Annotated in this window: 91 protein-coding genes and 2 pseudogenes (2 of these 93 running past the window's edge); 50 read left to right on the top strand and 43 right to left on the bottom strand. The window is 63.2% G+C overall.

Translation table 11 applies throughout. The features are described from left to right. Together ACVWZT_RS11060 and ACVWZT_RS11055 are read left to right on the top strand one after the other, a co-directional pair. Positions 1–257, top strand: the final stretch of a protein-coding gene (locus ACVWZT_RS11060) for an adenosylmethionine--8-amino-7-oxononanoate transaminase (RefSeq protein WP_457469321.1). Its footprint begins 1,150 nt before the window's first position; the window shows 257 of its 1,407 coding nt (coding positions 1,151–1,407); the start codon falls outside the window, past its left edge; the stop codon is at positions 255–257. Positions 258–387: 130 nt separating this feature from the next. Continuing rightward, positions 388–1,107 carry a 16S rRNA (uracil(1498)-N(3))-methyltransferase gene (locus ACVWZT_RS11055; protein ID WP_296235165.1) on the top strand — a complete coding sequence of 240 codons (720 nt, stop codon included), beginning with the start codon at positions 388–390 and terminating at the stop codon, positions 1,105–1,107. On the opposite strand, the gene trhA is transcribed toward ACVWZT_RS11055, so the two are convergent. The 7 genes from trhA to ACVWZT_RS11020 all read right to left on the bottom strand — a co-directional run bounded on the left by trhA (position 1,108) and on the right by ACVWZT_RS11020 (position 10,745). Then, a complete protein-coding gene (gene trhA / locus ACVWZT_RS11050) occupies positions 1,108–1,725 on the bottom strand; it encodes a PAQR family membrane homeostasis protein TrhA (RefSeq protein WP_457469319.1) in 618 nt (205 codons plus the stop codon). A 130-nt stretch (positions 1,726–1,855) separates the two neighbouring features. Beyond that, a complete protein-coding gene (locus ACVWZT_RS11045; RefSeq protein ID WP_296235164.1) occupies positions 1,856–2,329 on the bottom strand; it encodes a chemotaxis protein CheW in 474 nt (157 codons plus the stop codon). Beyond that, positions 2,322–7,274, bottom strand: coding sequence for an Hpt domain-containing protein (locus tag ACVWZT_RS11040; protein WP_457469316.1), 4,953 nt, complete (start codon positions 7,272–7,274; stop codon positions 2,322–2,324). The genes ACVWZT_RS11045 and ACVWZT_RS11040 overlap by 8 nt, the downstream gene beginning before the upstream one ends. Before the next feature lie 9 nt (positions 7,275–7,283). Beyond that, positions 7,284–9,332 carry a methyl-accepting chemotaxis protein gene (locus ACVWZT_RS11035; protein ID WP_296235184.1) on the bottom strand — a complete coding sequence of 683 codons (2,049 nt, stop codon included), beginning with the start codon at positions 9,330–9,332 and terminating at the stop codon, positions 7,284–7,286. Between the two features lie 47 nt (positions 9,333–9,379). Beyond that, positions 9,380–9,934 carry a chemotaxis protein CheW gene (locus tag ACVWZT_RS11030; protein ID WP_296235162.1) on the bottom strand — a complete coding sequence of 185 codons (555 nt, stop codon included), beginning with the start codon at positions 9,932–9,934 and terminating at the stop codon, positions 9,380–9,382. Then, a complete protein-coding gene (pilH, locus tag ACVWZT_RS11025) occupies positions 9,931–10,296 on the bottom strand; it encodes a twitching motility response regulator PilH (RefSeq protein ID WP_296235161.1) in 366 nt (121 codons plus the stop codon). The genes ACVWZT_RS11030 and pilH overlap by 4 nt, the downstream gene beginning before the upstream one ends. 47 nt (positions 10,297–10,343) lie before the next feature. After that, a complete protein-coding gene (locus ACVWZT_RS11020) occupies positions 10,344–10,745 on the bottom strand; it encodes a response regulator (RefSeq protein WP_457469314.1) in 402 nt (133 codons plus the stop codon). Positions 10,746–10,976: 231 nt separating this feature from the next. Between ACVWZT_RS11020 and gshB the strand changes: the two genes are divergently transcribed. The 14 genes from gshB (at position 10,977) to ACVWZT_RS10950 (ending at position 24,987) form a co-directional block, all read left to right on the top strand. Then, entirely contained in the window at positions 10,977–11,930 is a 954-nt protein-coding gene (gshB, locus tag ACVWZT_RS11015) for a glutathione synthase (RefSeq protein WP_457469312.1), read from the top strand. A 91-nt stretch (positions 11,931–12,021) separates the two neighbouring features. Next, positions 12,022–12,927, top strand: a complete 906-nt coding sequence (locus ACVWZT_RS11010; protein ID WP_296235158.1) for an energy transducer TonB — start codon at positions 12,022–12,024, stop codon at positions 12,925–12,927. Between the two features lie 138 nt (positions 12,928–13,065). After that, complete coding sequence (locus tag ACVWZT_RS11005) at positions 13,066–13,635, top strand: YqgE/AlgH family protein (protein ID WP_296235157.1); 570 nt, start codon at positions 13,066–13,068, stop codon at positions 13,633–13,635. Further along, positions 13,635–14,072, top strand: coding sequence for a Holliday junction resolvase RuvX (gene ruvX / locus ACVWZT_RS11000; RefSeq protein ID WP_296235156.1), 438 nt, complete (start codon positions 13,635–13,637; stop codon positions 14,070–14,072). The genes ACVWZT_RS11005 and ruvX overlap by 1 nt, the downstream gene beginning before the upstream one ends. Positions 14,073–14,121: 49 nt before the next feature. Further along, positions 14,122–14,640 (top strand): bifunctional pyr operon transcriptional regulator/uracil phosphoribosyltransferase PyrR, encoded by a 519-nt coding sequence (pyrR, locus tag ACVWZT_RS10995; protein ID WP_296235155.1) that lies wholly within the window; start codon positions 14,122–14,124, stop codon positions 14,638–14,640. Positions 14,641–14,653: 13 nt separating this feature from the next. Next, complete coding sequence (locus ACVWZT_RS10990) at positions 14,654–15,658, top strand: aspartate carbamoyltransferase catalytic subunit (protein ID WP_457469311.1); 1,005 nt, start codon at positions 14,654–14,656, stop codon at positions 15,656–15,658. Continuing rightward, entirely contained in the window at positions 15,655–16,926 is a 1,272-nt protein-coding gene (locus tag ACVWZT_RS10985) for a dihydroorotase (protein ID WP_457469310.1), read from the top strand. Before ACVWZT_RS10990 ends, ACVWZT_RS10985 begins: the two co-directional genes overlap by 4 nt. A 246-nt stretch (positions 16,927–17,172) precedes the next feature. Further along, positions 17,173–17,703, top strand: a complete 531-nt coding sequence (gene hslV / locus ACVWZT_RS10980) for an ATP-dependent protease subunit HslV (RefSeq protein WP_025340909.1) — start codon at positions 17,173–17,175, stop codon at positions 17,701–17,703. A 73-nt stretch (positions 17,704–17,776) separates the two neighbouring features. Further along, entirely contained in the window at positions 17,777–19,120 is a 1,344-nt protein-coding gene (gene hslU / locus ACVWZT_RS10975; RefSeq protein ID WP_457469308.1) for an ATP-dependent protease ATPase subunit HslU, read from the top strand. 196 nt (positions 19,121–19,316) lie between these two features. Next, the gene (locus ACVWZT_RS10970; protein WP_085621741.1) at positions 19,317–19,694 is read left to right on the top strand and encodes a gamma-butyrobetaine hydroxylase-like domain-containing protein; all 378 of its coding nucleotides are present in this window, start codon (positions 19,317–19,319) and stop codon (positions 19,692–19,694) included. A gap of 270 nt (positions 19,695–19,964) precedes the next feature. Further along, positions 19,965–21,644: a class II poly(R)-hydroxyalkanoic acid synthase gene (gene phaC / locus ACVWZT_RS10965; protein ID WP_296235152.1), complete on the top strand. Its 1,680-nt coding sequence runs from the start codon at positions 19,965–19,967 to the stop codon at positions 21,642–21,644. A 62-nt stretch (positions 21,645–21,706) separates the two neighbouring features. Further along, positions 21,707–22,558, top strand: coding sequence for a poly(3-hydroxyalkanoate) depolymerase (phaZ, locus tag ACVWZT_RS10960; RefSeq protein WP_296235183.1), 852 nt, complete (start codon positions 21,707–21,709; stop codon positions 22,556–22,558). A gap of 118 nt (positions 22,559–22,676) precedes the next feature. Next, positions 22,677–24,359, top strand: a complete 1,683-nt coding sequence (phaC, locus tag ACVWZT_RS10955; protein ID WP_296235151.1) for a class II poly(R)-hydroxyalkanoic acid synthase — start codon at positions 22,677–22,679, stop codon at positions 24,357–24,359. A 13-nt stretch (positions 24,360–24,372) separates the two neighbouring features. Then, positions 24,373–24,987 carry a TetR/AcrR family transcriptional regulator gene (locus tag ACVWZT_RS10950; protein WP_296235150.1) on the top strand — a complete coding sequence of 205 codons (615 nt, stop codon included), beginning with the start codon at positions 24,373–24,375 and terminating at the stop codon, positions 24,985–24,987. A 121-nt stretch (positions 24,988–25,108) separates the two neighbouring features. Here the strand turns inward: ACVWZT_RS10950 and ACVWZT_RS10945 are convergent, their stop codons facing one another. Both ACVWZT_RS10945 and ACVWZT_RS10940 read right to left on the bottom strand, forming a co-directional pair. Beyond that, positions 25,109–25,909: a phasin family protein gene (locus ACVWZT_RS10945; RefSeq protein WP_457469306.1), complete on the bottom strand. Its 801-nt coding sequence runs from the start codon at positions 25,907–25,909 to the stop codon at positions 25,109–25,111. A 10-nt stretch (positions 25,910–25,919) separates the two neighbouring features. Beyond that, positions 25,920–26,339: a phasin family protein gene (locus tag ACVWZT_RS10940; RefSeq protein WP_457469305.1), complete on the bottom strand. Its 420-nt coding sequence runs from the start codon at positions 26,337–26,339 to the stop codon at positions 25,920–25,922. A gap of 181 nt (positions 26,340–26,520) precedes the next feature. Here ACVWZT_RS10940 and ACVWZT_RS10935 point away from each other — a divergent pair, with 181 nt between their 5' ends. Both ACVWZT_RS10935 and ACVWZT_RS10930 read left to right on the top strand, forming a co-directional pair. Continuing rightward, positions 26,521–28,554, top strand: a complete 2,034-nt coding sequence (locus ACVWZT_RS10935; RefSeq protein WP_457469303.1) for a dermonecrotic toxin domain-containing protein — start codon at positions 26,521–26,523, stop codon at positions 28,552–28,554. A 37-nt stretch (positions 28,555–28,591) separates the two neighbouring features. Next, positions 28,592–31,279, top strand: coding sequence for a hypothetical protein (locus ACVWZT_RS10930; protein ID WP_457469301.1), 2,688 nt, complete (start codon positions 28,592–28,594; stop codon positions 31,277–31,279). 18 nt (positions 31,280–31,297) lie between these two features. Here ACVWZT_RS10930 and ACVWZT_RS10925 read toward each other — a convergent pair whose 3' ends face one another. Further along, a complete protein-coding gene (locus ACVWZT_RS10925) occupies positions 31,298–31,573 on the bottom strand; it encodes a polyhydroxyalkanoic acid system family protein (RefSeq protein WP_296235146.1) in 276 nt (91 codons plus the stop codon). A 124-nt stretch (positions 31,574–31,697) separates the two neighbouring features. On the opposite strand from ACVWZT_RS10925, the gene ubiE reads away from it, so the two are divergent. The 13 genes and pseudogenes from ubiE (at position 31,698) to ACVWZT_RS10860 (ending at position 41,896) form a co-directional block, all read left to right on the top strand. Next, a complete protein-coding gene (gene ubiE, locus ACVWZT_RS10920; RefSeq protein WP_225779533.1) occupies positions 31,698–32,468 on the top strand; it encodes a bifunctional demethylmenaquinone methyltransferase/2-methoxy-6-polyprenyl-1,4-benzoquinol methylase UbiE in 771 nt (256 codons plus the stop codon). Then, complete coding sequence (locus ACVWZT_RS10915) at positions 32,468–33,091, top strand: ubiquinone biosynthesis accessory factor UbiJ (RefSeq protein WP_296235145.1); 624 nt, start codon at positions 32,468–32,470, stop codon at positions 33,089–33,091. The genes ubiE and ACVWZT_RS10915 overlap by 1 nt, the downstream gene beginning before the upstream one ends. After that, on the top strand, positions 33,088–34,707 hold the full coding sequence (gene ubiB, locus ACVWZT_RS10910) for a ubiquinone biosynthesis regulatory protein kinase UbiB (RefSeq protein WP_457469299.1): 1,620 nt from the start codon (positions 33,088–33,090) through the stop codon (positions 34,705–34,707). Before ACVWZT_RS10915 ends, ubiB begins: the two co-directional genes overlap by 4 nt. Positions 34,708–34,779: 72 nt before the next feature. Beyond that, entirely contained in the window at positions 34,780–35,172 is a 393-nt protein-coding gene (hisI, locus tag ACVWZT_RS10905; RefSeq protein ID WP_296232807.1) for a phosphoribosyl-AMP cyclohydrolase, read from the top strand. Between the two features lies 1 nt (position 35,173). Continuing rightward, a complete protein-coding gene (locus tag ACVWZT_RS10900) occupies positions 35,174–35,509 on the top strand; it encodes a phosphoribosyl-ATP diphosphatase (protein WP_296232806.1) in 336 nt (111 codons plus the stop codon). 92 nt (positions 35,510–35,601) lie between these two features. After that, complete coding sequence (locus ACVWZT_RS10895; RefSeq protein ID WP_457469295.1) at positions 35,602–35,874, top strand: twin-arginine translocase TatA/TatE family subunit; 273 nt, start codon at positions 35,602–35,604, stop codon at positions 35,872–35,874. Positions 35,875–35,877: 3 nt separating this feature from the next. Next, entirely contained in the window at positions 35,878–36,255 is a 378-nt protein-coding gene (gene tatB / locus ACVWZT_RS10890) for a Sec-independent protein translocase protein TatB (protein ID WP_296232804.1), read from the top strand. Next, positions 36,252–37,043 (top strand): twin-arginine translocase subunit TatC, encoded by a 792-nt coding sequence (gene tatC, locus ACVWZT_RS10885; RefSeq protein WP_296232803.1) that lies wholly within the window; start codon positions 36,252–36,254, stop codon positions 37,041–37,043. Before tatB ends, tatC begins: the two co-directional genes overlap by 4 nt. After that, on the top strand, positions 37,040–37,747 hold the full coding sequence (locus tag ACVWZT_RS10880; RefSeq protein WP_457469293.1) for a 16S rRNA (uracil(1498)-N(3))-methyltransferase: 708 nt from the start codon (positions 37,040–37,042) through the stop codon (positions 37,745–37,747). The genes tatC and ACVWZT_RS10880 overlap by 4 nt, the downstream gene beginning before the upstream one ends. Positions 37,748–37,792: 45 nt before the next feature. Next, positions 37,793–38,911 (top strand): annotated as a pseudogene (locus ACVWZT_RS10875) (methyl-accepting chemotaxis protein); the annotation flags it as partial. Next, positions 38,894–39,766: a methyl-accepting chemotaxis protein gene (locus ACVWZT_RS10870; RefSeq protein ID WP_457472056.1), complete on the top strand. Its 873-nt coding sequence runs from the start codon at positions 38,894–38,896 to the stop codon at positions 39,764–39,766. The pseudogene ACVWZT_RS10875 and the gene ACVWZT_RS10870, both read left to right, overlap by 18 nt. A gap of 186 nt (positions 39,767–39,952) precedes the next feature. Continuing rightward, positions 39,953–40,993 (top strand): annotated as a pseudogene (locus tag ACVWZT_RS10865) (methyl-accepting chemotaxis protein); the annotation flags it as partial. A gap of 9 nt (positions 40,994–41,002) precedes the next feature. Further along, positions 41,003–41,896, top strand: a complete 894-nt coding sequence (locus tag ACVWZT_RS10860) for a methyl-accepting chemotaxis protein (RefSeq protein ID WP_457472054.1) — start codon at positions 41,003–41,005, stop codon at positions 41,894–41,896. A gap of 116 nt (positions 41,897–42,012) precedes the next feature. Here ACVWZT_RS10860 and ACVWZT_RS10855 read toward each other — a convergent pair whose 3' ends face one another. The 7 genes from ACVWZT_RS10855 to pip all read right to left on the bottom strand — a co-directional run bounded on the left by ACVWZT_RS10855 (position 42,013) and on the right by pip (position 50,747). Beyond that, entirely contained in the window at positions 42,013–42,747 is a 735-nt protein-coding gene (locus ACVWZT_RS10855) for an amino acid ABC transporter ATP-binding protein (RefSeq protein WP_296232823.1), read from the bottom strand. Then, positions 42,740–43,702 carry an amino acid ABC transporter permease gene (locus ACVWZT_RS10850; protein ID WP_457469291.1) on the bottom strand — a complete coding sequence of 321 codons (963 nt, stop codon included), beginning with the start codon at positions 43,700–43,702 and terminating at the stop codon, positions 42,740–42,742. The genes ACVWZT_RS10855 and ACVWZT_RS10850 overlap by 8 nt, the downstream gene beginning before the upstream one ends. Positions 43,703–43,781: 79 nt before the next feature. Continuing rightward, positions 43,782–44,579: a transporter substrate-binding domain-containing protein gene (locus ACVWZT_RS10845; RefSeq protein ID WP_457472051.1), complete on the bottom strand. Its 798-nt coding sequence runs from the start codon at positions 44,577–44,579 to the stop codon at positions 43,782–43,784. Between the two features lie 211 nt (positions 44,580–44,790). Then, complete coding sequence (gene mdoH, locus ACVWZT_RS10840) at positions 44,791–47,364, bottom strand: glucans biosynthesis glucosyltransferase MdoH (protein WP_296232796.1); 2,574 nt, start codon at positions 47,362–47,364, stop codon at positions 44,791–44,793. Then, entirely contained in the window at positions 47,357–49,078 is a 1,722-nt protein-coding gene (locus ACVWZT_RS10835) for a glucan biosynthesis protein G (protein WP_296232795.1), read from the bottom strand. The genes mdoH and ACVWZT_RS10835 overlap by 8 nt, the downstream gene beginning before the upstream one ends. 263 nt (positions 49,079–49,341) lie before the next feature. Next, on the bottom strand, positions 49,342–49,779 hold the full coding sequence (dtd, locus tag ACVWZT_RS10830) for a D-aminoacyl-tRNA deacylase (RefSeq protein WP_296232794.1): 438 nt from the start codon (positions 49,777–49,779) through the stop codon (positions 49,342–49,344). After that, a complete protein-coding gene (pip, locus tag ACVWZT_RS10825) occupies positions 49,776–50,747 on the bottom strand; it encodes a prolyl aminopeptidase (RefSeq protein WP_296232793.1) in 972 nt (323 codons plus the stop codon). The genes dtd and pip overlap by 4 nt, the downstream gene beginning before the upstream one ends. Positions 50,748–50,915: 168 nt before the next feature. Between pip and ACVWZT_RS10820 the strand changes: the two genes are divergently transcribed. After that, positions 50,916–56,441, top strand: a complete 5,526-nt coding sequence (locus ACVWZT_RS10820) for a dermonecrotic toxin domain-containing protein (RefSeq protein WP_457469288.1) — start codon at positions 50,916–50,918, stop codon at positions 56,439–56,441. 58 nt (positions 56,442–56,499) lie between these two features. Here ACVWZT_RS10820 and hutG read toward each other — a convergent pair whose 3' ends face one another. The 11 genes from hutG to hutC all read right to left on the bottom strand — a co-directional run bounded on the left by hutG (position 56,500) and on the right by hutC (position 69,214). Beyond that, positions 56,500–57,303, bottom strand: coding sequence for an N-formylglutamate deformylase (hutG, locus tag ACVWZT_RS10815; RefSeq protein ID WP_457469287.1), 804 nt, complete (start codon positions 57,301–57,303; stop codon positions 56,500–56,502). A gap of 10 nt (positions 57,304–57,313) precedes the next feature. Beyond that, on the bottom strand, positions 57,314–58,519 hold the full coding sequence (gene hutI / locus ACVWZT_RS10810; RefSeq protein WP_457469286.1) for an imidazolonepropionase: 1,206 nt from the start codon (positions 58,517–58,519) through the stop codon (positions 57,314–57,316). Positions 58,520–58,534: 15 nt separating this feature from the next. Then, positions 58,535–59,938, bottom strand: a complete 1,404-nt coding sequence (locus ACVWZT_RS10805; protein ID WP_457469284.1) for an amino acid permease — start codon at positions 59,936–59,938, stop codon at positions 58,535–58,537. 64 nt (positions 59,939–60,002) lie between these two features. Further along, a complete protein-coding gene (hutH, locus tag ACVWZT_RS10800; RefSeq protein WP_296232786.1) occupies positions 60,003–61,535 on the bottom strand; it encodes a histidine ammonia-lyase in 1,533 nt (510 codons plus the stop codon). Positions 61,536–61,556: 21 nt separating this feature from the next. Beyond that, the gene (locus ACVWZT_RS10795) at positions 61,557–63,080 is read right to left on the bottom strand and encodes an HAL/PAL/TAL family ammonia-lyase (protein ID WP_457469282.1); all 1,524 of its coding nucleotides are present in this window, start codon (positions 63,078–63,080) and stop codon (positions 61,557–61,559) included. Between the two features lie 8 nt (positions 63,081–63,088). Further along, on the bottom strand, positions 63,089–63,919 hold the full coding sequence (locus ACVWZT_RS10790; protein WP_296232783.1) for a quaternary amine ABC transporter ATP-binding protein: 831 nt from the start codon (positions 63,917–63,919) through the stop codon (positions 63,089–63,091). Beyond that, complete coding sequence (locus tag ACVWZT_RS10785; RefSeq protein ID WP_296232782.1) at positions 63,916–64,767, bottom strand: ABC transporter permease; 852 nt, start codon at positions 64,765–64,767, stop codon at positions 63,916–63,918. Before ACVWZT_RS10785 ends, ACVWZT_RS10790 begins: the two co-directional genes overlap by 4 nt. A gap of 26 nt (positions 64,768–64,793) precedes the next feature. Then, positions 64,794–65,762 carry an ABC transporter substrate-binding protein gene (locus ACVWZT_RS10780; protein WP_296232781.1) on the bottom strand — a complete coding sequence of 323 codons (969 nt, stop codon included), beginning with the start codon at positions 65,760–65,762 and terminating at the stop codon, positions 64,794–64,796. Between the two features lie 106 nt (positions 65,763–65,868). Further along, a complete protein-coding gene (gene hutU / locus ACVWZT_RS10775; RefSeq protein WP_457469280.1) occupies positions 65,869–67,548 on the bottom strand; it encodes a urocanate hydratase in 1,680 nt (559 codons plus the stop codon). A 383-nt stretch (positions 67,549–67,931) separates the two neighbouring features. Next, entirely contained in the window at positions 67,932–68,507 is a 576-nt protein-coding gene (locus tag ACVWZT_RS10770; RefSeq protein ID WP_457469278.1) for a HutD/Ves family protein, read from the bottom strand. Continuing rightward, the gene (gene hutC / locus ACVWZT_RS10765; RefSeq protein ID WP_296232820.1) at positions 68,504–69,214 is read right to left on the bottom strand and encodes a histidine utilization repressor; all 711 of its coding nucleotides are present in this window, start codon (positions 69,212–69,214) and stop codon (positions 68,504–68,506) included. The genes ACVWZT_RS10770 and hutC overlap by 4 nt, the downstream gene beginning before the upstream one ends. Before the next feature lie 143 nt (positions 69,215–69,357). Between hutC and ACVWZT_RS10760 the strand changes: the two genes are divergently transcribed. Next, a complete protein-coding gene (locus ACVWZT_RS10760; protein WP_457469277.1) occupies positions 69,358–70,722 on the top strand; it encodes a formimidoylglutamate deiminase in 1,365 nt (454 codons plus the stop codon). 33 nt (positions 70,723–70,755) lie between these two features. Here the strand turns inward: ACVWZT_RS10760 and ACVWZT_RS10755 are convergent, their stop codons facing one another. From ACVWZT_RS10755 to ACVWZT_RS10735, 5 genes are all read right to left on the bottom strand, one after another. After that, complete coding sequence (locus ACVWZT_RS10755) at positions 70,756–71,328, bottom strand: lipocalin family protein (protein ID WP_457469276.1); 573 nt, start codon at positions 71,326–71,328, stop codon at positions 70,756–70,758. Next, positions 71,325–71,579 (bottom strand): outer membrane protein assembly factor BamE domain-containing protein, encoded by a 255-nt coding sequence (gene bamE / locus ACVWZT_RS10750; protein ID WP_296232772.1) that lies wholly within the window; start codon positions 71,577–71,579, stop codon positions 71,325–71,327. The genes ACVWZT_RS10755 and bamE overlap by 4 nt, the downstream gene beginning before the upstream one ends. Before the next feature lie 227 nt (positions 71,580–71,806). After that, positions 71,807–72,403, bottom strand: a complete 597-nt coding sequence (locus ACVWZT_RS10745) for a DUF924 family protein (RefSeq protein WP_296232771.1) — start codon at positions 72,401–72,403, stop codon at positions 71,807–71,809. A gap of 3 nt (positions 72,404–72,406) precedes the next feature. Then, a complete protein-coding gene (locus tag ACVWZT_RS10740; protein ID WP_296232770.1) occupies positions 72,407–73,417 on the bottom strand; it encodes a class 1 fructose-bisphosphatase in 1,011 nt (336 codons plus the stop codon). A gap of 193 nt (positions 73,418–73,610) precedes the next feature. Continuing rightward, on the bottom strand, positions 73,611–76,061 hold the full coding sequence (locus ACVWZT_RS10735; protein WP_457469274.1) for a glycogen/starch/alpha-glucan phosphorylase: 2,451 nt from the start codon (positions 76,059–76,061) through the stop codon (positions 73,611–73,613). 185 nt (positions 76,062–76,246) lie between these two features. Here ACVWZT_RS10735 and ACVWZT_RS10730 point away from each other — a divergent pair, with 185 nt between their 5' ends. Beyond that, positions 76,247–76,651, top strand: coding sequence for a YkgJ family cysteine cluster protein (locus ACVWZT_RS10730; protein WP_296232767.1), 405 nt, complete (start codon positions 76,247–76,249; stop codon positions 76,649–76,651). A 115-nt stretch (positions 76,652–76,766) separates the two neighbouring features. Here ACVWZT_RS10730 and typA read toward each other — a convergent pair whose 3' ends face one another. After that, a complete protein-coding gene (gene typA, locus ACVWZT_RS10725; RefSeq protein WP_225779565.1) occupies positions 76,767–78,587 on the bottom strand; it encodes a translational GTPase TypA in 1,821 nt (606 codons plus the stop codon). A gap of 127 nt (positions 78,588–78,714) precedes the next feature. After that, positions 78,715–80,169, bottom strand: a complete 1,455-nt coding sequence (thiI, locus tag ACVWZT_RS10720; RefSeq protein ID WP_296232766.1) for a tRNA uracil 4-sulfurtransferase ThiI — start codon at positions 80,167–80,169, stop codon at positions 78,715–78,717. Between the two features lie 490 nt (positions 80,170–80,659). Between thiI and glnA the strand changes: the two genes are divergently transcribed. From glnA to ntrC, 4 genes are all read left to right on the top strand, one after another. Beyond that, positions 80,660–82,066, top strand: a complete 1,407-nt coding sequence (gene glnA / locus ACVWZT_RS10715) for a type I glutamate--ammonia ligase (RefSeq protein ID WP_170033280.1) — start codon at positions 80,660–80,662, stop codon at positions 82,064–82,066. A gap of 423 nt (positions 82,067–82,489) precedes the next feature. After that, complete coding sequence (locus ACVWZT_RS10710) at positions 82,490–83,143, top strand: chorismate mutase (protein ID WP_457469271.1); 654 nt, start codon at positions 82,490–82,492, stop codon at positions 83,141–83,143. A 270-nt stretch (positions 83,144–83,413) separates the two neighbouring features. Further along, positions 83,414–84,499 (top strand): nitrogen regulation protein NR(II), encoded by a 1,086-nt coding sequence (glnL, locus tag ACVWZT_RS10705; protein ID WP_296232763.1) that lies wholly within the window; start codon positions 83,414–83,416, stop codon positions 84,497–84,499. Then, positions 84,496–85,932: a nitrogen regulation protein NR(I) gene (ntrC, locus tag ACVWZT_RS10700; RefSeq protein ID WP_296232762.1), complete on the top strand. Its 1,437-nt coding sequence runs from the start codon at positions 84,496–84,498 to the stop codon at positions 85,930–85,932. Before glnL ends, ntrC begins: the two co-directional genes overlap by 4 nt. 300 nt (positions 85,933–86,232) lie before the next feature. Here ntrC and ACVWZT_RS10695 read toward each other — a convergent pair whose 3' ends face one another. Continuing rightward, complete coding sequence (locus tag ACVWZT_RS10695) at positions 86,233–86,670, bottom strand: hypothetical protein (protein ID WP_296232760.1); 438 nt, start codon at positions 86,668–86,670, stop codon at positions 86,233–86,235. Between ACVWZT_RS10695 and trmL the strand changes: the two genes are divergently transcribed. Then, on the top strand, positions 86,669–87,130 hold the full coding sequence (gene trmL, locus ACVWZT_RS10690) for a tRNA (uridine(34)/cytosine(34)/5-carboxymethylaminomethyluridine(34)-2'-O)-methyltransferase TrmL (RefSeq protein ID WP_296232759.1): 462 nt from the start codon (positions 86,669–86,671) through the stop codon (positions 87,128–87,130). The genes ACVWZT_RS10695 and trmL overlap by 2 nt on opposite strands. 73 nt (positions 87,131–87,203) lie before the next feature. Here the strand turns inward: trmL and secB are convergent, their stop codons facing one another. From secB to ACVWZT_RS10675, 3 genes are read right to left on the bottom strand one after another with little or no spacing between them, the layout of a single operon-like run. Next, entirely contained in the window at positions 87,204–87,689 is a 486-nt protein-coding gene (secB, locus tag ACVWZT_RS10685) for a protein-export chaperone SecB (RefSeq protein WP_296232758.1), read from the bottom strand. A gap of 39 nt (positions 87,690–87,728) precedes the next feature. After that, positions 87,729–87,983 (bottom strand): glutaredoxin 3, encoded by a 255-nt coding sequence (gene grxC / locus ACVWZT_RS10680; protein ID WP_003249204.1) that lies wholly within the window; start codon positions 87,981–87,983, stop codon positions 87,729–87,731. Position 87,984: 1 nt separating this feature from the next. Continuing rightward, a complete protein-coding gene (locus ACVWZT_RS10675; RefSeq protein WP_186672247.1) occupies positions 87,985–88,398 on the bottom strand; it encodes a rhodanese-like domain-containing protein in 414 nt (137 codons plus the stop codon). 204 nt (positions 88,399–88,602) lie between these two features. Between ACVWZT_RS10675 and gpmI the strand changes: the two genes are divergently transcribed. The 4 genes from gpmI to ACVWZT_RS10655 all read left to right on the top strand — a co-directional run bounded on the left by gpmI (position 88,603) and on the right by ACVWZT_RS10655 (position 93,754). After that, positions 88,603–90,138, top strand: a complete 1,536-nt coding sequence (gene gpmI / locus ACVWZT_RS10670; protein WP_457469268.1) for a 2,3-bisphosphoglycerate-independent phosphoglycerate mutase — start codon at positions 88,603–88,605, stop codon at positions 90,136–90,138. A 140-nt stretch (positions 90,139–90,278) separates the two neighbouring features. Then, positions 90,279–91,583 (top strand): murein hydrolase activator EnvC family protein, encoded by a 1,305-nt coding sequence (locus tag ACVWZT_RS10665; protein ID WP_457469266.1) that lies wholly within the window; start codon positions 90,279–90,281, stop codon positions 91,581–91,583. 78 nt (positions 91,584–91,661) lie between these two features. Then, entirely contained in the window at positions 91,662–92,978 is a 1,317-nt protein-coding gene (locus ACVWZT_RS10660) for a S41 family peptidase (protein WP_457469264.1), read from the top strand. Between the two features lie 8 nt (positions 92,979–92,986). Further along, positions 92,987–93,754, top strand: coding sequence for a divergent polysaccharide deacetylase family protein (locus ACVWZT_RS10655; RefSeq protein WP_296232749.1), 768 nt, complete (start codon positions 92,987–92,989; stop codon positions 93,752–93,754). A gap of 15 nt (positions 93,755–93,769) precedes the next feature. On the opposite strand, the gene ACVWZT_RS10650 is transcribed toward ACVWZT_RS10655, so the two are convergent. Both ACVWZT_RS10650 and ACVWZT_RS10645 read right to left on the bottom strand, forming a co-directional pair. Next, positions 93,770–98,416: a dermonecrotic toxin domain-containing protein gene (locus ACVWZT_RS10650; protein WP_457469262.1), complete on the bottom strand. Its 4,647-nt coding sequence runs from the start codon at positions 98,414–98,416 to the stop codon at positions 93,770–93,772. Between the two features lie 349 nt (positions 98,417–98,765). After that, positions 98,766–100,712, bottom strand: a complete 1,947-nt coding sequence (locus ACVWZT_RS10645) for a BCCT family transporter (RefSeq protein ID WP_457472049.1) — start codon at positions 100,710–100,712, stop codon at positions 98,766–98,768. Positions 100,713–101,244: 532 nt separating this feature from the next. Here ACVWZT_RS10645 and betI point away from each other — a divergent pair. From betI to betA, 3 genes are all read left to right on the top strand, one after another. Next, a complete protein-coding gene (betI, locus tag ACVWZT_RS10640; RefSeq protein WP_296232743.1) occupies positions 101,245–101,901 on the top strand; it encodes a transcriptional regulator BetI in 657 nt (218 codons plus the stop codon). Between the two features lie 37 nt (positions 101,902–101,938). After that, a complete protein-coding gene (gene betB, locus ACVWZT_RS10635) occupies positions 101,939–103,411 on the top strand; it encodes a betaine-aldehyde dehydrogenase (protein WP_296232742.1) in 1,473 nt (490 codons plus the stop codon). A gap of 77 nt (positions 103,412–103,488) precedes the next feature. Continuing rightward, complete coding sequence (gene betA / locus ACVWZT_RS10630) at positions 103,489–105,186, top strand: choline dehydrogenase (RefSeq protein WP_296232741.1); 1,698 nt, start codon at positions 103,489–103,491, stop codon at positions 105,184–105,186. 43 nt (positions 105,187–105,229) lie between these two features. Here the strand turns inward: betA and ACVWZT_RS10625 are convergent, their stop codons facing one another. Then, positions 105,230–107,380 (bottom strand): dermonecrotic toxin domain-containing protein, encoded by a 2,151-nt coding sequence (locus ACVWZT_RS10625; protein WP_457469260.1) that lies wholly within the window; start codon positions 107,378–107,380, stop codon positions 105,230–105,232. A gap of 179 nt (positions 107,381–107,559) precedes the next feature. On the opposite strand from ACVWZT_RS10625, the gene ACVWZT_RS10620 reads away from it, so the two are divergent. The 4 genes from ACVWZT_RS10620 to trxC all read left to right on the top strand — a co-directional run bounded on the left by ACVWZT_RS10620 (position 107,560) and on the right by trxC (position 114,697). Beyond that, positions 107,560–109,302, top strand: a complete 1,743-nt coding sequence (locus ACVWZT_RS10620; protein ID WP_170034328.1) for a potassium/proton antiporter — start codon at positions 107,560–107,562, stop codon at positions 109,300–109,302. Positions 109,303–109,335: 33 nt separating this feature from the next. Next, positions 109,336–112,644, top strand: coding sequence for a mechanosensitive channel MscK (mscK, locus tag ACVWZT_RS10615; protein ID WP_457469258.1), 3,309 nt, complete (start codon positions 109,336–109,338; stop codon positions 112,642–112,644). Positions 112,645–112,758: 114 nt separating this feature from the next. Continuing rightward, entirely contained in the window at positions 112,759–114,219 is a 1,461-nt protein-coding gene (gene selO, locus ACVWZT_RS10610) for a protein adenylyltransferase SelO (protein ID WP_296232738.1), read from the top strand. Between the two features lie 43 nt (positions 114,220–114,262). After that, entirely contained in the window at positions 114,263–114,697 is a 435-nt protein-coding gene (trxC, locus tag ACVWZT_RS10605) for a thioredoxin TrxC (protein WP_457469256.1), read from the top strand. On the opposite strand, the gene ACVWZT_RS10600 is transcribed toward trxC, so the two are convergent. Then, on the bottom strand, positions 114,694–115,343 hold the 3' portion of the coding sequence (locus ACVWZT_RS10600; RefSeq protein WP_186672219.1) for a ParA family protein. It continues 124 nt past the right edge of the window; only the last 650 of its 774 coding nucleotides appear in the window; its start codon lies off the right edge, out of view; its stop codon occupies positions 114,694–114,696. The two genes, trxC and ACVWZT_RS10600, sit on opposite strands and share 4 nt — an antisense overlap.

The following is a 115,343-nucleotide window of genomic DNA, read 5'->3' as shown; positions in this document are numbered from 1 at the left end:
AGGAAAAGGCTGGCAAGGTCGCCTACCCGTGGCAGGAGCGACGCGGCCTGAAGGTGTTCGAGCATGCCCTGACCCGTGGCGCCCTGCTGCGCCCGCTGGGCAGCGTGGTGTATTTCCTGCCGCCTTATGTTGTCACCCCGGAGCAGATCGACTTCCTCGCAGAAGTGGCCAGCGAAGGTATCGACATCGCCACCCGCGACAGCGTCAGCGTGGCGGTACCGGCCAACTTCCACCCCGACTTCCGCGACCCGGGCTAGCCCTACAGCCTGCCATCTAACCCTGTGGGAGCGGGCTCACCCCGCGAATGCGATAGCGGGCTCACCGCCGCATTCGCGGGTAAACCCGCTCCCACAGGGTCACATGATCCCTTTCCGTCCGAGCTAAACCATGAGACTGTCCCGCTTCTTCATCGACGCCCCCCTGAGCCTCGGCGAGCACGACCTGCCCGAAGCCCAGGCCCACTACATCGGCCGCGTGCTGCGCATGGCCCCCGGCGACGCCGTGCAGCTGTTTGACGGCAGCGGTCAGGAGTACCGTGGCCAGTTGCTCGAAGTGGGCAAGAAGACCGTACGCGTCAGCCTCGACCAGGCCCTCGCAGGCCAGGCCGATTCACCGTTGCATGTCCACCTCGGCCAGGGGCTGTCCCGCGGCGAGCGCATGGACTGGGCGATCCAGAAGGCCACCGAGCTGGGGGTAAAAGAAATCACCCCGATCGTCAGCGAACGTTGCGAAGTGCGGCTGAAGGACGAGCGCGCCGACAAGCGCCTGGCCCACTGGCGCCAGGTAGCGATCAGCGCCTGCGAGCAATGCGGCCGCTCGACCTTGCCGCTCATTCACCCACCAGTGACCCTGGACGAATGGCTGAACAGCGCCAGGGCCGACCTGAAACTGGTGCTGCACCCGGTTGCCGAGCCGCTCACCAGCCATGCCAGGCCGGCCACCCTGGCCTTCCTGATCGGCCCCGAAGGCGGCTTGAGCGAAGCAGAGGTCGACCGGGCCAACGCCGCCGGTTTCCATGCCGCGCGCCTCGGCCCACGGGTGCTGCGCACCGAAACCGCGCCCGTGGTGGCCCTGTCGGTGGCGCAGCAGTTGTGGGGCGACTTCTGACTAGCGCACATAGAACGACACCGCCACGAAGTGCATCAGGCTGCCGGCAATCACGAACAGGTGCCAGATGCCGTGCCAGTGGCGGAAGCGGCTGTCGAAAGCAAAGAAGATGATGCCGACGGTGTAGAACACACCGCCGGCGGCCAGCCAGGCGAAACCGGCGGTGCCCAGCGCATGCAGCAGCGGCTGCACCGCCACCAGCACGACCCAGCCCATCAGCGCATAGATGATGATCGACAGGATGCGCGCTTCGGAGCGCGGCTTGATCTCCTGCAGCATGCCGATTACCGCCAGTCCCCAGACGATACCGAACAGGCTCCAGCCCCACGGGCCACGCAAACTGACCAGGCAGAACGGCGTGTAGCTGCCAGCGATCAGCAAGTAGATCGACAGGTGATCGAGCTTGCGCATGATCACCTTCGCCCGTCCGCGGGTGCTGTGGTACAGCGTGGAAATGCTGTACAGCAATAGCAGGGTGCTGCCGTAGATGGAAAAGCTGACGATCTTCCACGGGTCGCCTTGCAGGCCCGCGGCCACGATCAGCCAGATGGCACCGATACAGGCCAGGACAGCACCGACCAGGTGGGTCCAGGCGTTGAAGCGTTCACCGTAGTACATGCAAACACAGACCTCCTGCGGCGGGCTGGGTTCCTGCGCCAGTGTGTTCCGTTCCTATCGTGGCCCGTCAGGCTCAGACGCGCCTACAACGACCGCATCAGCCAAACGACCCAACGCTTGGTTGCACATCCTAACCAAGGCCAGGTTGCAGATCAGCGTCACGCACCAGCCGCTCCAGCCCGACCAGGTCCGGCACCCGCGCCACCTGCTCACCCACCTGTACCGCTGCCAGCTCCAGCCGGCCCAGCGCTACGTCCACGTAGTTGAGCTGGCTGTCGAGCTTGCACGAGCGCGGGATATCCTGCAGCAACAGCGCCAGGTAGCGCAGGCCGGTATCGCCCAGGGCATTGAGCACCACCACACGCGCCCGCTCGCCGCAAGGCGTTTCGCCACCGCATGCGGCCTCGAAGCCGATCAGCGGCAGGCGTTGCTGGCGCCAGTCGATCCAGCCCAGGTGCCACGCCGGCTCGCCGCGCTGGCACAGCACGTTGCGCTGGCCGCTCAACTCGGCCACCGCGACATTGGGCAACACCAGGGTGCGGTCGCCCAGCGGCAGCAACAACCCGGTCAGGCTGCTGCGCTGGCCGGCGATCAATTCAAGCATGGGTCTGGCTCCACTGGGCGATGCTCTGCAACAGGACCGACTCCTGGTACGGCTTGCCAAGGTATTCGTTGACGCCAATGGCCATGGCGCGGTCGCGGTGCTTCTGCCCGGTGCGCGAGGTGATCATGATGATCGGCAGGTCTTTCAGCCGCTCGTCACGGCGAATGCGCGTGGCAACCTCGAAACCGTCCATGCGCGGCATCTCGATATCCAGCAGCAGCACATCCGGGCGGTGCTCTTCCAGCAGGGCCATGGCATCGACCCCGTCCTTGGCCGTCAGCACACTCATGCCGTGGCGCTCGAGCAGGCGGCTGGTGACCTTGCGCACGGTTACCGAGTCGTCCACCACCATCACCAGCACAGCCCGCCGTGGTGCCGGCCCGAACACCTGGCGCTGGGCTGCACCGCCACCGGGCAGACGCGCCAGGCGCCGCTGCTGGCCGCGCAACTGGCCCAGCAGGTCAAGAATCAGCACCACACGGCCATCGCCCAGCAATGTCGCCCCCGACAACCCGGCAACCGCAGCAAACTGCGGCCCCAGGCTCTTCACCACGATTTCGCGGCTGGGCGACAGGGCGTCCGCCTGGATCGCGAACGATTGTTCCTGGGAATGCACCAGCAGCACCGGCAGCGGCACACTTTGCCCCAGCAAGGCCGGGCGCGGCATGCCCTGCAACAGTTCGCCCAGGTAACGCAGCTCGTATTCATGACCGGCGTATTCATACCGCGGCGTGTCCAGTTGGTAGCACGCCGCCAATTCAGCGGGCGGCACGCGGACAATGCCCTCGATGGTGTTCAGCGGAATGGCGTACTGCTCTTCGCCCAGATGCACCATCAACGCACGGTTGACCGACACGGTGAACGGCAGGCGGATCAGGAAGCGCGCGCCTTTGCCCTGGGCCGACTCGATGCTCATCGAGCCGCCCAGTTGCTTGACCTCTTCGTGCACCACGTCCATGCCCAGGCCACGCCCGGAAATCTGAGTAATCTTTTCCGCAGTGGAAAAGCCTGGGCGCAGGATGAATTGCAGGATCTCGTGATCGCTCAAATGCGCCTGCGGGTCCAGCAGGCCGCGCTTGATGGCCTTGCGTCGCACCGCTTCCAGCGGCACACCGGCGCCGTCGTCGGTCATTTCGATGACGATGTCAGCGCCTTCATGCAACAGATTCAGGTGGATGGTGCCTTGCTCCGGCTTACCGGCTGCCAAGCGCATTTCCCGGCTCTCCAGGCCGTGGTCGACGGCATTGCGCAGCATGTGCTCCAGCGGCGCCACCATACGTTCGAGCACGCTGCGGTCCAGCTCGCCTTCGGCGTTGCCGACAACCAGTTCCACCTGCTTGCCCAGCTCGCTGGCCACCTGCCGCACCACACGCTGCAAGCGCGGCACCAGGCGTTCGAAGGGCACCATCAGGGTGGCGGTGAGGCCTTCCTGCAACTGGCTGTTCACCCGCGCCTGCTGTTGCAGCAAGCTGTGGGCCTCCTGGGCACGCTGGGCCAGGGTTTCCTTGAGGTCGAGCAAGTCCGAGGCGGATTCGAACAGGGCCCGCGACAGCTGCTGCAGCTGCGAATGGCGGTCCATCTCCAGCGGATCGAAGTCGTCATAGGCATCGCCTTCGATCTGCTGCCGGCTGGAAATCCGCCCCTGGGTCTCGATGTCCAGGCGCAGCAACTGGTCGCGCATACGCTCGAGGGTGGTTTCCATCTCGTTGAGGGTGAACTGGGCATCGTTGACCTGCTGCTCGATGCGTCCGCGGATGACTGAGTGTTCACCGGCCAGGTTGCCCAACTCGTCGAGCAGCTCGGCATCGACCTTGACCATGTCGCCAGGCGCACGCTCCGGTAGCGCCGCCGGCGCCTCGCTGGCGGCAGTGCCGACCGGGCCCTGGCCCGCGGCGCTATCGGTCAGTGCCGCGCTGCTGAAGTTGCGGATGTAGTCGATCAGCGCCGTGGCTGCATGCAGCGGCTGGCCCAGGCGCACGGCATCGAGCATGTGCGCCAGGCGGTCATGGCAGTTCTGCAGCAGGGCGAACAGAGGCGCGCTCGGCGGCAGGCGGCCGGCAGCCAGCAGCTCGTAGAGGAACTCCAGCTCGTGGGCCAGGTCGCCGATTGGCGCGATCTCGACCATGCGCGCCACACCTTTGAGGGTATGCAGGTCGCGCATGAGGTTGTCCACCTCGACGCTGCTGCGCGGGTCGGCCTGCCAACGCGCCAGCGCTGCAGCGGCGCTCTCGACGATATCCGAGCTTTCTTCGAGGAAGACTTCCAGCAGTTCTTCGCCAGGGCTTTCCGGTTTTTCGACCAGCGGCTCCGCTGCAGTGGGCTGCAAAGTGTTGTGCGCCAGCCCCAGGCCCAGGCTATCGGCCAGGTCCATGTCCGGGTGCAGCGGCGTGACCGTGTCGATGCCGACCAGGCCGGTGGCCCCCGGCGCGAGGGCCTGGCCCAATAGCTTGCGCAGGCTGTCGACCAGCGCCGGGCGCGGCGTGATGTCCTGCCCCGCCGCCACTTCGTCGAGCATGTCCAGCAGGGCTTCATGGGCCCGCTGGGCCTGGGCGAAGAAGCGCGCATCGGCGGGCAGGCTGCCCTCCTCCACGGCACCGTACAGGTCGAGCAGGGCCTCGCACAGATCGTCCATCTGCCATAGGTCGGCCAGGTGTGCAGCATGGCCCAGGGTAGTGAGCTGGTCGAGCAGGGTGTCTAGCGCGTCGCGCTGGCCGGGTTGCTCCTGCCAGCGAGAAAGCGACGACTCGGCATCCAGCAGAATGTCCATGGCCTGGGCCAGGAAGCTGGCGACCAGCTGTGGGTCGCGCTTGCTGCGCCGCGTATGCTGCGGGCCGTCATGCAAGCTGGCCAGCCGCCCGTCCACCGCTTGGCCAACCTGCTCGATCAGCTCGGCGGCACCGGGGATGGCCGCCAGCGGCGTGCTGTCGAGTTGGGCCAGGCCTTGTTGGAAGAGCGCACGTGCGGCTTGCAGCCATTCGATCTCGGCCATTTGCAGCGGCAACTGGTGACCCTTGTATTCACGCGCCAGGCGGTCGAAGGCCGTGGCCAGCTCGGCGACTGGCATCACCCCGGCCATGGCGGCGCTGCCCTTGAGCGTGTGCAGGGCGCGCTGGAGGTCATCGCTGACCGGCGTGTCGTGGTCGCCAGCATCGCGCAGGAAAGCATCCAGGCCGGCCAGGTGGCCCTGCGCCTCACTGCGAAAGATGCCCAGCAATTGCGGGTCGAAGCCGCTCAGGTCCGCTGCCAACGGCGCAGCGTTTTCCGCCAGCGCATGCAGGTGCCCGGCCAGTTGCTCGATTTCGCTCAGTTGCGGCAGATGGCCAGCAGCGAAGTCGGCCAGCAGGTCGGGCAGGTGGACGAACACCCGCTGCAACGCCACCACGCCCTCCGGGCTTAGCACGCTGCGGCCCTCGAGTACCCGGTTGAGCAAGTGTTCCGCGCCCCAGGCCAGCTCGGCTACCGCCTCGGCATGCACCATACGGCCGCTGCCTTTGAGTGTATGCAGCGCGCGACGCATTTCCTTCAGCGCCTCATGTTGCTGATTGTCGGCACGCCAGCGTAGCCAGTGGCGCTCGATTTCCGGCAGCAGTTCACCGGCTTCTTCGAGAAATACCTCGCGCAACTCGTCATCGATGCCATCAGCGCTGCCATCGCGGCTTGCGCTGGTGTCATCCTGCGTGCACTGCACGCCCAGCGTCGCCAGGCTGGCGCGGGCCATGTCGATGAACGGCTGGGCATCCGCCAATGGGTCGGCCACCCGCCACTGCAGGTAGCATTCGGCTGCGCTCAGGGCCTCGGCCAAGTGTGCCAGCTCATCGGCTGGCGGCTCCACCTCCAGGTGCTGCAGCCAGCGTTGTACATAACTGGCGCAGCCTTCGAACAGCTCAGCCACGGCTGGCAGCATCAACATCGCCAGCGCCCCGCGAACCTGCTGCAACAGCCCCGGCAAAGGTTGCAGGCGTTGCCGCGGCCAACCGGACTCCAGGCAATCGCCGATCAGGTCCTTGGCCTGTTGCAGCACGTTCAGTGCCTCGTTCAACACCAGCTGGCGGATCTCAGCGAGGTCCGAACCCGGCAGGCCGCCCTGGCCGTTTTCCTCCAGCGGCCCGACCATGCCGTTAAGCGTGGCCTCGACGTACAGCAGCGCGCCCGCCACATCCATCAACACTGCGTCATCCACTGCTCGTTCGCCCTGGGCCAGCGCCTGCAGCGCCAGCACCTGGTCGATGATCACCCGGCGCGGCTGCTGGAACCCCAGTACCGCCAAAGTGTCGGCCACGTGGCGCAGGGGGGCGAGCAATGCATCCAGCTGTTCGCTGTGCTGGCGGTCGCCACGCACGAACTGGTCCAGGCGTTCCTTGATGCGCATCAGGTCGTCACACAGCGCGGTCACTACCGAGCGCAGGGCATCACGTCCCGCCCCGGCCTGCATCTGTTCACGCCAGTTGCCCAGCGACAGGTCGAGGTTGGCCAGGTCGTCGGCGCCGGCGAAACGTTGGGCCGCGCCACTGATCAGGTTGGCCTGGACCAGCGCTTCCTCGCCACGGCAGGCACGTAGCTGATTGAGCAATGGCAGCATGACCAGTGGCAGGTCGTGGCGGGCACCGCGCAGGCGTTCCAGATACGAAGGCAGCTGCTCCAGGCCCCGGAACAAGGCGCCCAGGCAATCCCCCCGGGGGCTGACCTGGCCTTCGGCCAAGGCTTTGGCGAACAGTTCCAGCTCCTCGGCCAGGCGGGTGGCGCCGCGCAGTTCGAGCATGCGCAGGCAACCGTGCACCTGGTGCAGGTTGTCGACCACGAAGGCCAGCATCGACAGGTCGCCCGGTTCGCCGGCAAAGCGCTCCAGCGCCTGGCGCGCCTGGGCCAGGCAGTCGAGGATGGCGGCCTTGGTCCAGGCCAGTGCCACGGTGTCGTGGCGTTCGGGGCTTATCGCGGCTACGGCCATTGGCATTCCTCAGCGCGGCGCGTCACCAGAGCCCTTCATCGGCTCTGCAGGTGGCGGCAGGGTGAACCCGGACACCGAGCGGCGCATCTCGCTGGCCATGCGGGCCAAGTGGCGAATGCTGTCGGCAGTGGCGCTGGAGCCGGCGGAGGTTTGTGCGGTGATCTGCTGGATCACCGCCATGGTGTGGGAAATCTGCCCGGCCGACGAGGTCTGCAGCTGGGCGGCGTCGGAAATGCTGTGGATAAGGTCGGCGAGGTTTTGCGATACCCCTTCGATCTCCGCCAGGGCAACGCCCGCGTCCTGGGCCAGGCGCGCACCGCGTACCACTTCGGCGGTAGTCTGCTCCATGGAGATCACCGCCTCGTTGGTGTCGGCCTGGATGGTGCGCACCAAGGCCTCGATCTGCCGGGTGGCCGACGATGAGCGCTCGGCCAGGCGCTGTACTTCATCGGCGACCACGGCAAAACCCCGGCCGGCTTCACCGGCCAGCGAGGCCTGGATCGCTGCGTTCAAGGCAAGAATGTTGGTCTGGTCGGCAATGTCGTCGATCAGGCTGACGATATCGCCGATTTCCTGGGAGGACTCGCCCAGGCGCTTGATCCGCTTGGCGGTGTCCTGAATCTGCTCGCGAATGTTGTCCATGCCGTTGATGGTGTTATGGACCACCTCGTTGCCCTTGTTGGCAATCGCCACCGAACGCTCAGCCACCTTGGCCGACTCGTAGGCGTGGGCCGAGACCCGGTCGATCGACTCGACCATGTCACCGACCGCCTCGGAGGCTTCACTGATCTGTTCGGCCTGGTGTTCGGAGGCCTTGGCCAGCTGGCGAGCGGTGTTCTGCGTGTCCTGCACGGCCGCAGCGACCTGCATGGCACTGTGGTTGATGGTGGCGACCAGATCGCGCAACTGGTCCACTGAATAGTTGATCGAATCGGCAATGGCGCCGGTAAAGTCTTCGGTCACCGACACGGTCACCGTCAGGTCGCCGTCGGCCAGTTCTTCGATTTCATCGAGCAGACGCATGATCGCCTGCTGGTTGCGTTCGTTCTTTTCAGCCGTCTCGCGCAGCTGGCGGTTGGTGGTGCGCACCATGACCAGGCCGATGAGGATGATCGAGGCCAGCGCCAGCAGGCCGAGGATGTAGCCGCCAACGGTGTCGAGGGTACGCCCGCCGGCCAGGTTCTCGAAGCCGTTGGCCAGGTGCGAGGCCTCGTCGAGCAGGGTTTGCGACAGGCTGAAGAGGTTGCCCGCGGCTTCGCGTACGCGGAACAGCTCGGGCGAGGTCTCGAGGATCTCGTCGACGGAGCCGGCGACGAACTGGAACAGTTCGGCGATTTCGGCCAGGCGCGCCCGGGCGTCGGCATCCTCGACGCGGGTCACCTGGATCGCCGCATTGCCGTTGAGCATGCCCTCCAGCACCTGGCCGAAGCGCCCGGCATCGCGGCCAAAGGCGTCGGCCGCCTGGGCGGCCGTGTCGTCGCCGGCCAATACAGTGTTGACCGAGCCGAGAATGCGTTCGGCCAGCAACAGCTGGCGCTGGGCCACCGCCACCTGGCTGGCCGGGGCTCCGCTCTGCAGCAGGATCTCGACCACCTTTTCGTATTCCACCTGCAACTGCGGCACGGTCTCGGCCAGGGTCGCCGCCACCTGGTGCAGCGACAGCACGGTCTGTTCGCTGGCCAGGATGGTGTCGGTGTTCCTGCGCAGGTTCTCCCAGTCACGGCGTACCGCTTCCATCTCGTCACGCACCGCTGGCGGCGCCGGTGGCAGGCCGGTGGACTTGTCACCTTCGCGCAGGTAACCCCAGCGCCGTTCGAAATCGTTGCGCGAATCCGATAACAGCTTGAACGCCAGCGCCTTGCCCGTGGCGGCCTCAGTCGCGTTCTTGGCGATACGTTGCGACAGCACCCGCAGTTCGCCGGCATGGCCGATGTACTGCTTGTCGTAGTTGGACTGGGTATTGAGGTAGGCAAAGTTGGCGAACAGCAGGATGATCGACAGGATCAGGATCAGGAACAGTATGGTGATCTGCGCGATGCTGCGGGTACGTGGGGTCACGGTAGTAGCGGTGACAGGTGGGGCAGGCTTGTTCACGTTCGCAGGTCCTATAACGCCACATCGAGAAAGCCCGGCGCCTGGGCCAGGGCGAAGGGGCTGAAGATTGCCCAGTTGCGTTCACGCGGGAAGTGCCCCTGCACGAAGGGTGCAGCGGCGCGAATCAGCGGCTGCGGCGGCGCCAGCTGCAGGCTGTCCAGGGCAAAGTGCTGCAGGCCCAGCACCTCATCCACCAGCAGGCCGACGAACAGGTCCTCGTGGTCCAGCACCAGCACCCGCCGCTGCTTGCCCGGGGCGGCCTGGCCCAGGCCAAAGAAGCTGCTCAGGTCCATCACCGGCAGCAGCCGGCCACGCAGGTTGGCCACCCCGCAGACCCAGGGCTGCACACCGGGAACGCGGCTGCTGCGCGGTTCGCGCAGCACCTCGGCGACCTCGCCCATGGGCGCCACGAACCACTGCCCGGCAATGCGGAAGCCGATGCCGCTCCACTGTTGCAGGCGGCTGTCCTGCGGCGGCTGGTCGGCGACCAGCAGGCGACAGCGCCGGTCGATGTCCAGCAACAATTCGAAGGCCGTCAGCGACGCGCCCTGCGGGCGGGTGGTCAAGCCCCCAGCACCTCTTTGAGCTTGGCGATCAAGGCGTCTTCTTCCACCGGTTTGGTCAGGAAGTCACGGGCGCCCTGGCGCGTGGCCCATACCCGGTCGGTTTCCTGGTCCTTGGTGGTAACCACGATCACCGGAATGGCGCTGGTTTCCGGGTCCTTGCTGAGCTGCCGGGTAGCCTGGAAGCCGTTCATGCCGGGCATGACGATGTCCATCAGCACCGCGTCTGGCTTGTCCTGCCGGGCCAGGGCCACGCCATCGGCACCGTTGCTGGCCTTGAGCACCTGGAAGCCGTGCTTTTCCAGCCATCCGGTCAATCGGTACATCTCTGTCGGCGAGTCGTCGACAATCAGAACTCGGGCCATGCTGTTTCCCCATCAGGAAAGAAAGACCGTGCCATGGCGAGGCGCGGTCAGGGTGCGTGTTGTTGGGTTGCGGCAAAACCGGGCACGTGGGCACGGATCGCATCGAGCAGCTCTTCCTTGCTGAACGGTTTGGTCAGGAACTGGTCGGACCCGACCACCCGGCCACGGGCCTTGTCGAACAGGCCATCGCGTGATGACAGCAGAATGACCGGGGTGTCCTTGAAGGCACTGTTGTGCTTGATCACGGCACAGGTCTGGTAGCCGTCCAGGCGCGGCATCAGCACATCGACGAAGATGATGCTCGGCTTGTGGTCGACGATCTTGGCCAGGGCATCGAAGCCATCGCTGGCGGTAATCACCTCGCAGCCCGCTTCACCGAGCAACATCTGCGCGGTGCGGCGGATCGTGCGCGAATCGTCGATCACCATCACCTTCAGGGGTTGGTCCATCTGTTGGGCTACCGTCGCTGATAATGCCGAAATCGTAGGGCCGCTGCGTCGCGATCGGGCTGCGCAGCAGCCGCAAAGGCCTGTTGTACAGCGCTATGAGTGGCATTTTTAGCACACTCCGGGTGCCCGTTCCATCTGCCGCGCCCCTTGACCAGCGGCGTTCACGGCGCCACCCTGAGCCACTTTACTTTCGATCCACCGCGGCCGCACGCCGCCAAGAGGAACCACCCCATGAGCGTTCGCCTCGGCATTGTCATGGACCCCATCGCGTCCATCTCCTACAAGAAGGACAGCTCGCTGGCCATGCTGCTGGCCGCCCAGGCGCGCGGCTGGAGCCTGTTCTACATGGAACAGCGCGACCTGTACCTGGGTGCCGGCCAGGCCCGCGGGCAGATGCGCCCGCTGAAAGTGTTCGCCGACCCGGCACGCTGGTTCGAGCTGGGCGAGGAGCAGGACAGTGCGTTGGCCGAACTGGACGTGATCCTCATGCGCAAGGACCCGCCCTTCGACATGGAGTTCGTCTACAGCACCTACCTGCTGGAGCAGGCCGAGCGCGAAGGCGTGCTGGTGGTCAACCGCCCGCAGAGCCTGCGCGACTGCAACGAAAAACTGTTCGCCACGCAGTTCCCGCAGTGCATGGCACCGACCCTGGTCAGCCGCCGCGCGGATATTCTGCGCGAGTTCGCCGACAGCCGTGGTGACGTGATCCTCAAGCCGCTGGACGGCATGGGCGGCGCCTCGGTGTTCCGCCACCGCAAGGACGACCCCAACCTGTCGGTCATCCTCGAAACGCTGACCCAGCATGGCAACCAGCAGATCATGGCCCAGGAATACCTGCCGCAGATCAAGGACGGCGACAAGCGCATCCTGATGATTGACGGCGAGCCGGTCGATTACTGCCTGGCGCGAATCCCGGCCAGCGGCGAGACCCGTGGCAACCTGGCCGCCGGCGGCCGTGGCGAGGCGCGCCCTCTGACCGAACGTGACCGCTGGATCGCCGCCCAAGTCGGCCCGGCCCTGCGCGAGAAGGGCCTGCTGTTCGTCGGCCTCGACGTGATCGGCGACTACCTCACCGAAATCAACGTCACCAGCCCCACCTGCATTCGCGAGATCGACGCAGCCTACAACACCGATATTGGCGGCCAGCTGATGGATGCCATTGATCGCAAGCTCAAGGCGCGCTGACCGCCGACGCGGAGCAAATACGCGGAGTGGGGTATGATGCCGGTCCTTTTCGACTGAGCTGCTGCCCCGCCCTGCGGTTGCTGGATACCTGATGACGCTGCCTGCCGACATCCCCGCCGACTTGCTGCCACCGCGCGTTCGCCCGGTGGACAGGCTTGGCTTTACCCTGTTCCTGGCTGCCCTGGTGCATCTGGCACTGATCCTTGGCGTGGGTTTCACCGTGGTCAAGCCGGCGGAAATCCGCCAGACCATGGACATCACCCTGGCCACTTTCAAGAGCGAAAAGCAGCCGGAAAAGGCCGATTTCCAGGCTCAGGACAACCAGCAGGGTAGCGGCACCCTGGACAAGAAAGCAGTACCCACCACCACCGAGGTGGCGCCGTTCCAGGACAGCAAGATCAACAAGGTCACCCCGCCGCCTGCGGCCAGGCCCGAAGTGAAGCCACCACCCGCGCCGGAAAAATCCGCCGTGGCGACCAAGGCGCCGAAAGCCCAGAAGGTCGAGCCCAAGCCCAAGGAAAGCAAGCCACAACCCAAACCTGCGGCCGCCACCCCGGAGTTCGACAGTTCGCAGCTATCGAGCCAGATCGCCAGCCTCGAAGCCGAACTGTCGAATGAACAGCAGATGTACGCCAAGCGCCCCCGCATCCACCGCCTGAATGCGGCATCGACCATGCGTGACAAAGGTGCCTGGTACAAGGAAGAGTGGCGCAAGAAGGTCGAACGGGTAGGCAACCTCAACTACCCCGAGGAGGCGCGTCGGCAGCAGATCTACGGCAACCTGCGGATGATGGTGTCGATCAACCGTGATGGCTCGTTGTACGAGGTGCTGGTGCTGGAATCGTCCGGGCAGCCGGTGCTCGACCAGGCGGCGCAGCGCATCGTGCGGCTGGCGGCGCCGTTTGCGCCGTTTACCGGGGACCTGGCCGAATTTGACCGGCTGGAGATCATCCGCACCTGGCGCTTTGCCCGTGGGGACCGTTTGTCCAGTAATTGAGATTAGCCCTGGGTGAAGGGCTTTCGATATGTGGCGGCGCTCGATCTCACAGGCGCTAGAATCCTGAACAAAGCCACCAAACAGATGACACAAATCCCCACCTTGTCAGCCCCGCCACCTGGCGCCACACTATCCCCCATGAAAACCCTCACGCCGAGCTACCTCAAGCATCAGTTCCTGATCGCCATGCCGCACATGGCCGATCCGAACTTCGCCCAGACCCTCACCTACATCGTCGAGCACAATGCCCATGGTGCCATGGGCCTGGTGGTGAACCGGCCACAGGAACTCAACCTGGCCGACATCCTCGAACAGTTGCGCCCGGACGAAGCACCACCAGCCAGCACCCTGCAGGTGCCGATCTACCAGGGTGGCCCGGTGCAGACCGACCGTGGCTTCGTGCTGCATAGCAGCGAATGCAGCTACCAGGCCACCGTAGAACTGCAGGGCCTGTCACTGTCCACTTCGCAGGACGTGCTGTTCGCCATCGCCGAAGGTGTGGGGCCGCAGAAGAGCCTGATCACCCTGGGCTATGCCGGTTGGGAAGCGGGCCAGCTGGAAGCCGAGCTTGCCGACAATGCCTGGCTCAACTGCCCGTTCGACCCGGAAATCATCTTCGGCCTGGACAGCGACCTGCGCCTGGAAGCCGCAGCCGCCAGCCTGGGCATCAACCTGAACCTGCTCACCAGCCAGGCGGGCCACGCCTGATGGCCGAATTGCAAACCGAACCCCGCCTGCTGCTGGGCTTCGACTACGGCAGCAAGCAGATCGGCGTGGCCGTAGGCCAGGTGGTTACCGGCCAGGCCCGCGAGCTGTGCACCTTGAAGGCGCAGAACGGTGTGCCGGACTGGGCTCAGGTCGAGAAGCTGATTGCCGAATGGAAGCCTGACGCCATCATCGTCGGCCTGCCGCTGAACATGGATGGCACCCCCAGCGAAATGAGCGCCCGCGCCGAAAAGTTCGCTCGCCGCCTGAACGGCCGTTTCAACCTGCCGGTACACACCCACGACGAGCGCCTGACCACCTTCGAGGCCAAAGGCGAGCGCATGGCGCGTGGCGGCCAGCGCGGCAGCTACCGTGACAACCCGGTCGATGCCATTGCCGCCGCCTTGTTGCTGCAAGGCTGGCTGGAGGCCAACACCTGATCATCTTTGCCGCCGGCCCCGCCCGGCGCACCCTTCCGAGGAGCCCGCAATGAGCCTACCCAATCCCGCCGAGCTGATCCGGCAGATGGCTGTCGACCTTCGCGCCCACCTGGCCCGCCGGGCAATTACCGAACCGCGCTATATCGGTATCCGCACTGGCGGCGTCTGGGTCGCCCAGGCCCTGCAGGAAGCCATGGGCGACACCAGCCCCCTGGGCACCCTGGACGTCTCGTTCTACCGCGACGACTTCAGCCAGAACGGCCTGCACCCGCAGGTGCGCCCATCCGAGCTGCCGTTCGAAGTCGAGGGCCAGCACCTGATACTGGTGGATGACGTGCTGATGAGCGGCCGCACGGTCCGTGCCGCACTCAATGAACTGTTCGATTACGGCCGCCCGGCCAGCGTCACCCTGGTCTGCCTGCTGGACCTGGATGCCGGCGAACTGCCAATCCGCCCGAATGTGCTTGGCGCCACCCTGTCGCTGGCCGCCCATGAACGGGTAAAATTGACCGGACCCGCACCGCTCGCCCTCGAGCGCCAGGACCTCGCCAACGCTTCCGCCCTTTAAGAGTCCCCCCGCGATGACGCCAATCGACGCCAAGCGCCCGCTGCAGCTCAATGACCAGGGCCAGCTGCGCCACTTCCTCTCGCTCGACGGTTTGCCCCGCGAACTGCTCACCGAGATCCTCGACACCGCCGACTCCTTCCTGGAAGTTGGTGCCCGGGCCGTCAAGAAAGTCCCGTTGCTGCGCGGCAAGACCGTATGCAACGTGTTCTTTGAAAACTCGACCCGTACCCGAACCACCTTCGAACTGGCAGCCCAGCGCCTGTCGGCCGACGTGATCAGCCTGAACGTGTCGACTTCCTCGACCAGCAAGGGCGAGACCCTGTTCGACACCCTGCGCAACCTCGAAGCCATGGCCGCCGACATGTTCGTGGTACGCCACTCCGACTCCGGCGCCGCGCACTTCATCGCCGAGCACGTGTGCCCTGAGGTTGCGGTGATCAACGGCGGTGATGGCCGCCATGCGCACCCGACCCAGGGCATGCTCGACATGCTCACCATTCGTCGCCACAAGGGCAGCTTCGAGAACCTGTCGGTGGCCATCGTCGGTGACATCCTGCACTCGCGCGTAGCCCGCTCCGACATGCTCGCGCTGAAAGCGCTGGGCTGCCCGGACATTCGCGTGGTAGGCCCGAAAACCCTGATTCCGGTCGGTATCGAGCAGTACGGGGTGAAGGTCTACACCGACCTCGCCGAAGGCCTGAAAGACGTCGACGTGGTGATCATGCTGCGCCTGCAGCGTGAGCGCATGGCCGGCGGCCTGCTACCCAGCGAAGGCGAGTTCTACCGCCTGTTCGGCCTGACCACCGCGCGCCTGGCCGGTGCCAAGCCCGACGCCATCGTCATGCACCCCGGCCCGATCAACCGCGGCGTGGAGATCGAGTCGGCGGTGGCCGACGGCAAGCATTCGGTGATCCTCAACCAGGTCACCTACGGTATCGCCGTGCGCATGGCCGTGCTGTCCATGGCCATGAGCGGGCAGAACGCGCAACGTCAATTCGACCAGGAGAACGCCCAGTGACCGTCAGTATTCTTGGCGCCCGGGTCATCGACCCGAACAGTGGCCTCGACCAGGTCACCGACCTGCACCTCGACGGCGGCCGCATCGCCGCCATCGGCGCCGCCCCGGCCGGGTTCAGCGCCAGCCGCACGATCCACGCCGCCGGCCTGGTCGCCGCACCAGGCCTGGTGGATCTCGGCGTGTCGCTGCGCGAGCCGGGCTACAGCCGCAAGGGCAACATCGCCAGTGAAACCCGCGCCGCCGTGGCCGGCGGCGTGACCAGCCTGTGCTGCCCGCCGCAGACCAGGCCGGTGCTGGACACCTCGGCGGTGGCCGAGCTCATCCTTGACCGTGCCCGCGAGGCCGCCAACAGCAAGGTCTACCCGATCGGTGCGCTGACCAAGGGCCTGGAAGGCGAGCAGCTGGCGGAGTTGGTGGCCCTGCGCGATACCGGCTGCGTGGCTTTCGGCAACGGCCTGAAGGAAATCCCCAACAACCGTACCCTGGCGCGCGCCCTGGAATACGCCGCCACCTTCGACCTGACCGTGGTGTTCCACTCCCAGGATCGCGACCTGGCCCAGGGTGGCCTGGCCCACGAAGGCCCCATGGCCAGCTTCCTCGGCTTGCCGGGCATCCCGGAAACCGCCGAGACCGTGGCGCTGGCGCGCAACCTGCTGCTGGTGGAACAGACGGGCGTACGTGCGCACTTCACCCAGATCACCAGTGCCCGCGGCGCACGGCTGATCGCCCAGGCCCAGGCTTTGGGCCTGCCGGTCACTGCCGACGTCGCGCTGTATCAGCTGATCCTCACCGACGAATCGCTGCGTGAATTCTCCAGCCTGTACCACGTGCAGCCGCCGTTGCGCACCGCCGCCGACCGTGACGGCCTGCGCGAGGCAGTGAAGGCGGGGGTGATCCAGGCGATTGCCAGCCATCACCAGCCGCACGAGCGCGACGCCAAGCTGGCCCCGTTCGGTGCCACCGAGCCGGGCATCAGTAGCGTCGAGCTGCTGCTGCCGCTGGCCATGACCTTGGTACAGGACGGCCTGCTCGACCTGCCAACCCTGCTTGCCCGCCTGAGCAGCGGCCCGGCGGCAGCCCTGCGCCTGCCGGCCGGTGAGCTGAAGGCGGGCGGCGCCGCCGACCTGGTGCTGTTCGACCCGCAAGCCTCGACCGTGGCTGGTGAGCAGTGGTTCTCACGTGGCGAGAACTGCCCGTTCATCGGCCACTGCCTGCCGAGTGCAGTGCGTTATACCTTGGTCGACGGGCACGTTTGCCACGAGGCCTGACAAAACGCACATCGGCTTTGTGCAGAGGCGGCCTCGTGTCGCGATTCGGCCCCAGGATTTCTACATCGTGCATGAATTGCTGGGGCCGCTGCGCGGCCCTTTCCCGACACAAGGCCGCTGCTACATCGACCGCGTCAGGCTTGCAGAGCGAGCCGACCATTCATCCCCTGCGGTTGAAATCCTTCCCCCCATCCCCATATGAGTCTGCATCAGGCACTTTCGCCCCGCTGCGTGGAGACTCTCCCCTTGACCACCATCGTTTCTGTCCGCCGTAACGGCAAAGTCGTCATGGGCGGCGACGGCCAGGTATCCCTCGGCAACACCGTGATGAAAGGCAACGCCAAGAAAGTGCGCCGCCTGTACCACGGCCAGGTCATCGCGGGCTTCGCCGGCGCGACCGCCGATGCTTTCACCCTTTTCGAGCGCTTCGAAGGCCAGCTGGAAAAACACCAGGGGCACCTCGTCCGTGCTGCCGTCGAACTGGCCAAGGAATGGCGTACAGACCGTTCCCTGAGCCGCCTGGAAGCCATGCTGGCGGTAGCCAACAAGGATGCTTCGCTGATCATCACCGGCAACGGCGACGTGGTCGAACCGGAAGACGGCCTGATCGCCATGGGTTCCGGCGGTGCGTACGCCCAGGCCGCTGCACGCGCCCTGCTGAACAAGACCGACCTTTCCGCCCGGGAAATCGCCGAGACCGCCCTGAACATCGCTGGCGACATCTGCGTATTCACCAACCACAACCTGACCATCGAGGAGCAGGACCTGGCCGAGTAATCAGTTGTTCTGGCGTCCCGCTGCGAGCGGGATTTTTCCACGCTGATTCATCCGCCCAAGGGCCCTATTGATCATGTCCATGACCCCCCGCGAGATCGTCCACGAACTCAACCGCCACATCATCGGCCAGGACGACGCCAAGCGCGCCGTGGCCATTGCCCTGCGCAACCGCTGGCGGCGCATGCAGCTCCCCGCCGAACTGCGTGCCGAGGTAACACCCAAGAACATCCTGATGATCGGCCCTACCGGCGTTGGCAAGACCGAAATTGCCCGCCGTCTGGCCAAGCTGGCAAACGCGCCGTTCCTCAAGGTCGAAGCCACCAAGTTCACCGAAGTAGGCTACGTCGGCCGCGATGTCGAGTCGATCATCCGCGACCTTGCCGATGCCGCGCTGAAAATGCTCCGTGAGCAGGAAATCATCCGCGTGCGTCACCGCGCCGAAGACGCCGCCGAGGACCGCATTCTCGACGCCCTGTTGCCGCAGGCGCGGGTCAGCAGCTTCGCTGAGGAAGCCGCGCAGACCAGCACCGATTCCAACACCCGCCAGCTGTTCCGCAAGCGCCTGCGCGAAGGCCAGCTGGACGACAAGGAAATCGAGATCGAAGTGGCCGATGCCGTGGGCGTCGAAATTGCCGCACCACCCGGCATGGAAGAAATGACCAACCAGTTGCAGAGCCTGTTCGCCAACATGGGCAAAGGCAAGCGCAAGGCACGCAAGCTGAAGGTCAAGGAGGCGCTGAAGATGGTTCGCGATGAAGAAGCGAGCCGTCTGGTCAACGAGGAAGAACTCAAGGCCAAGGCCCTGGAAGCGGTCGAGCAGCACGGCATCGTGTTCATCGACGAAATCGACAAGGTTGCCAAGCGTGGCAACGTTGGCGGCGCCGACGTGTCCCGCGAAGGCGTGCAGCGCGACCTGCTGCCACTGATCGAAGGCTGCACCGTCAACACCAAGCTGGGCATGGTCAAGACTGACCATATCCTGTTCATTGCCTCGGGTGCGTTCCACCTGAGCAAGCCGAGCGACCTGGTGCCCGAGCTGCAAGGGCGCCTGCCGATCCGCGTGGAACTCAAGGCCCTGACCCCGGAAGACTTCGAGCGCATCCTGCAGGAACCGCACGCGTCGTTGACCGAACAGTACCAAGCCCTGCTCAAGACCGAAGGGCTGAACATCGAGTTCCTGGGGGACGGCATCAAGCGCCTGGCCGAGATCGCCTACCAGGTCAACGAGAAGACCGAGAACATCGGCGCCCGCCGCCTGCACACCCTGCTCGAGCGCTTGCTCGAAGAGGTGTCGTTCAGTGCCGGCGACCTGGCCAGCACCCATGACGAAGCGCCGATCCAGATCGACGCAGCGTATGTGAACAGCCACCTGGGTGAACTGGCGCAGAACGAAGACCTGTCGCGTTACATCCTGTAAGACCGCAGGGGGCCGCTCTGCGGCCCATCGCGGCACAAGGCCGCTCCCACAGGTACAGCGTTGCCCTCCAATGCAGCGCTGAACTTGTGGAAGCGGCCTTGTGCCGCGAAAGGGCTGCGTAGCAGCCCCAATGTCCCTTGAATCCCTCCTCCATAAGCTGGAAGCTTGCACCATCAGCTCCCGAGAGATTCCGCCCATGGCCCGCCTGCCCACCGCCATCAACCTGCACAAAGCCTCGAAAACCCTCAGCCTCACCTACGCCCCCGGCGAGGTCTACCACCTGCCCGCGGAATTCCTGCGCGTACACTCCCCCTCCGCCGAGGTCCAGGGCCACGGCAACCCCATCCTGCAGTTCGGCAAGATCAACGTCGGCCTCAGCGGCCTGGAACCTGCCGGCCAATATGCACTGAAACTGGTCTTCGATGATGGCCATGACAGCGGGCTGTTCACCTGGGAATACCTCGAACAGCTGTGCCTGCGCCAGGAGCAGCTGTGGGCCGAGTACCTCGACGAGCTGCACAAGGCCGGTAAATCCCGTGACCCCGCCGAATCGGTGGTGAAACTCATGCTCTAGCGCAAGGCCCTCAGCGTTTAGAGCGCATTTTCTAGAATCATCTGTTTGAATGCCTTATAGACAGCCCAGTGAAGGGCTGTCTTGCGCATTACATGAAAGTCGGGTAACCAATGGGGAGTGGCAAGTTCCCTGCATCACTTTGCAGGTAGCAAGAACCCTCGCAGCACCGCTGTTCCTTATCACTGGTCACCCGAGTAGCAGTACCGGGCTCAGCACTGTGCACCCGCCACAGCAAACCGGTACTCGTCTCAGGACAACGGAGCGTCGTAGATGAGTAACAAGAACAACGATGAGCTGCAGCGGCAAGCCTCGGAAAATACCCTGGGGCTCAACCCGGTCATCGGTATCCGCCGCAAGGACCTGTTGAGTTCGGCACGTACCGTGCTGCGCCAGGCCATGCGCCAACCGCTGCACAGCGCCAAGCATGTGGCCCACTTCGGCCTGGAACTGAAGAATGTGCTGCTGGGCAAGTCCAGCCTGGCCCCGGAAAGCGACGACCGTCGCTTCACCGACCCGGCCTGGAGCCACAATCCGCTGTACCGCCGCTACCTGCAAACCTACCTGGCCTGGCGCAAGGAGCTGCAGGACTGGATCGGCAGCAGCGACCTGTCGCCCCAGGACATCAGCCGCGGCCAGTTCGTCATCAACCTGATGACCGAAGCCATGGCGCCAACCAATACCCTGTCCAACCCCGCGGCGGTCAAGCGCTTCTTCGAAACCGGTGGCAAGAGCCTGCTCGACGGCCTGTCGAATCTGGCCAAGGACATGGTCAACAACGGTGGCATGCCCAGCCAGGTGAACATGGACGCCTTCGAAGTGGGCAAGAACCTGGGCACCAGCGAAGGCGCCGTGGTGTACCGCAACGATGTGCTGGAGCTTATCCAGTACAACCCCATCACCGAGCAGGTACATGCTCGTCCGCTGCTGGTGGTACCGCCGCAGATCAACAAGTTCTACGTGTTCGACCTCAGCCCGGAAAAGAGCCTGGCTCGCTTCTGCCTGCGCTCGCAGCAACAGACCTTCATCATCAGCTGGCGCAACCCGACCAAGGCCCAGCGTGAGTGGGGCTTGTCCACCTACATCGATGCGCTCAAGGAAGCCGTCGACGCGGTACTGGCAATTACCGGCAGCAAGGACTTGAACATGCTCGGTGCTTGCTCAGGCGGTATTACCTGCACCGCCCTGGTGGGCCACTATGCCGCCCTTGGCGAGAACAAGGTCAATGCCCTGACCCTGCTGGTAAGCGTGCTGGACACGACCATGGATACCCAGGTCGCGCTGTTCGTCGACGAGCAGACCCTGGAAGCCGCCAAGCGCCACTCCTACCAGGCCGGCGTGCTCGAAGGCAGCGAGATGGCCAAGGTGTTCGCCTGGATGCGCCCCAACGACCTGATCTGGAACTACTGGGTCAACAACTACCTGCTTGGCAACGAGCCACCGGTGTTCGACATCCTGTTCTGGAACAACGACACCACGCGCCTGCCGGCCGCGTTCCACGGCGACCTGATCGAAATGTTCAAGACCAACCCGCTGACCCGCCCCGGTGCCCTGGAAGTGTGCGGCACGCCGATCGACCTGAAGCAAGTGCAGTGCGACATCTTCAGCGTGGCCGGCACCGCCGACCACATTACTCCGTGGCAGTCGTGCTACCGGTCGGCACACCTGTTCGGTGGCAAGATCGAGTTCGTGCTGTCCAACAGCGGGCATATCCAGAGCATCCTCAACCCGCCAGGCAACCCCAAGGCGCGCTTCATGACCGGTGCGGATCGCCCGGGTGACCCGGTAGCCTGGCAGGAAAACGCCACCAAGCATGCCGACTCGTGGTGGCTGCACTGGCAAAGCTGGCTGGCCGAGCGGGCCGGTGCGCTGAAGAAGGCACCGACACGCCTGGGCAACCGGGCCTACGGTGCCGGCGAGGCTGCACCGGGCACTTACGTCCACGAGCGATAAGCTGCAGCGCCGTGGCCACCTACCAGGGCGCCACGGTGTTCATTCACCCAAGAGTCACGCGCATGCCGCAACCCTATATCTTCAGGACCGTCGAACTGGACGACCAGTCTATCCGCACCGCCGTTCGCCCGGGCAAGCCACACCTTACGCCGTTGCTGATCTTCAATGGTATCGGCGCCAACCTGGAGCTGGTGTTCCCGTTTATCGAAGCACTGGACCCGGACCTGGAAGTCATCGCCTTCGACGTACCCGGGGTCGGCGGCTCGTCAACCCCGCGCCACCCCTACCGCTTCCCCGGGCTGGCCAAGCTGACGGCACGTATGCTGGATTACCTCGACTACGGCCAGGTCAATGTCATCGGCGTGTCCTGGGGCGGCGCCCTGGCCCAGCAGTTCGCCCACGATTACCCTGAGCGCTGCAAGAAGCTGGTGCTGGCCGCCACCGCAGCCGGTGCGGTGATGGTGCCAGGCAAGCCCAAGGTGCTGTGGATGATGGCCAGCCCGCGGCGCTACGTACAACCCTCGCACGTCATCCGGATTGCACCATTGATCTATGGTGGCGGCTTCCGACGCGACCCGGACCTGGCCATGAAACATGCCGCCAAGGTGCGCTCCGGCGGAAAGATGGGCTATTACTGGCAGCTGTTCGCCGGGCTTGGCTGGACCAGCATCCACTGGCTGCACAAGCTCCAGCAGCCAACCCTGGTGCTGGCCGGCGACGACGACCCATTGATCCCGCTGATCAACATGCGCCTGCTGGCCTGGCGGATTCCCAATGCCCAGCTACACATTATCGACGACGGCCATCTGTTCCTGATTACCCGGGCCGAGGCCGTCGCACCGATCATCATGAATTTCCTTCAGCAAGAACGACAGCGCGCCGTCATGCACCCTCGCCCGGTTTCGGGCGGGTAGATCGATGCGGCCTTTTGCGCGGGCGCGCGCGCTCCCACAGGGACGGCGCTGAACCTGTGGCGCAGGCATGCCCGCGAAGGTCCCGACAGCGAAACGGCTCAGACGAGGGAGTGTTGCCATGAAAGACAAACCGGCCAAAGGAACGCCAACGCTTCCCGCCACCCGCATGAATGCACAGAACGCCATCCTTGGCCTGCGCGGGCGTGACCTGTTATCCACGTTGCGCAATGTCAGCCGTCACGGCCTGCGTCACCCGCTGCATACCGCACACCACCTGTTGGCCCTGGGCGGCCAACTGGGTCGCGTGATGCTGGGCGACACACCGCACCAGCCGAACCCGCGCGACCCACGCTTCAACGACCCTACGTGGAGCCAGAATCCGTTCTACCGCCGCGGCCTGCAGGCTTATCTGGCCTGGCAGAAGCAGACCCGCATGTGGATCGAGGAAAGCCATCTGGACGACGATGACCGGGCCCGGGCGCACTTCCTGTTCAACCTGATCAACGACGCCCTGGCGCCCAGCAATTCGCTCCTCAATCCACTGGCGGTCAAGGAGCTGTTCAACACCGGCGGGCAGAGCCTGCTGCGCGGTGTCGCCCACCTGCTCGACGACCTGCGCCACAACGATGGCCTGCCTCGCCAGGTCGACGAGCGTGCCTTCGAGGTGGGCGGCAACCTGGCCGCAACCCCCGGCGCAGTGGTGTTTCGCAACGAGTTGCTGGAGCTGATCCAGTACAAGCCGATGAGCGAAAAGCAACATGCACGGCCACTGCTGGTGGTGCCGCCGCAAATCAACAAGTTCTACATCTTCGACCTCAGCCCGACCAACAGCTTCGTGCAGTACATGCTAAAGAGCGGCCTGCAGGTGTTCATGATCAGCTGGCGCAACCCCGACCCGCGCCACCGCGAATGGGGCCTGTCCAGCTACGTGCAAGCGCTGGAGGAAGCGCTCAACGCCTGCCGCAGTATCAGCGGCAACCGCGACCCCAACCTGATGGGCGCCTGCGCCGGCGGCCTGACCATGGCCGCGCTGCAAGGCCACCTGCAGGCCAGGCAGCAACTGCGCCGGGTGCGCAGCGCCACCTATCTGGTCAGCCTGCTGGACAGCAAGTTCGAGAGCCCGGCCAGCCTGTTCGCCGACGAGCAGACCATCGAGGCCGCCAAGCGCCGCTCCTACCAGCGTGGCGTGCTGGACGGCGCCGAGGTGGCACGGATATTCGCCTGGATGCGGCCCAATGACCTGATCTGGAATTACTGGGTCAACAATTATCTGCTCGGCAAGACACCACCGGCCTTCGACATCCTCTACTGGAACGCTGACAGCACGCGCCTGCCCGCTGCGCTGCATGGTGACCTGCTGGACTTTTTCAAGCTCAACCCACTGACCCACCCAGCCGGCCTGGAGGTATGCGGCACGCCCATCGACTTGCAGAAGGTCGACTTGGACAGTTTCACCGTAGCCGGCAGCAACGACCACATCACCCCATGGGACGCGGTATACCGTTCGGCCTTGCTGCTCGGTGGCGACCGGCGCTTCGTGCTGGCCAACAGCGGGCATATCCAGAGCATCATCAACCCGCCTGGCAACCCCAAGGCCTATTACCTGGCGAACCCCAAGCTGCCCGGCGACCCGCGCGCCTGGTTCCATGACGCCAAGCGCAGCGAGGGCAGCTGGTGGCCGTTGTGGCTGGACTGGATCACCCCGCGCTCCGGCCCGCTCAAGGCACCGCGCAGCGAGCTGGGCAACGCCACCTATCCACCGCTGGGGCCCGCACCGGGTACCTACGTGATGACCCGATGAGCCTGGCGACGGGATGAAGACTCGCGACCGTATCCTCGAATGCGCCTTGCAACTGTTCAATCAGCAGGGAGAGCCGAATGTCTCCACCCTGGAGATTGCCAATGAACTGGGCATCAGCCCAGGCAATCTGTACTACCACTTCCACGGCAAGGAGCCATTGGTACTGGGCCTGTTCGAGCGCTTCGAAGAAGCGCTGATGCCTTTGCTTGACCCACCGCTCGAGCTGCGCCTGGAGGCCGAGGACTACTGGCTGTTCCTGCACCTGATCGTCGAACGCATGGCGCAGTACCGCTTCCTGTTCCAGGACCTGTCGAACCTGACCGGGCGCCTGCCCAAGCTGGCGCGCGGCATGCGCAGCCTGATCAACGCGCTGAAGCGTACGCTGGCAGCGTTGCTGGCCAGCCTCAAGGGCCAGGGGCAGGTGGAAAGCGAAACCCAGGCGCTGGGGCAACTGGTGGAGCAGATCACCCTGACCCTGATGTTTTCGCTGGATTACCAGCGCGTGCTGGGGCGCGAGGGAGATGTGGGGATTGTGGTGTACCAGGTGATGATGCTGGTGGCGCCGCATCTACAGGCCCAGGCGCGGGCGGCGGCCGAGCAGTTGGCGGTGCGCTATCTGGAGGGGTAGGCCTGGTCTTTCGACGCCACGGCCTTCGCGGGCAAGCCCGCTCCCACAGGGCCTGCGCTGACCAGATGAGCAGCGCGATACTTGTGGGAGCGGGCGAGCCCGCGAAGCAGGTGACGCGGTATCAGATCAGGGTACCGCTGCCATTGGCTGCCGACGGCGTGCTGCTGGCCGGGGCGGCGGCAGGTGCCGGAGCGGCGGTTGCAGCTGGCCCAGCACTGCTGGCAGGCGCTGCCGGCTTGGCGGCTGCCGGTTTGGCCGGCGCCTTTTTCACCGCTGGCTTCTTCGCTGCCGCGGGCTTGCCCGCTGCCGGTTTTGCCGCGGGCTTGGCTGCCGCCGGTTTGGCTGCAGGCTTCGCCGCTGCCGTCCTGGCTGCCGGTTTTACCGCTGCTGCTTTGGCTGCCGGCTTGGCCGCCGCGGTTTTCGCCGCAGGCTTGGCCGCTGCTGCCTTGGCCAGTGGCTTGGCCGCTGCCTTGCTCGCGACTGGCTTGGCGGCAGCACGCGACGAGACCGGGGTAACCGACGCACCGGTCAGTTTCTCGATCTGCTTGGTCAGGCTGTCCACCTGCTGGTGCAGCGCCTTGATCTCGTTGCGGCTCGGCACGCCAAGGCGCGAGATGGCGCTATTCAGGCGCTTGTCGAAAGCCTCTTCGAGTTCGCTCCACTTGCCCAGCGCACGGTCCTTGACGCCAGACACGCGCGAACTGGTCGAGGACTTGGCGCTTTCCGCCACGTCTTCAGCCGTTTTCTTCGCCTGCTTCTCGGCCTTCTCGCCATCCTTCACCAGCGAGTCGAACAGCTTCGAGCCGTCCTGGTCGATTTTCGAATAGATACCCAGCCCCGCCAGCCAGATCTTGCGGGAGTACTTCTCGATCCCGCCGACCCAGGAGCTGCCTTCTTTCTCGGAATTCTTCTTGCCAGCCATCCTGCTCTCCTTATGGTTTGTGCGCGACGCGCTCAAGCAGCTCGTGCAGCTGTTCAAGCTTGATGGACAACGCCTCAACGTCATGTTTAGACGGAATGCCCAGGCGATTCAAGGCGCGGCCTACCCGTGCGTCGAAAGCTTTTTCGATTTTGTCGAGTTGAATTTCGACTCGCCCCGGGACGCGGCTAACGGCCTTGGTCGCTTCATCGATCTGGCTGTTGGCCGCATCCAGTTCCTTGTCGATACGCTTCCTGCCACGTTTCTCGACGCCTTCCCCGGCCTTGACCAGCTCGTTGAAGTAGTCGGAACCTTCCTGGCCCACGCGTGCATAGGCGCCGATACCCGCCAGCCAGATCTTGCGCGCGTAGCCGCGCACTTCGCCAAGCGTGCCCAGGGCTTCGTCTTTCTTCTTCACAATCACTTTGGCCATGCTGTGTACCTCATGCTCATGAGTGGTGGAAAAAACCGCCCATGGAGGTTGGGCTTGAACACAAGGTAGGGAAGAAAATTAGAAACCTCACCCTAAGGTCTTCGCTGTCGCATCTATGTAACGCGTACCTCCCAGGCGATAAAGCTAGCGTCACAGGCGTCACTTCACGGAGACCGACACCATGACTGCTGTAGCAAACCAACCCAGGCTGACGTTCAAGCAACGCGTGGCAGCCTGTTTCTCCAACCGTCCCGGCTTGCGGGAGGTATTGTCGCAAGAAGGTTTCCGGTCCTTCACCGACCGCTATCCATGGATGCACCGCAGCCATCCTCAGATCACATCGCTCGACCCTTTCGTCATCCTCCATGCACCCAGCAGCCCAGATGGTCACGCAAGTCACAGCGGGCTGCTGGACGAGCTTCTCGAGCATTTTCTAGCCGGGGAACGTATGCAACTGGGCACCACAGACACGCTCAGCATAAGCCCTCCGCATGTCTTCCTGGTCCAGGTACAAGGCCAGGACAGCATCCGCCAGCCAGAAATAAGGCCTGACCTGACCAAGCTCAACGATGCCTTCGACGCGGTGCTTGGCTCACTGATACCCGCCTTCCAACAGGCCCAGATCGGCTTCTGGAATGGTATCGACGAAGACAGCCAGATCTCGCGCATCACCTGGCTGGAACATACCATCAAGGCCGCATTGCTCGAAAACCTCCCTCGTCAAGGCCTGGACGATGAAGAAAAAACAGCAATTTACAGCTTGCTCGACGGGGTGTCCGACAGCCTGACTATCGCGGCGATACAAGTCACGCTCACTACCGTTGACGGTACACATAGCTTTACGCTGCCGGATCTGTTGCTCAGCAGCAGCACCCTCGGCAACGGTGATCGGGTTCTGCAGTGCAAGCCCTGCGGTTCGGTTCGTCGGCATGCCGATATGGCCAGCTTTGCCAGCGCGCTGCAACGCCAGCTAGCGCAGCGCTATCGCTTCGAGACATTGTCATGGGCACAAACACCGGTGACAGGGCGCCCTTTCGCCTTCCAGGCCAGGCAACTGCTCAACGGTATCCTTGATGACATCGGGCGCCTGCGGATTGGCAGCCTGGCAACCAGCAATGAGCTGGAGCGGCAGCTGCATCAGGTGAGCGACCCGTCCGCGTACTTCCTGAGTCTGCCATCCAAGGAACAGACGTCACCCGCCGTCAGCCCGCCCCAATGGCTTAGCAATGCCAGCATGGAGGACCGCTACGCCTATCACGCCGCTCTGCTCGACTTGGCGGCGAGCCAAGGTCGGTCGAACGGCTCTACATCCCTGGGGGACGTCGAGGATATCAGCCGCTACGCTGCCCGCCGTTTACGCGAACAACTGCGGGCCAGCCATCCGGACAAGCCGGTACCAGACCCGGACAAAGTGCACATCCGCATTTCCCAGGCCATCATCGGCCCTGGCACGCAAGGGCAGTCGCTGTTCTTGCGCACCATGACCCTGACCGACCTGGCAATCTCCCGCCTGCGCCTGGAGGCGGGAGAGGTGATGACCGGGGTAAGTATCGAGGGCGGGTCACCTGCGGACGACTGGCTGGGCATCGAACAGATCAGGGAGCTGATTCATCTGGTCAATGTCGGCGGCCAGTATGCCAATTACCTGAAAGATCAAGTCAGAACCGAACCACGCAGGTCCGAACGGATCAGGCAGCATGCCAGGGAGTGGCGTTACGCCCTGCGGTTCAGCACCCTGAAGGCAAGGATCGAGCGACAGCTTGGCGAACCCGCAAGCCAGGCAATCCTCGATTTTTGTCAGAGCGCCGACATAGCCACGGGGCGTTTGCGCATTGCCCCACTTGCGTTCCTGTGCGCGTCAGGCGCTTCGGCACGCGATGTGGCTCATGGAATGTTCATCATCGAACTACCGAGAATCCGCAGTTGGGTCCTTTACCGCCCCTTCTATGCCGACAGGGCGTTGCTGGAGTTTCCGACCCTTGAATTGCTTATGGCCGCAATTCGCAGACAGGGCGAGCTGCAAGAGAGCGTATTGGCCTGGCTTGACGATGACGCACGCCCGGTTTACCAGGATAACGGCTTCAACCATCCGCACCTGCACCCGAACCTCAGCAGCCTACTGCACCTGTTCAGTGTCCAGGGCGAGCTGGCAGACGATCTCCTGCAACGCCTCACTGCGTCCGGTCCAGCCCGCATTCCAGGCCTGGACGGATGATCTGGACACTCACCTGTTCAATGCCAGAATCGACACCATGCTGTTGGCCGCAGCCAGCAGCAGCATTTCCAATGCCCAGGAAAAACGTGCATTGGTAAAGGAGGCCGCCTGGGCGATCTTCAACACCATCACCCAGCTCTGGCATGGTCCCATGACCAGTCTGGTCTGGCTTGCATTGGCGCTGTCAGCGCTCAAGGAGGACCTGAAGACGCTGCTGAGCGATAGCGGCGACAATCGAACCGCCGCGGCAATGGATCTGCTCATCAATCTGGCTTTGCTTCTTGCCCACCGCCCTGCCCCCGCCCCTGCCGGTAGCGAAGAGGCCGCTACGCTACGCTTCTCAGGCCCTGCGCCAAAGGGAGAATTCCCCCCGGCAACCCTCAAGCAACCAGAGCAGACGACGTGGGAAGTTTCTGTGGAAGCGCAGCTGCCGCGTGTAGAAGGCTGGCATGACGCGCAACGCCTGGGCAACCTGTCGGCACAGCAGCGCCAGTCACTGGCACAGTTGCGGTCATCACAGTCACTGCGAGGGCACACGCCACTGGAAGATGGTCGCTTGCGCGGGCTGTTCAACATTGCCGGCCGTCACTACGTCAGGCTGGGCGGCGGCACCTATGAGGTCATCGAAACCTGGAACGGCATGCAGATCATCGGCCCCGAGACGAGCAGCAGCGAATGGGTATCCCAATGGAATGGCGCCACGGACGGTTATTACATCGCCGGTCGTGAACGCCAGAAGGGACCATGGCTGACACGCTGGAATGGCGAGTGGGCCTTGAATCTGAACCTATCTGGCGGCATGCCCAGGAGCAGGCAAGCCATCAACGCCGAGAACCTCCAGCGGTTCGAAACATTGAAGACGGCCGCCAAAGCCAAGGCAGAAGCGCTGAACCGGATGGAGCCACTGATGCAGCGCAACCGCATGCAGTTGCAGGCTTATGACGACCTCGCTCTAGCGTACAGCCAGGCTTACGATGCGCTCTCCGAACAGGAACGCGCCTCACCGCCGCAAGCGTTGCAGCTTCAGCAGCAGGCGCTGAAAGCCCAGCGCAAACTCCATTTGCCTGAACTGCGGGCCTGCGCACTCTACCTGGAACGACAAAGCACGCTGCTGCACGAAAACATCGAAGTGTTCAAGGAGCTGGCAGAACCACGGTTCAGCAGGTTCGACCCCCATGACCAGAGCCGACGCCGATACGGCCGCTGGTACGATACAGCCATCAGCAACGACATCCTGCTGTACCGCCGCTTGCTGGCGCAGGTCGACCACCAAGAGCTGAGCGCAATGAGCGCCGGGGTGCGCCGCATTCCGGAGAACGCCGAGCAGATGCAGCATTACCTCGATTTTCGCGAGCAGATAAAAGATTCCTGCCAGGCCACCCGCCGCCTGCTGATGGTCAGCCAGCGACTGGACCGGATCATACCGGAGGCACTCCAGGACCCTAAGGTCGATATTGCCGATAAAGCCACGAAGCTCACGCAGACCATCCAGCGCAGGACCTATTCGACGCTGGTCATCCGGGCTCAACTGCTCAGTGAACTTGCTTACCTCGCCGTGGACAGAGCCCGGCTCACGGCAGAAACGGCCGAGCACCTGCTGACCATGCGCGCGCCGCTCGGCGATACCGAATTAAGCCGTACGGTATGGAGCCACGATGGGCTTGCAGACATCGAGGAAACGGCCCAGGTCAAAGCAGAATTGCTTGAGGACATCCTTCAGAAATACCGCTCAGTGCTGGGCCGCGCTCAGTACATGCTGACGCTGGACGACCCCGCGCTGGTCGCTGAGGTACTGGACGAGTACACGCGCGAACTGTCGACGATGATCCAGACCACGGAACAGCAGTTAAGCACCGCCCTGGCCCAAGTCGAGAGCGGCAGCAATCCTCCGCAGCCGGCGCCGTTACAGCGTCCAGCAACAAATAGACGTCGGGTAATCCGTGTCAACCGGGGTCGACCGCTGCTGGTGGAAGTCGACCAGATGGGTACTCGGGCATTCCAGCGCAATGCCTTCAACCAGGAGCCCACCGGCAACTTCGAGCAACGCAACGATGAGTGGCATGCAGTGCCTGAACAGACGAGGCCGGCGCCACACGACCGGACGCAGGTGCGGCGGCGTGCAAGCCGCCTGCTGGAAGAGGTGGAGGGAAAAATCGCCTTCGCCGAGCGTCACTATGCGCATGAGCCCAACAGCCTGAACGACTTCCTGGAATGGCCGGCAGGTGACATGCGCGAAGTGCAGCAGCAACTGACCGAGCTGAACAACCCAGAGGACAACAGCTTGGTCGAACTGCTGCAGGCAGCGCAAGACCGTATCCATCAGGAAAAAGCCAGGTTGCTCACCGACGCGTATCTGAATACGCGCCATCCCGACGGGCGGGCCTTACATTTCCTCGCCGAGCAGCGCCGGATCCGGATCAGGCAGACGGTGATGCGCCGCCGGCTGCGCCACGCCAATGATTACCTCGACGTCTATGAGATTCGCGACGAGCAAGCGCCACGACGGGTACTGTGGGAGGCTCACTTCCACTATCGCAGCCTCGAAGCGAGAGGGCATGATTTCGTAAAGGGCCACCTCAAGTTCCGCGATGCCGGCACAGGTGGCAGTGTTGCCATGCTCGAGCAAGCGGTAGACGCCGGCGAGCGGGTCGCGATCTACCGAGGCGACCTGCGCCTGGAACAGGTGCTCGGCATCATCCCGTTTCCGCCGGACACGCCGCAGTAGCCAAGGAGCGGGCCCGGGTCAGGCCAGGGCCTTGTCCAGCGCCCGCTCGATCTCGCCCTTGATGGTGGCGCTCATCATCGACAGCATCATGCCCAGCTTGAGTTCCACGCGGATGCTGTCGTCACCAATGTGCACGCTGCCATTGGCGCCGCTGCGCGCCACATCGACACGGTCCCCGTTCCAGGTGGCCTTGAGGTCGTATTCGCGGCTGAGCTTTTCGACCAGTGCTTCGGCCTTGGCACGAGCGGCATCGCGGCCAAGGGCGTGTTTGCGTTCGACGCTGATCTGGGTCATGCGGGCATTCCTGAAGATGAAGACATAATGGGCATTATGCCCGCCCCTGCCCACTGGCACACCCCGCCAAGACAAATCCGCCCGTTCGCCCTAGAATGGCGGTAATTTTTTCCGGTGAAGCGATATGAACGACCAGCGCAAAGGCGACCAAGCCGAACCCACCACCCATTTCGGTTACCAGGACGTGCCTGAAAGCCAGAAGGCGAAGAAAGTCGCCGAAGTGTTTCACTCGGTGGCGGCCAAGTACGACCTGATGAACGACGTGCTTTCCGGCGGCATGCACCGCCTGTGGAAGCGCTTCACCATCGAGCTGTCGGGCGTACGCGCCGGTAACCGCGTGCTGGACATCGCCGGCGGTACCGGCGACCTGGCGGCCAAGTTCTCGCGGCTGGTCGGCCCGACCGGACAGGTGGTGCTGGCTGACATCAACGAATCGATGCTCAAGGTTGGCCGTGACCGCCTGCTCGACCGTGGCGTGGCCGGTAATATCGAGTTCGTCCAGGCCGATGCCGAAAAGCTGCCGTTCCCGGACAACCATTTCGACTGCGTGACCATCGCCTTTGGCCTGCGCAACGTCACCCACAAGGACGAAGCCATCCGTTCGATGCTGCGCGTGCTCAAGCCGGGCGGCCGCCTGCTGGTGCTGGAGTTCTCCAAGCCGACCAACAAGCTGATGTCCAAGGCCTACGACGCCTACTCGTTCGCCTTCATGCCCCTGGCCGGCAAGTTGATCACCAACGATGCGGACAGTTACCGCTACCTCGCCGAGTCGATCCGCATGCACCCCGACCAGGAAACGCTCAAGGCCATGATGGTCGACGCCGGTTTCGACCGCGTCACCTACCACAACATGACCAGCGGCATCGTCGCCGTGCACCGGGGAATCAAGCCCTGATGCTGCTGGCCGGGCTGCTCGCCAGCGCCGAACATGGCCTGAACCGCGTCCTGCGCATGGACAGCACGGCCCTGCCACGGCTGGCTGCGCTGGAAGGCAAGGTCATCGAGATCGACTGCCGCCAACCGGCCCTGCAGGTGTTCATCCTGCCCGATGAAGAAGGCCTGATGCTGGCGGCCCACTGGGCGGGCGAGGTCGACTGCAGCCTGCGCGCCCCGGCCGGCAGCCTGGCGCAACTGGCCCTGGCCAGGGACAAGACTGCCGTGCTGCACAGTCCGCAGGTCGAACTGCATGGCGACAGCGCGGTACTGCTTGACCTGTTCGGAGTGCTGCAGGACCTGGAGCTGGACTGGGAACACGAGCTGCAGCGCTGGCTCGGCCCGGTTGCCACGGCCATGCTCGCCGGGCACATCCGCCTGCGCGCACGCTGGACCCTGCAGGGCCTCGCGCGCTTCAGCCAGAACCTCTCCGAATATCTGGCCGAAGAGTCCCGCACCCTGGTCGGCAAGCGCGAAGCCGAAGCGGCCTTCAGCGAACTCGATGCCCTCAAGCTTGATACAGAACGCCTCGAGGCGCGCATCAAGCGCCTCTCCCAATCCCTTGATACCAGCGATAACGCATGAAGCTGCTCGCCGTCCGCCGTCTTTTTCGCATTCAGCGCGTAGTCATCCGGTACCGGCTGGATGACTTGCTGTTCGACTACCCGCTGCCATGGTGGCTGATGAGCCTGCGCCTGCTGATGCCCTGGCGCTGGCTGCCACGCAAGCCATCCGAGCTCAGCCGTGGTGAACGCCTGCGCCTGGCGCTGCAGGACCTTGGGCCTATTTTCATCAAGTTCGGCCAGTTGCTGTCTACCCGCCGCGACTTGCTGCCAACCGACATCGCCGACGAGCTGATGTTGCTACAAGACCGGGTACCGCCATTCGACCCGCAACAGGCCGTGGCGCTGATCGAGGACCAACTCGGCGCCAAGGTGGGTGAGGTATTCAGCCGCTTCGACGTTGAGCCACTGGCATCCGCCTCGGTAGCCCAGGTTCATGCCGCCCGCCTGAAAAGCGGCGAAGAGGTGGTGGTCAAGGTGGTCCGGCCAGGCCTCAAGCCGGTAATCGCCGCTGATATCGCCTGGCTGTTCCTGATCGCCAAAGGCGCCGAGCGGGCTTCTGCCGATGCTCGCCGCCTGCATCCGGTGGAAATCGTCGGTGATTACGAAAAAACCATCTACGACGAACTCGACCTGTTGCGCGAAGCGGCCAACGCCAGCCAGCTACGGCGCAATTTCGAAGGCTCCGAGCTGATGTATGTGCCGCAGGTGTACTGGGACTGGTGCCGGCCCAAGGTCCTGGTGATGGAGCGCATCTACGGCGTCCCGGTAACCGACATGGCGACCCTCGCCGACCAGCGTACCGACATGAAAATGCTCGCCGAGCGCGGCGTGGAAGTATTCTTCACCCAGGTATTCCGCGACAGCTTCTTCCATGCCGACATGCACCCCGGCAACATCTTCGTCAGCACGGTCCGGCCCTGGAGCCCGCAATACATCGCCATCGACTGCGGCATCGTCGGCAGCCTGACGGACGAGGACCAGGACTACCTGGCGCGCAACCTGATCGCCTTCTTCAAGCGTGACTACCGCCGCGTCGCGCAGTTGCACATCGATTCGGGCTGGGTACCCGTGCATACCAAGGTCAACGAATTCGAGGCTGCCATCCGCACCGTGTGCGAGCCAATCTTCGAAAAACCGTTAAAGGATATTTCCTTCGGCCAGGTGCTGATGCGCCTGTTCCAGACCGCCCGGCGTTTCAACATGGAAGTGCAGCCGCAGCTGGTACTGTTGCAGAAAACCCTGCTCAACATCGAGGGCCTGGGCCGTCAGTTGTACCCCGACCTGGATTTGTGGAGCACCGCCAAGCCGTTTCTCGAGCGCTGGATGCGTGAGCGCATGAGCCCGAAAGCCGTGCTTGGCAATATCCACAGCCAGGTCGAACAGCTGCCACACCTGGCCGACATGGCCCGCGACGTGCTCGAACGTCTGTCACAACCGCACCTGCACGACCCGCAACTCCCCGAGCGCCGTCGCCAGGGCGACCGCTGGCCGCTGCGCCTGCTGGGTGCCGGCCTGCTGGGCGGCGGCGCGGTACTGGCCGCGGGAGCCGCCGAGGCAGCCAGCCTGGCCGCCCCGAGCGCCTGGCCGGCCTGGCTGATGCTGGCCGCTGGCCTTTACCTGATCGTGCGCCAATAGCCAGCCGCGCCCATGGCTGGCACACTAGCGCAAAGGGCCCGGCACAGGAGCGGGCCCGCTTTGGAGTCGACGATGAAAGACTGGCTGGACGAGATCAAGTGGAACAGCGAGGGCCTGGTACCGGCGATCGCCCAGGACCACAAGACCGGACGCGTGCTGATGATGGCCTGGATGAACCGCGAATCGCTGGCCCTGACCGCCGCCGAACAGCGTGCCATCTATTGGTCGCGTTCGCGTGGCAAGCTGTGGCGCAAGGGCGAGGAGTCCGGGCATGTGCAGAAGCTGCAGGAAATGCGCCTGGACTGCGATGCCGACGTGGTCATCCTGATGGTCGAGCAACTGGGCCATATCGCCTGCCATACTGGCCGTGAAAGCTGCTTCTACCGTGTTTTCGAAGACGGCCAGTGGAAAACCGTCGACCCGGTCCTGAAAGACCCGGATGCCATCTACAGCGCAGGACACTGACATGAGCGACACCCTCAATCGCCTGGCCGACGTGCTTGAAGAACGCAAGCAAGCGGCGCCCGACAGCTCCTACGTGGCCAGCCTGTACCACAAGGGCCTGAACAAGATTCTGGAAAAGCTCGGCGAAGAATCGGTCGAGACGATCATTGCCGCCAAGGATGCTGCGCTCAGCAAGGATTACAGCGATGTCATCTATGAAACCGCCGACCTGTGGTTTCATAGCCTGGTGATGCTCAGCGCGCTGGGCCAGCATCCGCAAGCCGTGCTCGATGAACTGGAACGCCGCTTCGGGCTGTCCGGGCACGATGAGAAGGCAGCACGCCAGCCCTCTGCCTGATGTATCAAAGGCCTGTGCGAGCGGGCGTGCCCGCTCCCACAGAGGATGCAACACAGATGTCCTGCGCCCACACACAATTTCAGGAGTAAGAAATGGGTATCTTTGACTGGAAACACTGGATCGTCCTGCTGGTCGTCGTGGTCCTGGTGTTCGGCACCAAGAAACTGAAGAATTTCGGCAGCGACCTGGGCGAGTCGATCAAGGGTTTCCGCAAGGCCATGAGCGACGAAGAGAACAAGCCGGCCGAGCAGACCCCACCGCCAGCCCAGCCCGCCCCCCCGGTACAGAACACCGCCCAGCCGAACCAGGCGCATACCATCGAAGGCCAGGCCCAGCCGGTCCAAGAGCCGCAGCGGAAAGACTGACCCATGTTCGGCATCAGTTTCAGCGAGCTGCTGCTCGTCGGCCTGGTCGCCCTGCTGGTGCTCGGCCCCGAGCGCCTGCCCGGTGCCGCACGCACGGCGGGCCTGTGGATCGGTCGGCTCAAGCGCAGCTTCAACAGCATCAAGATGGAAGTGGAGCGCGAAATCGGCGCCGACGAAATCCGTCGCCAACTGCACAACGAGCACATCCTGCAGATGGAAGAGGAAGCCAAACGCATCCTCAACCCGATGACCCCACCGGCACAGCCGCCCGTCACCACTGCAGTCGTGCAGCCCCCCGCCGGGCTTGAAGCCCGGCCAGTCGAGACAGCTGCCGCCCCGGCCACACCTTCCGAACCGCCCCAACCGCCGCGAGCCCCATGAGCGAGAACCCGGAACACGACCAGCCGATGCCGCTGGTATCGCACCTGACCGAACTGCGCACACGCCTGTTGCGCTGCGTTGCTGTCATTTTCCTCATTTTTGCCGGGCTGTTCTCCTTCGCCCAGCAGATCTACACGCTGGTCTCGGCGCCACTGCGCGAGCACTTGCCGGCGAATGCGACGATGATCGCCACCGACGTGGCCTCGCCGTTCCTGACACCGTTCAAGCTGACCATGATCGTCTCGCTGTTCCTGGCGATCCCGTTCATCCTGCAGCAGATCTGGGGCTTCATCGCACCCGGGCTGTACCGTCATGAAAAGCGCATCGCCATCCCGCTGCTGGTATCGAGCATCCTGCTGTTCTACGCCGGCATGGCGTTCGCCTACTTCCTGGTGTTCCCGCTGATCTTCGGTTTCTTCGCCAGTGCCACGCCAGAAGGCGTGTCGATGATGACCGACATCGCCAGCTACCTGGACTTCGTGATGACGCTGTTCTTCGCCTTCGGCGTGGCCTTCGAGATCCCGGTGGCGGTGGTACTGCTGGTGTGGATCGGCGTGGTCGACGTGAAGTACCTGAAGAAGATCCGCCCCTACGTGATCATCGGCTGCTTCGTGGTCGGCATGGTCCTCACTCCGCCGGACATTTTCTCCCAGACCCTGCTCGCTGTACCCATGTGGCTGCTGTTCGAGATCGGCGTGCTGTGCGGCAGCCTGATCCGCAAGCGCAGCGAAGCCGACGATAACCCCGCCAACGACCACAACGACCAGCCGCCAGCGACCCAACCGTGAACCTGTTGCTTCTTGAAGAGGCCGACTTCGTCGCGGCCGACCGCGTCGTTCTTGCTGACCGGCGCTTCACCCACATGCAGGAGATCCACCGCGTGACGGTGGGCGACAATCTGCGCGTGGGCCGTGTCAACGGCCTGATGGGCAAGGCCACGGTGTTGCGCCTGGAAGCTCACGAGGCCGAACTGCAGGTCGTCTTCGATCAGCAGCCACCGGCGAAACTGCCGTTGACCCTGGTGCTGGCCGTTCCCCGCCCGAAAATGCTGCGCCGGCTGTTCCAGACCGTAGCCACCCTGGGCGTACCGCGGCTGATCCTGGTGAACAGCTACAAGGTCGAGAAAAGCTTCTGGCAAACGCCCTTCCTGCACCCCGACAGCATTCGCGAAAACTTCATCCTCGGCCTGGAACAGGCACGTGACACCGTGCTGCCCGAGGTGATCATCGAAAAACGCTTCAAACCGTTCGTCGAAGATCGCCTGCCATCCATCGCCGCAGGCACCTTGGGCTTGGTCGGCCACCCTGGCCCCTACCCCGCCTGCCCACGTGCCGTGGAGCAAGCCGTGACCCTGGCCATCGGCCCGGAGGGTGGCTGGATCCCCTACGAAGTGGAGCTTTTGGGCCAGGCCGGCCTGACCCCGGTGCAACTGGGTGAGCGCATCCTGCGCGTAGAGACCGCTGTGACAGCACTGCTTTCACGAATATTCTGACAAACGGGTCAACTTTTACCCATAAAGTTTCCCTTCCCCGCGCCGATGGCTTTGGCAACAACAACACATTTTCGTGCTGCCAAGCCGGCCAGGGGATTTCACATGTATCAATGGATCGCCCAATCGTTGGGCAACGTGAGCGTCAGTCGCAAACTGGGCCTGGGCTTCGGTCTCGTTCTGCTACTGACCCTGGCCACCACCCTGACTGGCTGGCACGGCATGGACAGCATCGTCGACCGTGGCGACAAGCTGGGCAACATCTCGGGGATCCTGGGATATACCCAGGAACTGCGCATCGCCCGCCAGCAATACCAGCGCCAGCGTGACGATGCTTCGGTGGCAGAGCTGGAAAAAGCCCTGGCCAATCTCGACCGTCAGGTTCAACTGATGCTCACGCAGATCGAACAACCCGCCGACCGCCAGCGCCTGGAGCAACAGCGCGAGGCCGTGCGCGGCTACCAACAGGCATTCAGCGAGCTGAAACAGGCCGGGCAACGCCGCGAGGCCAGCCGCAGCGTGCTTGGCGACACAGCCGACAAGGCCACGGAACTGGTCGGCCGCGTACAGCGTGGCCTGTTGCAAGGTGGCGACATCAGCCAATACCAGTACGCCGTTGAAGTCGGTGCCTTGCTGCAACAGGCGCGCTTCCAGGTACGTGGCTACACCTACAGCGGCAATGCCGATTTCCAGCAAACCGCACTCAAGGCCATCGACCAGGCCCTGGCCGAGTTGCGCGCGCTGCCGGCCAAGGTGCCTGCCGAACATGCCGCCAGCCTGGACGACGCTGCCACTGCCATGGCGGGCTACCGTGACGCGGTAACCCAGTTCGGCAACGCCCAGGCCGCTACCGAGCAGGCCCTGCAAAACATGGTCGCGCACGGTACGGTGCTGTTGCAGACCGGCCAGGCGATGACCGATTCGCAGACTCAGGTACGCAACGCCGGCGCCGCCCAGGCCAAGAGCCTGCTCGCCCTGGCCACCGCGCTAGCCATGGCCCTGGGTTTGCTGGCAGCCTGGATCATCTCCCGGCAGATCATCATCCCGCTGCGCCAGACCTTGCGCGCCGCCGAACGGGTGGCCAGTGGCGACCTGACCCAGCAGCCCCAGGTGCAACGCCGCGATGAACTCGGCCAGCTGCAGGCCAGCATGCAGCGAATGACCCAAGGCCTGCGCGAACTGATCGGCGGCATCGGCGATGGCGTCACGCAGATCGCCAGCGCCGCCGAGGAGCTGTCGGCGGTGACCGAGCAGACCAGTGCCGGGGTCAACAACCAGAAAGTCGAAACCGACCAGGTGGCGACCGCCATGAACCAGATGACCGCTACCGTGCACGAAGTGGCCCGCAATGCCGAGCAGGCCTCGGAAGCCGCGCTGGTAGCCGACCAGCAGGCCCGCGAAGGCGACCGCGTGGTGGGCGAAGCGGTGGCACAGATCGAGCGCCTGGCGGGCGAAGTGGTCAACTCCAGCGAGGCGATGAACCAGCTCAAGGCCGAAAGCGACAAGATCGGCAGCGTGCTCGATGTGATCAAGTCGGTGGCCCAGCAGACCAACCTGCTAGCCCTCAACGCGGCGATCGAGGCCGCCCGTGCCGGCGAGGCCGGGCGTGGCTTCGCCGTGGTTGCCGATGAGGTGCGCAGCCTGGCCCAGCGAACGCAGCAATCGACCGAGGAAATCGAAGAGCTGATCGCCGGCCTGCAGAGCGGCACCCAGCGTGTGGCCAGCGTGATGGACAGTAGCCGCCAGTTGACCGACAGCAGCGTCGAACTGACCCGCCGCGCAGGCAGTTCCCTCGAAACTATTACCCGGACCGTGTCGTCGATCCAGGCGATGAACCAGCAGATCGCCACGGCGGCGGAGCAGCAGACAGCGGTGGCCGAGGAGATCAACCGCAGCGTGATGAACGTGCGGGACATTTCCGACCAGACCTCGGCAGCCAGTGAAGAGACAGCCAGCTCGAGCGTGGAACTGGCGCGGCTGGGTACCCACCTGCAAGGGTTGGTGGGGCGGTTCAAGCTTTGATCTGGTGAATGGGGTAGCCTGTGCTGTTCCCGCGGAGGGACCAGCACAGGCAGATCATTCCTACTAGTTACGGTGAAATTTCCTACCTGATTTTCAGGTCAAGTCCTACACCTCCGCTGCCGATTGGCAGAGGTGTGATGCTGGCACTGCGCCCGCATCCCCTCCCCAATTGCACGGAGACTCACCATGCTCGGCTACCTCAACCGCAAGCTCGGCAACATCAGTGTCGGTGCCAAGCTCGCCCTCGGCTTCGCTGTGGTGTTGCTGCTTACCCTGGCAACCACGATCAGCGGCTGGCGCGCGCTGGATGGCGCCATCGTGCGTTCGCAGCAACTCAGCGAGATAGGCCAGATCAACGACCTGACCAAGGACCTGCGCGCGGAACGCATTACCTACCGCGTCCTCAGCGATGACAGCAGCAAAACGCAGATCAGCCACATCCTCGACCAACTGAACAACAGGCTGACCGCCCTGCAGCAACGCAGCAACGTCGACGAATCCCGGGAAATACTCAGCGAAAAGCTGGCATTGTTGCAGCGGCTGCGTGAAGATTTCAGCGAACTGCAACGCAGCGTCGCCAACCGTACCAGCCTGCGCCAGGCCATGCAGGCCCAGGAGCAGAAACTCAACGACGCGATCGACGAATTGCAGACCCAGGCCTTGCTGAGGATGGGCGCCGACAGCCAGCAAAGAGGCGTGCTCGGCCTGATGGACACGGTAAGCCGGCATATCGACGGTGCCAACCAGCAGAGCCTGGTGCCGGCTTACACCTTCTCCCCTGTCGAGGACTTCGCCAAGGTCGGAAACAGCGCCCTGGCTGCCGCTGACAGCAGCCTTGAACAGTTGCTCAAAGGCCTTGCCCCGCTAGGCTTGCCCCGCGCCCTGACCGAACAGCCGGCGGTCGAACTGGCCAGATACCGCGCCAGCCTGGAGCAGTACCGCCGCGCCGCCGTGCACGTCGAGCAGCTACAGAACAACCTGGAAACAATGGGCGACGAACTGCGTGCCGTAAGCCTGGAACTGGGCAAGCGCAAGATCGAACAACGCGACAGCGAAGCCCTGGCCGCCCGCTCGCTGCTGACCAGCGTGGCACTGCTGGCGCTGGTGGTGGGTGTCCTGGCCAGCTGGTTGATCACCTTGCAGATTACCCAGCCGCTGCGCCAGACGCTGGGCGTGGCTGCGCGGATTGCCAAAGGCGACCTGAGCCAGGTCGAAGCGGTGCAGCGTCGTGACGAGATGGGCCAGTTGCAAGGCAGCATGCGCGACATGACCTTGAGCCTGCGCGAACTGATCGGCGGCATAGACCAAGGCGTCGGCCAGCTGTCACAGGCCGCCTCGGAGCTGGCGACCAGCAGCGAGGATACCAAGCTGCGCATCAACCAGCAGCGCGAGGAAACCGATCAGGTAGCCACCGCCATGAACCAGATGAGCGCCACGGTGCAAGAAGTCGCGCAGAACGCCGAACAGGCCTCGATGGCCGCGACCAATGCCGATCAGCAGGCGCAGATGGGCGACCAGGTGGTGGCCGAGGCCATCGGGCGGATCGAGCAACTGGCCAGGCAGATGGACCATTGCCTGGCGGCCATGCAGCACCTGGCCGGCGAGAGCCAGCGCATCGGCAGCATCCTCGATGTGATCAAGTCGGTGTCCGAACAGACCAACCTGCTGGCCCTGAACGCAGCGATCGAAGCGGCACGGGCCGGTGAAGCCGGGCGCGGTTTTGCCGTGGTGGCCGACGAAGTCCGTGGCCTGGCCCAGCGCACTTCGACAGCGACAGAAGAAATCGGCCAACTGATCGACAGCTTGCATAACGGTACCGATGAAGTGACCCGGCTGCTGGACAACAGCAAGAGCCTGACCGAGCAAAGCGTGGAACTGAGCCGCAGGGCCGGGCATGCGTTGGGCCAGATTACCGACACGGTGTCGAGCATCCAGGGCATGAACCAGCAGATCGCCACGGCCAGTGAAGAACAGAGCGTGGTCGCCGAACAGATCAACCGCAGCGTGCTGAATGTGCGGGACGTTTCGGATCAGACCAGCGCGGCCAGCGAACAGACGGCGACTTCGAGCGGGGAACTGGAGCAGTTGGGGCAACAGCTGCGCGGGATGGTGAGGCGGTTCAGCATGTGAGATTGCCGGGGCTGCTTTGCAGCCCTTTCGCGACACAAGGCCGCTCCTGCCGAGGAACGCGGCCTGTTGCAGGAGCGGCCTTGTGTCGCGAAAGGGGCGCAAAGCGCCGCCCGTGGTTACAGCACCTGACGCAGGAAGGCCTGTGCACGCGGGTCCTTCGGCGCAGCGAAGAACGCCGCTGGCGCCGCGTCCTCCAGCAACTTGCCATGGTCGAAGAACAGCACGCGGTCCGCCACTTCGCGGGCAAAGCCCATCTCATGGGTTACGCAGACCATGGTCATGCCCTCCTGAGCGAGGGTCTTCATCACGTCCAGCACCTCGCCGACCATTTCCGGGTCCAGCGCCGAAGTCGGCTCGTCGAACAACATCACTTTCGGGTCCATGGCCAGGGCGCGGGCGATCGCCACCCGCTGCTGCTGCCCGCCGGACAGGCGTGACGGGTATTCGTTGGCCTTCTGCGCAATGCCGACCTTCTCCAGCAGTGCCCGGGCCTTGGCCTCGCGCTCGGCCTTGTTGCGCTTGCGCACGACTTTCTGCGCCAGGCACAGGTTTTCCAGCACGGTCATGTGCGGAAACAGGTTGAAGTGCTGGAACACCATGCCGACTTCGCGGCGGTAGGCGTTGATGTCGGTCTTCGGGTCGGCCAATTGCAGGCCATCGATGGCCACATGGCCTTCGTCGAAATGCTCCAGGCCGTTGAGGCAGCGCAGGAAGGTCGACTTGCCCGACCCCGACGGGCCGAGCACCACCACCACTTCGCCCTTGGCAACCTGGGTGGTGACGTTATCCACAGCACGTACCACGTGGCCACGGGTGTCGAAGACTTTCAGCAGGTCACGGACTTCAATCACTTTGCGCAAGCCTCCGCTCGAGCCGGCTGGCCAGGTGCGACAGCGGCAGGTTGATCAGCAGGTACAGACCTGCCACGCAGAACCAGATCTCGAAAGTCGAGAACGAGGTGGTGATGGCCTCGCGGCCGCTCTTGGTCAGTTCGGTGATGGCGATCACCGACACCAGCGAGGTGTCCTTGACCAGGCTGATGAACTGCCCGGCCAGAGGCGGCAGCACACGCTTGAACGCCTGCGGCAGGATCACATGACGCATCGACTGGCCCGCGTTCAGGCCTAGCGAGCGCGCGGCTTCGTTCTGGCCCTTGGCGATGGATTGCACACCGGCACGCACGATCTCGGCCACATAGGCGCCTGTGAACAGCGCCAGCGCGGCGACCCCGGCAAACTCGCGGGACAGGTTGAGCACCGTGCCGATGAAGAAGTAGAAGATGAAGATCTGCACCAGCAGCGGGGTACCGCGCACCAGTTCGACATACACCATCGACAGGTCACGCAAGGTCGGGTTGCTGGACAGGCGGCAGAGGCCGGCGAATAGGCCGATCAACAGGCCCAGGGCACCGGACACCACCGAAATCCACAGGGTGGTCCACAGGCCCCAGGCCAGCGGGCCGGCGGCCCAGTGGCGGGTAACACCGATCTGGTCACCTTCCGCGACATCATCGCCGCGGGCCAGCTGCAGGCTGTCCTTGGCCACGTCGAGCACCTGCTCGTCGCCGTTCTCGTCCTTCAGCGTGACGCGGGCGTTATCGCCGGAAATGACGATTTCCTGCACCGTACCGTAACCGGCGGCACGCTGTGCTTCCTCGGCCTTGTAGGCGAAGTACTGCGGGACACGGTTCCAGCGCCACTCGTAGGAAATCATCGAGGTGGCCAGGTACAGGCTGAACGCCAGGCCCACCAGAACCAGGGCGGTCAGCCCATGCCAGGGCCACTGGGCTTTCTTGTGTTTGATCACGTGGGGTACTTCCGTAAATGCGAACGCGCAGGGTTTGCCTGCGCGTCGGGGTCATAAAGCCGGGCTTGTGGCCTGGGCCTTACTCCATTTCCTTCAGCCAGTCCTTGTTCTTGAACCACTTGTCGTGAATACGATCGTAGGTCCCGTCATGCTTGATCTGGTGCAGGAAATTGTTGATGAAGTTGATGCTGTCGTAGTCGCCTTTCTTCAGGCCGAAGGCCAGCGGCTCGTAGGTGAAGGGTTCTTCGAGGAACAGCAGCTTGCCGGCACCGACCTTCTCCACTGCCACGACGTTGTAAGGCGCGTCATAGACGAAGGCATCGGCCTTGCCGTTGACCACGTCCATCACCGCTTCCTGCTCGTTGTCGTAGCCATGGTACTTGGCTTTGCCGATCAGCTTCTTGGCAACCATTTCACCGGTAGTACCCAGCTTGGAAGTCAGGCGGTACTTCTCGTTGTTGAGGTCCTTGTACGACTTGATCTCGCCCGCCAGCTCCTTGCGGATCAGCAGGGTCTGGCCGACCACGATGAAGGGTTCGCTGAAGTTCAGGCGCAGGTTGCGCTCCTGGGTCAGGGTCATGCCGCTGCCGATCATGTCGAACTTGTCGGTCAGCAGGGCCGGGATGATGCCGTCATAGGCGGTGGACACCGGCTCGAACTTGACGCCCATGGACTTGGCCATGGCCTTGAGGATATCGACTTCGAAGCCGATGATCTCGCCACGCTTGTTGGTCATCTGGAACGGCATGTAGGTCGGGTCCATACCCACCCGCAGGGTGCCGCGCTTGACCGCGTCATCGATGGCTCCGGCCTGGGCCGCAGTCACGGCGACCAGGGCGGTGACACCGACCAGCAGTCGCGAAAGGTATTTCTTGATCATCACCAGGTCCCCTAGCAAGAAAAGTAGCGAATCTTATTGTTGGCACGGCCGTACTGGCCGATGCGGCATGTCGGAGAGGGATGCTAACGCATGGCGGCTCTCGGACCTAGAGCCGGCGGGGACTTTGTTGGCCAAAAAAACATCGCGGATAAATCCGCTCCTACAGGGGTAGCCCCGCAGCAGCGGATTTATCCGCGATCGGGATGAATCAGGCGCCGACGAGTGCCGGCTGGCCTTCATTCTCCGGATGCAGCGGCAACAGTGGCGAATGCGGGTCGTTCTTTATCGACGCACGCCACACATCGATCCATGCCGCGTTGTGCTCGGCCCACACTTGCTCATGCAGGCGGCTCAGTGCCACAGGGTCGCTGAGCAGGGCCAGGCGGGTATTGAGATCCAGCCCCTTTGGCCCGACCTCCATCGCCTTGGCCACACGCTCGACACGCAGCGCCTCGATCGGCGCCGCCTGGCCGTGGCGGGCAGTGGCCATGGCGCAGGCCAGGGCGTTCTGCCGCGGGTCGACCACTGCGCGCACGAAGCCGTCATGCAGGGCATGCCAGCGGTTTTCGTGGGTGTACTGGTCAGTGGCCAGCAGCTCCTGCGGCGTGGCGTACTCCTCGGGAATGAGGAACAGCTTTTCGTCCTTGGCCGCCAGCCCCAGGCGGGTGCGGCTGGAAATCACCGAAACCGGGATCGACAGCACCAGCGAACCGACGATTGGCGCCAGCCACCAAAGGAAGCTCGGGTTAAGCCAGGCCACCAGCGCCGCCCAGGCAATACCCAGCAGGGTCTGCGGACCGTGGCGGCGCACGGCTTCGCTCCAGGGCGTGGAGTCGTCGTCACGCTGCGGCGAGTTCCAGGTCGCTGCCCAGCCGAGGAATGCAGCCAGCACGAAGCGGGTGTGGAAGATCATGCGCACCGGCGCCAGCAACATGGAGAACAGCATCTCCATCAGCATCGACAAGGTGACCTTGATCCGCCCACCGAACTCGGTCGCACCCTTGGCCCAGATCAGGATGACGCTGAGCAGCTTGGGCAGGAACAGCAGCACGATGGTGGTGGAGAACAGCGCCACGGCCTTCTCCGGGTGCCACTGCGGCCACAGCGGGTAGAGCTGGTACGGCTCGATGAAGTACTGCGGCTCCATCAACGTGTTGGTCGCCAGCAGCGCGGTCGACAGCACCAGGAACAGGAACCACAACGGCGCCGACAGATACGACATCACCCCGGTCAGAAACACCGCGCGGTGCACCGGGTGCATGCCCTTGACCAGGAACAGGCGGAAGTTCATCAGGTTGCCATGGCACCAGCGGCGGTCGCGCTTGAGTTCGTCGAGCAGGTTCGGCGGCAATTCCTCATAGCTGCCCGGCAGGTCGTAGGCGATCCACACGCCCCAGCCGGCGCGGCGCATCAGTGCGGCCTCGACGAAGTCGTGGGACAGGATCGCCCCGGCGAAGGCGCCCTTGCCCGGCAACGGCGCCAGGGCGCAGTGTTCGATGAACGGCTTCATGCGGATGATCGCGTTGTGGCCCCAGTAGTGCGACTCGCCCAGCTGCCAGAAGTGCAGGCCGGCGGTGAACAGCGGGCCGTACACGCGGGTGGCGAACTGCTGCAGGCGCGCATACAGGGTGTCCATGCCCGAGGCCTTCGGCCCGGTCTGGATGATGCCGGCGTCCGGATTGGCCTCCATCAGGCGCACCAGGCTGCTCAGGCACTCGCCGCTCATGACGCTGTCGGCGTCGAGCACGACCATGTACTTGTACTCGCCACCCCAACGACGGCAGAAGTCGTCGAGATTGCCGCTCTTGCGCTTCACCCGGCGCCGGCGTCGACGGTAGAAGATGCGGCCGAAGCCTTTGGTTTCGCGGCACACGTCCAGCCAGGCCTGTTGCTCGGCCACGGCGATGTCGGTGTCGTTGGTGTCGCTGAGCACGAAGAAGTCGAAGCGATCGAGGTTGCCGCTGGCGGCTACCGACTCGAACGTTGCGCGCAGGCCGGCGAACACCCGCGGAACGTCTTCGTTGCAGATCGGCATCACCAGCGCGGTACGCGCCTCGGGCGCGATCGGCTCATTACCGGCGCTGCTGCCCGAGATCTTGTATTTGTCGCGCCCGGTGAGCAGCTCGAGGAAGCCCATCAGTGCGGTCCAGAAACCTGCCGACACCCAGCAGAACAGGATGCCGAAAAGAACCAGGATGGAGGTCTGCAAGGCGTACGGCCAGACCTGTACCACGGTGTCCCACAGTGGCTGGTTGATGACTTCGTCGAAGTCCACGAACGACCAGCCCTGGTAAGGCAGGATACCCTTCATGTACCAGCCGGCGACGATGGTCTGGCCGATCATCAGCGCCAGCAGGATGTAACGGCGGATCGAGCCGACCGTGCGCCAGCGGGCCGGCGGCAGCTCTCGCTTGGGCGGCTGCGGCGCATTGGCACGGCCGGTCATGCGTCGCCACATGCGGATCAGGACGTTGGTGCGCCATGGCTCGGGCACGACCTTGGTGCGCTTGATCGGCGGGGCGATCTTCAGGCACAGCCGACCGCTGCCGTCGACGCCGAGCATTTCGGCGTCTTCCAGCTCGGCGGCGCTGCCTACGGTCAGGCGCGGGCCCACCGAGGCCTGCACGGCCTCGGCAGAGCTGGCGGCCGGGTTGGCCGCCAGGCGTTGGTGCAGCTCACTGAAGGACGTGCAACTGGCGAGTTCCGCCCGTTGCTCATCGCTCAGTGGTAGGTGGGCCAGATATTCGCGTAGCGATTCCGGCCTTGCGCTTGAGTTACTCATCGGCAGGCAACTGATAGCTCCAGGTCTCGGTCAGCACCTTCTCGGTGGTGGCCGGGGCCCCGTTGGTGGGTGCCGCATCGGCGGCAGGTTGTTCGGCCTTGGCGGCTTTGTCGGCCTTGGCATGCTTGGCTGCAGCCTTGTCCTGCTTGGCATCGGCGGCAGGCTTGGCGGTTTCGACCGGCACGTCACGCACCAGCGCGGCGCGCATTTCGGTCGATTTGTTGGCTTCCTTGACCTTCAGGCGCAGCGTGAGGCGCCAGCCCTTGGTCTCAGGGTTATAGCGCAAGTTGTTCTCCACCACCTCGGCGTTGTCGCCGACGCTGATCTGGCTGCGCACCGCGGTGTCTTCCGGCAAGGCCGCCAGCGTCGGGCCGGCGAAGTCGACCAGGAATGCAACGCTGCCGTCAGGCTGGCGGATCAGGTTGGATTGCTTGACGTCACCGGTGGAGCGCAGGGTCTGCTTGACCCAGCCCAGCTCAGGCGCCTGGAACTTCGGCTCGTCGATGGTCCAGTGCAAACGGTAGGCATACTCGAACGGCTTGCCTGGCTCAGGCAGTTTTTCCGGGCTCCAGAACGCCACGATGTTGTCATTGGTCTCGTCGGCAGTCGGGATTTCGACCAGGTCGACGGTGCCCTTGCCCCAGTCACCCTTCGGCTCGATCCAGGCGCTCGGGCGCTTCTGGTAGTTGTCGTCGAGGTCTTCGTAGTCACTGAATGCGCGCTGGCGCTGCATCAGGCCGAAGCCACGCGGGTTCTCGACGCTGAAGTTGCTGACGGCCAGGTGTTTCGGGTTGTTCAGCGGACGCCACAGCCACTCGCCGTTACCCGCATGGATCGACAGGCCTTCGGAGTCGTGCAGGGCCGGGCGATAGTTGAGGATCTTGGACGGCTGGTTGGGGCCAAACAGGTACATGCTGGTCAACGGGGCGATGCCCAGGCGGCTGACGTGGTCACGCAGGAACACGCGGGACTGCACATCGACCACCGTGTCGTTGCCCGGGCGCAGGGTCAGCTTGTAGGCGCCAGTGGAACGTGGCGAGTCCAGCAGTGCGTAGATCACCAGGTGCTTGTCGGCCGGCTTGGGCTTCTCGACCCAGAACTCGGTGAAGCGCGGGAATTCCTCACCCGACGGCAGCGCCGTGTCGATGGCCAGGCCACGGGCCGACAGGCCGTACACGTGGCCCTTGCCGACCACACGGAAATAGCTGGCGCCAAGCAGGGTCATGATCTCGTCCTGCTTGTCGGCCTTGTTGATCGGGTACAGCACGCGGAAACCGGCGTAACCCAGGTTCTTGGTGGTTTCCGGGTCGTGCGGCACGTCACCGAACTCGAAGCGGCTCGGGTCGTACTTGATTTCCTCGACCTTGGTGGCGGTGACCTGGTTGATCTTCACCGGTGTGTCGAAGTGCATGCCCTGGTGATAGAACGACAGCTTGAACGGGGTCTTGTCCTTGGCCCATTCGGCCTTTTCCTGCAGGAAATGGATCTTCTGGTAGTCCGCGAACTTCATGTCGCGGAACACCGCCGGCAGATTGCTTTTCGGTGCTTCGTACTTCTGGCCGGCCAGATCCTTTGCCTTGGCTGCAACATCGTCAAGATTGAATGCCCACAGCTGGCCCGCGCTCATCAGGCCGACCACTGCCACGCCGGCCATCAAGGCCTTGCGTAACCGAACACCGGGGATTCTTGATGCATTTTGGGGACTAACAATCACGAGCAACCCTCGCCGAAAACAGATCATGAAACCAACGGCCAGCGACAAATGCCGGGTTGGCGAGCACTGTTCGGACCCCGTGAGGGCGTAATGATTCCCCAAACGGATCCAGACAATGCTCGAGTCAGAGTGAAACGAACCTGCGAACGCAGGTCCATGCAGCGCGCGATTATCCAGCAGGTCGCGTTACAACGCATCAGGCTGGAACAACTATTTATCGTACAAAACCCCTTGTTTTCCTGTGAACACGGGGTTTTTCGACCTCATATTTGTAACATAAATGTTACGGGGCCATCATTGACCAGATGCACCTGCATATCCGCGCCGAATTGCCCACTCGCGACGTCCCCATGCAAGGCCTTCGCCTGCTGCAGAAGATAGTCGAACAATTCGGCGCCAAGGGCCGGTGGTGCCGCCGTCGAGAAGCTCGGGCGCATGCCATTGCGGGTGTCCGCTGCCAGGGTGAATTGGGAAACCAGCAACAGCCCGCCGCCAACATCCTTCAGCGACAGGTTCATCTTGCCCTGCTCATCGCTGAACACCCGGTAGTTCAACAGTTTGTGCAACAGCTTGTCGGCCTGTTCACGTGAATCTCCAGGTTCGACCGCCACCAGCACCAGCAACCCCCGGTCAATGGCGCCGACGACTTCCCCGGCCACTTCGACCCGTGCGCCACGCACACGCTGTAGCAGGCCCTTCATGCTTCTTCCAGGGGCAGGTCGAGCAAGCGCCGAGCCATCTGGTCGGCAGCACGCACCAGGGCATCGGTGATACCAGGCTCGGAGGCCGCGTGGCCGGCGTCGCGGATCACCTTCAGCTCACTGTTCGGCCAGGCTTGATGCAGCGCCCAGGCGTTGTCCAGCGGGCAGATCACGTCGTAACGACCGTGCACGATCACCGCCGGCAGGTGGGCGATCTTCGGCATGTCGCGGATCAGCTGGTCCGGCTCGAGGAAGGCATTGTTCATGAAGTAGTGGCATTCGATACGGGCAATCGACAAGGCGCGTTGCGGCTCGGAGAAGCGGTCGACCACCAGCGGGTTGGGCCGCAGGGTGGCAGTGCGGCCTTCCCAGGTCGACCAGGCCTTGGCGGCATGCATCTGGGCGATCTGGTCGTTGCCGGTCAGGCGCTTGTGGAAAGCCGCGACCAGGTCGCCACGTTCTTCCGGCGGGATAGGCGCGATGTAGTCCTGCCAGTAGTCGGGGAACAGGCGGCTGGCGCCCTCCTGGTAGAACCAGTGAATTTCCTGGGGACGGCACAGGAAGATGCCGCGCAGGATCAGGCCGTGCACCCGCTCGGGGTGTTTCTGGGCGTAGGCCAGGGCCAGGGTCGAACCCCACGAGCCGCCGAACAGCACCCATTTGTCTATCCCGAGGTGCTCGCGGATACGCTCCAGGTCCTCGACCAGATGCCAGGTGGTGTTGTTCTCCAGGCTCGCGTGCGGCGTGGAGCGGCCGCAGCCGCGCTGGTCGAAGGTGATGATGCGGTACAGCGTGGGGTCGAAGTAGCAGCGGCTCTGGGCGTCGCAGCCGGCCCCCGGGCCACCGTGGATGAACACCACCGGCAGACCTTCTGGCGAGCCGCTTTCGTCGACATACAGCACATGCGGCGCTTCCACGGCCAGATCGTGCCGGGCGTAGGGTTTGATCTGCGGGTACAGGGTCTGCATTGCGCACTCCGTGTGAGGATTATTCGGCCGTGGGCCATCATAAACCTGAATTGCGCTTTCAGCACCGTCCTCTCTGACACGTCCGCCGCGCAGCGCCAGACATATCTACCTCCCACAGGCCAGACACCCCGCTGATAGTCCCTTGCCCTATCATGCGAGGCCGCCAACATGCCAAACCCAGCGCTTTCCCAGCCTGGCGCTCATTACGCCACCATCGAACGCAAGATCCCCGCCTGGCTCAAGCTTGCCCCGCCCGAAACCCATCGTGCGATGCGCAACTGGCAGCAGGCCCCCGCCTGGCTGTCGGCAGCCATCCAGCAGCAACCGGAAGTCGCCAGGGCCTGGCAAAAAGAACATGCACGGCACCGCGAGCACCAGGCGCAGGTGCAAAAACTGTTCGAGCAGCTACCTGACCTGGAAACCTACGCCAGCGAAATGCTGACCGAGGCGATCAGGCAGCGCTTCGGGCTTGATCTGGACGTGCGCAACACGTACCTGGTCGATGCCCGCCTGATCGATAGCCGTAACGCGATAGACAGCCGTCAGGCGATCGATCGGGCCACCCGTTCGCTGCTGCACTGCGCGCTGCACAACTTCGACCAGGCCGCCGCTGCGGAGCACGGCATGGATGCGCCTGATGCCTTGCTGAAGAAGTCAGTCATCCTCGATCACCGCCGCTTCATGGGCACGGTGCCGATCACCAATACGGTAGACCTCACCGCCGAAGCGTTTGCCGACTTGTGTCGCACGCTGGATATCGGCGGCAAGTACCATGAGCAGGTGCATGCCATCTACTACCCGACGGGCATGCCGCGAGCAGACGCCGACCAAGCCGCACTGGCCATCTATGAAACCTTGGGGCGGGCCGAGGTTTCGGCGTTCAGGCAAACGCTGCATTTCGCCCGGCTCAAAGGGGACATCAGCGAAACGCTGTACGCCGCCGCCCTTGCCGCGCCACTTGACCAGGCGCCATCGGCCAACTCGACAGTAACGTTCAGCTTGCTCGATTTGTGGGAGGCGGAACTGACCGGCGTCGTGCTCCTCACGCTGCAGGCAGCCGATCGCCAGGCCGTGGCCCTGTATATCCCGCAAGACAGTACGCGACCCCTGAAGGAGTTCACCAGCCAGGAAGCCTTGCTGGCCGAGCTCGGCGAAAGGTTGCAGGCCGATATCCACTACCTGGACAAACACATCTGCGACCGTGACAAACCGTCCGTTATCGCCCGCCTCAAGGACCGACTCACACCACTGAGCTGGAGTACCCGAGGGATCCGAGAGCCTGTTGCGGACCTGCATGCCACCCTGTATCCGGTCACAAAGCCCTTCGGCCATGCGTTCCAGGGCGTCATGGCTTTCCAGAAAGCCCAGCGCCATGAAAAGGATGTGCTGTTCCATGCCGTGCCAACCGAGATCGTCGACCGGCGCACAGCGCAGGCGCACCGGGAGCTGGTAGCGGGGCGTGTGTTGACCGCCTTGAACATCGCCGGGTTCTTCGTACCCGGGCTGGGTGAGGCGATGCTGGCCGTGTGCGTGACCCAACTGGCCTGCGAGGTGTATGACGGCATCGAGGCCTGGCAAAACGACGAACGCGACATCGCCTTTGGTTACCTGGTCGATGTAGTCGAAAACGTAGCGCTCATGACGGCGCTCAGCGCGGCAGCCAAAGCCTTGAAGGGCGCAAAGGGCGGTGAGGCCGGCGCGGCCGTGGAAGAGCAGGCGATCGGTAACAGCGATGATGAAGAGCCAGAAATAGAGCGTATTCCAGTGGAAACGCCTTCATTCATCGAGGAACTGGAAGAAGTGGAAACAGCCGATGGCCAGGCTCGCCTGTGGAAACCCGACCTGGCACCCTATCGGAGCACCGAGAGACTACCCGAAGGCATCGAAGCAGACGCGCTCGGCCTGCGCCAGCACAACGGCAGGCGCTGGTTGGTTCTGCAAGGCGACCAGTACGTCGTCGAGCAGTCCGCGGCAACCGGCGAGTATCGCCTGCAACACCCGCAAAACCCCCGCCGTTATCAACCACCATTGCGGCACAATGGTGCCGGGGCCTGGCTGCTCAGCACGGATCGACCGCTGAGTTGGTCAGGCATGCAGCTGTTGCGCCGTATCGGCCACCTGAACGCGCATTTCGACGAGACGACGCTGCAACGCATCGTGGCCCTCAGCGGCAGCGACGAAAACCAATTGCGCCGGGCCTTGGCGAACAACCAGCGGCTGCCAGCCTTGCTCGAAGACACCCTGCAACGCTTCAGACTGGACGACAGCCTCCGCCAGCTACCTGACACCAGCACTCGCTCTGTCGAATTTCACAGGGCTTACACCGCCTTGCCGATCGCACTGGCACCGGGCGCCGAAGCCCTCCAGCGGGTGTATCCACAACTGCCGGCAGTGGTTGCCAACGAACTGGCCCGCGCCGCCAGTAGCAGCGAACTGCAGATGCTTGGCAACGGCAAGGTGCCCATGCGCCTGAGCGAAGAAATCCGCATCTACCGGCAGCAGATCCGCCTTACCCGCGCCTACGAAGGGCTGTACCTGTCGTGCGTGCCGAACTGGGATAGCGACCGGTTGATCGTGCACACCCTGGCGCAGCTACCGGGCTGGCCTGCCGAAACCCGGGTACGCCTGCTGCAGCGCATGTCGTGGCCGGCCGAGGACTATGAGCTGGGCCCGCTGGAGGGGCGCCCGTACAACACCATTACCCACGCCGAGGCAGGCTACATCGTTCACGACGATGGCCAGCCGGGTGCAGCCATCAACCTCTACCCGAACCTTTACGCCGCCTTGTACAAGGCGCTGCCGGCAGTCATGAAAGAAATGGATATCGCCGACCAGCAGGCGCTCGAGCAACTGGTACAGGAAAGCCCATTGCTACCCCGCCCGGCACTGAGGGCGCTTCTGCGCATGCAGCCGGTGCGCCCCGGCTACCGCTCGCCCATGCGCCTGGCAGATGGCCGCCTGGGCTACCCGCTCAGTGGCGGCGGCGCAGCCGCACAAGGCGTCACCCGCCAGCGCCTGCTCGAAGCGGTCGAAGCCACAGGGCTGGCCACAGGTACCGGGCGCTCGGCGGACCAGGTGCTGCTGACGCTTTCCAGCACCGGCCGCTCGCCACAGCAGATCCTCGGACATTTGCAGGTATTGCTGGAGCAGCGCAATGAACTGCTGAGCCGCCTGGAAGACTGGAGCGAAGCCATTACACCGACAAACGACCAGGCCGCACGCGACTACGACAGCCTGCGTGAATCGATCCTGCAACACTGGTACGACGTCGCGCTGGATGAAGGCGCCGGGCAGAACACCGAACTACGCATTACCCGCGTCCCTCTGGCCGATGTCCCATTGACGCTGCCCGACTTCTTCACTGCCCGCGTGCGCAGGCTGAGCCTGGTCGACCTGCCATCAGGAACCCTGGCAGGTTGGGCACAGAACGAGCGCTTGCTGCAACGCCTGCTCAGCCAGATGCCACAGATCGAGTCACTGGAAATCAGCCGAGCTTATGACCCCAGGGCAACGCCCTCCTCCTTCATGTTCAGCATTCCTACCATCACCGCAAGCTTGCCCGGCCTGCAGCGGCTGGCGTTGACCAACCAGAACATCGCGCTATCCGACAGCGACCTGAACCTGTTGTCAGGCCTTGGCCAGTTGAGGTACCTGGACTTGAGCGGTAATCGGCTGGCGCAGAACAACAGCCCCAGTTTCCACGAGCTGACCCTGGACTACCTGGGCCTTAACCAGATGCAATTGTCCCAATGGCCGATCGGCATTGGCAGTGATGCCCTTGGCCGCATCGCCCACCTGTCCCTGCGCGACAACAACCTCAGGACCTTGCCATCGTTCCTGCTGCATGAAGCTGAAACCCTCACGGCCCCGCCGGTCATCTCGCTGCAGGGCAACAGCATCAATGAAAGCCATTTGCAGCGTTTGCTGTTGAATGAGCATGTCGACATGTCCGGGATCACCACGGACCAACCCGCCGCGCTGGCCGAACAACTCACCCGGATCCGCAATGAGCGACAGCAGATGCGTGATGCAATCGATGGCTGGGCCCACGCCTCCAGTTCAAGCAACCCGCTCACCCAGGAAGCCTTGGCGGACCGGCAACGCATCGGCACCGCGATCAGTGAGTTCTGGCAACAGCAGGAGCGCGGGCAACAGTTCCTGCGCCTGCAACTCGAAGATGTGGCCATCGAGCATTTCCCCCGACGGCTTCCAGCGTTTTTCGGCGAGCGCGTACGGGCAATGACCCTGACCCGTTTGCGAGGCAGCGCTGCGCAGCTCGATGAGTTGCTGCGCCGCTTTCCCAATGTCACCCGGTTGACCATCGATGCCCATCAGGCAGCCACTCCGGAGCTGGCCTCCGCCCTGGCGCGCGTCCCCCGACTTACCTACCTGGAGTTCCGCAACATGGGCCTGGAAATCGACCAGTCCGTGCTCGAGATTTTCGCGGGGTTGGAGCATCTCAGCTCGATCGACCTTTCCGGCAACCGTGTGGGCATCATCAACCGGGTGCCCGCACAGCTGTCCCGCAACCTGCAGACACTGTCGCTGAGCAACATGAACCTGCAGACCTGGCCAAGCTGGTGCGACAGCCTGCTGCCCCTCGAGCTGCTGGACCTGAGTTCGAACAATATCAGCCAGTTGCCCGAGCACATCCTGACGACCCTGAACGATCCGATGCCGATCTCATCCATCGCGCTTTTCGATAACCCATTACCACTCGATACCATCCTGCGCGTGCGGGCATTCTCGGACAGCCAGCACAGCTACTCCTTCGCCCTGGATATCCCCGGCAACCTGCTGCTTGTCGACTCCTCGAGCGAAGGCTCCCTCGATCACCCTCACTTCCCGCTGCTCGGCGACGATACACCCAGGCTCGAAGACTGGATGCTCGGCAACGCGGCGCAGAACGAGGCCTTGCAAGACTGCTGGGAACAACTCGAAGGCAGTGACCTGTTACGCCTGGTAGGCCGTTTGCACAATGCGGCCCCATACGTCGACCCAAACACGCGCACCACCTTCTGCGAGCGGGTACGACTGATGCTGGTTGTGGCTGCGAGCAACGAAACCGAACGCCCGGTCATGGAAGGCATCGCCGCAGCAGCATTGCCCGACCCGGAAACCGGCTCGCAAACCTGCCATGATGGCGCGCTGCAAGAATTCAACAACATCGAACTGTACCTGATGAGCCAGCGCCTGCTGACAGAGGCTGGCGATAGCCTGCAAGCCCTGCGTCGTCGCCTGTTGCAACTGTTCCGGATGGAACAGCTGGACTTGCTGGCCAACCAACGGTCCCGCCCGGGCGACCTGGTTTCGGTGCGCCTGGCCTACCGCCGCGGGCTGGCCAGGGAGCTGGACTTGCCGATCGCCGATAGCATGCGTTTTCGTGGCGCGGCAAACCTGGCGAGTGACGAACTCTCCAGCGTGCTGGAAAAGGTTCGCCAGAATGAACTGAGCGACGCGCTGGTGGATTTCATGCTGGCGAATGCCGACTGGACCGCACGCTTGCGAGCCGAGTTCAGCGAACGCTTCGCCGAAATCGAAGCCCGCTTCCGCCTGCGTGTGCTTGAACTGGCCAGCAAGGACCACGCACTTGAGCACGAGCTGAAACTGCAGCAGGGCCTGCAAGACGACAAGGAGCAAGAGGAACAGGAGTTATTGCGCGAACTTACTATCGCGCAAGTCAACACCAATTGACGCTTGCGGACGGGCGACGCGTATGCCTGCATCGCGTCGCCCCTTGCATGCTCGAACCTTATTGCCGGTATCGCGCCGCCCCCCATTCCAGCAGCGTCTGCAGAAGCTGCTTCAACACCTGTTGGGTCGGCCGCGCCAGGTCGTCACGGTAGACGAATGGCTCGACTTCCTCCATGTAGGTGCTTTGCGCCAGCTCCAGTTGTACCGCATGAATGTGCCTGGCCGGGTCACCGTAATGGCGGGTGATATGGCCGCCCTTGAAGCGTCCGTTGAGCACATGGCTGTAGCCTCGCGCTTGCCCACATACACCTACCAGCCGCTCGGCCAAGGCCGGGTCGCAACTGGTGCCGTTGAAGGTACCCAGGTTGAAGTCCGGTAGCTTGCCTTCGAACAGGTGCGGGATCCGCGAGCGGATAGAATGGGCGTCCCACAGCAGTGCGTAGCCGAACTGCTCACGCAGCCGGGCCAGTTCGTTGCGAATGGTGTCGTGGTAAGGCCGCCAGATCTGCTCCAGGTATCCCTTGCGCTGCTGGTCAGTCGGCGCCATACAGTCCTTGAACAACGGTTCGCCTGCGAACAGCGTGTCCGGGTACAGGCCGGTGGTAGCACCGGCGTACAGCGGCTTGTCGTCATCCGGGCGGTTCAGATCGATGACGAAGCGCGAATACTCCGCTGCCACCACACTGGCGCCCATCTCACGGGCAAAGTCATACAGCCGTGGAATATGCCAGTCGGTGTCCGGCAGGCTGCGTGCCTGTTCGACCAGGCCATCTCGTACCACCGGCGACAGTTTCAGGCCGGCATGCGGCATGCTGACCAGCAGCGGCAGCCGGCCCTGGTGGAAACTCAGTACCTTGTCCATCGTGCCCCTCTCAGTGGGTAATTTCGAGGCCCATGCGCACCACGCGCTTGGGTAGGTCACCGCCCAGCCAGTAGGCCAGGTCGGCAGGGCGTTCGATCTGCCAGGCGACGAAGTCGGCCACCTTGCCCACTTCCAGCGAGCCGTGGCTGTCGCCCAGGCCCAGCGCCGTGGCGGCGTGCAGGGTGACGCCGGCCAGGGCTTCCTCCGGGGTCATGCGGAAACAGGTGCAGCCCATGTTCAGCATCAGGCGCAACGACAGCCCCGGCGAAGTCCCCGGATTGAGGTCGCTGGCAAGCGCAATCCTGACCCCGTGGCGGCGCAGCGCGTCCATCGGCGGCAACTGGGTTTCGCGCAGGAAATAGAAGGCCCCTGGCAGCAACACAGCGACCGTGCCGGCCTTGGCCATGGCAATGGCATCTTCCTCGGTCATGAACTCCAGGTGGTCGGCCGACAGCGCCTGGTAGCGCGCCGCCAGGCTGGAACCATGCAACGACGACAACTGCTCGGCGTGCAGCTTGACCGGCAGGCCCAGCTCCTGCGCCTTGATGAACAGCCGCTCGACCTGGGCCGGGGAGAACGCCAGGTGTTCACAGAAAGCGTCTACCGCATCGACCAAACCTTCAGCGGCGAGGGCCGGCAGCATTTCGTCGCAGATGTGGGCAATGTAGTCATCGGCCCGACCGGCGTATTCCGGCGGCAATGCATGCGCCGCCAGGCAGGTGCTACGCACGGCCAGCGGCAGCTCGTCAGCCAGGCGCCGGGCAACGCGCAGCATCTTGCGTTCGTTGGCCAGGTCCAGGCCGTAGCCGGACTTGATCTCGATAGTGGTGACGCCATCGCGCATCAGCGCCTGGACCCGTTGGCGAGCACTGAAAAACAGTTCGTCTTCGCTGGCCGCGCGGGTCGCCCGCACGGTGCTGGCAATACCACCACCCTGAGCGGCGATTTCGGCATAGCTCACGCCCTGCAGGCGCTGCTCGAACTCGCCGCTACGGTTGCCGCCAAATACCGCGTGGGTATGGCAGTCGATCAGCCCCGGGGTGACCCAGGCACCACCCAGGTCCACCGTGCGTTCAGCCTCGACCGTCGCCAGCTCGGCGCACGGGCCGAGCCATTCGATCAGCCCGTCACGGGTGACGATGGCCGCGTTCTCGATGGCCGAGTAACGGCCCTCGGCCATGGTTGCCACATGGCAGTTCTGCCATAGGGTTGTCATGCACAATCTCCTTTGCTAGCGGTGCAGCTCGGCCGGTTCCGCAGCCGGCTGGCCCTGCCCCGCGCGCGGTTTGCACCACAGCAGGTAGGACGCCACCAGGAATACCACCCACAGCACGCCGACGAGCAACGCTGCCTGTGTATCGGGGAAGTAACCGAGCACACCAAAGATGAATACCATGAACGCAATGGCCATGGCCGGGCCGTAAGGCCAGAACGGTACCGGGAATTGCAGTCGGGCCACGTGGTCGCGGCTCATGCCGCGGCGCATGGCCACTTGGGTAAGCAGGATCATCAGCCACACCCATACAGTGGCGAAAGTCGCAATCGAGGCGATCAGCAGGAACACGTTTTCCGGGATCAGATAGTTGAGCAGCACGCCGATCAGCAGTGCAGCGCCCATCACCAATACCGTCATCCACGGCACACCATGTTTCGACAGCTTGCCGAAGCCGCGCGGGGCGTGGCCTTGCTGGGCCAGGCCATACATCATGCGGCCTGCGCCGAAGATGTCGCTGTTGATGGCAGAGATCGCGGCGGAAATCACCACGATGTTCAGCACCGCGGCGGCAGAACCAATGCCCAGGTTGCTGAAGATTTGCACGAACGGGCTGCCCTGACTGCCGATTTGCGGCCATGGGTACAGGCACATCAGCACCAGCAGGGTGAGCACATAGAACAGCAGGATGCGCAACGGCACGGCGTTGATCGCCTTGGGGATCACGCGTTGCGGGTCCTTGGCCTCACCGGCGGTGACGCCGATGATCTCGATGCCGCCGAAGGCAAACATCACCACCGCAAAGGAGGCGATCAGCCCCCCCACGCCATTGGGCATGAAGCCGCCATGCTCGAACAGGTTGCCGATGCCCCCGGCCTGCGGGCTGCCTGCCTGGCTGAAGCCGAAGGCCATGATGCCGAGGCCGGCCAGGATCATCGCCACGATGGCACCGACCTTGAGCAGCGACAGCCAGAATTCCATTTCGCCAAATACCCTGACGTTGCACAAATTGAGGCCGCCGATCAGGAAAACGATGCCCAGCACCCAGACCCAGCGTGCCACTTCCGGGAACCAGAAGCCCATGTAGATACCGAATGCGGTGACGTCGGCAATGGCGACGATGATCATCTCGAAGGCGTAGGTCCAGCCAAGGATGAAGCCCGCCATGGGGCCCAGGTAGGTGCTGGCGTAGTGGCCGAACGAGCCGGCAACCGGGTTGTGCACGGCCATTTCACCGAGCGCGCGCATGACCATGAACACGGCGCCGCCACCGATCAGGTAAGCCAGCAACACGGCCGGGCCGGCCATCTGGATGGCCGAGGCAGAGCCGTAGAACAGGCCGGTGCCGATGGCGGAACCGAGGGCCATGAAACGGATATGGCGGGCTGACAGGCCGCGCTTGAGACCTTGAGCTTGTTGCATGTCACGTCCTTGAGTTGTTTTTGTGGTCGTGAGGTCGACGGGGCCGCTGTGCGGCCCCAGGGTATTACAGGCTTGGCAGCACCCCCGTCGGCAGCAGTCCGGTCAGGCAGCCCTTGGCCAACAGTTCCACGGCCTTTTCGATATCGGGCGCAAAGAAACGGTCGCGGTCGTAGTGTGGCACCTCGCTGCGCAGCGCCTGGCGCGCCTGCTCCAGCTTGGCCGAGGTCTTCAGGCCCTTGCGCAGGTCAAGGCCCTGGCAGGCACCCAGCCATTCGATGGCCAGCACGCCGCGGGTGTTCTCGGCCATTTCCCAGAGACGTTTGCCGGCGGCGGGGGCCATCGATACGTGGTCTTCCTGGTTGGCCGAAGTCGGCAGGCTGTCGACACTGTGTGGGTGCGACAAGGCCTTGTTCTCGCTGGCCAGGGCGGCAGCGGTGACCTGGGCGATCATGAAGCCGGAGTTGACCCCGCCGTTTTCCACCAGGAACGGCGGCAGCTGGGACATGTGCTTGTCCATCATCAGCGAGATGCGGCGCTCGCTGAGCGAGCCGATTTCGGCGATGGCCAGGGCGATGTTGTCGGCGGCCATGGCCACCGGCTCGGCGTGGAAGTTACCGCCGGAAATGACGTCGCCCTCGGCGGCGAACACCAGTGGGTTGTCCGACACCGCGTTGGCCTCGATGCCCAGTACTTCGGCGGCCTGGCGCAACTGGGTCAGGCAGGCGCCCATGACCTGCGGCTGGCAGCGCAGCGAGTACGGGTCCTGAACCTTGTCGCAGTTCTTGTGCGACAGCGAGACTTCGCTGGAGTCGCCCAGCAGGTCACGGAAGCAGGCAGCGGTATCGATCTGGCCACGCTGGCCACGCACTTCGTGGATACGCGCATCGAACGGCGAGCGCGAACCCAGTGCCGCTTCGACGCTCAGGCTGCCGCAGGCGATGGCCGCTGCATACAGGTCTTCGGCCTGGAACAGGCCACGCAGGGCATAGGCGGTGGAAGCCTGGGTACCGTTGAGCAGGGCCAGACCCTCCTTGGCGGCCAGGGTCAGCGGCTCGAGGCCGGCAACCGCCAGGGCTTCGGTGGCCGGCAGCCACTGGCCCTGGTGGCGGGCCTTGCCTTCGCCGAGCAGTACCAGCGACATGTGCGCCAGCGGGGCGAGGTCGCCGGAGGCGCCCACCGAACCCTTGAGTGGAATGTGCGGGTAGACTTCGGCGTTGACCAGGGCGATCAGCGCGTCGATGACCTTGCGGCGGATGCCGGAGAAGCCGCGGCTGAGGCTGTTGATCTTCAGTACCATGATCAACCGGACCAGGTCATCGTCCAGCGGCGCGCCGACACCGGCGGCGTGAGACAGCACCAGCGAGCGCTGCAGGTTTTCCAGGTCGTGGCTGGCGATGCGGGTCGAGGCCAGCAGGCCGAAACCGGTGTTGATGCCATAGGCGGTGCGGTCTTCGGCAATGATCTGCTCGACGCAGGCAACACTGGCGTCGATGGCAGGCGCGGCGCTGGCATCCAGGCTCAGGTGCACTGGCGCCTGGTGGATACCGCGCAGCTGGGCCAGGGTCAGCTGGCCAGGAATGAGGTTCAGGGCTTCCATGTAAAGTCTCCTTTCTATTGTTCAGTGCGCGGCCGGCAGCACAGGCTGCGGCGCGAGCGAGGATTTCAACAGGGCCGCGGCGCGGGCGATGTCCGGCGCCAGCCAGCGGTCTTCCACGTACGCCGGCACCTGCTCACGCAGCAGGCGCCAGGCGGCATGGGTACCCACGCCGAAGCGCTGGCCATTGAAGAATTCGAAGGCCTGGGCGGCCAGCAGGTACTCGATGGCCAGGATCTGGAAACAGTTCTCCAGCACCTGGTGCAGCTTGAGCGCTGCATTGGTACCCAGGCTCAGATGGTCTTCCTGCAGCCCGGAAGTGACGTAGTTGTCGAGCACTGCCGGTTGCGCCAGTTGACGGTTCTGCGCGCACAGCGCGGCGGCCACATACTGGGCGATCATCATCCCTGAGTTGACCCCCGGGTTGCTGACCAGAAACGCCGGCAGGCCGCTGACCAGCGGGTTGACCAGGCGGTCCAGGCGACGCTCGGCGATCGCACCGATCTCGGCCATGGCAATCGCCAGCAGGTCGGCCGCCAGGGCCACCGACTGGCCGTGCGGATTGGCCTGGGAGACCACCCGGAAGTCGTCCGGCGTGCCCAGCAGCAGCGGGTTGTCGTTGGCGCCGTTGAGTTCGGCCTCGATCTGCTGCACCACATGCACCAGCTGGTCGCGGGCGGCGCCGTGCACCTGCGGGATCGAGCGGATGCTCAGGGCATCCTGGGTACGGATGCCTTTGCTGGCAGCGATCACTTCGCTGTCGGCCAGCAGCGCTCGCAGGTTCGCGCCCACCACCTGCATGCCCGGGTGGGGCTTGAGGGCAATGATCTCGGGGTCGAAGGCGGCGATCTGGCCGCGCAGCGCTTCAAAGCTCATGGCGCCGATCACGTCGGCCCATTGCAGCAGCCGGCTGGCATCGTCCAGGGCCAGGCAGGCCAGCCCGGTCATGCACGGCGTGCCATTGACCAGACACAGGCCGTCCTTGGCGCCCAGCTGTACCGGTGCCAGGCCTTCATCGGCCAGGGCCTCGGCGGCATCGACAAGCTGCCCGCGGTAGCTGACCTTGCCGATACCCAGCAGGCACACGCCAACATGGGCCATGTGGGTCAGATAGCCAACCGAACCCTGGGACGGCACCTGCGGGGTGATGCCGTGGTTGAGCAATGCCAGCAATGCCTCGACCACGCTGCGCTGGATACCGGACTTGCCATGGCTGTAGTTGCAGACGGCCGCGCAGATGATCGCCCGTGTCTGTTCATCGGCCAGCGCCGGGCCGACACCACAGGCGTGGCTGAGCAAAGTGTTGCGCGACAGCTGGCTGAGCTGCTCGCCCTGCAGCGAAACATTGCACAACGCGCCCAGCCCGGTGTTCACGCCATAGGCGCGCTCACCGCTGGCGACGATATGGCGGACAATCGCCTGGGCATTGTCGATGCGCGCCCAGACCTGCGGGGCCAGCTCTAGGCGCGCCCCTTGGCGGGCGACCGCGGCGATGTCCTGCCAGCGCAGTGCTGCGCCACTGAGAGTGACCGTATCGACCTGCAACATGCTGCCTCTCATACCGCGACCGCGCGGCGCTGGACAAACCGGTCGACATATTCATCGGCCGGGTCGTGGAGGATCTGGTGCGGCGTGCCGACCTGGATCAGGCGGCCATCCTTGAGAATGGCGATGCGGTTGCCGATGCGCACGGCCTCGTCCAGGTCATGGGTGATGAACACGATGGTCTTGTGCAGGGTCTTCTGCAGCTCCAGCAGCTGGTCCTGCATTTCTGCGCGGATCAGCGGGTCGAGGGCACTGAATGCCTCATCCATGAGGATGATGTCGGTATCCGCCGCCAGCGCCCGTGCCAGGCCGACGCGTTGGCGCATGCCGCCGGACAGCTGGTGCGGGTATTTCTTCTCGTAGCCCTTCAGGCCGACGGTCTCGATCCACTGCTGGGCGCGTTCGGCACACAGCTGCTTGTTCTCGCCGCGCACCTTCAGGCCATAGGCGACGTTGTCCAGCACATTGCGGTGCGGCAGCAGGCCGAAGCTCTGGAACACCATGCTGATCTTGCGCCGACGAAATTCGCGCAGTGCGTCCATGTCGTACTGCAGGATGTCCTCGCCATCGACCAGGATCTGCCCGCTGGTGGGATCGATCAGGCGGTTGAAATGGCGTACCAGCGTCGACTTGCCCGAGCCGGACAGGCCCATGATCACGAAGATCTCGCCACTGCCGATGGACAACGACAGGTCGTTGACGCCAACCACGCAACCGGTCTGCGCCAGCACCTGGTCCTTGCCGTGGTTGTTGCGGATCAACTGCAGGGCCTCGTCGGCACGATCGCCGAAGATCTTGAAGACGTTTTTCACTTCGATCTTGCTGATCGGCTGCATGCTCATTTGCTCACCTCATGGCGTGGCCGGCCATAGGCCTGGGTAATGCGATCGATCACCACCGCGAGAATCACGATGGCCAGGCCCGCTTCCAGGCCACGACCGACGTTGAGGGTCTGGATACCGACCAGCACGTCCTCGCCCAGGCCACGGGCACCGATCATCGAGGCGATCACCACCATCGACAGGGCCATCATGGTGGTCTGGTTGATACCGGCCATGATGCTCGGCAGCGCCAGCGGCAGCTGCACGCCGAACAGTTGCTGCCAACGGTTGGCGCCGAAGGCGTTGATCGCTTCCATGACTTCGCCGTCGACCTGGCGAATACCCAGGTCGGTCAGGCGGATCAGCGGTGGCGCCGCGTAGATCACCGTGGCGAAGATCGCCGGCACCTTGCCCAGGCCGAACAGCATCAGCACCGGGATCAGGTACACGAAGCTGGGCATGGTCTGCATGATGTCCAGCAGCGGCATCAGCACCGCGCGCAGGCGGTTGCTGCGCGCCGACAGGATGCCCAGGGGGATGCCCACCAGGACCGAGATCAGCGTGGCCACCAACATCAGCGCCAACGTCTGCATCAGTTTGTCCCACAGGCCGACGGCCCCCACCAGGAACAGCAGGCCGGTGATCACCAGGGTCGGCACGACACGCCGGGTGGCGTGCCAGGCGATGACAGCCACCACGCCGAGCATCAGCCACCAGGGTGTCGCCCGCAGCATGCCTTCGAGGCTGACGATCGCCCACAGCAGGGTATCGGAGATGTGCCGGAACACATCCCCATAGTTGGTCACCAGGGCGTCGACCCAGCCGTTGACCCAGTCGGCGATGGAGAATGTCAGGTTGTCAGGAAACATAGGTTCCACTCATCAGCTGAGGACGCTCAGAGCGCCGCGTTGATCTTCTTGGCAGCCGCTTCGCTGACCCAGGCCTGCCAGACTTCAGGATGTTCCTTGAGGAACGCCTTGGCCAGCACAGGCGACTCGATCCGATCCTTGGTCATGCGTGCCAGGTTCTGGTTCAGCAGGTCGATGGGCAGGTTGACCTTCTGCAGTACCTCGACCAGCTCCGGCGCCTCGTCGTGGAAGGTTTTGGAAAGGCCGACCTTGATCGACACGGTCTTGTCCACGCCATCCTTTTCCTGCAGCTTGACCAGGTCGACCTGGCCCATCAGCGGGGTGGGTGTCCAGTAGTAGAACAGGATCGGCTCGCCGCGCTTGTAGCTTGACAGCACGGCGGCATCCAGCGCAGGGCCGGTGCCGGGGCGGAAGTTGGTGTAGCTGCTCTCCAGGCCGTACTCCTTGAGCATCCTGGTGTTGTCCAGCTCGCAGGTCCAACCAGCCGGACAGTTGTAGAAGCGACCTTTGCTGGGCTCTTCCTGGTCCTTGAACACGCTGGAATACCTGGCCAGGTCAGCCACGCGCTTGAGGTCCGGCGCCTTGGCTTCGAGGTTGCGCTTGGCGTCGCCCTCGATCACGTAGCGCGGCACGTACCAGCCCTCCTCCGCGCCTACGACCGGAGCGCCGACACCGACCACCTTGCCGGCGGCTTCGGCCTTGTTCCAGACCTCGCTGCGGCCAACCCACTCTTCGGCGAACACCTGGATGTCATTGGTGCCCAGCGCGTTCTCCATGGTGATGGAGTTACCGGGCAGGCTGTCGGTCGAGCAGCCATAGCCGTTCTTCAGCACGAATTGCATCACGTCGGTCAGCAGCATGCCGCTTTCCCAGTTCAATCCGGCGAACTTCACCGGCTTGCCAGACTCGCACCAGCCAGCGGCCTGGCTGCTACCGGCAGCACCGAGCAGGCCAAGGGCAAACAGCGAAGCAAGCAAGGTCTTGTTGGTTTTCATTGCGTGACGCTCCCAAACTTGAAAGTGGAATTCGGCAGTCCTTGCAAGAAAAAAGCTGGCTCCATGAAGGTGCTGCGTGGCTCGGCCCGCAGCACCCCGTGGACGATCAGCCAGTGATCATCGGCAGGTTCAGACCCTGCTCTTTGGCGCAATCGATCGCGATCTGGTAACCCGCGTCGGCGTGACGCATCACCCCGGTGGCCGGGTCGTTGGTCAGCACGCGGGCGATACGCTCGGCCGCCGCATCGGTGCCGTCACATACGATGACCATGCCAGAGTGCTGGGAGAAGCCCATGCCCACGCCACCACCATGGTGCAGCGAAACCCAGGTGGCACCGCTGGCGGTGTTCAGCAGCGCATTGAGCAGCGGCCAGTCGGACACGGCATCCGAACCATCCTGCATGGCCTCGGTCTCGCGGTTGGGGCTGGAAACCGAACCCGAGTCGAGGTGGTCGCGACCGATCACGATCGGTGCCGACAGCTCGCCACTGCGCACCATCTCGTTGAACGCCAGGCCCAGCTTGGCCCGCAGCCCCAGGCCAACCCAGCAGATACGGGCCGGCAGGCCCTGGAAGCTGATGCGTTCGCGGGCCATGTCCAGCCAGCGATGCAGGTGGGCGTCATCCGGGATCAGTTCCTTGACCTTGGCGTCGGTCTTGTAGATGTCCTCGGCATCGCCGGACAGCGCGGCCCAGCGGAACGGGCCAATACCGCGGCAGAACAGTGGGCGGATGTACGCCGGGACGAACCCCGGGAAGTCGAAGGCATTGGCGACGCCCTCTTCCTTGGCCATCTGGCGGATGTTGTTGCCATAGTCGAAGGTCGGCACGCCTTGCTTCTGGAAGTCGAGCATGGCCTGCACGTGGACGGCCATCGACTGCTTGGCGGCCTTGACCACGGCAGCCGGCTCGGTCTGCGCACGGTCGCGATACTGCTCCCAGGTCCACCCCGCTGGCAGGTAGCCGTTGAGCGGGTCGTGGGCGCTGGTCTGGTCGGTAACCATGTCCGGGCGTACGCCGCGTCTGACCAGTTCGGGCAGGATTTCTGCGGCGTTGCCATGCAGGGCGATGGAAATGGCCTTGCCTTCGGCGGTGTACCGAGCGATGCGCGCCAGAGCGTCGTCGAGGTCGTGGGCCTGCTCGTCCACGTAGCGGGTCTGCAGGCGGAAATCGATTCGGCTCTGCTGGCACTCGATGTTCAGCGAGCAGGCGCCGGCCAGGGTGGCCGCCAGGGGCTGGGCGCCGCCCATGCCGCCCAGGCCCGCGGTCAGCACCCACTTGCCTTTGAGGCTGCCCCCGTAGTGCTGGCGGCCTGCCTCGACGAAGGTTTCATAGGTGCCCTGGACGATGCCCTGGCTGCCGATGTAGATCCAGCTGCCGGCGGTCATCTGACCGTACATGGCCAGGCCCTTGGCATCCAGTTCGTTGAAGTGCTCCCAGTTGGCCCAGTGCGGTACCAGGTTGGAGTTGGCGATCAGCACGCGCGGGGCGTTGGCGTGGGTCTTGAACACACCGACCGGTTTGCCCGACTGCACCAGCAAGGTTTCATCGTCGTTCAGCTGGGTCAGGCTCTCGACGATCTTGTCGTAGCAAGCCCAGTTGCGTGCGGCGCGGCCAATGCCGCCATACACCACCAGTTCTTTCGGGTTTTCGGCAACCTGCGGGTCGAGGTTGTTCATCAGCATGCGCAGCGGCGCTTCGGTCAGCCAGCTTTTGGCGGTCAGCTTGTTGCCACGCGGGGCGCGGATCTCGACGTCACGGAATTTGTTCAGCTTGTTGTCAGTCACGAAAAGTGCTCCTCGAGCGATCTATCCAAAACCCGACGCGATCGGCGGGCCAGTGGTGCGGTTTGTACAGCGCGAAGTGGACGGCCTATCCACTTGCGCTCACTTGGCTTTACTTGTACATACAAGCATATGCAATCGGACGGCCAAGTTGCTTTTCCGGGCGCTTCCAGAGGGCCGCTTATGGCGTTGCAGGCCCGATGGCTCAAGGGATGCAGGAAATTGAAAAAAACTGGCGAGAAGATTGGCGAGGGGGACGAGGCCCGCTGGGCATTGCGCCATCTTGGGGCGTTCGGTAACAGACCAGACTTTTTCGGGGCGTTACCGGGTAACTCTTGGTGGGCGATGTGCGGCCCTTTCGCCGGGTTGCGAAGGGCCGGCGGATATCACGAAAGCGCAGTCAGCTCGATAACACAACAACGTCCGAGCACTTCCACTTCCAGCAGGCGGTCGTTACCGCTCAGTTGCAAGCAATCATACAGCTGCAGCGTCGGCTGCAACTGGCCGTCGATACTCACCTGCAATTGCGCCTGGCCACTGAACACCAGCACCGTGCCGGCGGCACTGAACAACCGACTGCCGCCGTGGTACCACTGCAGTCGAGCACGGTAACGCAGTGGTGCGTAGATCAGGTTGAAGTCGCGAATCGCCCCACCCAGCAGCGCGCAGCTCACCTGGCTTTCACCGCTGAACGCGTAGGCATCGAAGGGCACCAGCGGCCGGCTGGGCTGGCCATCCACTGTAAGGCGCATGCCATCCCCTTGCAGCACGGTGATGATGCGCTGATAACCGGCAAAGGTAGAGAACCCACCGGAGGCCTCGATATCGGCTATCGACAGACGCCAGCCGAAGCCCTCGAGCCCGTCACCGGCATCGCGGGTGATTTCCTCGGTGAAGCCACCACCGTTCTTCCACGGCATGCGCGGGTAGTCTTTGGCATGCAGCCAGTGCACTTGGCTCATTTGCTGAAACGTCCTTCCAGGCGATGACGGGAACCGGGGTGGATCAGCCGCGCCGCGGTGACAGGCTGGCGACCGGACCAGGTGCGGCGGCGGATCAACAGGCATGGCTCACCGTGCTCGATCTGCAGCAGCTTGCATTCCTCAGGCTCGGCAAGGATGGCTTCGACAACGTGCTCGCCCTCGGTCAGCGGCGCTACCTGGGACAGGTAGGCGTAGGGCGTCTGCAAGGTGAAATCCTGCTTGAGGTAGTCCGGGGCGATCAGGGCATTGACGTAACGGTCTTCGATTTGCACCGGGACGCCGTTTTCGTAATGCACGATCAACGAATGGAACACCCGCTGGCCTTCGCGCATATCGAGGGCCAGGGCGCGTTCGGAGCCAGCGGTTTCCTCGGCCAGGGTGATCACCTGGCAGCGATGCTGGTGGCCACGGGCGGCGATTTCATCGGCGATATTGTTGACTTCGAAAAGCGCCGAACGGGTCTTGGGCTCGGCAACGAAGGTACCGACCCCCTGCATGCGCACCAGCAGCCCTTCGGCGGTCAGCTCGCGCAACGCGCGGTTGATGGTCATGCGGCTGAAGCCCAGCTGGCTGACCAGCTCGCTTTCGGACGGCACGCGGTGGTGCGGCGGCCAGCTGCCATTTTCGATCTGCTGGGCGATCATCTGCTTGACCCGGGCGTACAGCGGCGCCGGGCCCTCGCCCATTTGGGCCACCAGCGCGGAAACAGAAGGTGTCGGCACGGCGTTTGATCCTTGTGCGAATAGATTGATGGTAGCTTGCCGGAGTTTACCCGGCAGGCAAACGGCTGTATATGTATATACAAGTTGAACAATAACAGGATAGCGCAATGCCCGCCTATTACGCCGAACGTGCCCTCCTGCCCACCGGCTGGGCCCACAATGTCCGTTTCGAGGTAGCCGCCGACGGCACTCTGGCGGCAGTCGAAGCCGAAGCCAGTGGCGAAGGCGCAGAGCGCCTTGGTGGCCCTGTGCTGCCAGGCATGCCCAACCTGCACTCGCATGCCTTCCAGCGGGCCATGGCGGGCCTGGCGGAGGTGGCCGGCAACCCCAACGACAGCTTCTGGACCTGGCGTGACCTGATGTACCGCCTGGTCGGCCAGATCAGCCCGGAGCAACTGCAGGTCATCGCCCGCCAGCTGTACATCGAGATGCTCAAAGCTGGCTACACCTCCGTAGCCGAGTTCCACTACGTGCACCACGACCGGGCCGGCCAGGCCTATGCCGACCCGGCCGAGCTGTCCCGCCGCATCTGCGCGGCTGCCACTGACAGCGGTATCGGCCTGACCTTGTTACCGGTGCTGTATAGCCATGCCGGGTTTGGCGGCCAGGCGCCGAATGACGGGCAGCGGCGTTTCATCAACTCCACCGAAAGGTACCTGCAGTTGCAAGCGCAGCTGGCCCCTCTGCTGGCCGGCCAACCGGCACAGCAACTGGGTTTGTGCTTCCATTCGCTACGGGCGGTGACCCCTGGGCAGATTACCGAGGTCCTGGCAGCCAGCGACCAGCAATGCCCGGTACATATCCACATCGCCGAGCAGCAGAAGGAAGTCGATGACTGCCTGGCCTGGAGCGGCCAGCGTCCGTTGCAGTGGCTGTACCAGCATGTGGACGTGAACCGGCGCTGGTGCCTGGTACATGCCACCCACGCCGAGCCGGACGAAGTCACCGCGATGGCCCGCAGCGGCGCGGTGGCGGGACTGTGCCTGACCACCGAAGCCAACCTGGGCGACGGGATCTTCCCGGCGGTGGACTACCTGGCACAGGGCGGCCGCCTGGGCATCGGCTCGGACAGCCATGTATCGCTGAGCGTGGTGGAGGAGCTGCGCTGGCTGGAATACGGCCAGCGGCTGCGTGACCAGCGGCGTAACCGCCTGCATCGTGGCGACCAGCCGATGGTCGGGCGCACCTTGTATGACGCGGCGCTGACAGGTGGCGCACAAGCGTTGGGGCAGGCGGTCGGGAAGCTGGCGGTGGGCAAGCGGGCCGACTGGCTGGTGCTCGATGGGCAGGACCCTTACATCGCCATGGCCGAGGGTGATGCCATTCTCAACCGCTGGCTGTTTGCTGGCGGTGATCGGCAGGTGCGCGATGTGATGGTGAATGGGCAGTGGGTGGTGCGCCAGGGGCGACATGCGCAGGAAGAGGACAGCGGGCAGGCATTTGCCGAGGTGTTGCGCCAGCTGTTGGGCTAGAGATGTACTGGGGCTGCCTTGCAGCCCCACAATTCAATGCATCTTGACGATTTTCTGGTCCGAAGCGCGCCAGATCAAGCGGCTGGTGTCATACCCCTGTTGCCGCGCCCTGGACATCAGGTTCTCGCGCTCCCAGGCCGGTAGCGTCGGCGTACGCGACAGGAGCCACAAGTGCTTGCGGTCGGGGCTGCCGACCACCGCCGTGCGGTAACGCTCGTCCACATACAGAATCCAGTACTCGCCCCTGGCCACGCCTGGCACCAGCTTGGTGAACCAGTTGTCGAACTCGACCCACAACTTGTCGGTGTGGCCCGGCTCCTGAATGTTCGCGTGCCCTTCTGCACGCAGCCATTCGTCACCCATCGTGCGGCAACGGTTGAGCACGCCCAGGCTGCCATCGACCCTGAGGTTGTAGTGCGCCTCGGATTGCTCACAACCGTCCTGGTATTGCATCGGCAGGCGTGCCAGCTCGTACCATTTTCCCTGGTAGCGCTTGAGGTCGACATTGCCAGCGGTTTTCGGCGCGAGGGGGTCATGCACCGAGCCGGCACAGCCACCCAGCAGCAACGCCAGGCATACCCCCATCAGCAGGTACAGGCGCCTCATTTGAGGCCCTGCCCTGAATACATCAGCACCTTGTCAGCCGCGTACTGCACACTGATGAAGCTCTTCTCGTCCCCCCAGGTGCAGCTGCTCATGCCCAGCGCGCCGGAACACTCGGTCGGTGTGCCGAGCAACTGCTCGACCTCGGCCTTGGTCATACCGGCCTTGATCTTGGAATAGTTTTCCTGATTGATCTTGCTGCATGCAGTCAGGACGACGCACAGCGACAACAGGGCGAGGGAACGCAACGACATGAAGGACACTCCTGGACAGGGGATACAGGCGAGTGGCCTGCAGTGACCTTCGACGGAAAAATCCCTCCCAGGTTCCCTGCCCTCCCCCCTTTCCCCTTACACCATTGGTCGGATGGCCACTAATGTGCGATTAATCACAAAGCATTAGCCGCGCAGGCAATAAAAAAGCCGCTTCCGTGAAGAAGCGGCCTTGCGTTACGACGGCCTGCGCGGCGGGCCCCCTGGCCTCAGAACCTCGACCCGGGCTCCAGCAGGAAGTCCATCTCTTCGCTGGTACTCGGCCGTTCCAGCACCAGGTTGCGGTGCGGAAAGCGCCCGAATCGGGCGATTACCCGCTGGTGCTGCTCGGCATAGTCGAGGAAGCCTTCGAACAGGCGGCGGTTCGCCTCAGGCTGCTCGTCCAGCAGTATCTGGTAGCGCTCGACACACAGGTTCTGCCAGTCCAGCACCTCGGCATGCTCCAGCACCAGCAGCACGAATACCCGCTGGATCGGCAGCAGCTGGTAGTCCCAGCCCTTCTGCAAGCCCTGCATGGCCACTACCTGGGCACGCCGGTCACCTTCGAAGGCACGTGGCGTGTCGCGATAGATCATGCGCGGCAGCTGGTCCAGCAGGATCAGCAGGCCCAGCCAGCCCTGCGGGCTCTGCTGCCACTCGTCGAGCCCGCCGGCCAGGGCCTGCTCGACCAGATCACCAAACAGCGCATGGGCCTCGGCATCGTGATGCTTGCCGAACCACAGCGTGCTCTTCTCGTCAGCCACGGCCTGGGGACTGGTGCCCCAACCGAACCACCACTCCAGCAACGGCTGCCAAGGTGCGAGCATGACTTACTCCTTGTGGTAGGCGGTAACGCGCTCGACCTCTTCCTTCGAGCCGAGGATTACCGACACGCGCTGGTGCAGGCTCTCAGGCTGGATGTCGAGGATGCGATCGTAACCGTTGGTGGAAGCGCCGCCGGCCTGCTCGATGATGAACGACATCGGGTTGGCTTCGTACATCAGGCGCAGTTTGCCCGGCTTGCTCGGCTCGCGGGCGTCACGTGGGTACATGAACAGGCCGCCACGGGTGAGGATGCGGTGCACGTCGGCCACCATCGAGGCGATCCAGCGCATGTTGTAGTTCTTTTTCAGCGGGCCGGTCTCGCCTGCCAGCAGTTCGCCTACGTAGCGCTGGATCGGTGCTTCCCAGTGGCGCTGGTTGGACATGTTGATGGCGAATTCGGCGGTGGTTTCCGGCACGCGGATGTTTTCGTGGGTGAGGACGAAGCTGCCCAGCTCGCGGTCCAGGGTGAAGCCCTTGACGCCGTTGCCCAGGGTCAGGATCAGCATGGTCTGCGGGCCATAGATGGCGTAACCGGCAGCGACCTGCTGGGTGCCTGGCTGCAGGAAGGCGTTTTCGTTCAGGGTTTCGTTCTGGCTCAGGTACTCGTTAGGGCAACGCAGTACCGAGAAGATGGTGCCGACCGACACGTTGACGTCGATGTTGGACGAGCCGTCCAGCGGGTCGAAGACCAACAGGTAGGCACCTTTCGGGTACTTCCCCGGGATCTGGTAGGCGTTGTCCATTTCTTCGGAGGCCATGCCGGCCAGGTGGCCACCCCACTCGTTGGCCTCCAGCAGGATGTCGTTGGAAATCACGTCCAGCTTCTTCTGGACTTCGCCCTGCACGTTTTCAGTGCCCATGCTGCCCAGCACGCCACCGAGGGCGCCTTTGGACACGTGATGGCTGATTTCCTTGCACGCACGCGCCACCACCTCGATCAGGAAGCGCAGATCGGCAGGGGTATTGTTGCTGCGGGTCTGCTCAATCAGATAGCGACTCAGGGTAACGCGGGACATGTATGGCTCCGAAAGGATTGGCGGGATAAAAACCCACGCAGTTTACAGGGAGAGTTGCAGGCTAGCGAGTGATGAGACTCGCCACGGCTCTCAGACGGCACAATAGGTCGGGAGTTCAGCGTGCGCCAGGCCAACGGTCTGGTTATAGGCCTATTCACGGGCATGCCCGCGAACAGGCCAGTTCAGGCTCGAATCAATCCAGAGCCTTCCAGATCTCGCTGGCATATTCACGAATGGTCCGGTCCGACGAGAACCAGCCCATTCGCGCGGTGTTCAGCACCGCCATGCGCCACCACTCCTGCGGCTTGTGCCACAAATCCTCGACCCGCTGCTGGGCGTCCCAGTAGGCGTCGAAATCGGCACACACCAGGAAGCGGTCATAGGCCACCAGCCCATCGATCAGCGCGGTGTAGCGCGACGGATCATCCGGCGAGAATACCCCGCTGCGGATGGCTTGCAGCACGTCGTTCAGGCGGCTGGACGCGGCAATCGCCGCCGTGGCGCCGAAATCTCCGCCGCGCCGCCGCGCTTCCACCTGCTGCGCAGTGAGGCCGAAGATGAACATGTTGTCGGTCCCGACCTGCTCGCTCATTTCCACATTGGCGCCATCCAGGGTGCCGATGGTCAACGCGCCGTTCAGGCCGAACTTCATGTTGCTGGTGCCCGACGCTTCGTAGCCGGCGGTTGAAATCTGCTCGGAAAGGTCCGCCGCCGGGATGATGCATTCGGCCAGGCTGACGTTGTAATTGGGCAGGAACACCACCTTCAGCAGGCCACGCACCGTGGGGTCGTTGTTCACCACCCGGGCAATGTCGTTGGCAAGCTTGATGATCAGCTTGGCCTGGTGATAGCTGGCCGCGGCCTTGCCGGCGAAGATCTTGACCCGCGGCACCCAGTCGGTGCCCGGATCATTGCGCATGGCCTGGTACAGCGCCACGGTGTGCAGCAGGTTGAGCAGCTGGCGCTTGTACTCGTGGATGCGCTTGACCTGCACGTCGAACAGCGCCTCGGGGTTCACCGTAACGCCCAGGCGGTCCTGGATGATGCTGGCGAGGGCACGCTTGCTGTGCAGGCGCTGGGCAGCGAACTGCTTGCGGAAAGCGCTTTTATCGGCGAACGGCACCAGGCCGGCCAGGCGCCCCTCAGGGTCATCCAGCAGCTCAGGGCCCAGCGCCTCGACCAGCATGGCCGTTAGCTGCGGGTTGGACTGGTAGAGCCAACGGCGGAAAGTGATGCCGTTGGTCTTGTTGTTGATCCGCTGCGGGTAAAGTTTGTGCAGCTCGGCGAACACCGTGCTTTTCATCAGTTTGCTGTGCAGCGCCGAAACCCCGTTGACGCTGTGCGAGCCGAGAAATGCCAGGTTGCCCATGCGCACCCGACGGCCGTTGTCTTCCTCGATCAGCGACACCGCCCGCAATACATCGAAGTCATGCAGGCCTTTCGCTCGCAGCGCGTCGATATGGTAGGCGTTGATCAGGTAGATGATTTGCATGTGCCGCGGCAGCATCCGCTCCATCAGCGCCACCGGCCAGGTTTCCAGGGCTTCGGGCAACAGGGTGTGGTTGGTGTAGGCCAGGGTGCTCACGGTCAGTTCCCAGGCGGTATCCCATGGAATTTCATGCTGGTCGACCAGCAGGCGCATCAGCTCGGCCACGGCAATCGACGGATGGGTGTCGTTGAGCTGGATGGCCGCCGCATCGGGCAGGTTGAGCAGGTTGTCATGCATGTTCAGGTGACGGCGCAACAGGTCCTGCAGCGAGGCCGAGACAAAGAAGTATTCCTGGCGCAGGCGCAGCTCCTGGCCGGCTTCGGTGCTGTCGGCCGGGTAAAGGACCCGCGAGATACTCTCGGCCCGCGCGACTTCGGCTACCGCCCCAAGGTGGTCGCCGGCATTGAAGCGTTCCAGGTGCAGCTCTTCCAGCGCCCGCGCACGCCACAGGCGCAGGGTGTTGACGCTGGCGCCACGCCAACCGACTACCGGTGTGTCGTAGGCCACCGCGCGCACGGTCTCGCCCGGCCACCATACCTGGCGCTGGTGGCCGTGCGTGTCATGCACCGTCTCGACGCTGCCGCCGAAGCTGATCGGGTAGATCACCTCGGCGCGCTCGAACTCCCAGGGGTTGCCGAAATCCAGCCAGTTCTCGGTCTGTTCCTGCTGCCAACCATCGACCATGGCCTGGCGGAACAGCCCGTGTTCATAGCGGATGCCATAGCCGTGGGCGGCAATACCGAGGGTCGACATGCTCTCCATGAAGCACGCTGCAAGACGCCCCAGGCCGCCGTTACCCAGCGCCGCATCGGGCTCGAGCAGACGAATCCGCTCCAGGTCCACATCCAGCCCTTGCAGTGCATCGCGGGCGATGTCGAGCAGGCCCAGGTTGCTGAGGCTGTCATACAACAGGCGGCCAATGAGAAATTCGAGGGAAAGGTAATAGACCCGCTTCTGGCTACGGCGATAAGCCTGGCGGGTGTGGTCCATCCAGTGATCGACCATGTGATCGCGCGCGGCCAGGGCGATGGCTTCGAACCAGTCGTGGTCGAAGGCATGTTCCGGGTCCTTGCCAACCGCGTAGGTCAGCTTGTCCAGTACAGCGGCGCGGAATTCGGCCACCTCGGCGTCACGAGCTTTGGGTTCCTGGGACATGCGGCATCCTCGGGCAAGTTGACGAAAACGGAGGGAGACTTTTGAGCCTAGACCCTTCGACAGGGAGTGACAGTTACCGTTCGCAGTTTTCATGCCCACTCTGCGATTACGGCAAAAGGTTGTTCATAAATTGAACAATTCCGGTATCATCGCGCGCCCCAAGACCGTGATACACCCCCATAACGATGAAAACGACCCTGATCGCCGCGGCCGAAGTCGACCGCCTGGAGACCTGGCAGCGCTACACCAGCAACATGTGCCATGGCTGCCATTCGACCTGCTGCACCCTGCCGGTGGAGGTGAAGATCAAGGATCTGATCCGTATCGGCGTGGTCGACGAGTTCGAAAAAGACGAACCGCCCAAGAACATCGCCAAGCGCCTGCAGAAAGAAGGCATCATCGAACGCTTCAACCAGAAGTCGGGAATCTTCACCCTGACCCGCATGAGCAACGACGACTGCCTGTATCTGGACCGCAAGAGCCGGCTGTGCACCATTTACGACAAGCGCCCGGACACTTGCCGCAACCACCCCAAGGTCGGGCCCCGACCGGGGTATTGTGCCTACAAGCCGAAAGTGGTCGGGCGCTGAGAACGCGTAATGCGTGAGATTTCAGGGCTGCTTTGCGGCCCCAGAATCCGAAGCCATACGAAAACGCCCCCGGCCTTGCGACCGGGGGCGTTTTCTTTCAGCTCACGCTAGACGATCAAGCCTTGGCTTTCTTGGCAGCGCGGGTACGCTCGCCTTCGTCCAGGATCTTCTTGCGCAGGCGGATCGACTTCGGCGTGACTTCGCACAGCTCGTCGTCCTGGATGAATTCCAGGGCCTGTTCCAGGGTGTGGCGAACCGGCGGTACCAGGGCGATGACTTCGTCCTTGCCCGATGCACGCATGTTGTCGAGCTTCTTGCCTTTGGTCGGGTTCACGCCCAGGTCGTTGTCACGGCTGTTCAGGCCGATGATCTGGCCGTTGTAGATATCCTGGCCGTGCTCGATGAACAGCTTGCCGCGCGCCTGCAGGGTTTCCAGCGAGTAGGTCAGCGCCTTGCCGGTCTCGATCGAAACCAGTACACCGTTCAGGCGGCCGGACATATGGCCTGGCTTCATGGTGTCGTAGCGATCGAAGATCGAGGTCAGGATGCCGGCACCGTTGGTCAGGGTCAGGAACTGGTTACGGAAACCGATCAGGCCACGAGCAGGTACGTTGTATTCCAGACGTACACGGCCCTTGCCATCCGGCGCCATGTTGGTCAGGTCGCCTTTACGCAGGCCCATTTCTTCCATGACCTTGCCCTGGGATTCTTCAGGGATGTCGATGGTGACGTTCTCGTACGGTTCCTGCTTGACGCCGTTCACCTCGCGGATGATCACTTCAGGACGGCCTACGGCCATCTCGAAGCCTTCACGACGCATGGTTTCGATCAGTACCGACAGGTGCAACTCACCACGGCCGGAAACCTTGAACTTGTCAGCCGAGTCGCCTTCTTCAACGCGCAGTGCAACGTTGTACAGCAGCTCCTTGTCCAGACGTTCCTTGATATTACGGCTGGTGACGAACTTGCCTTCCTTGCCGCAGAACGGCGAGTCGTTGACCTGGAAGGTCATCGAAACAGTCGGCTCGTCAACGGTCAGCGGCTTCATGGCTTCGACGTGGTTCATGTCGCACAGGGTGTCGGAAATGAACAGCTCGTCGAAACCGCTGATGCAGACGATGTCGCCAGCAGTGGCTTCTTCGACGTCGACGCGGTGCAGGCCGTGGTGGCCCATCAGCTTCAGGATACGGCCGTTGCGCTTTTTGCCTTCGGTGTCGATGGCGATGACCGGGGTGTTCGGCTTGATGCGGCCGCGGGCGATGCGACCAACGCCGATCACGCCGAGGAAGCTGTTGTAGTCCAGTGCCGAGATCTGCATCTGGAACGGGCCGTCGACGTCAACGGTCGGGGCCGGTACGTGGTCGACGATGGCCTGGTACAGCGGGGTCATGTCTTCGGCCATGTTGGTGTGGTCCAGGCCGGCGATGCCGTTCAGGGCCGAGGCGTAGACAACCTGGAAATCCAGCTGGTCGTCGGTGGCGCCGAGGTTGTCGAACAGGTCGAAGATCTGGTCCAGAACCCAGTCAGGACGTGCGCCCGGGCGGTCGACCTTGTTGATGACCACGATCGGCTTCAGGCCGGCTTCGAAAGCCTTCTTGGTCACGAAGCGGGTTTGCGGCATCGGGCCGTCCTGGGCGTCGACCAGCAGCAGCACCGAATCGACCATCGACATCACGCGCTCAACCTCGCCACCGAAGTCGGCGTGGCCGGGGGTGTCGACGATGTTGATGCGGTAGTCGTTCCAGCGGATGGCAGTGTTTTTCGCCAGGATGGTAATGCCGCGCTCTTTTTCCTGGTCGTTGGAGTCCATCACGCGCTCGTCGTTGAGCTCGTTACGCTCCAGGGTGCCGGACTGGCGCAGGAGTTTGTCGACCAGGGTGGTTTTACCATGGTCAACGTGGGCGATGATGGCGATGTTACGCAGATTTTCGATCACAACTGTATCTCGATCAGAGGATTCGGTTGCCGCCAGTATAGGCGGCGAATATGTACGCTTTGAGGCTCAGCGGGCCCGATGGTCGGGAGGGCGATGGCGGATGCTGCCGCCATACAGCCCTGGCATCTTATGCCGGACGATAAACACGCACATTGGCATGTCCCTCACTGAGCAGGTGGTGTGCGTGCAGGCGGCTCATCACACCTTTGTCGCAATACAGCAAGTACTGGCGGTTGGCGTCCAGGTGCTTGAACTTGCTGTTGATCGCGTAGAACGGCATGGCCTGGACTTCGATACCGTCCAGCACCAGAGGTTCGTCTTCCTGGGCATCGGGGTGACGAATATCGATGACGATCTGGCCGGGCAGTGCCTCGGTCACTTCCTCGATTTCGATGTCCTTGCCCAGCTCATCGATCACGTGGTCGATGGAAATCAGCCGGGCGCGCTCCAGAGCGCGCTCCAGCACGGCCATGTCGAACTGCTTCTCTTCATGCTCCATGCGGTGGCGCTTGGCATGGGTAGTCGGGTTCACCGAGATCACGCCGCAGTATTCCGGCATGTGCTTGGCGAAATCGGCGGTACCGATCGCGTAGGCCTGGTCGATGATGTCCTGCTTGTGGCTGGCCAGCAGCGGGCGCAGGACCAGCTTGTCGGTGGCCGAGTCGATGATCGACAGGTTCGGCAGTGTCTGGCTGGACACCTGGGAAATCGCCTCGCCAGTGACCAGTGCGTCGATCTCCAGGCGGTCGGCCATGCGTGCGGCACCGCGCAGCATCATGCGCTTGAGGGTTACGCCCATGTAGCTGTTGTCGACCTTGTTGAGGATCTCGCCGACCACTTCTTCGAACGGTACGCTGATGAACAGCACGCGCTGGCTGCTGCCGAACTTCTTCCACAGGTAGTGGGCCACTTCCATCACGCCCAGCTCGTGCGCACGGCCGCCGAGGTTGAAGAAGCAGAAGTGGGTCATCAAGCCACGGCGCATCATCTGGTAGGCCGCCACGGTGGAGTCGAAGCCGCCGGACATCAGCACCAGGGTCTGCTCCAGGGCGCCCAGCGGGTAGCCGCCGATGCCCTGGTGCTGGTTGTGGATCACGTACAGGCGCTGGTCGCGGATTTCGATGCGCACCAGCACGTCCGGGTTTTTCAGCTCGATGCCGGCCGCACCGCACTGCTGGCGCAGCTGGCTGCCGACGTAGCGGTCGACGTCCATCGAAGTGAAGTCGTGGTGGCCGCCGCGCTTGCAGCGCACGGCGAAGTGCTTGCCGGCCAGCAAGTGACCGAAGTGCTGCTTGCACTTGGCAACGATGTCGTCGAAGTCACCCAGCGGGTACTCCTCTACCTGCAGGAAATGGGTGATACCCGGCGTGCAGGTGAGGCGCTCGATCATCTCGCGCTGGACTTTCTCGTCTTCGACGCGGGTGACCACTTCGAGATTGTCCCAGACACCATCGACCACGAGCTCAGGGTCAAGGTCCTTGAGCACGTTGCGGATGTTCTTGCCAAGCTGGCGGATGAAGCGCTTGCGCACCGGCCGGCTCTTGATGGTGATTTCTGGGAAGACTTTGACGATAAGTTTCATTGGTTAACAGCGCGCGCAGGGCCTGCCGAAAATGAGGGGCGCGAATTATAGCGGAAATTGCTCAGGATTTGACCAACTTTTGATCAGAAGCTTGCAGATAAATGCAGGAAGCAGGGTTTGTGCTGCCTGTCCCGGCCCTTTCGCGGGTGAACCCGCTCCCACAGGAATGTCACAGCCTTCGAAATCTGTGCGCTCCTGTTGGAGGGGGTTCACCCACTGAAGAGGCCCTCAAAAAACGCACGATAATCAGCCAATGCACACTATTGGTGCACAGCCACCGAAAACCGCCTCGTTAGAGTGCACTTTTCCGACTCAACCCCCTGCCAGATGCCCACAACCGCCCCTTTTTATCCCGCCCTCGCCATTTTCGGGCACTGGCATGCAATTTGCTCCCTTGTGAGGCAGGTACGCTTGGCCGACTATCCGCGCCCGGCAACACCCTTTTTCCAGGGCAGCGGCCCACCGCGCTCTAGACCATCCGGAGGACAACATGTCGAAGTCGGTTCAACTCATCAAAGATCATGACGTCAAGTGGATTGATCTGCGTTTCACGGACACCAAAGGCACTCAGCACCACGTGACCATGCCGGCGCGTGATGCGCTGGACGACGACTTCTTCGAAGTCGGCAAGATGTTCGACGGCTCCTCCATCGCAGGCTGGAAAGGCATCGAAGCCTCCGACATGATCCTGATGCCGGTCGACGAAACTGCCGTACTCGACCCGTTCACCGAAGAGCCGACCCTGATCCTGACCTGCGACATCGTCGACCCGTCGAGCATGCAGGGCTACGACCGTGACCCACGTGCCATCGCCAAGCGCGCCGAAGAGTACCTGAAGAGCACCGGCATCGGTGACACCGTATTCGCCGGCCCCGAGCCAGAGTTCTTCATCTTCGACGAAGTGAAGTTCCAGTCGGACATTTCCGGTTCGATGTTCAAGATCTTCTCCGAGCAAGGCTCGTGGATGACCGGCGCTGACATCGAAGGCGGCAACAAGGGCCATCGTCCGGGCGTGAAAGGCGGCTACTTCCCGGTCCCGCCGTTCGACCACGACCATGAAATCCGTACTGCCATGTGCAACGCACTGGAAGAAATGGGCCAGACCGTCGAAGTCCACCACCACGAAGTGGCGACTGCCGGTCAGAACGAAATCGGCGTCAAGTTCAACACCCTGGTGAAGAAGGCAGACGAAGTACAGGCCCTGAAATACGTGGTGCACAACGTTGCCGACGCTTACGGCCGCACCGCTACCTTCATGCCGAAGCCACTGTACGGTGACAACGGTTCGGGCATGCACGTGCACATGTCGATCTGGAAAGACGGCAAGAACACCTTCGCGGGCGAAGGCTATGCCGGCCTGTCCGATACCGCTCTGTACTTCATCGGCGGCATTATCAAGCACGGCAAAGCCCTGAACGGCTTCACCAACCCGTCGACCAACTCCTACAAGCGCCTGGTTCCAGGTTTCGAAGCCCCGGTAATGCTGGCCTACTCGGCGCGCAACCGTTCCGCCTCGATCCGCATTCCTTACGTCGGCAGCCCGAAAGCCCGCCGTATCGAAGCACGCTTCCCGGACCCATCGGCCAACCCATACCTGGCCTTCGCCGCCCTGCTGATGGCCGGCCTGGATGGTATCCAGAACAAGATCCACCCAGGCGATGCCGCCGACAAGAACCTGTACGACCTGCCGCCTGAAGAGGCCAAGGACATTCCACAGGTTTGCGGTAGCCTGAAGGAAGCCCTGGAAGAGCTGGACAAAGGCCGTGCGTTCCTGACCAAGGGCGGCGTGTTCTCCGACGACTTCATCGATGCCTTTATCGAACTGAAGAGCGAAGAAGAGATCAAGGTCCGTACCTTCGTGCACCCGCTGGAATACGAGCTGTACTACAGCTGCTGATCTGATCGGCGCCTTGCGCTGATGGCATGATCACAACGGCCTCCCTCGGGAGGCCGTTTTCGTTGCTTCGCTTTATCGCTCTAGTTCCTACAGCGCGCAGGGATCCCACTGACAGTTCTGCGCAGCAACAACTCGCAGGGTAGACGTCCATTCATCAACGGACGTCATGCAATGAGCCGATTTCTACCCGCAGTCCTGACCTTGTCCGCCCTCCTCTCTGGTTGCAGTAGCCAGCCCGGGACGGTACAGACGCAAGTGCTTCATCGCGCCACCGGCAGCTGGGAAGGTACCCCCTACACCCGATACCCCGAAGGACAGCCGGTACTATCGCTGGTGAAAGTCAGCATCCCTGCCCATACCACCCTCGACTGGCACTGCCATCAGGCGCTCAACCTCGGTTATCTGGCGGAAGGTGAGCTGGAGGTGGAAACCACCGACGGTAAGCGAACAAGACTGATCGCGGGTGACACACTGGCTGAGCTGGTAGACGAGGTGCACCGCGGCAAAACCATGCGACAAGCCGCCACGGTGATGGTTTTCCATGCTGCAAACGAAGACCTGGCCTTTTCCACACCGCAAGGCCAATGCCCAAGGCGACAACCGGCAGATGAGGGGCCGCTGGAAACCTTGCTCGATGATATCGAGCATCGCCTGGCAAATGCCGAGTTCGTCGCACTGCACAAATGGGACAAGACTCAACCCGTACAGGACAGCAAGCGCGAACGGCAAATACTGAATGACGTGCGCAGCAACGCGTGGCGCTATGGACTGCCAGGCGAACGGGCAGCGTCCTTTTTTGCCGACCAGATCGAGGCGCACAAAATGGTGCAATACAGTTTTCTTAACCACTGGCACAGCCAAGGCCAAGCGCCAGATACACCTCGTCGGGATCTTCAGCATGAGTTACGCCCCGAACTGGATGCCCTGCAAGCCAGGTTGCTGAAAGGTCTGGCCAGCCTGCCCAACGAATCCAGGGTCGATTGCAACCAACGCCTGGCGACCTCGATCAACGAGCGTGCCTTGCCGCAGCTGATGAAACACGCCTTGATTCGCGCCACTGGCCAATTATGCGATTAGCCACGAAACCTCTATGCTCCATATTGGTGCATTTTGTGGGCTCGCGCCCCTGAATGCACCCCAAAAGAGATCACATGAACCGTTACACCAGCACATTCTGGTGCAAATGTGCGAAATTTCAGGCTGTTATTGGCCGATTTCCGCTTCCTTTCGGAGCCTTGGTTTGTTTCTTGCATTTGCGCAAGGAGACTGGAATCAGCGGATCCACCACGCGGCCAACCATGCCCGCTCCCGTGCCAGACAAGCGCCAAAAGAGGTCACCGACGCCTTATGACCATCAGCGATGCACAGCACCGTCTGCTTCTGGACAACCTGACCACTGCCACGCTACTGCTCAACGCCGAGCTGTGCCTGGAGTACATGAATCCGGCTGCGGAAATGCTGCTGGCGGTCAGTGGGCAGCGCAGCCACGGGCAGTTCATCAGCGAGCTGTTCACCGAATCGAGCGAGGCCCTCAGCTCGCTGCGCCAGGCTGTCGAACAGGCGCACCCGTTCACCAAGCGCGAAGCGCAGCTCACTTCGCTGACCGGGCAGACCATCACTGTCGACTACGCGGTAACGCCAATCCTGCACCAGGGCCAGACCCTACTGCTGCTCGAGGTGCACCCGCGTGACCGGCTGCTGCGCATCACCAAGGAAGAGGCCCAGCTGAGCAAGCAGGAAACCACCAAGATGCTCGTGCGCGGCCTCGCCCACGAAATCAAGAACCCCCTCGGCGGCATTCGCGGTGCAGCCCAGCTGCTGGCGCGCGAATTACCCGAGGAAGGGCTGCGCGACTACACCAACGTGATCATCGAGGAGGCTGACCGCCTGCGTAACCTGGTCGACCGCATGCTCGGTTCGAACAAGCTACCGTCACTGGCCATGACCAACATCCACGAAGTACTGGAACGGGTCTGCAGCCTGGTCGAAGCCGAAAGCCAGGGCTGCATCGCCTTGGTGCGCGATTACGATCCCAGCCTGCCGGACGTGTTGATCGACCGTGAGCAGATGATCCAGGCCGTGCTCAACATCGTGCGCAACGCCATGCAGGCAATCAGTTCCCAGAACGAACTGCGCCTGGGCCGCATCACCCTGCGCAGCCGCGCCCTGCGCCAGTTCACCATCGGCCATGTTCGCCATCGCCTGGTGGCACGTGTAGAGCTCATCGACAACGGTCCCGGCATTCCACCGGAACTGCAAGACACCCTCTTCTACCCCATGGTCAGCGGCCGCCCGGACGGCACCGGGCTGGGCCTGGCCATTACCCAGAACATCATCAGCCAGCACCAAGGCCTGATCGAGTGTGAGAGCCATGCAGGCCACACCGCCTTCTCGATCTACCTGCCCCTGGAACAAGGAGCCACCGCCTCATGAGCCGAAGTGAAACCGTATGGATCGTCGACGATGATCGTTCCATCCGCTGGGTCCTGGAAAAAGCCCTGCAACAGGAAGGCATGACCACCCAGAGCTTCGACAGCGCAGACGGCGTAATGGGCCGCCTGGCACGCCAGCAGCCGGATGTGATCATTTCCGATATCCGCATGCCCGGCACCAGCGGCCTTGACCTGCTGGCGCAGATTCGCGAGCAACACCCTCGTCTGCCGGTCATCATCATGACCGCCCATTCCGACCTGGACAGCGCCGTAGCGTCGTACCAAGGCGGAGCCTTCGAGTACCTGCCCAAGCCGTTCGACGTGGACGAGGCGGTCTCGCTGGTCAAGCGCGCCAATCAGCACGCCCAGGAGCAACAGGGGCTGGACGTGCCGCAGAACCTGGCACGCACCCCGGAAATCATCGGTGAAGCACCAGCGATGCAGGAGGTGTTCCGCGCCATAGGCCGCCTTAGCCACTCGAACATCACCGTACTGATCAACGGCGAGTCCGGTACCGGCAAAGAGCTGGTCGCGCACGCCCTGCACCGCCATAGCCCGCGCGCGGCTTCACCTTTCATCGCCCTGAACATGGCCGCCATTCCCAAGGACCTGATGGAGTCGGAACTGTTCGGCCATGAGAAAGGCGCCTTCACCGGCGCGTCCAACCTGCGCCGGGGCCGCTTCGAACAGGCCGATGGCGGTACCCTGTTTCTCGACGAGATCGGTGACATGCCCGCCGACACTCAAACCCGCCTGCTGCGGGTGCTGGCTGATGGCGAGTTCTACCGCGTGGGCGGCCACGTGCCGGTCAAGGTCGACGTGCGCATCATCGCCGCGACCCACCAGAACCTGGAGTCGCTGGTACAGGCCGGCAAATTCCGTGAGGACTTGTTCCACCGCCTGAACGTGATCCGCATCCATATCCCGCGGCTGGCCGACCGGCGCGAGGACATCCCGGCCCTGGCCCGCCACTTCCTTGCCCGTGCCGCGCAGGAACTGGCGGTCGAGCCGAAGATCCTCAAGCCGGAAACCGAGGAGTTCATCCGCAATCTGCCATGGCCGGGCAATGTGCGGCAGATGGAGAACACGTGCCGCTGGATCACGGTGATGGCCTCCAGCCGCGAAGTACTGATCGGCGACCTGCCGCCCGAGCTGCTGAACCTGCCGCAGGACGCTGCGCCGGTGACCAACTGGGAGCAGGCCCTGCGCCAGTGGGCCGACCAGGCACTTACCCGTGGCCAGTCCAACCTGCTGGACAGCGCAGTGCCGAGCTTCGAACGGATCATGATCGAGACGGCGCTCAAGCATACCGCCGGGCGCCGCCGGGATGCGGCGTTGCTACTGGGCTGGGGGCGCAATACCCTGACGCGCAAGATCAAGGAGTTGGGGATGAACGTGGCAGGTGGGGACGATGAGGAAGGTGATGACCACTGACTAGTGGATAAACCCTTCGATCTTTGGGGCCGCTTTGCGGCCCCAGCCATTTCAGCCGCTGATGCACCGATCCTGTGCCCGATGCACCTCTCGAAGGCACAAATCCCCTCAAAAAACGGCCAAATTCCCATGAAAGCCCAGTACTCACAGGCTTTCCAAAACTGGCACGCCCCCTGCATTAACTAAAACATACCCAGTTTCGGGGGCCCTGGTACAGGCAGGCCGGGTGAACCCCTCTTTTATTCGCGACACCGCCCGTTTTGGGGACCTCGGTACAGGCAGGCCGGGAAATCCCCTCTTTTATTCGTGCAGTTTCAGCTGCACCCGCCAGCGCCCAGCGTCCTCTGCACCGGCCCATTCGCCGTGCAGGGGGCGCGCCGCCACCACCGTCAGCAGCAAGCCTTCCTTGCTCTTCTGCACTTTCCAACTCACCGGTTTGCCTTGCAGGCTCAATTGCCCCTGCTGGCGCTTGCCCTGGGCCTGGAACAGCAGCGCCACCGTGCCTTCCACGTTCTCGCCGTGCAGCCGGGGCTCGGCGTTGAACCATAGCTCCAGGCCATCCTGCACCACCTGCACCTGCTGCAGTTCGCGCTCCTCGGGCGCGGTCAGGCGGCCGATCATCAGCCCCACCATGATCCCGACAATCGCCAGCGACAGCATGACCCGCGGGAACGCCTTCGAACGCACGTCCGGTTCAGGGGTAGAATGCCCGTCATCTTCACGCTTGGAGCCGTGCATGTTTCACGTCATCCTTTTTCAACCTGAAATACCGCCGAATACCGGCAACATCATTCGCCTGTGCGCCAACAGCGGCTGCGAACTGCACCTGATCGAGCCCATCAGCTTCGAACTGGATGACAAGCGCCTGCGGCGCGCCGGGCTGGATTACCACGAGTATGCCACGCTCAAGCGCCACGAGAGCCTGGCCGGATGCCTGGAAAGCCTGGGCAACCCTCGGCTGTTCGCCTTCACCACCAAGGGCTCGCGGCCATTTCACGAAGTGGCCTACCAGCCGGGCGATGCCTTCCTGTTCGGACCGGAGAGCCGTGGCTTGCCGGCCGAGGTGCTGGACAGCCTGCCGGACGAACAGCGCCTGCGCCTGCCGATGCGGCCAGGTTGCCGTAGCCTGAACCTGTCCAATACCGTAGCGGTGACGGTGTATGAGGCGTGGCGGCAGAACGGGTTTGCCGGGAGCTGATGCAGTGCCGGCGACAGGGCCGGCACAGGTAACAAAAAAGCGCCTCGAAGGGCGCTTTTTCAAAACAGCAAAGTTACTGCATGGTCGGCGCTTCGCCGGCTTCCTGCATGCGCTGCATTTCCTGCGCGTACAGGGCGTCGAAGTTGACCGGCGACAGCATCAGGGCCGGGAACGAACCGCGGGTCACCAGGCTGTCCAGCGTCTCACGGGCGTACGGGAACAGGATGTTCGGGCAGAATGCACCCAGGGTGTGGCTCATCGAAGCCGCATCCAGGTTCTTGATCAGGAAGATGCCGGCCTGCTGCACTTCAGCGATGAAGGCGACCTCTTCACCGTTTTTCACGGTAACCGACAGGGTCAGCACCACCTCATGGAAGTCGCCTTCCAGGGCCTTCTGCTTGGTGTTCAGGTCCAGGGCTACGCTCGGTTCCCAGTTCTGACGGAAGATCTGTGGGCTTTTCGGGGCCTCGAACGACAGATCGCGCACATAGATACGCTGCATGGAGAACTGAGGGCTGTTGTCTTCTGCAGCAGCGCCGTTGGTCTGTTGGTCAGTCATGACTGGTCCTTATCCTAATGTTTTTGAATGCAGTGCAAATCAGGCCGCCAGCAGCGCGTCGAGCTTGCCGGCGCGCTCCAGGGCATAGAGGTCATCGCATCCACCGACGTGGGTGCTGCCGATCCAGATCTGCGGCACCGATGTACGGCCGGCCTTCTGGCTCATCTCGGCACGAACCTGCGGCTTGCCGTCGACCTTGATTTCCTCGAAGGCAACGCCCTTGCTCTCGAGCAGGTACTTGGCGCGCATGCAATAAGGGCAGTAGTCGCTGGAATAAACGATGACGGGCTTCATATCACTTCACCAGAGGCAGGTTATCGGCTTTCCAGCTGGAAACGCCACCGCTCAGCTTGGCGGCGTTGTAACCAGCCTTGAGCAGCTCGCTGCAGATAGCACCGGACTGCTGGCCCATTGCGTCGACGACGATCAGGGTCTTCGCTTTGTGCTTTTCCAGCTCGCTCAGACGGTTGACCACTTTGTCCTGCGGAATGTTGATCGCGCCGACGATATGGCCTGCGGCGTATTCCTTGGACGGGCGGATGTCGAGGACCAGGCCCTTGTCAGCATTGACCAGAGCGGTCAGCTGGCCATTGCTCAGGCTCTGGCCGCCACGGCGGATTTCATTGAGCAGCAGCAGGACCAGCAGAACAACGAAGATCGCGACCAGAATGTAGTGATCTGTCGCGAATTGAATCAGGTGAGCAACCATCAGCGGTGTTCCAGGCGATTGAAAATGCCGGCCAGTATACACAGCCCCTTAGTGCCACCAAAGCCCGACGGGCCGGCGGCAAAACCTTCCTCCCATCACCGTGCCCGCGCGCGTCGGTCGGCGGATGGGACGAATATTCGCCGCCCGTGGCGTATTTGCCCTAAAATGCGTGTCTTTATCATCTTTGAACAACCGTGAGTTTGATTGATGAGTACGCCCAAACCCCTGGTCCTGATCATCCTGGATGGCTTCGGCCACAGCGAAAGCCCCGAATACAACGCCATCTACGCCGCCAACACACCGGTCTATGACCGCCTGCGCGCCAGCCAGCCGCATGGCCTCATTTCCGGCTCGGGCATGGATGTCGGCCTGCCGGACGGGCAGATGGGCAACTCCGAAGTCGGCCACATGAACCTCGGCGCCGGGCGCGTCGTCTACCAGGACTTCACCCGGGTGACCAAGGCCATCCGCGACGGCGAGTTCTTCGAAAACCCGGTGCTGACCGCAGCGGTGGACAAGGCCGCCGCTGCCGGCAAGGCCGTGCACATCCTCGGCCTGCTGTCCGACGGTGGCGTGCACAGCCACCAGGACCACCTGGTGGCAATGGCCGAACTGGCCGCGCAACGAGGCGCAGAAAAGATCTACCTGCACGCCTTCCTCGATGGCCGCGACACGCCTCCACGAAGCGCGCAGTCGTCCATCGAACTGCTCGACGCCACCTTCGCCAGGCTGGGCAAGGGGCGCATCGCCAGCCTCATTGGCCGTTACTACGCGATGGACCGCGACAACCGCTGGGACCGCGTCAGCGCTGCCTACAACCTGATCGTCGACAGCGCTGCCGAGTACACCGCCGACACCGCCCTGGCAGGCCTGGAAGCAGCCTACGCCCGTGACGAGAGCGATGAGTTCGTGAAGGCCACGCGCATCGGCGATGCGGTCAAGGTCGAAGATGGCGACGCCGTGGTGTTCATGAACTTCCGTGCCGACCGTGCCCGCGAGCTGTCGCGTGTGTTCGTCGAAGCCGACTTCAACGAATTCCCGCGGACCCGCCTGCCCAAGCTGGCCGCCTACATCGGCCTGACCCAGTACTCGGCGAAGATCCCGGCACCTGCCGCCTTCGCCCCGGCCAGCCTGAACAACGTGCTGGGCGAGTACCTGGCGAAAAACGGCAAGACCCAGCTGCGCATCGCCGAAACCGAGAAGTATGCGCACGTGACCTTCTTCTTCTCCGGTGGCCGCGAAGAGCCGTTCGACGGCGAAGAACGCATCCTGATCCCGTCGCCGAAGGTCGCCACCTACGACCTGCAGCCGGAAATGAGCGCGCCGGAGGTGACCGACCGCATCGTCGAGGCTATCGAGCAGCAACGCTACGACGTGATCGTGGTCAACTATGCCAACGGCGACATGGTCGGCCACACGGGCGTGTTCGAAGCGGCAGTGAAGGCCGTCGAGGCCCTGGATGGCTGCGTCGGCCGCATCGTCGACGCGCTGGACAAGGTGGGTGGCGAAGCGCTGATCACCGCCGACCACGGCAACGTCGAGCAGATGGAAGACGAAAGCACCGGCCAGGCACATACCGCGCACACCACCGAGCCAGTGCCGTTCATCTATGTGGGCAAGCGCAACCTGAAAGTGCGTGATGGTGGCGTGCTGGCCGACGTGGCACCGACCATGCTGAAGCTGCTGGGGTTGGAAAAACCGGCGGAAATGACCGGTACTTCGATCCTGGTCGACGCCTGATTCTGTGCATGGGCCGCGTTGCGGCCCTCTTTCCACATGAATTCCAGACAAACGCCTCCCTGCACCCGCAGCGAGGCATTTTTTTTGCACGCCCACGCGGGCATACTAGGCCAGTCTCCATCCTTGGTACGCCAAACCCCATGCTTCGCGCCCTGATCCTCCTAGCCCTGTCTTGCCTGCTCGGTCCGGCATTCGCCGATGAGCGTGCGCAGACCCAGCAGCAACTGGATGCCACCCGCCAGGATATTGCCGAGCTCAAGAAGACGCTGAGCAAGCTCCAGGAAGAAAAGGCCGGTGTGCAGAAGGACCTCAAAGCCACCGAGACCGATATCGGCAACCTCGAAAAGCAGGTGGAGGCTCTGCAGCAAGAACTAAAAAAGACCGAGGGCGAGCTGGAGCGCCTTGATACCGAGAAAAAAAAACTCCAGAGCGCCCGCGTTGAACAACAGCGACTGATCGCCATCCAGGCCCGTTCGGCCTACCAGAACGGCCGCGAGGAATACCTGAAGCTGCTGCTCAACCAGCAGAATCCCGAGAAGTTCGCCCGCACCCTCACCTACTACGACTACCTGAGCAAGGCGCGCCTGGAGCAACTGCGCACCTTCAACGAGACCTTGCGCCAGCTGGCCAACGTGGAGAAGGACATTGCCAACCAGCAGGAACAGCTGCTGGCCCAGCGCGCCGACCTCGACAGCCGCCGCCAGGCCCTGGAAGTTGAGCGTGGCAAACGCCAGCAGGTACTGGCCAAGCTCAACAGCGACATGAAGGACCGCGACCAGAAGCTGCAGTCGCGCGAGCAGGACCAGGCCGACCTGGCCAAAGTGCTCAAGACCATCGAGGAAACCCTCGCCCGCCAGGCCCGCGAGGCCGAAGAGGCGCGCCAGAAAGCCTTGCTGGCCCAGCAGGAGGCGGAAAAACGCCGTCAGCAAGAGGCCCTGGCTGCAGCCGCCGCCCGCGCGCAAGACAGCGAACCCGCAGAGCCACCGAAAAAGGCGCGTACCACCCTGGGCCCGATGGTTTCCAGCGACGGCGCGAGCTATGGCGGCGCATTTTCTGCCGCGCGGGGAAAACTTCCCTGGCCAGTCAATGGTCGATTGCTGGCACGCTTCGGTGATGCCCGCGGCAGCGACGCCCGTGCCAAGTGGGACGGTGTGATGATCAGCGCCAGCCCGGGCACCCAGGTACGTGCCGTGCACGGCGGGCGCGTGGTGTTCGCCGACTGGTTGCGCGGTGCCGGGCTTCTGGTCATTCTCGACCATGGCAACGGTTACCTGAGCCTGTATGGGCATAACCAGAGCCTGCTCAAGAGCGCCGGTGATATCGTCAAGGCCGGCGAAGCCATTTCCACTGTTGGCGACAGCGGCGGCCAGGATGCTGCCGGCTTGTATTTCGCCATTCGCCAGCAGGGCCGCCCTACCGACCCTTCGCAGTGGTGCCGGGGCTAGTCAAATTTCGACGGCGTAGCCCACGGGCCACGCCGATGCTCCCCAGGGAGCGCCTACAGGATCAGGAGTTCGTTCGACATGCTGCACTCGCCTCGTCTCACCCAGCTGGCCCTGTCCATCGCCCTGGCGGTGGGCGCGCCCCTGGCCACTGCCGCAGAGCCGGCCAAGCCGGCTGCAGTGCCGGCCACCGAGGTGACCACCAAGGCACCTCTGCCGCTTGAGGAACTGCGCACCTTCGCCGAGGTGATGGACCGCATCAAGGCGGCCTACGTGGAGCCGGTAGACGACAAGACCCTGCTGGAAAACGCCATCAAGGGCATGCTCAGCAACCTCGACCCGCACTCGGCTTACCTCGGCCCCGAGGACTTCCAGGAGCTGCAGGAAAGCACCAGCGGCGAGTTCGGTGGGCTGGGTATCGAAGTGGGCCAGGAAGATGGTTTCATCAAGGTGGTCTCGCCCATCGATGACACCCCGGCCTCACGTGCCGGCGTGCAGGCGGGTGACCTGATCGTCAAGATCAACGGCGCTCCTACCCGGGGCCAGACCATGACCGAGGCGGTCGACAAGATGCGCGGCAAGGTCGGTGAAAAGATCACCCTGACCTTGGTGCGCGATGGCGGTACCCCGTTCGACGTCACCCTTGCCCGCGCTGTCATCCAGGTCAAGAGCGTGAAGAGCCAACTGCTGGAAAACGACTACGGCTACATTCGCATCACCCAGTTCCAGGTCAAGACTGGCGACGAAGTGGGCAAGGCGCTGGCCAAGCTGCGCAAGGACAACGGCAAGAAGCTGCGCGGCGTGGTATTGGACCTGCGCAACAACCCGGGCGGCGTGCTGCAGTCGGCGGTGGAAGTGGCCGACCACTTCCTGACCAAAGGCCTGATCGTCTACACCAAGGGGCGCATCGCCAACTCCGAGCTGCGCTTCTCGGCCGACCCGGCCGACGCCAGCGAAGGCGTGCCATTGGTAGTGCTGATCAACGGCGGCAGTGCCTCGGCCTCGGAAATCGTCGCCGGCGCCTTGCAAGACCAGAAACGCGCGGTACTGATGGGTACCGACAGCTTCGGCAAAGGCTCGGTGCAGACCGTGCTGCCGCTGGCCAACGATCGCGCCCTGAAATTGACCACTGCGCTGTACTTCACCCCCAATGGCCGCTCGATCCAGGCCCAGGGCATCGTCCCCGACATCGAAGTACGCCCGGCCAAGCTCACCGCCGAAGCCGACACCGACAACTTCAAGGAAGCCGACCTGCAGGGTCACCTGGGCAACGGCAACGGCGGCGCCGACCGCCCGACCGGCAGTGGCAAACGCAAGGAGCGCCCACAGGATGACGACTTCCAGCTGAGCCAGGCCCTGAGCCTGCTCAAGGGCCTGAACATCACCAAGGGCGACTGATCTACCCCATGCGTTATCTGCTGTGCCTGTTGTTCTGCCTGATGGCCGGAATCGCGCAAGCGGCGCCGGCCAGCAAGGCCTACATGAGCATCATCATCGACGACCTGGGCCAGAGCCCCGAGCGTGACGGCCGTACCCTGGCCCTGCCCGGGCCGGTGACCATGGCGATCATGCCCGACACCCCGCATGCCACCGACTTTGCACGCCAGGCGCACAAGGCCGGCAAGACGGTGATCCTGCACATGCCCATGGACCCGGCCACCGGGCCCTATGCCTGGCACCCGGGTATCGCCATCGAAGAACTGGCGCGGCGCCTGGACGCAGCATTGGCCAAGGTGCCCTACGCAGCCGGCATCAACAACCACATGGGCAGCCGCATGACGGCACAGCGTGACCCCATGACGTGGTTGATGGGCGAGCTGCAGCGGCGCCATCTGTTCTTTGTCGACAGCCGCACCAGTGCCGCCACCGTCGCCGCAGCCGAGGCGCAGGCACAGGATGTCGCGCATGTGTCACGGGATGTATTTCTGGATGACGTACGCACACCCGAGGCCATTACCGCTCAGTTGCAACAGGGTATCGCCCTGGCGCGCAAACAAGGCTCGGCGGTGCTGATCGGACACCCTTATCCACAGACCTTGGCAGTGCTGGAACGGGAAATCCCCAGGCTCAAGAGCCAGGGGATCGAATTGATCGGCCTGCGCCAGATGATTGCGGAACGCGCCAACCAGGCCATGCCGGCACATGGCCGCAATGGCCGTTACCAGAACCGCTGAGCGTCAGCGCAAGGTTCACGATGGGCGGTTCCAAGCCTCGCTGAAAACGGCCGATGCCTGGGCAAGTGTCAACCGGCCCCGATGCAGTCGTCGGCCGCGCTCAGCCAATGCCGGGGCATCCTGGGGGCCCAGGAAGCGCTGCTCCCAGGTCTTGAGATGGCCCACGGTAAACTCCGCTGGCAAGGCATCAGGCGAACCGAAGTGAAAGTGTGCAGCCCAGATGATCTTTTTGGCTTTGCCAGCCTTACTGTCGCGTAGGCGAATCGCATATTCATCCATGGAGGAATTGTCCTTCAACACCTTCCGCGGACCACGGTATTCGATCGAGATCCGCTGTTGCTCATGCAGGTAGCGTAAACCCTCAGCTTCAGGGTAAGGCGTAATGGAATAGATCCTGATCAGCAACTCCTCGCGTCGCTGCGTCCAGCTGCTCAGCTTTTCGACCAGTTTTCCATGGGTGAAACCTTCGTCGCTCTGCAACGCGTCGGCGTGGGTACGGAGTTGGCCGATATGGTCGTCGAGGAGGTTTTTCAGATCTCGAGTACTCACGCCTTCGCGTGCCTTTTGCTCGATCATTCGCTCAAGGGCTGTGTCCTGGGACAGCAGATACAGGGCATGCCCGACCAGCTCCGCGCGGGCGCGATCAGGTATTGTCGGGGCTGGTACCCGCTCGGTCCATACGCCATCGACCCTGTCGAAGCGCTTGAGCACCGCCATATCGCCCGATCGGCTGGTCACCTCGACCACGGGCGCGCCCCCGTCATCGACCTGACGGCCTATGGCAATCTGACCGTCCCGGCCATACACCACGAACTGCTGCGCCTGCTCGACAGGATAGGCACGACGTGCCGAGGGAGCTCGGCCTTCAAGCTCCCACATTGCCTCGACCAACAGGGTGTTGGCCGACTGCTTCAACGCCATCATGTCCTGTTCGAAAGCCTCGAGCATGGCGGGATTCACAACGGGGTCCACCCCGCGCCTCATGTCGATGCTATTGATGATGGCAGCGCTGTATTCATCCCAGGCCACTTGCAGCACTTCGATACGATCTGCGGGCGGCAGGTTGCTCGTAAGGAGTTGGGCGTGAGCATTGCTGGCGACTTTCAATGCTTCGCTGACAAGCTTGCGCCTGTCGTCCGCCCGATTGACAGCGCCTTCCTGCTCCAGATTGAACGAGAGCTCTGCATGGAACATAGCCTGCCCGAGCTGCATGTCCAGCGTCGTGGCTGTACGTTTCGCGACTAATCCACCCACGGTTCTCGGCTGGCCATTTTCATCCAGAACCGAGCTCATCACATGATCCTCGGGCACCAGAACGATGAATTCGTCGAGGTTGGCACTCGCTTCCACGGCCTGCCTGGTGATTTCGACCAGGCCTAGGATGCGGCGCTTGTACTCCAGGTACTGCCCCTCTACGTCTTTGACGTTACGCCCAATCGGCTCATCCTCCAGCCGATAGACTTCACCGGGCTCGGCATTTTGCAGTACCTGGTGCAGCATGTTTTCGCTGCATCTGACGATCTCGACGTATGATTCAAGCCGTGCCTTCTCGATCGTTGCCAGCGAGAACCGGGATACCAATCTGGAGTAACGGGTTTTCAATTCGGCAGCGGTGTTCAGCAGCCCGACCAGTCGCTTGTTCCGGCCGATGACATCACGCAGGTCGTTGACGAACTGGGTGCTTGCTTCGCGGTGCTCGCCCTTTTTCGTCGCGATCTTTTCTTCGGTGGAAGCGACCAGCCGCGCACGCTGATCAGCTTGTTGGTCCGGCATCTGCAGGAACTTGTCCCTCATGCCTTTGAGCGTATTAAGCTCCGAAAACAGTTGCTGACATTTCTGGGAAAACCTGACCGTCTCGTATTGACGCTGTTGCAGCTCACCAAGCAGTTCCGTTGCTTGACCTGTCACGCGGTCGAATCTTTCCTGCGGCGCCCTCCGTTCGCCTCGGCCTCCGCCTCCAGGCAGGAAACCATCGGTTCTAATACGCCATATGCCATCATCCACCAACAGCGGGCCATGCTCACCGTCAGGGCCAACGATGCGCCGCCCATGATCGTCGTGCAGCACCTGGTAGGCATTCCCGTCAATGACCACATAGAACCGTTCGCCAACACGCTCGAGGCCATTGCTGCGCGTAGCGCCAGTCAGATCGATGTCGGCGACATACGGGGCCAACGCCTTAGCTTGTGCCACCGGCCCTTGCCCCCAACCGTGCCCCAGCGATACCGGCCCCACTTCCTCCCGTAGCGAACCGATGGAGGTTTCCACTGTGGACACCACCTCAGCGGGCCGCCAGATAGCGGGGTCTCTAGGTGCAAGGGCCTTGTAGATCGGTTCGGCATGAATCATTCGCGGTGCGCGGGCAATCTCGCCCTGTCGACCATGCATGAGCGCCATGGCTACGGTAGCCACCAGGTTCGCACTCATTACCGTATCCGATACGCCACCCTGCGAAACCGGGGTCTTTTCCAGCAACGGCGACAGCAGGCCCACCAAGGCAGCGACCCGGCCCAGCAGGCCCGGCAATACCGGCGCTACCAGGTCGAAGAACAGCCAACCGAACGTCTTCACCACCGCCCAGCGATGCTCGGCATTCGACACCGTCTGCCGGTCCGCCAGTTCGATCAGCGCTGCGCGCTTGCTGGCGAACATGCGCACGTCGATATCGGACAGATAGTTCCGTAGCATCAATCTCGGCGGCGCGACCGGTGATGGCAGGATCGAAGTATCGATGATCGGGCGACCCAGGTGAGGTTCGATGAAACCGCCATAGGCGTAGATGGATCGCGCACTTTCCGGCAACCAGGCGAGCACACTGTCCTGCAGGTCGCCAGGCTCCCTTATGGCGTTCATCAGGCCATCCTGATCGTCGTACTGCAGTAGCGTCTGTTGTGCATAAAGCGGCCGGTACAGCAGCACCACCGACGGGTGGGTCAGGGCGATCACATACATGCACACAACCTCGTCGACCTGACGCCGGCCAGGGGCCGCCCTGAAGGCCAAGGGGGCGATACCCACATTCACCCTCAGGTCCCGTCCGCTGCGGCAGAACTCGGCCAGCGCATGCCAGGCACTCTCGCTCAGGTTGCCCTCGACCTTGGCCTTCAAGCCGTCGAACAACAGTCCATAACGCCATTCACGGCCAAACAGCTTGCCGCGCTCCGTCAATGTGGCCCTGTCATTGAGCACTTCGGCGGCATGCACAGGATAGTTGCCACCAATGTCCACACGCTCGATCAGGCTACTGATATAGACCGGATTCATCCAGTCCATGATCAACTGGTTTTCCCTATGGCTAATGCTGCTGATGATGCCGCCCGACAGGGCATCCAGGTGCCCGATTGCCAGCTGGGTGAGGGTCAGGCTGCCGCCATCCTTGAGGGTGACGGGCAAGTCTTTGTCGACAGTGGTGTCGGGAATGGACACCTTCAGTATCAGGTCATCCGGGAAGTAATTGGCTTCAGTTGGGTAATCGTCGAGCATCTGCTTGCGCAAGCGATCTGCGGCATAGCTGTGAAGGTCTTGCAGACCGCCCAGCGAAGTGCATCCCTTGCTCAGCGCCTGGGCGATCGAGGCATCCAGCAATGCCACCTGATACTCGAAACGGTCACGACTACTGGCGGCCAACAGCCATTCAGGCAAGGCCGAAGTCACGTCGATATCTTCAGAACGGTCCTCGTTGAGGAAAAGCCGGGACGGGTCGGTGAGTACGCTCATCACCGCTTCCAGTTCGGCACCATCGGCCATCGACGACAACTTGACTTGTGCCACATCATCAAGCAACAGGGCCAGCAGCAACCCGGATTGCTGCATGAAGACATCACCCTCGAAGGCGTACCTGCGCCAGGTCAGCTCGTCGGCCCGGCAGCGCACCGCCGAGTACTCACGCAGCGCTTCGCTGAATTCCAGCACATCAGCGAACGCCCTGACCGCGCCAGACAGCGAGCACCACAGGATTAGCTTGCGCTCGTCTCGCTCAGCCTCGATCAACAGGTCCCCCGGCATGAACACCTGCTCGCGCTCATCAACGGTCTGGGAAAAGCCCAGCGTGGTGACCTGGATCCCGCTCACGCCCAACAGCAGTTCGTTGACCAACGTGCGTTCGTCATCCTCCAATTGGGCCCGCGATACGCTGCCTGCCAGCGCCATCCGCAGCGCTTGCTGCATCCAGCGGTGCCTGCCGACACCAGCATCATCGGGATTCGGGCGAGCTTCGGCATTCCAGTAGTCGATCTGCGCCCGCTGAAAATCTTCGATCAGCGAGGCCAGAACTTCATCGAAAACAGCATTCAGTTCGTGCAAGCGCACGTTCAGCGACTGCAAGCCACTGTGTTCGATAACCTCGGAAAGCCCGCTGGCGGGAGGCTCGGCGCTCAGGTGATGCTGCTCGGTGAAGGCTGCCGGCCGGCCTTGAACCAGCCCGTCGAGCAGCACCGTGGCCAGGCTCTGCAGGTCGATCTTGCCATTGCGCGCCAGGGTCACGGTGAACCCTTCGCTGGAATCACGTTCGGGAAAGTGAGAAGCCAGCTGTGGATAACGTGCGACGAGGGCGCTGAACAGCTTGGTGTCCAACACTTGGCGCAACGTCGGGCGTGTTGCGAACTGTGCTGCGATCACGTCCCTCTGCGCATGGGGGGCGAAGGGTTCGGTGGTAAGGGTCATGCGATTGGCTCCAGCTACGACTATGAGCCGTTACCATGCGCGACCGCGCCACCCAGTGAGGCTTACATATTTATTTGCCTGCCAGCCTGGCAGTCAGGCAGGTAGTGGCACAGAACGAGAACGTCATCGTGCCCATGGCAAATGCCGAGATGTTCGGCCTTGCTCGCCGGACGATCGAGAACCGTAGTCGGTATTCATCCAGTCCATGATCAACTGGATCTCTCAATGTACGATGTGCATCACCACCCCACCTGCTGAATACCGCCTCCTGGAGATGTGGCCGAAGGCGGTGCTTCATATTGCTGCTGGCAGGCGGCGGCACCTGGCGGTGCCGCAACCTGCCGGGCGGTCAGCTATAGACGCGGCTAAGCACCTGGCGATGGCTCTCGAACTGGTCGAGCACATCACGCACGATCTGCTCGGGGGTAAAGCCCATCAGGTCGTACTCCTGACTGCCGTCGTGCAGGTAGACCTCGGCGCGGTAGAAGCGCTGGCGCATTTCCGGCTCACCGTCGACCGGTGCCTCGCTTGGCGCGGCCATGTAGCCGTCCAGGCTCACTTCGTAGACGAACGGGTTGCCCTCTTCCATCATCACCCGCAAGCCCATCAGGTTGCGCGACTGGCCAACGCGGGTTTCCACCTCGAAGCCCTGAGTCTGCAGCTGTGCAGCGGCCTCTTTCAACGCCGGGCTGACCTGCTTGTCCATGAAGCGCTGCACCACGGCCTGGGTCGGCTGCAGTTCCAGCTGGGTCAGGCGCTCGCTGAAGCCGCGACGGCCACGGGCGGCCAGTTCAGCGCGCTCCTGCTCGATCACTACGTCCTGCTTCATGGCCTTGTATAGGCCGAACATGAACAGCACCAGCACCACCGAGAACGGCAGGCCAGCCAGCACGACCATGGTCTGCATGGCTTCGAAGTTACCGGCAAACAGCAGGCCGATGGTCACCAGGGTGATAACCACGGACCAGAACACCACCATCCAGTGCGGGGCATCTTCGTCGACCTTGCCACCTGTGCACGACAGGTTGGCCATCATCACCGCGCCGGAGTCGGCCGGAGTGAGGAAAAGTACGAACCCGACGAACACTGCCACACCAATGACGATCTTGGCAGCCGGGAAGTATTCCAGCAGCTGGTAGATCGACATCGACGGCTGTTCCAGCGCAGTCTTGCCCAGTTCCACCGCACCCTGGTTGATGACCAGGTCCAGCGCCGTGTTGCCGAAGATCGACAACCACGCCAGGGTGAAGCCCAGCGGGATCAGCAATACGCCCATGACCAGCTGGCGCACGGTGCGGCCCTTGGAAATACGGGCGATGAACATCCCTACGAACGGGCCCCAGGAAATCCACCAGGCCCAGTAGAACACGGTCCACAGGCCCAACCAGCGCTCGGACTTGTCACCCGAGCCTTCGTACACGTAGAGGTCGAAGGTCTTCAGCACGATACCGTTGAGGTAATCGCCGATGTTCTGTACGAAGCCGTTGAGCAGGTACAGGGTTTCGCCTCCCAGCAGCACGAAGATCAACAAGCCGCTGAAAAGCATGATGTTCAGGTTGGACAGGCGGCGAATGCCGTTTTCCACACCCGAGACCGCAGCCACGGTGGCCACACCGGCCATGACCAGGATCACTACCAGCAGGTTGGTCTTGCTGTGGTCCATGCCGAACAGGTATTCCAGGCCCGAGGCCACCTGCATCGCACCGATGCCAAGGTTGGTCACCAGGCCCAGCAAGGTCACGAACATGCCAAAGATGTCCACGGCGTTGCCTGCGGCACCCTTGACCCAACGCTCGCCCACCAGCGGGTACAACGCCGAACGCAGGGCCAGCGGCTGGTTATGGCGGTAGGCGAAGTAACCCACGGCCAGGCCGACCAGGGCGTAGATTGCCCAGCCATGCAGGCCCCAGTGCAGGAAGGTCAACTGCAAGCCCTGGCGCGCGGCCTCAAGGCTGGCCGAGGTGCCTTCCGGCGGGTTGAAATAGTGGTCCAGCGGCTCGGAGGCGCCAAAATACAGCAGCGAAATACCGATACCCGAGGAGAACAGCATGCCGGCCCAGGCCCCATAGCTGAAGTCGGGCTCGTCGTCCTTGCCGCCAAGCTTGAGCTTGCCGTAGTCGGAGAAGGCCAGGTAGACGACGAACAGCAGGTAACCACAGATCACCAGCATGTAGTACCAGCCAAAGGTGCGCGTCAGCCACTTCTGGGCCACGCCAAGCACCTGGCCGGCAGTTTCGGGTACAGCGATAAGCAAGGCAGTCAGAACAAGGATCATCAGCGCGGAGGTGAAGAACACCACGCGGTTGACCCGGACCCTCTCGGCGGGGGGTTTGGTAAGTGAGGCAGAACTCATTGCACGAATGCTCCGGGCAGTACGGCTATGGAGGCTAATCAGTGTTCCCGAGCAATTGGTGGAATATCCCCACTGCGTCAGGTGTTATAAAAGGCACCCTGGAAACCGTGATCCCGAATCGATACGTTGCAAAAAACCAGACAGGTGGCCTGTCGCCAGTGCTGCGCCTCGGTCGAGGTGTGCGCATTAGCCACAGCCCACCCCGCCCGCTCCAAGGGCCTGCCGCAGGCTCGACGAGCGCACGGCAGAATCTGCATTTCGCATCGCTCATGCCCGTCAACGCCTTGTATTACGGGGGTTACGCGATTTCCTGGGGTGTCAATCCGTGCTTCTTAGACCGCCTGAAAAACTGTCAATGGCACAAATTGTCGCAGAGCTTATTCTTTATTGATTGAACGTTCAATCAAAACAAAATAGACTGGCCTTCGCCGAGTCAGCGCCTGTCGCCTGCTCGCAGGCCTGAGGAGATAGCAAGATGCCCAAGGTCGGTATGCAACCCATCCGCCGCCAGCAGTTGATCGAAGCCACGTTGCAGGCGGTCGATCAGGTCGGACTGGGGGATGCCAGCATTGCGCTGATTGCCCGTTTGGCCGGTGTGTCGAACGGCATCATCAGTCACTACTTTCGGGACAAGAACGGCCTGATCGCAGCGACGATGGGTTACATCATGAACATGCTCAACGAAGGCGTTCGAGCACGTCGCCAGGCCCTGACGGACGACAGCCCGCGCGCCCACCTTAAAGTGATCATCGAGGGCAACTTCGATGCCAGCCAGGTGAACGGCCCGGCAATGAAAACCTGGTTGGCCTTCTGGGCTTCCAGCATGCACCAGCCCGATTTGCACAGGTTGCAGCGGATCAACGACCACCGCTTGTATTCCAACCTGTGCTGCCAGTTTCGCCGCGCCCTGCCGCTCTACCATGCGCGCAAGGCCGCCCGCGGCCTGGCAGCCCTGATCGACGGCTTGTGGCTGCGTGGCGCCCTGTCGGGTGATGCATTCGACACCGACCAGGCGATACGGATTGCTTACGAATACATGGATCTACAACTGGCTAAACAGCACACCCTGGGCATAACCGACCAGCCTGCTGATCAAGCACGCACGGCACTTGTCGACCCGGCAGGAGCGTGACGCGCAGCCAACCACACACTGCACTTGCGAGGACACTATGGCCCGTTTCGGAACGCAAAAACTCTACATTGATGGCGCTTACGTCGACGCTGGCAGCGATGCCACTTTCGAAGCCATCAACCCGGCCACCGGCGAAGTCCTCGCCCACGTTCAACGTGCCACTCAGGCAGACGTCGAGAAGGCCGTCGAAAGCGCCGAACGCGGCCAGAAGGTCTGGGCCGCGATGACCGCCATGCAGCGTTCGCGCATCCTGCGCCGCGCCGTGGACATCCTCCGCGAGCGCAACGACGAACTGGCCATGCTGGAAACCCTGGACACCGGCAAGTCGTACTCGGAAACCCGCTACGTCGACATCGTCACCGGCGCCGACGTACTGGAGTACTATGCCGGCCTGGTACCGGCCATCGAAGGCGAGCAGATCCCGCTGCGCGAGTCGTCCTTCGTCTACACCCGCCGCGAGCCGCTGGGCGTGACCGTCGGCATCGGCGCCTGGAACTACCCGATTCAGATCGCCCTGTGGAAATCCGCCCCGGCCCTGGCCGCTGGCAACGCGATGATCTTCAAACCGTCGGAAGTGACCTCGCTGACGACCCTCAAACTGGCCGAGATCTACACCGAAGCCGGCCTGCCGAACGGCGTGTTCAACGTCCTGACCGGCAGCGGCCGCGAAGTCGGCACCTGGCTGACCGAGCACCCGCGCATCGAGAAAGTCTCCTTCACCGGCGGCACCACCACTGGCAAGAAGGTGATGGCAAGCGCCTCGAGCTCGTCGCTCAAGGAAGTCACCATGGAACTGGGCGGCAAGTCGCCGCTGATCATCTGTGCCGACGCCGACCTGGACAAGGCCGCCGACATCGCCATGATGGCCAACTTCTACAGCTCGGGCCAGGTGTGCACCAACGGCACCCGCGTGTTCATCCCGGCGGCAATGAAGGCGGCCTTCGAAGCCAAGATCGTCGAGCGCGTTGCGCGCATTCGTGCTGGCAACCCGGAAGACGAGAACACCAACTTCGGCCCGCTGGTCAGCTTCCAGCACATGGAAAGCGTGCTCGGCTACATCGCCAAGGGCAAGGAAGAAGGCGCCCGCGTGCTGTGCGGTGGCGAGCGCATGACCGAAGGTGATTTCGCCAAGGGTGCCTTCGTCGCCCCGACAGTGTTCACCGATTGCACCGACGACATGACCATCGTCAAGGAAGAAATCTTCGGCCCGGTGATGAGCATCCTCACCTACGAAACCGAAGAAGAAGTCATCCGCCGCGCCAACGACACCGAGTATGGCCTGGCCGCCGGTGTGTGCACCAACGACATCAGCCGCGCCCACCGCATCATCCACAAGCTGGAAGCGGGTATCTGCTGGATCAATGCCTGGGGCGAATCGCCGGCCGAAATGCCGGTGGGTGGCTACAAGCAGTCGGGTGTCGGCCGTGAAAACGGCATCAGCTCGCTGGCTCAATACACTCGCATCAAGTCGGTCCAGGTCGAGCTGGGCGGCTACAACTCGGTTTTCTAAACCCTGTCTAGCCACGCCCGTGCCGCTGCGCACGGGCGTTCCCGCTCCTTGATCACCGCCAACATGAGGGTACTTTCATGTCCAAAGAATACGATTACATCATCGTCGGTGCCGGCTCGGCCGGTAACACCCTGGCGACCCGCCTGACCGAAGATGCCGGCGTCACCGTACTGCTGCTGGAAGCCGGTGGCCCAGACTACCGCTTCGACTTCCGCACCCAGATGCCGGCCGCCCTGGCCTTCCCGCTGCAGGGCCGCCGCTACAACTGGGCCTACGAGACCGACCCGGAGCCGCACATGAACGGCCGCCGCATGGAGTGTGGCCGAGGCAAGGGCCTGGGTGGCTCGTCGCTGATCAACGGCATGTGCTACATCCGCGGCAACGCCATGGACTTCGATGGCTGGGCAGAACTGCCGGGCCTGGAAGACTGGACCTACCTGGACTGCCTGCCGTACTTCCGCAAGGCCGAAACCCGCGACATCGGCCCGAACGACTACCATGGCGGCGAAGGCCCGGTCAGCGTGACCACGCCGAAAGCCGGTAACAACCCGCTGTTCCACGCCATGGTCGAAGCAGGCGTGCAGGCCGGTTACCCACGCACCGAAGACCTCAACGGCTACCAGCAGGAAGGCTTCGGTCCGATGGACCGCACCGTGACCAAGAACGGTCGCCGCTCCAGCACCGCCCGCGGCTACCTGGACCAGGCGAAGAAACGCCCGAACCTGACCATCGTCACCCATGCCCTGACTGACCGCGTTCTGTTCGAAGGCAAGCGCGCCATCGGCGTGACCTACCTGGTCGGCGATAGCGAAGAGCGCGTCGAAGCCCGTGCACGCAAGGAAGTGATCGTCAGCTCCGGTGCCATCGCCTCGCCGCAACTGCTGCAGCGTTCCGGTGTCGGTCCGCGCGCCCTGCTGGAAAGCCTCGACATCCCGGTGGTGCACGACCTGCCGGGCGTTGGCGAAAACCTGCAGGACCACCTGGAACTGTACCTGCAGTACGCCTGCACCCAGCCGGTGTCGCTGTACCCGTCGCTGCTGTGGTGGAACCAGCCGGCGATCGGCGCCGAGTGGATGTTCAACGGCACCGGTATCGGCGCCAGCAACCAGTTCGAGGCCGGTGGTTTCATCCGTACCCGCCCTGAATTCAAATGGCCGAACATCCAGTACCACTTCCTGCCGGTGGCCATCAACTACAACGGCTCCAACGGCGTCAAGGAGCACGGCTTCCAGGCGCACATGGGCTCGATGCGTTCGCCAAGCCGCGGCCGTATCCGCCTCAAGTCGAAGGACCCGCGCCAGCACCCCAGCATCCTGTTCAACTACATGGCTACCGAACAGGACTGGCAGGAGTTCCGTGACGGCATCCGCCTGACCCGCGAGATCATGGCCCAGCCGGCGCTGGACCCGTACCGCGGCCGCGAGATCAGCCCGGGCGCACACGTGCAGACCGACGAGGAGCTGGACAAGTTCATCCGTGAGCACGCCGAAACGGCCTTCCACCCGTCCTGCTCGTGCAAGATGGGCACCGATGATATGGCGGTGGTCGATGGCGAAGGCCGCGTACACGGCATGCAAGGCCTGCGGGTGGTCGATGCGTCGATCATGCCGATCATCATCACCGGCAACCTCAACGCCACCACGATCATGATTGCCGAGAAAATTTCGGACAAGATCCGTGGCCGCAAGCCGTTACCGCGTAGCACGGCCAAGTACTACGTGGCGGGTGATGCGCCAGTGAAGGGCAAGCCGATGCGCGAAGTGAAGCAGGCTTGAAAGCTTGAACAGGGGCCGCGCAGCGGCCCCTTTCACTCTTTGCTCAGGTGGGCAGCGCAAAGAAGGTGCGCATCAACGAATCGTCCTCAACGCCCAGCCGCCCCGCCAGTGCCTGGCGATCGAACAACTGTCCTGTGCGCATATCGCGCACTGCTTTCCCAATTGGCGCCTGCGCCAGTGCCTTCAGGCACACTTCCGTGAAGTGATAATTGCGCCCTTGAATGGCCGTCACCTTTTCCACTTGCAAGTAGCGCCCGGGCATCATCAAAGACTCTGCCTCATCAGGTCGCCTTGAAAAGGGCCCGATAGGCGTCGCCTGCATGCCCTCGCCCGGTTCCAATACATACACCAACGCATTTTCATCGAAAGCACTCCGGCCGCTGACCTGGGTCTGCGGGTCGTTGAAAACCTCCCAGAGGGCATAGGGGTTTTCCGTGAATGACGTGAAGTCGGTAGTCACCAGCACGTCACCCACTTCAATGGCGCCCTCACCAGATGCCTGAAAACCCGTGCCCCGCAGGCTGGAAGCCGCCCGGTACAGCCTCACCTGATTACTGACGCCAATTTGCCCCAGTGCGCGGGCAAGCTCATGGCTGCGCCGGATATTCTCCGCGCGGGTGCCCTCTAGCGGCATACCCCGCCACAGGTTGTTGTAGCGCTCCGGCGAGCTGGTGTACCCGGCAATGGCGGGCGACCCAAAGCCGTGCTCATCGCGATAGGCGGGGTATGGCTCACTGAATGCATCCAGATACTCGCCATTGGGCCCCACGGCGTCGAGATCAGCCCACGGTACCGCACCCAACAGGGCTTCCTGGCGCGCCAGCGCCTTATCCGACATAGCCAGCAATTCGTCTGCCGCCGGGGCCATATAAAGCTCCCAGTCGACCTTGGCGGCAGAGGCTTGCGCCTGACCAGCCACACGTGGGGGGACATGGCCATCAATGAACAGCTCGCCGGCACGCATCATGGCAATATCAAGCAGTACGAACAGAATGTCCGCCAGTACCGACCACCATGCTGCTGTACGCCAGCCCTGCTTGCCATTGATAGCCCGGTCCAGGTGCAGAGCCAGGCTTGCGGTGCCCAGACCGAGCGATGCCAATATCACTGGCCAGCCAAGCGGCGCCATCGGCGCAATGATAAAACTCGCTGCCTGCAAGCCCGCCAGCCAATCGGCCTGGCGCAGTTGGGCGTTGCTGGTCAGCCGCTCGTGCGCGTCGCTGGCCAGATCATCCATGACCGAGTCGCGCAGACGGACGAACAGGTCTCCTTCAATGGCCGGCCCGGCAATCATGCTGTCGCCCCGTGACTGCGCGAGCAACTTGAAGTAATTGCGTAAACGCGGGCGCAGCGACTGCGCCAGTACCCCGTCCCCGACGAACAACCTGACCAGCCGCTCTCGCCCCACATCCGTGGCTGCCTGGCCAGCCATCCACGCCTGAAACGCATGGCGATCTTCGAATACCTGCACCACGGCCTGAGCATCGGCAAGATAGAGGCACAACCTGCCAGTCTTCAGCTTATGCAAGAACATCAGCTTGGCGCTGATATCGCCGATGACCAGTGCACTCCATCCATGTTGGGCATTCGTTAGCTGGTCCTGTCGCAAGCCTTGCACGGTAATCGGCAAAGCGGGTACAGCGACCGTCGCCACCATCAGTTCCTGGCGCTCAGGCTCGCTCAACGTAGATCGGCCCACAGCGGCAAGGAAGCGGGCGCGGGCCAAGACGCAGTAGTCTTCACCATGGCGCTCGCGAAACTTGCCCAGCGCCTCGGTGTAGCGCCCGGCAAAGTCCAACCGCCAGAACGCCGTCAAGACATCCCGTGGATCGAGCCGCACTTCGTTGCGCTCGTCAAAGACCGTGTGGCTGGCATCCACCCGGTAGAAGCCACCGTAAATACTCAGCTCGTCAGCATTGGCCTGCTGCTGCGGACTGAATCGCTGGATGACCAGTTCGGTCAGGCTCAAGGACCGCCGTGGTGGCCCATTGTGGCACCAGCCAGTGAAGCTCGACGAGCTGCTGGCCGCCGACGGGAATTCGTGCCAATAAAGCCCGTCCGGGTCCAGCCAGTACCCTAGCTGGCGGCGAAGCACATGGCCCGCCGCCTGGCGCGCCAGATTGTGCAAATCAGGAAATCGCCCGAGCAGGCGCTGGGCCACCTGGGCGAGGGGAATGGTCGCTTTGACGTTCATGCTACTCGGCTGCCTGATTGTGGGCACACCATTGCAGCCGCAAGCCGCAGCGAAGATGCGGTATCGCTTTACAGCCTGCGCTGGCCTCAGGTTAGAATCGATTGGCACGCGACCTGCTAGCTTTTGCTGAACACCGCGCTACCACGCCCCTTCCCGCCGCTGTTTCGGAGTACCTGCCTTTGGATGCAAGCACCATCAACAGCCTGTTCCTGATCGGCGCACTGCTGGTGGGTGCAAGTATCCTGGTCAGCTCGCTGTCGTCGCGCCTGGGCATCCCGATCCTGGTCATCATCCTTGCGGTCGGCATGATCGCCGGTGTCGATGGTGGCGGCATCATTTTCAACAACTACCCGACCGCCTACCTGGTAGGCAACCTGGCACTGGCCGTAATCCTGCTTGACGGCGGCCTGCGTACACGGGTTGCGAGCTTCCGCGTGGCCCTGTGGCCGGCGCTTTCGCTGGCCACCGTCGGTGTCATGATCACCACCGCCCTCACCGGCATGGTCGCCGCCTGGCTGTTCGACCTGAGCCTGATCCAGGGCCTGCTGATCGGTGCAATTGTCGGCTCCACCGACGCCGCGGCGGTGTTCTCGCTGCTTGGCGGCAAAGGCCTGAACGAGCGGGTGACCGCTACCCTGGAAATCGAATCGGGCAGCAACGACCCGATGGCCGTGTTCCTCACCGTCACCCTCATCGACATGATCGCCAGCGGCCAGACCGGCCTGCACTGGAGCCTGCTCACCCACCTGCTGCGCGAGTTCGGCATTGGCGGGCTACTGGGCCTGGGCGGTGGCTGGCTGATGCTGCAGCTGGTCAACCGCATCAACCTGGCGGGCGGCCTGTACCCGATCCTGGTGATCGCGGGCGGCCTGGTGGTGTTCTCGCTGACCAACGCCCTGCACGGCAGTGGTTTCCTTGCCGTATACCTGTGCGGCCTGGTGCTGGGCAACAAACCGATCCGCAGCCGCCATGGCATCCTGCACATGCTCGACGGCATGGCGTGGCTGGCACAGATCGGCATGTTCCTGGTGCTGGGCTTGCTGGTCACCCCGCACGACCTGCTGCCCATCGCCCTTCCTGCGCTGGGCCTGGCGTTGTGGATGATCCTGGTGGCGCGCCCGCTGTCGGTGGTCGCCAGCCTGCTGCCATTCAAGGCCTTCCATGGCCGTGAAAAGGGCTTCATTTCCTGGGTTGGCCTGCGCGGCGCGGTACCGATCATCCTGGCAGTATTCCCGTTGATGGCCGGCCTGCCGGACGCCCAGCTGTTCTTCAACCTGGCGTTCTTCATCGTGCTGGTGTCGCTGCTGGTGCAAGGCACCAGCCTGCCGTGGATGGCCAAGCTGCTGAAAGTGACCGTACCGCCCGACCCGGCACCGATCTCCCGTTCCGCCCTGGAAGTCCACCTGACGAGCGAGTGGGAACTGTTCGTCTACCGCCTGGGCGCGGAAAAATGGTGCATTGGCGCCGCCCTGCGCGAGCTGAAAATGCCCGAAGGCACGCGGATCGCAGCACTGTTCCGAGGCGAGCAACTGCTGCACCCGTCGGGCAGCACCGTGCTCGAAGTAGGCGACATGCTTTGCGTGATCGGCCACGAGCACAACCTGCCAGCCCTGGGCAAACTCTTCAGCCAGGCACCGCAACGGGGCCTGGACCTGCGCTTCTTCGGCGACTTCGTACTCGAGGGCGATGCCGAACTGGGTGCGGTGGCAGCGCTGTACGGCCTGAAACTCGATGGCCTGGACGCGAAAATGCCGTTGGCGCAGTTCATCCGACAGAAGGTCGGAGGCGCTCCAGTAGTAGGCGACCAGGTCGAATGGCATGGCACAATCTGGACCGTGGCCACCATGGACGGGAACAAGATCCAGAAAGTGGGCGTCAGATTCCCCGAAGGAACGCGACCCGGACCAGGATTGTTCCTCTAAATTTCGTTTGCCTGATTCACAAGTAGCCTGCCTATGTCCCTGCGCGCGTATCTCCGCACAGCCCTGCTGGGGCTGTGTCTGTCTCTCTCTGTTGCAGCCATTGCGGCAGAAGCCCCGACCACCGCCAGCATCCAGAACAGCCTCGACAAGATTGCCGAGCGCAAGCTGCCCGAGGCTGAGCAGAAAGCCTTGCAGCAGGTCCTGGAGCAAACCCTCAGCCTGCTCGCCAGCAAGGAAGACAACGAGAAGAAGCTCGCCGCGCTCAAGCAGCAGCTGGCCGGAGCCCCGAAGGAAACCAGCGACAGCCAGCGCGAACTGGCCAAGCTCAAGGAAAGCAAGCCACAGCCGGTGACCCAGCGCTACGCCAGCCTCAGCGTGCCGCAGCTGGAGCAGATGCTCAGCGAGCGCAGCACCCAGCAGGGCGAGCTGCAAAAGGCACTGTCCGAAGCCAACAGCCTGATCATCAATTCGCAGACCCGTCCGGAACGCGCCCAGGCGGAGATCAGCAACGCCCAGGCGCGCACCCAACAGATCAACAGCATCCTCAAGACCGGCAAGGATGCCGGCAAACCGATCAACGCTGACCAGCGTAACCAGCTGAATGCCGAACTGGCCTCGCTCAACGCCCTGACCCTGCTACGCCGCCAGGAGCTGGCCGGCAACAGTCTGCTGCAGGACCTCGGCAACGCCCGCCATGACTTGCTGATCGAGCGCGCGGCGCGCCTGGAGCAGGAAATCCAGGACCTGCAGACCCTGATCAACGACAAGCGTCTGGCCCAGTCCCAGGAAGCCGTCACCCAGCAATCGATCGAGGCGCAGAAGGCCGGTGGCAGCAGCCTGCTGGCCACCGAAAGCGCGGTCAACCTCAAGCTCTCCGACTACCTGCTCAAAAGCACCGATCGGCTCAACGAACTGACCCAGCAGAACCTGCGCACCAAGCAACAGCTGGACAGCCTGACCCAGGCTGACCAGGCACTGGACGAGCAGATCAACGTGCTCAAAGGCAGCCTGCTGCTGTCGAAGATCCTCTACAAGCAGAAGCAGACCCTGCCGCACCTGAAACTGGACCGCGACCTCGCCGACCAGATCGCCGACACCCGCCTGTACCAGTTCGAGGTCAACCAGCAACGCGAGCAGATGAGCAGCCCGGTCACCTACGTCGACAAGCTGCTGGCGGCACAACCGCAGGAAGAGGTGACACCGCAGCTGCGCAAAGCCCTGCTGGAAGTAGCCATCACCCGCAGCGACCTGTTGGAACGGCTGAACCGCGAACTGTCGGCACTGCTCAACGAATCGATCACCCTGCAGCTGAACCAGAAGCAATTGCTAGGCACTGCCCAGAGCCTGCGGACCACCCTCGACGAGCAGATGTTCTGGATCCCCAGCAACAAACCGCTGGACTGGGATTGGCTGCGTTACGTGCCGGAGCGCCTGGCTGACCAGGTCGCCAACCTACCGTGGGGCTCGGGCCTGAAGGAACTGGCCGACGGCTTGAGCCAGCGCCCGTTGCTGTTCCTGCCGCTGCTGCTGGTGATCGGCGCCCTGCTGTGGCGGCGCACGTACCTGTACCAACGCCTCGGCAAGGTGCACCAGGACATCGGCCATTTCCGCCGCGACAGCCAGTGGCATACTCCCCAGGCGATTCTCATCAACATCCTGCTGGCGATGCCGGTCAGCCTGGGCCTGGCCCTGTGCAGCTATGCCCTGCAGATCGACGCCCGTGGGCAGAATGCCAACCTCGGCGCCGCCCTCTGGCAACTGGCCCAGGCCTGGCTGGTGTTCTATACCGCCTACCGCATCCTCGCCCCTGGCGGCGTGGCGGAAATTCACTTCCGCTGGCACAAGCCACAGGTCGAGTTCCTACGCGGCTGGGTCCGCCGCCTGGGCACCGTGGTATTGGCGCTGGTCGGCGTCGTGGCCGTGGCCGAGCATCAACCCTCGGCACTCGCCGATGATGTGCTGGGCATCGGCGTAGTGCTGACCTGCTATGCCTTGATGGCCTGGCTGCTCAGCCGCCTGTTGCTCAGCAGCCCGGCACACCGCGACACATCGCTGTTCCGCAAGGCCGTGGGCGTGGCCTTCACCGCACTGCCCATCGCCCTGTTCGTGGCCGTTTGCTTCGGCTATTACTACACCGCGCTGAAGCTCACCGACCGACTGATCTACACCCTCTACCTGCTGTTGTTCTGGCTGGTGATCGAGGCCGCGTTCGTGCGCGGCCTGTCGGTAGCTGCACGGCGCCTGGCCTACCAACGCGCGCTGAGCAAGCGGGCAGCGGCCAAGGAGGGTCTTGATGGCGAAGTCATCACCGAAGAGCCGACCCTGGACATCGAACAGGTCAACCAGCAGTCGCTGCGCCTGATCCGCCTGGCCCTGCTCGGCGGCTTCATCGCCGGCCTGTACTGGGTGTGGGCAGACCTGATCTCGGTGTTCGCCTACCTCAACAACTTCGTTCTCTACGAATACACCAGCGGCACCGGTGCCGCCGCCAGCATGGTGCCAATCAGCCTCGGCGACCTGCTCGGCGCCCTGGTCATCGTGGGCATCACCTTTGCCCTGGCCGGCAACTTGCCGGGCCTGCTGGAAGTACTGGTACTGTCACGCCTGAACCTGGCCCAGGGCAGTGCCTACGCCACCACCACGCTGTTGTCGTACACCATCGTTGGTGTTGGCATCGTCAGCACCCTGTCCACCCTGGGGGTCAGCTGGGACAAGCTGCAGTGGCTGGTGGCCGCATTGTCGGTGGGCCTGGGCTTCGGCATGCAGGAAATCTTCGCCAACTTCATTTCCGGCATCATGATCCTGTTCGAGCGCCCGGTGCGTATCGGCGACACCATCACCATCGGCAACCTGTCGGGTACCGTGAGCAAGATCCGCATCCGCGCCACTACCATCACCGACTTCGACCGCAAGGACATCATCGTCCCCAACAAGACCTTCATCACCGGGCAGCTGATCAACTGGTCGCTGACCGACACGGTCACCCGGGTGACACTGAAGCTGGGCATCGACTACGGCTCCGACCTTGACCTGGTACGCGACCTGCTGCTCAAGGGTGCCCATGAGAACCCACGGGTGCTCAAGGACCCGGAGCCGATCGTGTATTTCCTCAACTTTGGCGAAAGTTCACTGGACCACGAGCTGCGCATGCACGTGCGCGACCTGGGCGACCGCAACCCGACCCTGGATGAGATCAACCGCTACATCAACCGCGAGTTCAAGGCGCACAACATCAAGATCTCGGTACGCCAGGTAGAGGTATTCCTGATGGACCCGACAGGCGGCAAGCAACAGCTGGTTCCAGTGGAGCAGCCAAAATCGGATGGCACTGCTTCGGCCTGAGAACGTTCCAATGCTTTATTCTGGGCAACCCCCGCGAGGTCTTTGCCCTCGTCCGCGGGCAAGCTCGCGAGGGCCGTACCGCGGCCCCGGTCAATCAACCCCAGGAGCCGGCCTGTGAAAGCTCTCGACCAACTCACCTTCGACAACCGTTTCGCCCGCCTGGGCGATGCGTTCTCAACCCAGGTACTGCCCGAGCCCATTGCAGACCCACGCCTGGTGGTTGCAAGCGAGTCAGCCATGGCCCTGCTCGACCTCGACCCGGCCCAGGCCGAACTGCCACTGTTCGCCGAGCTGTTCAGCGGCCACAAGCTGTGGGACCAGGCCGACCCACGGGCGATGGTCTATTCCGGTCACCAGTTCGGCTCGTACAACCCACGGCTGGGTGATGGCCGCGGCCTGCTGCTGGCCGAAGTGCTCAATGACGCCGGCGAGCACTGGGACCTGCATCTCAAGGGCGCCGGCCAGACCCCTTACTCGCGCATGGGCGACGGCCGCGCCGTGCTGCGCTCGTCGATCCGCGAGTTCCTCGCCTCGGAAGCCCTGCACGCCTTGGGCATCGCCACCAGCCGAGCGCTGTGCGTCATTGGCTCCAGCACCCCGGTATGGCGTGAAACCCGTGAGAGCGCGGCCATGCTCACCCGTCTGGCCCCGAGCCATGTGCGTTTCGGCCATTTCGAATACTTCTACTACACCAAACAGCCCGAGCAGCAGCGCGTGCTGATTGACCATGTGCTGGAACAGCACTACCCCGAATGCCGTGACGCCGAGCAGCCCTACCTGGCCATGTTCCGCAGCATCGTCGAGCGCAACGCCGAACTGATTGCCCGTTGGCAGGCCTATGGCTTCTGCCACGGCGTGATGAACACCGACAACATGTCGATTCTCGGCATTACCTTCGACTTCGGCCCCTATGCGTTCCTGGACGACTTCGACGCCAACTTCATCTGCAACCACTCCGATGACCGTGGCCGCTACAGCTATGCCAACCAGGTACCGATCGCCCACTGGAACCTCAGTGCCCTGGCCCAGGCACTGACCACGGTGATCGAAGTAGACCCCCTGAAAGAGGCGCTGGGGCTGTTCCTGCCGCTTTACCAGGCCCATTACCTCGACCTGATGCGCCGCCGTCTGGGCTTGACCAGCGCCGAGGACGACGACATGGCGTTGGTCGAGCGCCTGTTGCAACGCATGCAGAGCGGTGGGGTGGACTACAACCTGTTCTTCCGTAAGCTGGGTGACAAGCCGGTAGCCGAAGCGCTGAGAGTGGTGCGCGACGACTTCATCGACCTGGCCGGTTTCGATGCCTGGGGGGCCGACTACCTGGCCCGTTGCGAGCGTGAAGCCGCTAATGCCGCCGGGCGTCGGGAGCGGATGCATGCGGTCAACCCGCTGTATGTGCTGCGCAACTACCTGGCGCAGAAAGCCATCGAAGCGGCGGAAGCGGGCGACTACAGTGAAGTGCGACGGTTGCACCAGGTGCTGAGCAAGCCGTTTGCAGAGCAAGCCGGGATGCAGGCCTACGCCGAACGGCCACCGGAGTGGGGCAAACACCTGGAAATCAGCTGTTCATCATGAATCCCGGCACCGCTTTGCAGCCCCAAAATCTCAAGGAAACGACATGTCCGAGCCACTGGTAATCCCCTGCCCCCACTGCAACGGCCTCAACCGCCTGCCCGCCGAGCGCCTGGGCGACAATCCGAAATGCGGCCGCTGCAAACAGGATGTGCTGCTCGACGCCCCGTTCGAGCTCACCGAAGCGAGCTACGCCAGCCAGATCAAGGGCGACCTGCCGCTGCTGGTCGACATCTGGGCCGACTGGTGCGGGCCGTGCAAATCCTTCGCCCCCACCTTTGAACAGGCCGCCCGCCAATTGACCGGCCGCTGCCGGCTGGCCAAGCTCGACAGCGAAGCCAACCGCAACCTGGCCGGGCAATTGGCTATCCGTTCGATCCCCAGCCTGCTGCTGTTCAGGAACGGCCGCGAGATCAGCCGCCAGGCCGGGGCGTTTCCACTCCAATCACTGCTGGAGTGGCTGCGCAGCCAAGGGGTTTAAGCGTTCTCTTCCAGCAGCGAATGCAATTCGACAAACTGCTGGGTCAGCTTGTGCCTTGGCTCCAGGTGAATCAGCGGCAGGCTGGCGTGGTGCGATTCACGCATCTTCACCGAGCTGCCCAGGTACACCGGTAGCACTGGCAAACCCTCCTCCAGCAGCTCATCGAGCATCTGCTGCGGCAGGCTGGCACGGGACTGGAACTGGTTGACCACGATGCCTTCGACCACCAGGTCTTCGTTGTGGTCTTCCTTGAGCTCTTCGATCTCGGCCAGCAGGCCATACAGGGCCTGGCGCGAAAAGCTGTCACAGTCGAAGGGAATCAGTACGCGATCGGCGGCGATCAGTGCGGAAACCGCATAGAAGTTCAAAGCCGGCGGGGTATCGATATAGATCCGCTCGTAGTCCTCGTCCAGTTCATCGAGCAACTTGCGCAGCTTGTTGATCTTGTGCTTGGCCTCCAGCTTCGGCTGCAGGTCGGCCAGCTCGGCGGTGGCGGTGACCACGTGCAGGTTGTCAAAGGGGGTTTCGTAGATATCGACCTTGTTCTTCTTGCTGAACGGCCCGCTGGACAGGCTCTGCTTGAAGAAATCGGCGATGCCCATGGGGATGTCCTCGCCGGTGAGGCCGGTGAGGTACTGGGTCGAAT

Source organism: Pseudomonas sp. TE21394 (assembly GCF_054057835.1).
Note: the sequence above shows the minus strand (reverse complement) of the source record. Positions and strands in the feature narration are given on the sequence as shown.

Coding starts and splice junctions, on each gene's coding strand:
- betI (WP_296232743.1), top strand. CDS start 101,245: ATGCCCAAGGTCGGTATGCAACCCATCCGCCGCCAGCAGTTGATCGAA.
- ACVWZT_RS10925 (WP_296235146.1), bottom strand. CDS start 31,573: ATGACCCAGATCAGCGTCGAACGCAAACACGCCCTTGGCCGCGATGCC.
- ACVWZT_RS10770 (WP_457469278.1), bottom strand. CDS start 68,507: ATGAGCCAAGTGCACTGGCTGCATGCCAAAGACTACCCGCGCATGCCG.
- ACVWZT_RS10795 (WP_457469282.1), bottom strand. CDS start 63,080: ATGTTGCAGGTCGATACGGTCACTCTCAGTGGCGCAGCACTGCGCTGG.
- pip (WP_296232793.1), bottom strand. CDS start 50,747: ATGCAGACCCTGTACCCGCAGATCAAACCCTACGCCCGGCACGATCTG.
- bamE (WP_296232772.1), bottom strand. CDS start 71,579: ATGTCGTTGCGTTCCCTCGCCCTGTTGTCGCTGTGCGTCGTCCTGACT.
- phaZ (WP_296235183.1), top strand. CDS start 21,707: ATGCCGCAACCCTATATCTTCAGGACCGTCGAACTGGACGACCAGTCT.
- ACVWZT_RS10990 (WP_457469311.1), top strand. CDS start 14,654: ATGACGCCAATCGACGCCAAGCGCCCGCTGCAGCTCAATGACCAGGGC.
- ubiE (WP_225779533.1), top strand. CDS start 31,698: ATGAACGACCAGCGCAAAGGCGACCAAGCCGAACCCACCACCCATTTC.
- ACVWZT_RS11055 (WP_296235165.1), top strand. CDS start 388: ATGAGACTGTCCCGCTTCTTCATCGACGCCCCCCTGAGCCTCGGCGAG.
- secB (WP_296232758.1), bottom strand. CDS start 87,689: ATGACTGACCAACAGACCAACGGCGCTGCTGCAGAAGACAACAGCCCT.
- ACVWZT_RS11005 (WP_296235157.1), top strand. CDS start 13,066: ATGAAAACCCTCACGCCGAGCTACCTCAAGCATCAGTTCCTGATCGCC.
- hisI (WP_296232807.1), top strand. CDS start 34,780: ATGAAAGACTGGCTGGACGAGATCAAGTGGAACAGCGAGGGCCTGGTA.
- trhA (WP_457469319.1), bottom strand. CDS start 1,725: ATGTACTACGGTGAACGCTTCAACGCCTGGACCCACCTGGTCGGTGCT.
- phaC (WP_296235151.1), top strand. CDS start 22,677: ATGAAAGACAAACCGGCCAAAGGAACGCCAACGCTTCCCGCCACCCGC.
- ACVWZT_RS10915 (WP_296235145.1), top strand. CDS start 32,468: ATGCTGCTGGCCGGGCTGCTCGCCAGCGCCGAACATGGCCTGAACCGC.
- ACVWZT_RS10860 (WP_457472054.1), top strand. CDS start 41,003: ATGGGCCAGTTGCAAGGCAGCATGCGCGACATGACCTTGAGCCTGCGC.
- ACVWZT_RS10660 (WP_457469264.1), top strand. CDS start 91,662: ATGCTGCACTCGCCTCGTCTCACCCAGCTGGCCCTGTCCATCGCCCTG.
- ubiB (WP_457469299.1), top strand. CDS start 33,088: ATGAAGCTGCTCGCCGTCCGCCGTCTTTTTCGCATTCAGCGCGTAGTC.
- ACVWZT_RS10935 (WP_457469303.1), top strand. CDS start 26,521: ATGACTGCTGTAGCAAACCAACCCAGGCTGACGTTCAAGCAACGCGTG.
- ACVWZT_RS10735 (WP_457469274.1), bottom strand. CDS start 76,061: ATGTCCCAGGAACCCAAAGCTCGTGACGCCGAGGTGGCCGAATTCCGC.
- hutG (WP_457469287.1), bottom strand. CDS start 57,303: ATGGACAAGGTACTGAGTTTCCACCAGGGCCGGCTGCCGCTGCTGGTC.
- ACVWZT_RS10820 (WP_457469288.1), top strand. CDS start 50,916: ATGCCAAACCCAGCGCTTTCCCAGCCTGGCGCTCATTACGCCACCATC.
- hutH (WP_296232786.1), bottom strand. CDS start 61,535: ATGGAAGCCCTGAACCTCATTCCTGGCCAGCTGACCCTGGCCCAGCTG.
- mdoH (WP_296232796.1), bottom strand. CDS start 47,364: ATGAGTAACTCAAGCGCAAGGCCGGAATCGCTACGCGAATATCTGGCC.
- ACVWZT_RS11020 (WP_457469314.1), bottom strand. CDS start 10,745: ATGGACCAACCCCTGAAGGTGATGGTGATCGACGATTCGCGCACGATC.
- ACVWZT_RS10870 (WP_457472056.1), top strand. CDS start 38,894: ATGCAGCGAATGACCCAAGGCCTGCGCGAACTGATCGGCGGCATCGGC.
- glnL (WP_296232763.1), top strand. CDS start 83,414: ATGACCATCAGCGATGCACAGCACCGTCTGCTTCTGGACAACCTGACC.
- hutI (WP_457469286.1), bottom strand. CDS start 58,519: ATGACAACCCTATGGCAGAACTGCCATGTGGCAACCATGGCCGAGGGC.
- ACVWZT_RS11045 (WP_296235164.1), bottom strand. CDS start 2,329: ATGCTTGAATTGATCGCCGGCCAGCGCAGCAGCCTGACCGGGTTGTTG.
- ACVWZT_RS10785 (WP_296232782.1), bottom strand. CDS start 64,767: ATGTTTCCTGACAACCTGACATTCTCCATCGCCGACTGGGTCAACGGC.
- trxC (WP_457469256.1), top strand. CDS start 114,263: ATGTCCGAGCCACTGGTAATCCCCTGCCCCCACTGCAACGGCCTCAAC.
- ACVWZT_RS10695 (WP_296232760.1), bottom strand. CDS start 86,670: ATGCACGGCTCCAAGCGTGAAGATGACGGGCATTCTACCCCTGAACCG.
- ACVWZT_RS10650 (WP_457469262.1), bottom strand. CDS start 98,416: ATGACCCTTACCACCGAACCCTTCGCCCCCCATGCGCAGAGGGACGTG.
- pyrR (WP_296235155.1), top strand. CDS start 14,122: ATGAGCCTACCCAATCCCGCCGAGCTGATCCGGCAGATGGCTGTCGAC.
- ACVWZT_RS10665 (WP_457469266.1), top strand. CDS start 90,279: ATGCTTCGCGCCCTGATCCTCCTAGCCCTGTCTTGCCTGCTCGGTCCG.
- ACVWZT_RS10895 (WP_457469295.1), top strand. CDS start 35,602: ATGGGTATCTTTGACTGGAAACACTGGATCGTCCTGCTGGTCGTCGTG.
- ruvX (WP_296235156.1), top strand. CDS start 13,635: ATGGCCGAATTGCAAACCGAACCCCGCCTGCTGCTGGGCTTCGACTAC.
- ACVWZT_RS10900 (WP_296232806.1), top strand. CDS start 35,174: ATGAGCGACACCCTCAATCGCCTGGCCGACGTGCTTGAAGAACGCAAG.
- ACVWZT_RS10940 (WP_457469305.1), bottom strand. CDS start 26,339: ATGGCCAAAGTGATTGTGAAGAAGAAAGACGAAGCCCTGGGCACGCTT.
- ACVWZT_RS10760 (WP_457469277.1), top strand. CDS start 69,358: ATGCCCGCCTATTACGCCGAACGTGCCCTCCTGCCCACCGGCTGGGCC.
- ACVWZT_RS10790 (WP_296232783.1), bottom strand. CDS start 63,919: ATGAGCATGCAGCCGATCAGCAAGATCGAAGTGAAAAACGTCTTCAAG.
- tatB (WP_296232804.1), top strand. CDS start 35,878: ATGTTCGGCATCAGTTTCAGCGAGCTGCTGCTCGTCGGCCTGGTCGCC.
- ACVWZT_RS10740 (WP_296232770.1), bottom strand. CDS start 73,417: ATGTCCCGCGTTACCCTGAGTCGCTATCTGATTGAGCAGACCCGCAGC.
- ACVWZT_RS10950 (WP_296235150.1), top strand. CDS start 24,373: ATGAAGACTCGCGACCGTATCCTCGAATGCGCCTTGCAACTGTTCAAT.
- ACVWZT_RS10655 (WP_296232749.1), top strand. CDS start 92,987: ATGCGTTATCTGCTGTGCCTGTTGTTCTGCCTGATGGCCGGAATCGCG.
- trmL (WP_296232759.1), top strand. CDS start 86,669: ATGTTTCACGTCATCCTTTTTCAACCTGAAATACCGCCGAATACCGGC.
- phaC (WP_296235152.1), top strand. CDS start 19,965: ATGAGTAACAAGAACAACGATGAGCTGCAGCGGCAAGCCTCGGAAAAT.
- ACVWZT_RS10730 (WP_296232767.1), top strand. CDS start 76,247: ATGAAAACGACCCTGATCGCCGCGGCCGAAGTCGACCGCCTGGAGACC.
- betB (WP_296232742.1), top strand. CDS start 101,939: ATGGCCCGTTTCGGAACGCAAAAACTCTACATTGATGGCGCTTACGTC.
- ACVWZT_RS10625 (WP_457469260.1), bottom strand. CDS start 107,380: ATGAACGTCAAAGCGACCATTCCCCTCGCCCAGGTGGCCCAGCGCCTG.
- ACVWZT_RS10970 (WP_085621741.1), top strand. CDS start 19,317: ATGGCCCGCCTGCCCACCGCCATCAACCTGCACAAAGCCTCGAAAACC.
- betA (WP_296232741.1), top strand. CDS start 103,489: ATGTCCAAAGAATACGATTACATCATCGTCGGTGCCGGCTCGGCCGGT.
- ACVWZT_RS10745 (WP_296232771.1), bottom strand. CDS start 72,403: ATGCTCGCACCTTGGCAGCCGTTGCTGGAGTGGTGGTTCGGTTGGGGC.
- ACVWZT_RS10930 (WP_457469301.1), top strand. CDS start 28,592: ATGCTGTTGGCCGCAGCCAGCAGCAGCATTTCCAATGCCCAGGAAAAA.
- hslU (WP_457469308.1), top strand. CDS start 17,777: ATGTCCATGACCCCCCGCGAGATCGTCCACGAACTCAACCGCCACATC.
- hutC (WP_296232820.1), bottom strand. CDS start 69,214: ATGGGCGAGGGCCCGGCGCCGCTGTACGCCCGGGTCAAGCAGATGATC.
- grxC (WP_003249204.1), bottom strand. CDS start 87,983: ATGAAGCCCGTCATCGTTTATTCCAGCGACTACTGCCCTTATTGCATG.
- ACVWZT_RS10945 (WP_457469306.1), bottom strand. CDS start 25,909: ATGGCTGGCAAGAAGAATTCCGAGAAAGAAGGCAGCTCCTGGGTCGGC.
- ACVWZT_RS10780 (WP_296232781.1), bottom strand. CDS start 65,762: ATGAAAACCAACAAGACCTTGCTTGCTTCGCTGTTTGCCCTTGGCCTG.
- pilH (WP_296235161.1), bottom strand. CDS start 10,296: ATGGCCCGAGTTCTGATTGTCGACGACTCGCCGACAGAGATGTACCGA.
- tatC (WP_296232803.1), top strand. CDS start 36,252: ATGAGCGAGAACCCGGAACACGACCAGCCGATGCCGCTGGTATCGCAC.
- thiI (WP_296232766.1), bottom strand. CDS start 80,169: ATGAAACTTATCGTCAAAGTCTTCCCAGAAATCACCATCAAGAGCCGG.
- ntrC (WP_296232762.1), top strand. CDS start 84,496: ATGAGCCGAAGTGAAACCGTATGGATCGTCGACGATGATCGTTCCATC.
- ACVWZT_RS10805 (WP_457469284.1), bottom strand. CDS start 59,938: ATGCAACAAGCTCAAGGTCTCAAGCGCGGCCTGTCAGCCCGCCATATC.
- gshB (WP_457469312.1), top strand. CDS start 10,977: ATGAGCGTTCGCCTCGGCATTGTCATGGACCCCATCGCGTCCATCTCC.
- mscK (WP_457469258.1), top strand. CDS start 109,336: ATGTCCCTGCGCGCGTATCTCCGCACAGCCCTGCTGGGGCTGTGTCTG.
- ACVWZT_RS11010 (WP_296235158.1), top strand. CDS start 12,022: ATGACGCTGCCTGCCGACATCCCCGCCGACTTGCTGCCACCGCGCGTT.
- ACVWZT_RS10755 (WP_457469276.1), bottom strand. CDS start 71,328: ATGAGGCGCCTGTACCTGCTGATGGGGGTATGCCTGGCGTTGCTGCTG.
- ACVWZT_RS11040 (WP_457469316.1), bottom strand. CDS start 7,274: ATGGCCGTAGCCGCGATAAGCCCCGAACGCCACGACACCGTGGCACTG.
- dtd (WP_296232794.1), bottom strand. CDS start 49,779: ATGAAGGGCCTGCTACAGCGTGTGCGTGGCGCACGGGTCGAAGTGGCC.
- glnA (WP_170033280.1), top strand. CDS start 80,660: ATGTCGAAGTCGGTTCAACTCATCAAAGATCATGACGTCAAGTGGATT.
- ACVWZT_RS10675 (WP_186672247.1), bottom strand. CDS start 88,398: ATGGTTGCTCACCTGATTCAATTCGCGACAGATCACTACATTCTGGTC.